Here is a 96254-nt window from a genome sequence, read left to right on the forward strand (position 1 = left end):
CTATGAGCCGACCGAAGAAAAGATCGCCAAGGTCGACGGGTTCATCAGCCAGACCGGCGAAGACGACGCAACGCGCCGCGCCACATACGAGGAATCGGTGGGTTGGTACTCGGGCATCACTGCCGATATTTTTGGCTGACCGGGCCTGCGGGCATCTGCGAACAAGTAATGAAAGGGAATTTCAATGAAACGTCTGAGTGTTGCAGCGCTCTTCGCGCTTGCCAGCCTGCCGGCGCAGGCAAATGACCAAGCCGTGACCTATCCCTATCCGGGCAGTTTCGACGATGCCGCTTTCGTTGTGGAAAGTGCCATCATCGGGCGCGGGCTGGTCATCGATCATGTCAGCCACACGGGCGAGATGCTGGCCCGCACCGCAGCCGATGTAGGCAGCGACAAGGTGCTGTTTGACGAGGCCGATATCTTTCTCTTCTGTTCGGCACAACTGTCGCGCAAGGTGATGGAGGCGGATCCGATGAACATCGCCCATTGCCCCTACGGTATCTTTGTCGCCGAACGTGAAGGGGCCGTAATGATCGGCTACCGGGTTTATCCCGAGGGGCCGATGCAGCAGGTTCAGGCCCTCTTGGACGAGATCGTGCAGGACGCGCTGAAGTAATCATCGCCTGCGCGGGCTGCCGTGCCAGCGCGGCCCGCGAACAGGTTGCACCAAATCAAGGCGCCTGCGCGGGGCGTATCCTACAGCGTTCTGCGCGACCAAGGAGGCCGCCATGATCGAGACTCTACTGGACCGCTATGGCGACGGCACAGTGCTGGCCGCGGCGGGCGCGCTGGTCGGGCTGGTTTTTGGCGCGGGCGCACAGCATTCACGTTTCTGTCTGCGGGCGGCGACGGTCGAGGTGGCGCAAGGCCTGCTGGGGCCGCGCTTGGCGATCTGGCTGATCGCATTCAATGCGGGCGTGCTCTGCGTGCAGAGCCTGGTGGTCGCGGGATGGTTCGATCCGTCAGCATCGCGGCAACTGGCCGCGACAGGCAGCCTCTCGGGCGCGATCATCGGCGGGCTGATGTTCGGCTGCGGCATGATCCTCGCGCGGGGCTGCGCCAGCCGTCTGCTGGTGCTGTCGGCCACCGGCAACCTGCGGGCGCTCATAACCGGTCTGGTTTTGACCATCGTGGCGCAGATGTCCCTGCGCGGGGCGCTGTCACCGCTGCGCGAAACACTGGCCGGTATCTGGACGGTCGAAGGCGGCGCGGGGCGTGATCTGCTGGTCCTGCTGCATCTGACACCGGCCATCGCGGCGATCTTCGCGGGGCTGGCGCTGATTATCTCGCTGTGGCTGGGCCAGCGGCACCGGCTGCGGACCAGCCATATGGTGGCCGCGCTCTGCGTCGGCGGCGCCATCGGGCTGGGCTGGGCTCTGACATATGCGGTCGCGCAGAATTCGTTCGGCGTCGTGCCGCTGTCATCGGTGACATTCACCGGCCCGTCGGCAGACACGTTGATGGGGCTGGTGAACAGCCGCGCGCTGCCACTGAGCTTTGGCATCGGGCTGGTGCCCGGAGTATTTGCCGGGGCGGCCCTGATGGCGCTCGCAACCGGTGAGGCGCGCATCGAGCGGTTTGGTGTGGACACCCCGATGGAGCGCTACCTGATCGGGGCCGTGCTGATGGGGTTCGGCAGTATGTTGGCCGGGGGCTGTGCCGTGGGGGCGGGCATGTCGGGCGGTTCGGTCTTTGCCCTGACGGCTTGGGTCGCGGTCACCTGCATGTGGGCAGGCGCCATGATCACCCAGCGCGCAATCGGCAGTGCGGGCAGCAGCGCGCCGGTCACTCCGCCGGTTGCATAAGCGGTGAGCGGCCCAGGACACGGTCCGTCAGCAGCGCGCCGCTGGTGATCGACACCAGCGCAACGATTGCCGCAATGCTGAGCATCGACACGCCCGAGAGGCCGGCACCGACGGTGCAGCCACCGGCCAGAACACCGCCAAAGCCCATCAGCGCGCCGCCCGCCACATAACGCAGGGTCTGCGGCGCATCCTCGAAACTGGCGAAGCGCAACTCGCGGCGCAACAGCCCCGACAGGAATGCACCGCCAAAGACGCCGCCGATCATACCGACGCCAAATCCGGCGGGGATCGAGCTGGAGGCGACCGTCCAGAAGAGGCTGTCGGCCCAGGTCGACGTGAAGGCCAGAGATTGCACCGGCAGCGGGTCGAATTCATCCAGCAGCAGCCAGCCGGTCGCGACCCAGCCAAGGCCCACCAGCAGGCCGATCACCACGGCCAGCGCCGCATGCAGCGGACGCGGCCGCAGCATCGCAATCGCGGTAACAAGGGCCGCGATGGCCAGCGCCGCCCAGGTCAGCAATCCGCCCGGCAGTTCCGCCAGCGAGGCGATGCCGGTTTCTGTCGTGACCGATCCCAGCGCCACGCGCAGCGGTGCAAAGACGCCCTTGAGCGTCGCGTGCGCCACCAGCGCAAAGATCAGCAACACGGTCAGCGCCCGCAGGTTGCCGGTTCCGCCCAGCACGGTCAGGCGGCTGACACAGCCGCGGGTCAGCACCATGCCGATACCAAAGGCGAGCCCACCAACGACAATCGCCAATAGCGGCAGTTCGGTGGTCATCAGGCGGTGATCCGATAGGTCAACCCAGCCCAGCCATGTCGCCGCACTGGTCACGGCAATTGCCGTGGCCAGCGCCGTCAGCCATGTGCCCAGCGCAGGGGCGCGATCCGGCCCGGCCACAAGACCGCGACGCAGGCAGAACCGGCTGATTTGCGCGGCAATGCCAAAAAGCAGGCCCAAGCCCAGCCCGAGATAGAGATGGGCGGCTTGGCCGTCAAAAGGCAGGTCGTAAAGATCGAAAAGCATGGCGGAATCGCCCCCGGGGATTTGAGACAGTCCCGCCTTAAATCGGACTCTGCGCCGCTGGGTCAAGGGGCGCGCAGGGGATGAATTTCCGATCCTTGCGGCCAGATCGGGAAATTGATCCACGATCAGCAAGGCAACCAGATAATCAGGCCATCCCGGCCCCGCAGGGCTGAAAGATCACCCTGTTTTGCGCTATTCCCATTCCATCTGTTCGTAAACGCGCCCGGCATTCTTGGTCGCAAGCTCCTCGAACGTATCCAGATGCGCATAGGGCGACTGATCGACGTAATAGGCCTCGGTCAGATCGCCGCCATTGTCGATATGCTCGCCTATCTTGGCCCGCAGGTAGACGAGGTAATCGCGGGTATAGCGGCGCACCTGTGCCATGTTGGTCGGGTGGCCGTGGCCGGGGATCACATAGGTGGCGCCCAGTGGCTCGAACTCATTGTCCCACGTCTCGATCCAGTCGGCGGTGATGGTGTCGGGGAAGATCGGCAGCATGCGCTCGTGAAACGCCATGTCACCCGCAATCACCAGGCTCTGCTGGGGCAGCCAGATGACGATATCACCGGGGCTGTGCGCCGGGCCCAGATGCCGCGCCTCGATACGGAAATCGCCCATCTCGACGATGTATTCGTCCTCGAATGTCTCGGTCGGCGCCACGATCTCGGTGCCTTCCGCCTGATCGCGGTTATAGCGCTTCATACCGTCCAGGATCGTGCCGCCATATTCCGCGATCTCATGCGCCGCATCGACATGCATGACGATCGGCACGCCCTGTTCGGCCCAATAGCTGTTGCCGAGTATCGCGTGCCCCTGCCCGTTCTCGTTAAAGACCAGTTTCACCGGCTGATCCGTCAGCGCCTTGATCTCGTCGTGCAGCGCCTTGGCCAGCCCGTAGGCCGCGCCACCATTGATCACCACCACCCCGTCACCGGTGATGATGAAGCTGAGATTGTTGTTGTGCCCCGCATTTTCATAGGTGGGCGGGGCCGTGGCGCCGATGGCAGAGAATACGCCGGGGATAAACTCCACCGGTTTGTCATAGAGCATCGAGCCGGGATATTTGTCCGCGATATCCTCGCTCGCCGCGGCCATGCCCGCCGCAAACAGCCAAATTGCAAACCAACGCATCACATTTCCTCCGTTACAAATCGGTAAGCGCCATCGTCCCGTTCCACGCGTCCGATCCCGCCGCCCGGCAGGTGAAAACCAATCAGCGCAATCTGTTCCTGCGCCAGCTTGTCCAGCAGCCGCGCGCGGGTTTGCGCGCCCTGCGCGGTGTCCTGATCGGCACCACTGGGCCAGTCGGGGCGGGCAAAGGCAACGTGGTGGTTGCCGATGGCATCACCGCCGATCAGCAGCGCGTCAGTGCCCGCACGCAATTCGAACGCCATATGCCCGGGCGTGTGCCCGTAGCTGGCCACGGCGGCGACACCGGGCAAAACCTCTTCGCCGTCGCGGAACAAGTGGATGCGGTCCTCGATGGCCTCCAGCCTGCGCAGCGCGCCGACCGCGAAACCCGCCCGTGCCGCGTCGATGCTGTCCACCGTCGCCGGGTCGCGCCAATAGTCCCATTCAGCGGCCCCCATCATATAGGTTGCCTCGGGGAACATCAGGTCATCGAAATCGTCCAGCACCCCCCAGAGGTGATCGGGGTGGCCGTGGGTAAAGACCACGTGCGTTACATCCTCTGGCGCAACCCCCACGGCATCGAGGCTGTCCGCCAGCGTACCGGCACTGGGCATGAACCCCGCCCCTGCACCTGCGTCAAACAGCACGGTGCGGTCCGCGTCCTGCAACAGCGTGACGTTGCAGGGCGGCTGGAGTTCATCGGGTGAAAGACCGTGGCGCGCAAGGATCTCGCCGACCTCGTCCTGCGGCAACCCGTCGAAGAAAAAACTGCCCGGCAGCACCAGATGCCCGTCGCTGAGCGATGTCAGGCGCATGGCGCCTATATCATGGCGCACGCCCGCGACGGCGCGACCACCCTGCCCGGCGAGCACCGCGGCCCCCATCCCGGCAATCATCTGTCGGCGCGTAATCATGATATGCTCCACTCCCATTCAATATCATGAATATATTGCGACCCAGACACCATGTTTGGCAAGGCGAAGTTTGCACCGAGCGCAAAAACGCCTCAGCCCCACGGGCCTTTCACCCTTCGCCGGGGTTTCGGGGCCTTGGATTTCGAGGCTTTGGATTTCGACACCTGCGGTTCGGCCATCTCGGGTTCGTGGCCGAACAGGGCCTCGCGCGCCCCGGCCTTGTCGATCTGGTATTCGCGCGTCAGGAATTCGATCACATAAGCCTTCTTGGCCTCGGGCCAGCCCTCGTAAAGCTGGTAGAATAGCGGCTTGTGACAAATGAAGAGCTGGCGGATGTCCTTTGGTGACAGTTCGGACAACAGCATGTTGATCAGGTCCGCATCGGAGTGGTCGGCGGCACGCAGCGTGTAGAAATAAGCCGGGTGATCGGACGCGATCCGCGGCCAGGGGCCATCATTTTCAACCCAGTTGACCAGTGCCGCAAGCGCATGGAACTCTTCCGGCAATTGGGCCGCATGGCGGCTGGCCAGCCGCCGCATCTCGGCTCGGGTGCGCCCTGCCAGATCAACCCCCTCGCCAGCCAGCGCATCGACCAGAATGAAATCCATCTTCTGACGCAGGATCGATCCCGCATTTACACCGCGCGCCTTGACCACGGGCTCTGCCAGATCGTTGTATTCAAGGAATTTGGCGATCCTGTTCCGGTCTTCGAGGTCGAAGACATATTTAATCGGCAACTCTCCCAGAGCATCCTTGTCGCCGCTTGTGACCAGCGCCGGGTGATCCATCTGCTGAAAGAGGTAGACGCCACCAAAATGCGCGGTCCAGAAATTGCGCTGGTCAAAGCTCATTTCCTTCAACTGCACCGGGTTACGGACCACATCGCCGGTCTCGCCTGCCAGCTCGATCATTTCCGCGATCAGCACATCGTCGAACCATGCATCCTGTTCGCTCAGAAACCGGTCGGTCTTGGCCTTTAGCTTCTGCGCCTGCCGGACGGCGCCACCGGTGGTGTCCGCCTCGACGCGCACCCGGCGCAGATCAAAGAGATGGTCGGGTGTGGACATATCAAAGACCGAATTCACCAGCTCGCCCGCCACCGCATCGCGCGCGGTCAGCGCAAACAGCGCCGCCTCGTTCTCTTCGATGAACTGGCGCAGGATGCCGCGCGAGGTCGAGAACTTGGCCCCAAGCAGCGGCGCGGTCTTCTGCTGGGTGCTGAGCAGGATGAACTGCCTGTTCACACCTGCATGGTTGAGATAGAGGTGATCGCCCAGCTCATGACCGATTTCGGGCGAGTAGCCGGAAATGTCGATGTAGAAATCGGGCAACGCAGTGCTCTTCCCGGTCAGATGCATAAGCGCGCGATTATAGCGCTCCACCAGCGCCGGCGAGGACACGTGGATCAGGTTGCCGAACATGAGGCCGGATTTGACAAGACGTTTCATCGGGGCAATCCATCCAGCTTGGCAGGGGAAAATTCTGACGGGCGGCGTGTGTTTGGTCCTGTGGTGCCTTCAAAGGCAAGTTTAATCGCGGTGGATTCCAGATACAAATCCTATCCGGCTTGGGCGTGGGCCGCGCATGTCCGCCTGCGGGCGAAAGATACCCGGCGTGATCGGATGCGTCACGCGCGGTGGTCGTCGATCAGCGGGCTGGGCTTGGCAAAGGATTCCAGATCCGCCTGATCGGTTATGGTCATGCGAGAGCCGTCAACGACAACCCCGTAAGGCTGAAGCCCCTTGAACGCCCGGCTGAGATTTTCCGGCGTCATGCCGAGAAACGAAGCCAATCGCCGCTTTTCAAACGGCAGATCAAACTGCGGCGCACCGGCCTGACGACGCTGTTCGCGCAAAAGGTAATTGGCCAGCCGTTCCAGCGAGCTGCGCAGCTTGAGGTCCTTGGTGTTCTTGACCACGGCGCGGTAGCAATTGGCCAGTTCGCCGACAATCGCACGAGCAAAGGCCGCATCCTGGCCAAAAACCCGGCGGACATCCTGAGACGGGATAAGGGCGATCCGGCTTTTCTCCAGCGTTCGTGCGGACATCAGGTAAGGCGCCTCGCGGATCGTCGCAGCCAGAATAAAGGTCGATACCGGACGCACCATCGCCATCGACGTTTCGCGGTTGTTCCAGGTCGAGAACAGCTCGACCGTGCCGACGAGCACGATATGCAGGAAATCGCTGATATCGCCTTCGGTGATCAGCTCAACATGTGGTGGAAAGTTCTGCACGTAGGCCGCGCGCATCAGATCATCAAAATACGATTCTTCCATCGCGGAAAAAATGTCCAGCTTGCGGACTTCTGATTGAAACGATTCGGCCAATGGCTCACCCACATGCACTGCACAGATTGACAATTATCAAGCCAAAATTTGCGCACTGTCAATCCCATGATTTCCTCTCAGAAGTGCTGGCTTGATCCGTGCAGATGCTGATCTGACTTTTTTTGCCCCATCGTTTATTTCGCTCATCCCCGGCTCGTACCTGATTTCGATCAAACCGAAAATCCGGCTCAATGGACATCACATACCCTGAAAGTTGAGCGTCAAAGGCGCGCCCTCATCTGAAAGGACTTGTGATGACCACGACACCCGCGATGCGAAGCGATCAGAACCGGGCCCTCGGGCTGAGTACTTTCGCATTCACGCTGAACTTTGCGGTTTGGACCATCTTTGCGATCATCGGCGTCCAGATCAAAAGCGAGTTGGGCCTTAGCGAAACGCAATTCGGCATTCTGGTGGCGACCCCGATCCTGACGGGTTCGCTGACAAGGCTGATCCTCGGCATCTGGACCGAGCAGTTCGGCGGACGGATCGTGTTTCCAATTCAGATGTTGTTGGCCGCGACTGCGACATGGCTGCTGACCATGGCCGAAACCTATCCGATGTTCCTGCTGGCCGCGCTTGGTGTCGGGCTGGCCGGTGGATCCTTCGCGATTGGCGTGGCCTATGTCTCGCACTGGTATCCGCGCGAGAAACAGGGCACCGCGCTTGGTATTTTCGGGGCTGGCAATGTCGGCGCCGCTGTCACCAAGTTCGGCGCGCCCTTCATCATGGTGGCCTACGGATGGGAGGCCGTGGCCAATATCTGGGCCCTTGGGCTTGCCGCCATCGCCATCGTCTTCTTCCTCTTCGCCAAGAATGACCCGGTATTCGAGGCGCGCCGCAAATCGGGTGGAAAGGCAGCCACGATCGCCGCGCAGCTGGCGCCTCTGAAGAACATGCAGGTCTGGCGGTTTTCGCTCTACTATTTCTTTGTTTTCGGGGCGTTCGTGGCGCTGGCGCTGTGGCTGCCGCACTATCTGGTGGACATGTACAAGGTGGACATCCGGACCGCCGGTATGGCGGCCGCTGCCTTCTCGCTCTCGGCCAGCATCTTTCGCGCCTATGGCGGACATCTGAGCGACCGTTTCGGTGCGCGCTCGGTGATGTACTGGACGTTCGGTTTCTCTCTGATCATGCTGTTCATGCTGTCCTATCCGCCGACGACCTACACGATTCACGCGGTGCACGGCGATATCACGTTTTCGACCAGCATGAGCTTTGGCGCCTTTGTTCTGGCGATCTTTGCGCTCGGGTTTTTCATGAGCCTGGGCAAGGCGGCGGTCTTCAAGCATATCCCGGTCTACTACCCTGACAATGTCGGTTCGGTCGGTGGTCTGGTCGGCATGATCGGTGGCCTGGGCGGGTTTGTCCTGCCGATCATCTTCGGCGCATTGCTGGACCTCACAGGCGTCTACACGACCTGCTTTGCCTTTCTGTTCATCCTCGTGAGCATTGCGCTTGTCTGGATGCACATGGCCGTGCGCAGCATGGAGCGGGCCAACCCGGACATTGCCCGCGATGCCTTGCCGCAACTGCCAGAATTCGAAGGGATGCCGATCCCCGAGGTCCCCTCTTCGGCCGTTCTGGCGGAATGGCACCCGGAGGACGAGGCTTTCTGGGCGGCCAAGGGCCGCGCCATTGCCCGGCGCAACCTGTGGATCTCGATCCCTGCGCTGCTGCTGGCCTTTGCGGTCTGGATGGTCTGGTCCGTCGTGGTCGCGCGGCTGCCTGCCATCGGTTTTGACTTCAACCAGGGGCAGTTGTTCTGGCTGGCCGCATTGCCCGGCCTTTCGGGGGCCACGCTGCGGATATTCTACAGCTTCATGGTCCCGATTTTCGGCGGCAGGCTCTGGACGACGCTATCCACCGCGTCGCTGCTGCTGCCGTCGATGGGCATCGGCTATGCGGTGCAGAACCCCGATACCCCCTACCTGATCTTTCTGGTGCTGGCGTTGCTGTGCGGGTTGGGCGGCGGCAACTTTGCCTCGTCCATGGCCAATATCAGCTTTTTCTACCCCAAGGCGGAAAAGGGAAATGCGCTGGCGCTGAATGCCGGGCTGGGCAATCTGGGCGTGTCGGTCATGCAGTTCCTCGTGCCGCTGGTCATTACCATGGGCGTTTTCGGAGCACTCGGTGGCGATCCGCAACCGCTGAGCGATGGTGGTCAGCTTTGGTTGCAGAACGCCGGTTTCGTCTGGGTGCCTTTCATCCTGCTTTCGACGATCGCGGCCTATCTGGGCATGAACGATATTGCCTCGGCGAAATCATCCTTTGCCGATCAGGCGATCATCTTCAGCCGCAAACATAACTGGATCATGTGCATCCTCTACACCGGCACCTTCGGCAGCTTCATTGGCTATGCCGCCGGTTTCCCGCTGCTGATGAAGACCCAGTTCCCGGATGTGAACGTACTGCAATACGCCTTCCTCGGCCCGCTTGTCGGTGCGCTCAGCCGGGCGGGCACAGGGTGGATATCTGACAAGTTCGGCGGCGGGCGCGTGACCTTCTGGACCTTTGTCGGGATGATTGTCGCCGTCTTTGGCGTGCTGCAATTCCTGCCATCCGAGGCAAATGCCGCGGGCAGCTTCTGGGGTTTCTTTGCCTGCTTCATGGCGCTGTTCCTGCTGACCGGAATTGGCAACGCCTCCACCTTCCAGATGATCCCGTCGATCATGCGCCAGGAAGTGCCGCGCCTGATGCCGCAACTGGACGAGGCCGCATCGCTCAAGCAATCGGATCGTGAAAGCGCCGCGATCATCGCCTTCACCTCGGCCATCGCAGCCTACGGCGCGTTCTTCATCCCAAAGAGTTACGGCACCTCGATCGCCATGACAGGGGCGCCGAACGGCGCGCTCTGGGCGTTCCTGTGCTTCTACGCCGTCTGCGCCGTGATCTGCTGGGTGTTCTACAGCCGCAAGTCCGCTCCGGTTCCCTGCTGAACCCATGAAATCCAGTGCGCCCGGCAGATCCGGGCGCCGCCCGCCAAAAACAGGAGAATGACATGAGCCATCTGCTCGACAGACTGAACTTCTTCCAATCCAAGGAACTGGAGCAATTTTCGGACGGCCACGGCCAGGTAACCCGCGAAAATCGCGATTGGGAGGACACCTATCGCAACCGCTGGCGGCACGACAAGATCGTGCGTTCCACCCACGGGGTGAACTGCACCGGCTCGTGCAGCTGGAAGATCTACGTCAAATCCGGCATCGTGACCTGGGAGACCCAGCAAACCGATTATCCGCGCACCCGGCCCGATCTGCCCAACCACGAGCCGCGCGGTTGTGCGCGCGGTGCCAGCTATTCGTGGTATCTCTATTCCGCGAACCGGGTGAAGAACCCACTGGTTCGCGGCAGGCTGATGAAGGTCTGGCGCAAGATGCGCGAAACCAAATCGCCCATCGAATCCTGGACCGCGATCCAGAATGACCCGATCCTGCGCCAAAGCTATGTGCAGACCCGCGGCAGGGGCGGCTTCGTGCGCGCCACATGGGACGAGGTGCTGGAAATCACGGCCGCTGCCAATGCCTACACCGCCAAGACCTACGGCCCTGACCGGATTTTCGGGTTCTCACCCATTCCGGCCATGTCGATGATTTCCTACGCCGCCGGCACGCGTTATCTGTCGCTGATGGGCGGCACCTGCATGTCGTTCTACGACTGGTATTGCGACCTGCCCCCCGCCAGCCCGCAGACCTGGGGCGAACAGACCGATGTGCCGGAATCGGCCGATTGGTACAATTCCGGCTATCTGCTGCTATGGGGCTCGAACGTGCCCCAGACGCGGACACCCGACGCGCATTTCTATACCGAAGTGCGCTACAAGGGCACGAAATCCGCCGTCGTCTGCCCCGACTATTCGGAAGCTGCAAAATTCGGCGATGTCTGGCTGCCCGCCAAGCAAGGAACCGATGCGGCACTGGCGATGGCCTTTGGCCATGTCATCCTGCGCGAATTCCATCTCGACCGTCAGGTCGAGTATTTCGAGGAATACACCCGCAAATATTCTGACTTCCCCATGCTGGTGAGGCTCGAAGAAAAGGACGGGCGGCTGATCCCGGGCCGTTTCCTGCGCGCCGACGATCTGGACGACAAGCTCGGCGAGAAGAACAACCCCGAATGGAAAACGGTCGCGCTGGACGAAACCTCGGGGAAACTGGTCGCGCCGAACGGGTCGGTCGGGTATCGCTGGGGCCAGGAGGGCGAATGGAACCTCGAAGAGCGTGCGCATGATGCCGACACCAGGCTGAAAATGACCCTGGTGCAGGAAGAGGACCACGATGACGTGGTCGGCGTCGATTTCCCCTATTTCGGTGGTGCGGCACATAAACATTTCGCCACCGACGCCACCCATCCCGACGTGCTGACCCGCAACATCCCGGTGCGCAAGGTGGCCACCCGCGACGGCGAAGCCATGGTCACCACGGTGTTCGACCTGTTCTGCGCCAATTATGGTCTGGATCGCGGGCTGGGCGGTGACTGGGTCACGGCCGACTATGCCGATGAGATGCCCGGCACCCCCGCCTGGGCCGAAAAGATCACCGGCGTCCCCGCCGACAAGATCATCCATGTGGCACGCGAATTCGCCCAGAATGCCGAAGTGACCAAGGGCAAATCCATGGTCATTCTCGGGGCCGGTATCAACCATTGGTACCACATGGACATGAACTATCGCGGCATCATCAACATGCTGGTGATGTGCGGCTGCGTCGGTCAGAGCGGCGGTGGCTGGGCCCACTATGTGGGCCAGGAAAAACTACGCCCGCAAACCGGCTGGCTGCCGGTCGCCTTCGCGCTGGACTGGAACCGCCCGCCACGGCAGATGAACGCGACCTCGGCCTGGTATGCCCATACCGACCAGTGGCGCTATGAGACGCTGGAGGCGTCGGAAATCCTCAGCCCCACCGCACCGGCGGGCGACTGGGATGCCAGCATGATTGATTTCAACATCCGCGCCGAACGCATGGGGTGGCTGCCATCGGCACCGCAATTGAAAACCAACCCGCTGGAGGTGGGCCGCGCCGCCAAGGCCGCTGGCAAGGACGTGGCGGCCTATGTCACCGAACAGTTGAAATCCGGTGAATTGCAGATGTCCTGCGAAGATCCCGACGCGCCCGAGAACTGGCCGCGCAACCTCTTTGTATGGCGGTCGAACCTGCTGGGCTCCTCGGGCAAGGGGCATGAATATTTTCTCAAACACCTGCTGGGCACCCAACACGGCGTCATGGGCAAGGATCTGGGCGAAGAGGGCCGTCAACTGCCCAAGGAAGCCAAGTGGCACAAGGAAGCACCGCGCGGCAAACTGGATCTGCTGGTGACGATCGATTTCCGCATGTCCACCACCTGCGTCTATTCCGACATCGTTCTGCCAACCGCCAGTTGGTACGAAAAGGACGACATGAACACGTCGGACATGCACCCGTTCATCCACCCGCTTCAGGCGGCGGTTGATCCGGCGTATGAGTCCAAATCGGACTGGGAAATCTTCAAGGCGCTGGCCAAGAAGGTCCAGGAGGTCGCGCCGGAAATCCTCGGGGTGGAAACCGATGTTGTCGCCCTGCCCATCCTGCACGACACCCCTGCCGAAATCGCGCAGGATCAGGTGAAGGACTGGAAAGCTGGCGAATGCGACCTGATTCCCGGCAAGACCGCGCCGAGCTTTATCGCGGTCGAACGGGATTATTCGCGGATCTATGATCGCTTCACGGCGCTTGGCCCGCTGATGGACAAGCTGGGCAATGGCGGCAAGGGGATCACCTGGAACACCCAGACCGAGGTCGACAACCTCGGCGATCTCAGCGGTCGGCAACTGGACGGAACTGCCGCCGGCAGGCCACAGCTGGACACCGCAATCGACGCCTGCGAGGCGGTGCTGATGCTGGCCCCCGAGACCAACGGTGAAGTGGCCGTCAAGGCTTGGCAGGCCCTTGAGAAGGCCACCGGGCGCAAGCACACCCATCTGGCCGATGGTGAACACCACAACAAGATCCGCTTTCGCGATATCGCCGCCCAACCGCGCAAGATCATCTCGTCACCCACATGGTCTGGCATCGAGAGCGAAAAGGTCAGCTATAACGCGGGCTATACCAACGTGCATGAACTGATCCCGTGGCGCACGCTGACCGGGCGTCAGCAGCTCTATCAGGATCACCTGTGGATGCGCGCCTTTGGCGAGGGCCTGATGAGCTACCGCCCCCCCGTCGACCTCAAGACGATCACCGAGGCCGTGCAGGACGAAGGCGATACGCTGCACCTGAACTTCATCACGCCGCACCAGAAATGGGGCATCCATTCGACCTATACCGACAACCTGCTGATGCTGACGCTGAACAGGGGCGGCCCGGTGGTCTGGCTCTCGGAGGTGGACGCGCAGAAGGTCGGCATTGTCGATAACGACTGGATCGAACTTTACAACGTGAACGGGGCGCTGACCGCCCGCGCCGTTGTCAGCCAGCGCATCAAGGAAGGCACGACCTTCATGTATCACGCGCAGGAAAAGATCGTGAACACGCCCGGTTCCGAGAAAACCGGCCATCGTGGCGGCATCCACAACTCGGTCACCCGCACGGTTCTCAAGCCCACGCACATGATCGGCGGCTATGCCCATCAGGCTTACGGCTTCAACTATTACGGCACCGTGGGCAGCAACCGCGACGAGTTCGTCGTGGTGCGCAAGATGAAGAAAGTGGACTGGCTCGATCAGCCGGCGAATGAGAAGGAGGCAGCACAATGAAAGTGCGCGCACAAATCGGCATGGTGCTGAACCTCGACAAATGCATCGGGTGCCATACCTGTTCGGTCACCTGCAAGAACGTCTGGACCAGCCGCGACGGCGTCGAATACGCCTGGTTCAATAACGTCGAGACCAAACCCGGCACCGGCTATCCGACCGACTGGGAAAATCAGGCGCGCTGGAATGGCGGCTGGGTTCGGACGGCTGCGGGCAAGTTGCAGCCCAAGCAGGGCGGCAAATGGCGCATCCTGGCAAATCTCTTTGGCAACCCGTCACTGCCCGAGATCGACGATTACTACGAACCATTCGATTTCGACTATGACCACCTGAAATCAGCCCCGGAAATGAACGCCTTTCCGACCGCCCGCCCCCGGTCCAAGATCACCGGCAAACGGATGGAGAAGATCGAAAAAGGCCCGAACTGGGATGAAATCCTCGGCGGTGAATTCGCCAAGCGATCCGAAGACTACAACTTTGAAGGCATCCAGAAAGAGATCTACGGCGAGTACGAAAACACCTTCATGATGTATCTGCCGCGCCTGTGCGAGCATTGCCTCAACCCGACCTGCGTCGCATCCTGCCCGTCGGGCGCGATCTACAAGCGCGAAGAGGACGGCATCGTCCTGATCGACCAGGAAAAATGCCGCGGCTGGCGGATGTGCGTGTCGGGCTGCCCCTACAAGAAGGTCTATTACAACTGGTCGACCGGCAAATCCGAGAAATGCACGCTGTGCTATCCCCGGATCGAAAGCGGCAACCCGACGGTCTGCTCGGAGACCTGCGTGGGGCGCATCCGGTATCTGGGCGTGATGCTCTATGATGCCGACAAGATCGAAGAGGCCGCATCGGTCCAAAACACCACTGATCTCTATGATGCGCAGCTGGGCGTATTCCTCGACCCGCACGACCCGGAGGTGATCGCGGCCGCTCAGGCGAACGGCGTGCCGCAGGACTGGATCAAGGGTGCGCAGAACAGCCCGATCTGGAAAATGGCGATGGACTGGAAAGTGGCATTCCCGCTGCATCCCGAATACCGGACCCTGCCGATGGTGTGGTACATCCCGCCGCTTTCCCCGATCCAGAACGCGGCAGAGGCCGGCAAGATCGGCAGCGATGGCGACATGCCCGACGTCAAAAATCTGCGCATCCCGGTGAAATACCTAGCGAACATGCTGACTGCGGGCGACGAGGCCCCGGTGGTCACGGCGCTGGAACGCATGCTGGCCATGCGGTCCTATATGCGCGCCAAGACCATCGAGGGAGTGCAGGACGAAGCCATCGCGGAACGCGTCGGCCTGAGCGGCCGGATGATCGAGGACATGTACAAGATCATGGCGCTGGCCGACTATGAGGACCGTTTCGTGATCCCGACCACGCATCGCGAGCAGGTTGAAGAGGCATATGACCTGCGCGGCGGCTGTGGCTTTACCGACGGCAACGGATGCTCGTCCGGCATCTCCAAGGGCTCGCTCTTTGGCGGCTCGAAGAAACCCCTGAAAATGCCCACGGAGGTGATGTGATATGGCTCCCCAATTGCACGACAGAACGCTCAAGGCCTTGTCCTTGGTTCTGAGTTACCCGACGCGCGAGTTGCAGCATGCCATGCCCGAGATCGGAGGCGTCCTGGCCTCGGATTCGCGCCTGACGGCCATCGCGCGCCGAGCGTTGCGCCCGCTCGTGGAGGAGCTGGGCGGGCGCGACATCTATGACCTCGAAGAGCAGTTTGTGCTGCTCTTCGATCGGTCGCGTACGCTCTCGCTCAACCTGTTCGAGCATGTCCACGGCGAGAGCCGCGACCGGGGCGGTGCAATGGTGTCGCTGATCGAGACCTATCGCGAACATGGCTACGACCCGGCCACGTCCGAACTACCTGATCACCTGCCGGTATTGCTGGAATTCCTGTCAATGGTGCCCGCCTCCGAGGCACAAGAGATACTGGCCGACGCGGCCCATATCTTTGCTGCCCTGAGTGAACGGCTTGTCCGGCGCGAGAGTGCCTATGCGGCGGTCTTTGACGCGCTGGTGCAACTGTCGGGCGCCAAGGCTGACCGACAGGCTGTCGCCGAGATGCTGAAAGCCGAGGAGGTCGATCCCGAGGATCTGGAGGCGCTGGATGCGGTCTGGGAGGAAAGCGAAGTCACCTTTGGCCCGGACCCCAATGCAGGCTGCCCCCAGGTGCGTGACATGCTGTCGCGTATGGACACACCCGTAACCCCCGCGCCGCACGCGGCAGAATAGGGAGGATCAGAAATGCTATTCGCCAATTTCGATATCAACTACTTCATCTTCGGGGTCATGCCCTATGTCGCGTTGACCGTGCTGATCGTCGGTTGCATCGCCCGTTACGAGCGCGACCCCTTTACCTGGAAATCCTCGTCGAGCCAGCTCTTGCGGCGCAAGCAGCTGATCTGGGGTTCGGTGCTGTTTCATGTCGGTATCCTCACGGTGTTTTTTGGCCACCTGATCGGCCTGTTCACCCCGCTCTGGCTGATCGACGCGTTGGGGGTGCCGCATGGGCTGAAACAATGGGCGGCGGTGGTCATCGGCGGCGCCGCCGGGATCGCGGCGCTGATCGGGGCCACGATGCTGCTGCACCGTCGGCTGTTCGATCCGCGCATTCGCATCCACTCCAGCTTTGCCGATATCCTGATCCTGGGGCTGATCTGGTTGCAGCTCTTTGTCGGGCTGGGTACGATCATCCTGACGCTGGAGCATATGGACGGAGTCGAAATGGTCCGCTTCATGACCTGGAGTCAGAGCGTGGTCATGCTCAAGCTCAACGCGTGGGCCCAGGTGGTTGATGTGCACTGGCTCTATAAATTCCACATCCTGCTGGGGCTGATCATCGTGACGCTGTTCCCGTTCACCCGACTTGTGCACATGATATCCGGGCTGGCGGCCCCCTTCCGCTACGTGCTGCGCCCGGGCTACCAACTGGTGCGCTCGCGTCGCAAGCAGACCCGCCCCGCGCATGAACCGGCGGAGTGAGCATGATGAACAAGACTCTTTTTCCTGATCTCATCGTGAATGGCGAAACCGTGCCTCATGCCGACATCGCGGCAGAGACACAGAACCACACCGGCCCCAAGGGCAAGCCGGGCATCGTCTGGCGCAAGGCCGCCCATGCCCTGGCGGTGCGGGCGCTGCTGTTGCAGGAGGCGCGCAGGCGCGGTTTGAAGGCCGCGTGTCAGGAACTGACACCGGGCCGGTTCGAAACCGAAGAGGAGGCCCTGATCCGGGGCCTTCTCGAGGCCGAGATCGACGTCGCCACACCCTCTGACGACGCCGTGCATGACCTCTGGGCACGCGACCCCGACCGGTTCCGCGCCCCGCCCCTATGGGAGGTGTCGCACATATTGGTGGCCTGCGATCCACGCGACGAGACCGCGCGCGAACAGGCCCGCCTGCGCGCCGAAAACCTGGCAGCCCGCGCCACCTCGGGCAAGGAAGACTTTGCCGCGCTGGCGCGCGACAACAGCGATTGCGGGTCAAGCGCCAATGGCGGTCAGCTGGGCCAGATGACGCCGGGCGACGCGGTGCCGGAATTCGAGGCCGCGCTGCGCAAGATGGCCGACCGCGAGGTATCAGCCAGCCCGGTTCTCAGCCGTCATGGCTGGCACATCATCCGCCTGGATGCGGTCGCCTACGGAGCTACGTTGCCCTATGCGGCGGTCAAATCACAAATCGCCGCCGCGATGGAAAAGACCGCTTGGGCGCAGGCATCGCGCGATTTCGTCGGCAGGTTGATGGCGGCAGCCGAAATCACGGGTCTGCCGGAACGGCCCGAGTAGACACCATGTGCCAGAGCGTAGCATCCAGCGGGAATATCCCAATGAACGTAGCGGATACCCCGTTGGATCGCGACACCTGCGCGCCCCTGACACAGCGCGGGATAGTCGCCATGCAGGCGATGAAAAATCCCGGCACTGCGGGCGCCGGACAGAGCAGCACGGACGCCCCGCGCCCGGTAGCAAAACTCAAGAAAGGCCAGTGACCATGCTCGAAACCCTACTCAAACGCAATCGCGACTGGTCGGACCGGCGCAATGCCGAGGAGCCCGGCTTTTTCCCGCGCCTGTCGCATCAGCAGAAGCCCGAATTTTTCTGGATCGGTTGCTCGGACAGCCGTGTGCCGGCGAATGTGGTGGCCGGGCTTGATCCCGGCGAGGTCTTTGTGCATCGCAACGTTGCCAATGTCATCCACAGCGCGGACATGAACATGCTGTCCACGCTTGAATTCGCGGTGGACACGCTGGAAATCCGCGAGATCATCGTCTGCGGCCATTATGGCTGTGGCGGGGTCCTGGCCGCGACCGACGACCTGCCGCACGGCTTGGCCGATCATTGGCTGGAACCGATCCGCCGTCTGGCCCGGGCCTATGCCGTCGATCTGGCGCAAACCACGGATGCCGAGGCGCGCCGCGACCGGCTGGCAGAGTTGAACGTGATCGACGGGGTCAGCCGCGTGGCAGAGACACCGATCCTTCAACGCGCCTGGGCGCGCGGCGCGCGGGTCGCGGTTCACGGGTTGATCTACGGGTTGAAGGACGGACGGCTGCACGATCTGGATTGCACGATCTCGCACGGTCAGTCCGCTCGGGATGCAGCGCAATGACCTTGCTGGACCCGATCCCCGCCCCCGGATGCGGCTGCGACGCCGAGCATGGCAGCCTGGCCTCGGTGCCCAATGCGTTGGCATGGGCGCTGGCCTGCGTTCGGCCACAGACCCGGACGGAATGCGTGCCACTCCACCTGGCGGCGGGGCGCGTGCTTGCCACGGCTGTCCGGGCACAAACCGACCTGCCCCGCTTTGCCTGTGCGGCGATGGATGGATATGCGCTGCGGTTCGGCGACGCCCAGGCAGCCGCCCTGCCCGTGAGCGGTACCGCCGCGGCGGGACAGCCGCCAGCTACACTGCGCCCCGGCACAGCCATGCGTATTTTCACTGGTGCGCCGCTGCCGCACGGCGCCGACACGGTCGTGATGCAGGAAGACACCCGGCCCGCGACAGGTAACGCCATCGCGCTGATTTCTGCACCCATCAGGGGGGCGCATATCCGCCTGCCCGGCGAAGATCAGCGCGCCGGAGATGTGTTGATCGCAGAGGGCCAACGGCTGGATGCTCTGGCCATCGGCAGTTGCGCAGGCGCTGGTGCCGGCGAGCTTCAGGTGTTTTGCCGGCCCAAGGTGTCTGTGCTGGTGACCGGCGACGAACTGACCACGGCAGGCAGCCCCCTTGCCGAAGGCGCGATCTGGGATGTGAACGGGCCGATGATCTCGGCCGCGCTGACGGCGGCGGGCTGCGAGCTTGTCGATCTGATCCGCCTGCCCGATCAACCCGATCTGCTCCGCGCCACGCTGTTCAAGCTTGCCCGGCGCAACGACATGATCGTGACGAGTGGGGGCGCGTCGGTAGGCGATCGCGACCATATGGCCGACGTTCTGGCCGATCTCGGGGCCAAGAGCCAGGTCGCCGGAATTGCCATCAAACCTGGCAAGCCGACCACCGTCGCCACCATTTCCGGCACGCCCGTGCTGGCGCTGCCCGGCAACCCGTTGGCTGCCTTCACGCTCTGGCAGATCCTCGGGCGGGCGATGATCGCGCGGCTTTCAGGCGCGATGCCCGAGACCACGACCTGCCGGCATGTCCGGGTTACGGGTCCGTTGCGGCACACGCCCGGTCGGTGCGAGTATCGCCCGGCACATATTGTCGGCTACGGACCGGATGGGCTGGAATGTGTCGTCTGTCCTGACACCACCTATTCCGCGCGCCTGTCACAGGCGCAGGCCGCCGATGGATTTATCCTGTTTCCCGCCGATTGCGAGGGCCTGAGCCAAGGCGACCTTGCTGAATTCCTGCCGTTTCAATGAACAGAAAGATCCCGCGCATGAAAATCGCCTGTGTGATGAACACCGAACAGGGTGCAACCGACCGTTTTCTCACCCAAACCGCCGCCGCTGCGATCCAACAGGGGCACGCCGTCATCGGCGTGGTTCAGACCAACACGCCACGCCCCAAGACGCATCGCTGCGACATGGACGTGCAGGTATTGCCGGACGGACCAATCATCCGCATCTCGCAGGAGTTGGGGCCGCAGGCACGTGGTTGCGCGCTTGATCCGGCCGCGCTGGAGCGGGCCGTTGTCGAAGTGCAGAAAACCCTCGCGCAGGGCGCGGACCTGCTGATCGTGAACAAATTCGGCAAGCACGAAGCCGCCGGGCGCGGCTTCCGCCCCCTGATCGCCGAGGCGCTATCGCAGGATGTGCCGGTTCTGGTGGGTCTCAACCCGCTGAATCGCGCGGAATTCGAATCCTTCGCGGATGGGCTGGCACAGGAATTGGCCGCAGACAGCGCGACAGTAGCCGACTGGATCGAGACGACCTGCAGGGCACGCAGCGCATTGGCCTGAGCCGGGGTGGCGTCGACACTGGCCGACGCCTATCCGCTCGCCCGCTTTGCGGAATTTACTGTACGGCGAGCAGCAGGCCCATTGCACAGCCTCAATGCTGCGTGGTTCAGGCCGGATCCCATGGTTTGGGGTCCGACGGATGGGCGCTCGGCCCGCTTGGGCGGAAAACCACGGTCAATCCAATGCCCGCATCCGGGCCACCATCAATGTCCTGATACACCACCTGACGCGGGATGATGATCTTGGCCCGGCGCGCATTGTCCTGCGCCGACCAAGGGCGCTCGGTCACAACGCAATTACCGGTCTGGCCGGAATAGGACGCTGCCGGCTCAACCTCTTTCAGGAATAGCAGACCATTCACCAACGTCTCGCCATTCAGCACGACCGCGCCGGTCCCGATCACCTGCCGCGCCCTGCCCCGGGTCACGACAGATTGGCTCTTGCTCTGGGCCCAGACGCCGCAAATGCCCGTTTTACCGCCGATATTCTGAACATCCACCGCCACGCTCAGCCCGCCGGGCGAAGTGTAGGTGCCGCCGCCCACGACCGGATTCGGCCCCAGCGTCGCGGTGCCCGCAGGCATAGCAGTGGAGCAGGCCGCAAGGCCGGCAAGCGCCAGACTGGATATGAGAGCAGGGAATCGCATGAAGCCACCTATTGTCAAAAATCGAACCCATAAGGGCGTGTCACGAAGCGGATTGCAAGCTTTGCCGCGCTCCTAGGCCGGGTCGCCTTGCGCTGCAAATGCCTCGGTTTCGCGCAGCATCTCGGGATACCATTCCTCGATCGTCGGCAAAAAGGCCTCGCGAATACGCCCGACCTGCTCTGGCGTCAGATCCTCGCGCCAGACACCGGACTGCCCCTTGGCAAAGAAGTTCTGCATGCCTGCGGGACGCTCGGCAAAGCCCAGCTCACGCTCCTGCTTTTGCATACTTGCAAAGCTGGTCGCCTTGATCGCCCGTGCAAGCCGGGGTTTATCCACCTTCAGGCGTAGGAATTTTGACAGCAGCTCATTGAAAGTCTTGCCGGGTTTGGCCAGCATGTCCTCGTAGCGCACGATATGGCGCGACAGGCCCGGCGCGCGCGTCCAGCTCATCACATGGCCATTCCAGCTGCCGAGGGCCTCGTAGATGCCCGCGGGCGTGCCCATGATCATTTCGGGGTCCATCATGCGGGTGATTGCCGTGTCGATATCGCAGTTCTGGTGCCGCGCAAAGGACGGCGCAAGGTCGAACGGATTGCGAATGATATAGATCGCCGCCGCCGTTACCTGCGGAGGGATCAGATCTTGGTCCAAATACTTAATCGCCTGGCAATGCGTCTTGACGAAATGATGATCAGGCTTTGAAGCAGCGATGAGTTCCAGCGCCCGGGGGCGGACTTTAAGCCATTCCTCGACGTTATGGGCCTGAAACTTCCCCCCGGTGGCGGCGTCAAAGAAATCCTGCCGCACATCACCGGTGGTAAATTTGCGCAGGTTGTTGATATCCGGCGCCTCACCCGGCGGCAGCAGGTAATGCGCCAGAAAGCTGCGCATCCACGTATTCCCCGACTTGGGAAACGACGCCAGCCAGATGATACGCTGAAGGTTATTCATTCCAGATATCCGAATTTTTTCATGGTCTTGGCATGATCCTTGCAGATCTGATCCGCCAACGCCGGGTCCAGGTCAGTCTTCCATTGGCCGCTGCGGCCCGAGGCAAAGAATTTTTCGGCCCCTGCCGGCTTTTCCACGAATCCGGCTTCGGCTTCTTGTTTCGACACTTCGTCGAAACTGGCGTGACGCACGGCCCGGTCCAACCGTTCAGGGTCAACGGGAACACCCAGATGGGTCAACGTCTTGGCGAACTCTTCATGCGGATTTGCCAGCATATCCTCGTAGCGTAACGTCAGCACAGGATATGGCGCGTAGCTGGTCCAGCTTTTGACATGCTCGGACCACGAGCCCTGAAACACGGCCACTGTCTTGTCATCGGCCTGGGTGGCGTTGTCACTACGGGCGATGCGGCTGACCACCTGATCCACCGGTTCGCCATAATGTCTGGCTGCGGACAGGACCATATCGCGCGGATCACGCATGATGTAGATGGCCGAACGGGTGTATTTAGTCGGAATCAGGTCGACGCCCCGTGCCACCGATTTGATGTTGTGGGTTTTGACCAGGTTTACATCGGCATTATTCGCGACGATGCCGCGCAACACCTTGTCTCGTAGTGAAAGGGTCAAGGCCAGATCGCGCGTATCGATCTGACGGCGGGCCACCATGTGATAGGTCTTGGCGATGGCATCGCCCATGCCAAACTTGTTGACCTGGTTGATCGGCATCGGCTCTTTGGTATTCGCCAGGTAATTCGCCAAGAATATCCGCGTCCAAGTGTTCCCAGACTTGGGGTAGGACGCCAGCCATACAATACTGTTTTTCATCTTGTCTGCCCGCGTTCAGTTATCACAGGCCCAGATAAAAGAAGACGAGGGGGAAATACATCCCCCTCGCCCAATTTTTTCCGAATATCCGAAGCTTAGAAGCTCAGGTTGATCGCGGTACCGATAACGGTGCCTTCGATTTCGGTTCCGGCCGTGCCATTGTCGTCAACTTCCGCGAAGACGGCATAGATGTCCCAATCGACACCCGGGCCCAGATCGCGGCTGGCGCCGATACGGTACGCAGTGTACTCTTCGTTAGCACCAGCGGCGCCCGTGGCTTTGCTCTCGCCTTGGAAGGTCAGAGCTTCAAACGCCCAGGGGCCAGGTGCGTCGTATGTCACACCAAAGCTCCAGCCTTCCTGATCGCCAACACCGGCGGCCACGCCGTTGTCGTTCTCAGCATAGTGGCCACCAACGGTGAAATCGGCGAAGCCGATCTGCATGCCGATACCCCAAGTGTCGGGATCGGAGATGCCGCCCACGTTGGAGTCTGCGGTGCCGTAGCGTGCGCCAACGGTGACCGAAGTCGAGCCGAAGGTCTGGCTGTAGTTCAGGCCGATGTCGAAGATATCGGTCAGACCAGCCGCGTTGTTGTTGTTGTGGTTGGTCAGCGCGTTGCCACCGTTGTTACGTGCATACGAAACACCAACAGTCAGACCGTTGAAGGACGGCGTGAAGTAGGTCAGGCGGTCAACGTCGTTGTTACGACCAACTTCGGTGTAAGCCGAAACCATCGCGCCACGGAAGATACCGGGCAGCGGGCCACCAGTCGAACCCGAGAGCGGAATGAATGCCGAGATCGAAGGCGAGTTGATGTACATCGAGGTCACGCCAGGAGCGGCAACCATCGAAGTGTAACCAGCCGAGTTTTCCGAACCGATGACGATGCGGCCCAGCGTGTCGCCGGAAATCGTCATGTAGGTTTCGTCGATGCCGATGGCACCGCCACCGTTGTTTTCACCTTCCATCTGAACGTTGATACCGAAGGTGATACCGTTGTCCAGAGTGATCGAGGGCGAGAAGATGATTTCAGTGGTCGAGTGGAAGCCGATGCCGTCGTTGTCGGTTTGACCGGCACCTGTACCGGCAAGATTGCCGCTCAGGTCGGTGTAAGCGACGTGCTGATTCATGTAACCACCCCAGTTCAGGTCCCATTCTTGGGCCGTCGCCGGAGCCGCCATTGCGCAACCGATGATCGCGCTGGTGCAAAGCAGATGCTTTTTCAAGGTTGTCCCTCCTCATAATAGCAGGAATAGAGTGTCATGATCCGCCGCCTCCAAAGATAGACGCGGCTTGGGGATCAAATGCAGCTTTTTGCCCCTAGGTGTCAACGCGCGCCGCGAACCCCGCAATGTTGTTGCCCCGGTTGTGACGAATAAAGCACACAACAACTGTGGCGCACCTTCGATTCGACCTGAAATTACTGAAAAGCCCCAAGTTTCAGAGACAAAAGCGGGTAGCGCCCGAGGGTTTATTGTTGGTCTGTTGGCTGCGGAAAGCCCTCCAAAAAGGTGATTCCGGGGGCAAATTCCGGGGCTATTGCACAGGCCAGACAGCTTTCGTCAGGCGCGAGTCGTGCCGATGGACTCAATCGCCGAGACCATCCTTCCGGCGGCTGACAAGGCCGCACCGGTGGCCAGCATCATCTGTGGCAACAGCATCCATTCCAGCGTCCAGGCGGCCCCCGAACGCTCTTGCTCATGCAGCAGCGTGCCGGTCAGCCCGGTCAGTTGGGCCGCATTGAACCGCGCCAGCGTGACCAGCATTTCGGCATCTATAGGATTGGTCTTGTGCGCCATCGCCGACGACGCGCCGCCGCTGGCCAGCCGCAGCACCTGCGGCCCGCTCTGCGCCATCAAGGCCACGTCCTGCCCGACCTTGCCCAGACTGCCGGTGAGCATTGCCAGCCAGCCACCAAACTCCACCAGCGCGTCACGCTCTACATGCCAGGCACTGTCGGGGGCTGCCAGATCCAGCGCCGCCGCCATATGCGCCGCGATCGCGTCGCGTTGCCCACCCAGCGTGCTGCCGGTGCCGACCGGCCCGCCCAGTTGCAGCCGCAAGAGGCGCGGGCGCAGTTCGGTCAGGCGACCCAGATGGCGCGGCAATGGCCCCTGCCAGCCACGCAAGCGGTCGCCCACGGTGATCGGCAGCGCGGGTTGCATCCGGGTCATGCCCATCATCTGCGCCGCGCCGAACCGCTCTGACAGCCCTTTCAGCGCCGTGATCACCGCCCCGAGTCGCGCCTCCAGCAGGTCGCAGACATCGCGCAGCGCCAGCACCAGCGCCGTGTCCATGACATCCTGCGAGGTCAGCCCGCCATGCACCGCGCCGTGCAGCGCCTCGGGCAAGGCCGCGCGCAATTGCGCCACCAGCCCCGGCACCGGCATGCCGTCCCGCAGGGCCGTGGCCGCCAGCAGGTTTAGGTCGGGTGTGAATGCCAGGATTGCCTTTGCTGCGTCCCCGGCGATCTCTTCGGGCACCTGCCCTACGGCAGCCTTGGCGCGAGCATAGGCCGCCTCGACCCGCAACATATCGTGCATCTGCGCGTCCGGCCCCAGCCGAGCGGCGATTTCCGCGTCCGACAAAAGCCCCTGCAACCAGGGTGAGCCAAAGACCGTGCCGGTCATGCTGCGCGCAATCCCAAGATGCGCCGCGCCTCGTCGGGGCTGGCGACGGGGCGTTCATATTTTTCGCACAGATCGGCCGCGCGCCGGATCAGCGCCGCGTTGGATGGCGCCAGCGTCGTACGATCCAGCCGCACATTATCCTCCAGCCCGGCGCGGGTATGCCCACCCGCCGCGATGGCCCATTCGTTCACCACGATCTGGTTCGGACCGATGCCAGCCGCGCACCATTCGGCCTCAGGCGCGCGTGCCTGCATCAGCGCCACGTAGAAATCGAACACTTCGCGGTCCGCGGGCATGGCGTTTTTCACCCCCATGACGAACTGCACGTAAAGCCTGCCATAAAGCGCCCCCTCCGCGTGCAGCCGGATCGCCTGCAGGATATGGCTAAGGTCGAACGCCTCGACTTCGGGCGTGACCTGGTATTTCTGCATCTCGGCACCGAGCCAGGCCACCAGATCGGGTGGGTTCTCATAGACCCGCGTCGGGAAATTGTTCGACCCGACCGACAGCGACGCCATCTCGGGCCGCAGGGACAGCATCCCGCCGCGCGCGTGGCCCGCGCCAGAGCGGCCGCCGGTAGAGAACTGGATGATCATGCCGGGGCAATGCTTGCGCAGCCCCTCTTGCAGCGCGGCAAAGCGGTCGGGGTCAGAACTGGGCGTGCCATCGTCATTGCGAACATGACAATGGGCGATGGCGGCACCGGCCTCGAAGGCTTCATGCGTTGATTCGATCTGTTCCGTCACGGTGATCGGCACCGCCGGGTTGTCGGCCTTGGTCGGGACAGACCCGGTGATGGCAACGCACAGGATACAGGGGCGGGTCATGGGCGGTCTCCTTGTTATGGTGGTCAGAGTTGCCGACTCGGCACCAATCTTGCCAAGCGGCGTGAAAGCCGCATGGCGCCTCTACAACTCTCCCCGTTCCTCCAGTACCTTCCTAGCCGCGCGGAAACACTCCAGCCCCTGCGGCACGCCGCAATAGATCGCAACCACATGAATGATTGCGCGAATTTCCTCCTTTGACACGCCATTGTTCAGCGCACCCCGGCAGTGGATTTCCCATTCATGCATCTTGCCCAGCGCGCCGATCATCGCGAGGTTCATCATGCTGCGCGTCTTGGGCTCGATCACATCGTCGCCCCAGCCAAAGCCCCAGCACCAAGCGGTCATGACCTCCTGAAAGGGGCGGGTAAAATCGTCGGCGGCGGCGAGGTTCTTCTCGACATATTCGGCCCCGAGAGTGCCCTTGCGCTGTTCCAGCCCCTTGAGAAACAGGTCTTCGTTGAATGTGTCCGGCATTGCTCGGTCCTTCGTGTTTTGAATGGTTCGGTGTCTGATACGGCGCCAGCTGTTGCCAGCGCGCCCTTGGCCGGGATTGAACACCATCAGAGGCCGGTCGTGCAACGCATTAGCCGTTCTCGGGATCCGGTTCGGGATCGGGCATCACTTCGGAGAATCGCCCCGAGGCAGCGCGCTGCGCGGCACCGTCCTCTTGCGCGGCGTCGGCTGCATCAAGTGCTGCAAGCCGCAAGCCCGCATGGCGGTACACCGGCCTGCCCGCCCGCACCAGCCCCCGCAACCGTGCGGCCTGACTGTGTTTCTTGGCCACCTGATGCGGCTGAAAATCATCGTAATCGCGGGGGCCGTGATCGCGCCCCAGCACCAGCGCCCCCGCCGCCACAGCACTTTGCAACAGCGCCTGCCCGACGGGGCTGCGGGTGATCACGCCGTTCATGCCTGCATCCTCACCCACCGGACCGCCGCCCGGCCAGATATCCGCCGCCGCGATATCGGCGGCCTCGCCGATGGCATCGGGACATAGCTTGCACCGGGTCTGAATACGCCAGCCCGCCTCGTCGCCCCACATCTCGCGGTAGGTTTTCTCGAACGCGCGCCCATCGCGCGTTTCGACCCGCGTGCGCCCCGGATTGCCGTAGCCGCGATACCGAAACAGCGTCAACTCGTCCTCATCCAGCCCGTATTCATCCAGCACCGCCCGGCTCTTGCCCAGATCCGAGGCGCCGCCACAGACCATGACCAGCACCGCGACCAGCAAGGTATCAAGGCGTGGATCGGCCTTGGCGCGGGCCCGCACCGCGCCTGCATCACAGGGTTTGGCGATGATCGCAAAGGGCTGGTTCCGGTCTAGCGCCGCCGTCAGCCCCGCCAGCGTGTCCGTGGGGCTGTAGCGCGAACCGGCATTGGCGATGACCTCTTCGGGCGTATCGCTCAACACCCAGCGACTGCGCATCGGGGCCGAAGGGTCGGCACCGCAATGCAGGATGAACTGCGCTTGTCCGGACCGCAGCAGATGCACCGCCAACGCCGTTAGAACGCCGCCCGTTGCGGCGCGAAAGCGGATATCGACGTCACCAGCCCAAGCCTCGCCCATATGGGTGTAGCTGCCCCAGACCGGATCCTCGTTGGCCCCTTGCGGGGTCGCCTCGGCTATCACGCCGGGACAGGCTGCCAGAATGGCCGCGTCAGCCGCAGGCAACTCGGGTTCCAGTGGCGCGGGCCGCAACCGTCCCTCTGGCGTCATCGTCATCCGCCATCGCTCTGGCCCCAACGCCTCGCACAGGCCACAGCCAATGCACAGGCCGTTTTCGACCACCTCGCGCACAGAGGCCGGGACACGCGCCCCGGTCAAAACAACACACAACGGCGGGCTGCCCGGTTTCGGGCCATGGCCTGACCCTTCCCTTGGCGCAGATTATCGCGCCTGACCCGCCGCACCGCGTACAGGGCGGGGGTAATCGGGATCGCTTTCATCTACGGAACTCCTCTTGTCATTGCCCCATCTTGCGGGTCGACGGCCGGCACCTCTGACCTGAAAGCGACATGCTGGCGGCGCGTGTGCGCATTGCCTTGGCCCCTGCAAGTAGCGCAGAATGCGCCGGACACCGCAACACAGGAGCACCCCATGGCCCAGACTTCGCAGATTTCCCCGGCACCCAGCATCGCCAATATCGACCACTGGCCAGAGCGCGTGCAGATGGCCGCCGCGTTTCGCTGGACCGAGCGGCTGAACATGCACGAAGCGGTGGCGAACCATTTCAGCCTTGCGGTGAACGAGGACGGAACGCAGTTCCTGATGAACCCCAACCAGATGCATTTTGCCCGCATCCGCGCCTCGGACCTGCTGCTGCTTGACGCGAATGACCCCGACACGCTGGAACGCCCCGGCGCACCCGATCCGACCGCCTGGGGGCTGCACGGGTCGGTGCATCGGCATTGCCGCCATGCGCGCTGCGTCATGCATGTGCATTCGATCCATGCCACCGTGCTGGCCTGTCTCGCCGACAGCACCCTGCCACCCATCGACCAGAACACCGCGACCTTTTACAATCGCTACGTCGTCGATGAGGGATTTTCGGGCCTTGCCTTCGAAAGTGAAGGCGAGCGCTGCGCACGGATGCTGAGCGATCCAAAGGTCAAGGTGATGATCATGGGCAATCACGGCGTCTTGATCCTCGGCGACAGCGTCGCGGACACATTCAACCGGATGTATTACTTCGAGCGCGCCGCCGAGACGTATATTCGCGCGCTCCAGACCGGTCAGCCGCTACGCGTGCTGAGCGACGAGATCGCGGAAAAAACCGCGCGTGAGCTGGACGACTATCCCGGCCAGGCCGAACGGCACATGTCCGAACTGATGGCGATCCTTGATGACGAGAAGTCGAACTACGCCAGCTGACCACAGGACAGCCTGAGCGGGATCACCGGGATGTGGCCCCCTGATACCCGCCCAGAACCCGCGTCAGGTTCGGGCCCAGATCGTCGCTGAGATACCCGCCCTCCTGCACGAAGAGCACCGGCAGGCCGGGGCGGGCAAGCGCCGCGCCGATCTGCTCGAAACCGTCCGCGGTCACGGCCATCGCCTTGAAAGGATCACTTTCATGCGCATCAAGGCCCAGCGCCACCACCAGAACATCGGCGCCGAAATCGGCGATACGTGTCTGGGCCGCGCCCAGCGCCTCCAGAAACGCCGCGTCGCCGCTGCCCATCGGCAGGGCCAGGTTGAGGTTATAGCCCAGCCCGGCGCCCACTCCGCGCTCTGACGCGTGGCCCCAGAAGAACGGGTAGAACCCCGTCGGGTCGGCATGGATCGACACCGTCAGAACATCGTTGCGCGCATAGAATATATCCTGCGTGCCGTTGCCGTGGTGCACGTCGACATCAAGGATCGCAGGCCGTAGCCCCTTGCTGCGCAACCGTTCTGCCGCAATCGCGCTGTTGTTAAGAAAACAAAACCCGCTCGCCATGTCCGCATAGGCATGATGCCCCGGCGGGCGTGACAGTGAATAGACCGCCCGCGCGCCATCCGCGACCGCGTCCGCACCAGAGATGGCAGTCTGTGCCGAGGCATAGGCCGAGCTCCAAGTTTGCGCGCCGATGGGACAGGCGGTATCGCCCTGATGATAGCCCGCCTGCCCGACTGGCGAGGTCGGATAGCTGTCGTTTCGGGCGCGAGCGTGGATATTGGGAATCACCTCGGGGGCGGCACCGGGCAGATCCTGCCAGCGGGTATGTATGGTCTGCAGGAACGCCACATACTCTGGCGTATGGATCGCCGCGATGGGCCCCAACCCGGCATCGCCCGGCGCCTCGAAAGTGCAACCCGCTGCCTCGGCTCCGGCGCGCAGGCGTGTCACGCGCTCGGGCTGTTCGGGGCTGGACCGCTTCGTGCCCATGACCAGAAAATTCTGCGGGTCGTGCTGGGTCTGGACAGGGTCGAAAATGGCTTTCATCGGGGCACCTCCTGCGCGCTTTCCGGGGGGGTGCCGGTCATGTCATACAAGACGGCGCGGAACGCTTCTCCGCGTATCCCCCGCCCCCCCCTTAAACCCGGTGAAACTTGATTTGAACCACAAAGAGTGACAAGCTGTTAGGGATTACACTCGATTTTCAGCCATCCCATACCAGACGAATTTTCTGCCCGGCACGGACCAATCCATTTCTCGGGAGTTTTGCAAGATGAGGTATTTTCACGCTTTCTTGGCGGTCTGTGCAAGTTTGATCAGCCTTCCTGCGGCCGCCAATACGATTGACCCCACTGGGGTCAATTCGATCTACAGTCAGGCCAGTTTCGGGGCCACGCCATTCGACATCCGGTTCAGGCCAATCCAGGAATACGTCGATCCGCGTCACGTCAATCTCAACATCCAAACCGAAATGCAGGACTTGTTCGACACGCAAAGCAACGGCCCGGCGCTGAACCTGTTCCTTGTCAATTCGATCACCAGCCCTTTCGGTGGTACCACCGTTGGTGTGACCGAGTTCATAGCCACTGGATTTGACCCGGCCACTGGCATGTCTCTTGGCGAATGGCGCAACAATATCGCGTATAACCGCAACTTTTTGGGCGCGACTTTTGCACCTTACGGAGTTGCACACGAGATCGGACACGCGCTTGGTCTGTTCCACGAAACAACCGGCCCGATATTCAATCCCGGCCCGCCACCCGACAATCTGATGAACCAGTTCGCGTCCTCCCCCCTTCTGCGACCAGATCAGGTTCAGACCATGCTGCTATCGCCGTTCCTGCAGGGCAGCGCGTCCAGTGGCTTTTTTGTTGACGTGAACGTGTTCGATGTGCAGTCGGCACCATCTGTCGTCCCGCTTCCCGCAGGCGCTGTGCTTTTGCTGTCAGCATTCGGCTCACTTGCCTTCATGCGGCGGCGGCGCAATCTTGCATGAGGACAGCCATGTGAACCGCCAAAGCCACTTGCGCTTTTCCTGAAACAGGGAAAGTGCAAGCGGCCCACGCGCTGTCAATGTTGCGGACGTTTCGCATCCGATCAGCACTTCATATCAGACGCGAAACGTATCAGCGCCGGATAAACGGGTTTGGTATTTCCACGCCGGTCGAAATCCAGACGCTTTTCAGCTCCAGATACTCCATCATGCCCGCAATGCCGCCTTCGCGGCCCGTACCGCTCATCTTGAAGCCGCCGAAGGGCGATGTGGTGCTGGTCGAGCGGTAGTTGTTCACCCAGATCGTGCCCGCGCGCACGCGCTCGGTCATTCGGATGCCAAGCGCCAGGTTCTGGGTCCAGACACCGGCGGCCAGCCCGAAATCCACGTCATTGGCGATGCGCACAGCGTCGTCCTCATCGTCAAACGGAATCACGCAGAGAACGGGGCCGAACACCTCTTCCTGCGCAATGCGCATGTCGTTGGTCACATCCGCAAAAATTGTCGGTTCGTAGAACAAGCCGTTGGGATAGCCTTCGACCTGCGCCCGTTTGCCGCCACGCACCAGCCGCGCGCCTTCGTCCAGTGCGATCTGCACGTATTCCTCGATCTTTGCCATCTGCGGCGCGGTCGAGATCGGCGCGATCTGGGTCTCGGGATCGCTAGGGTGGCCGAACTTGATATCCTTGAGGAAATCATCCAGCCGCGCCAGAAAATCGTCATGGATCGAGCGTTGCAGCAACAGACGTGATCCGGCCACGCAGGTCTGGCCCGAGGCGGCGAATATCCCCGCCACAGCCCCTTTGACCGCCTGCTCCATATCCGCGTCTTCAAAGATGATGTTAGGCGATTTGCCGCCCAGCTCCATCGTCACCCGCTTCATCGAGCGCGCGGCCTGTTCGTTGATCATCTGCCCCGCGACGGGCCCGCCGGTAAAGGCGATGCGCTCCACCAGAGGGTGCGACACCAGCGCCTCGCCCATCTCGTTGCCAAAGCCCGTGACGACGTTGACAACGCCCTTGGGGAAGCCCGCCAGCTCGACCAGCTTCACGAATTCCAGTAGCGAAGCTGAGGTGTATTCAGACGGTTTCAGCACCACGGTGTTGCCCGCCGCCAGTGCCGGGGCCAGCTTCAGCGACGTCAGCGGCAGCGGCGAATTCCAAGGCATGATGCAGGCCACGACGCCCAAAGGCTCGTAACGGGTGAAGTTGAACACGCCGGGCTTGTCCGAGGGGATGGTATCGCCTTGGATCTTGTCCGCGAGGCCGCCGTAATAATAGTAATAATTGGCCATGTAACGCATCTGCATACGCAGTTCCGAAATCAGCTTGCCATTATCCTTCATCTCGATGGCAGCAAGCCAATCGGCGTTTTCGGTGATCAGATCGCCCAGCCGGCGCATCATGGCGCCGCGTGCGGAAGCAGAAATACCGCGCCATGCGGGGTCCTTGAACGCATCGGCCGCCGCGCGGCAAGCCGTATCCACGTCCTTGTCTGTACCACGTGCGATCTCGGCCCAGACCTCGCCCGAAACCGGATCGGAGGTGTCGAAATACACGCCAGAGGACGGTGCTGTGAACGCCCCCCCGATATAGTGATCATAGCGCGGGCGACCGCTTGCCCCGGTGGGGGTGGGCTGGATTTGCTGCGTTCCCGGCTGGGGAAAAAGCGACGTCATTGCTATCAGTCTCCGTTTGATGTGTTGGACGGGCCCTTGCCCGCAAAGGCGCGCATCTGCTGCGCGGACCAGCTGACCGGCACGATGTCTCCGGGCGTGAATTCCGTCCCGGTTTCGCTGACCGGATGACGCGCGACGAGCGTGCCTACCCCATCAACCACAAGGCTCAGCCGCACATGATCGCCGTGATAGACAACCTCGGCGATCCGCCCGTCAAAGCGGTTGGCCGCGCCGTCCTCATGGCTCAACCGGATGCATTCGGGCCGCACCATCAGCGTCACCGTGTCGGCAACCTGCACCGTGCCCCCAGCCAGCGCCGCACGGACCGTCGGGCCGCCGGGCGTGATCTGCACGGACACATCATGGCCCTGTGCGGTCTGCACGGTGCCATCGAGCCGGTTGTTCTCGCCCATGAAAGAGGCAACGAAGGTGCTTTGCGGGCGTGCATAGACATCGCGGGGCGACCCGATCTGCTGGATGCGGCCCTCGTCAAAGACGGCGATCCGGTCCGACATGGTCAGCGCCTCGGACTGGTCATGCGTGACATAGAGCATCGCGATGCCCAGTTCCTCGTGCAGGCGCTTGATCTCAAGTTGCATATGTTCGCGCAGCTGTTTGTCCAGCGCGCCAAGTGGTTCGTCCATCAGCACCATGCGCGGCTCGAAGACCAGCGCGCGTGCCAGTGCCACGCGCTGTTGCTGGCCACCCGAAAGCTGCGTGGGCATCCGATCCTTCAGCGCATCCAGCTTGACCATGCCAAGGGTGCGCTGCACGCGCGTCTCGATATCCGCAGCACTTTCGCGCCGCATCCGCAGCGGAAAGGCCAGATTCTCGGCCACCGTCATATGCGGAAAAAGCGCGTAGTTCTGGAACACGATGCCGAAATCACGCTTGTAGGTCGGCACGTTGTTGAGCGGTGCGCCATCAAACAGGATCGTGCCCCGTGTCGGCGCCTCGAACCCTGCCAGCATCATCAGCGTCGTTGTCTTGCCCGATCCCGAGGGCCCAAGCAGCGTCAGAAACTCGCCCTGCTCGATCTGCAGATTGAGCGCGTCGACCACCTTGGTCGATCCGTCATAAACCTTGTCCACGTTGTCGAACACGACAAGCGGCGCAGCGCCATGCTTGGTCATTGTTTCACCTTCCCGGCTGTCAGCCGCTCGCCTCGCCGCCGAACGGCCTCGCTGATGAATAGCAGGATGAACGACAGCAGGATCATGATCACCGCCGCCGCCGTGATGGTCGGGCTGATGAACTCACGCAGGCCCGCGAACATCTGGCGCGGCAGTGTGAATTCACCCGGGCTGGTGATGAAGATCGCGATCACCAGCTCGTCAAAGGATGTGGCAAAGGCAAAGATCGCCCCCGCCGCGACGCCCGGCATGATCAGCGGCAGCACCACCTCGCGAAACGCCGTCACGGGACGCGCGCCCAGCGACAGCGCGCCGCGCATCAGGTTGGGGTCGAATGTTTGAAGCGACGCCAGCACCGTGATCAGCACGTAGGGTGTCGCGATGATCGTATGCGCCACGATCAGCCCCCACAGCGAATTGGCCAGCCCTACCACCGAGAACGCCAGATACATCGACGCCGCCGTGACAATCAGCGGCACCACCATTGGCAGCGACAACAGCGCCAGCACCACAGTCTTGCCGCGGAAATTGGTCAGGTTGATCCCGTAGGCCGCTGTAGTGCCCAGCACCGTGGCGATGATCATCGTCGCGATTCCCACGATAAAGCTGTTCTTGGTCGCATCCAGCCAGCGCTCGGTCAGAAAGAAATCCTCGTACCAACGCAGCGAATAGCCCGGCACCGGCAGTGTCAGAATCTCGCCCGACGAAAACGAAAGCGGAAAGATCACCAATAATGGAGCCACAAGGAAGAACAGGACCGCCCAGGCGAAGACTGTAACAAAGATGCGTGTCATGTCAGCCCGCCTTCAAAGAGCCGAGGCCGGGCACGAAGCGCCGGGCGATCAGGATCAGCGCACCGGTAAAGACCAGCAGCAACAGCGACAGCGCCGCCACCATGCCGAAATTGATCGACTGGTTGGTGAAGAACGCGATGTAGTAGCTGATCATCTGGTCCTGCAACCCGCCGACCAGCGCGGGCGTCACGTAGAACCCAACCGACAGCATGAAGACGATGACCGCGCCTGCCGCAACGCCGGGCATGGTGAGTGGCAGATACACCAGCAGGAACTGCCGCCATGGCGGCGCCCCCAAAGACGCGGCCGCGCGCAGCATCGACGTGCCCTGACGTTTCATCACGCTGTAGAGCGGCAGAATCTGGAAGGGCAGCAACACATGCACCATCGCCACGTAAACGGCAAAGCGGGTGAAAATCAGTTGCAGCGGCTCGCTTGTGATCTGTGCGGCCTGAAGCCCCGCGTTGATCGGTCCCTCGCGCTGAAGCAGGATGAACCATGCCGTGGTGCGCACCAGGATCGAGGTCCAGAACGGCACCAGCACCAGCAGCATCGCGTAGCTGGCCGCGCGATTGCTGAGCGAGGAGATGTAATAGGCCGTTGGATAAGCGAGGACCACGCAGATCACAGTGACCCAGATGCTGATCCAGAAAGTGCGCTTGAACAGATCAAGGAAAATCGCCGTCCCGGGGGGCACCGCTTCGATGCGGCCATCGGGCGTGAATTGCAGATCGACGGCGCGCAGCAGGAAACTGGCGGTGAACGGGTTTGAATTGTTCTTGATCAATTGCCAGATTTCGGGCGTTGCCAGTTCAGGCACCGCCACCGGCAGAGATTGCGCATAGGGTGGTTCAAGACTGCCCAGCGCGCGGCGGGTCTGCATCAGGACCGAGCGGGCGCCGTTCATCTCGAAATTCAGCCGCCGCGTCATGGCGCCGAATTCGCGGCCCCGGCGGCTCTCTTCGATATCATCGGCCAGCGCATCCCAGGCGGAATCGGGCGGCATACCCTGCCCGTCCCAGGCGTCCAGCACCATCACGGTGCGCGGCAGCGCGGCTGTCACTTCGGGGTTCTTCACCGCCTTCACCATCGTATAGCCGATGGGCAGGATGAACCCCGCCACCACAAGCGCGAGCAAGGGGGCGATCAGCAACCAGGATATGCGGCTCTTCTTGGACATTGTTCGCTTTCGACGAAGAGGTGATCATCCCTGCGCCCCGGCAGGGAGGGGTCGGGGCGCAGGGTCAGGGGCGATGCTTACTGCGCCGCCCAGGAAGTGAACTTTGCCTGAAGCTCATCACCATGTGCGATCCAGAACTCGGTGCTGATGAACAGGCCCTCGTCGGAATGGTTCAGAACCATGCCCGGATTGGCTGCCTGCAGCGCCGGATCGGCGTTGACCTCGGCATTGGCAGGCGAAATCGGCCAGACGGCAGCCTGTGCGCGCAGCGGCTCGGGGCTGGTGATCCATTCGACCATTTTCATCGCCTCATCCATCATCGGCGAACCGGACACGACCGCCCAGTAATCGATGGAGTAAAGCAGCGTGCTCCAGTTCAGCTGATAGTCGGCGCCTTCGCCATTGGCCCGGATGATACGACCGGTATAGGCAAACGCGTAGTCAACCTCGCCACTGCCCACCAGTTGCAGGGGCTGCGCGCCGGATTTCCACCAGACCAGATGATCCTTGATCTCGTCGAGTTTGGCAAAGGCACGTTCCACGCCCTCATCGGTTGCCAGAACGTCATAGACGTCCGCCTTGGCCACGCCGTCCGCCATCAGGGCGGCTTCCAGCGTCATCTTGGGGCCTGTGCGCAAAGCCCGCACGCCGGGGAATGCCTCTACGTCCCAGAATTCTGCATAGGTGGTCGGCCCGTTCGGATGCTTGGCCTTGTCAAAGAACATCGCAGCGCCCCAGCCGGTGCCGCCAACGCCGCATTCGTGGGTCGCGCCCTCGATGAACTTGGACCCATCGACGACTTCATAATCGATCGGCGCGAAAATGCCGTCCTCGCAGCCGCGCACCAGTTCGGGCGCTTCGACCATGATGATGTCATAGGTGACGTTGCCGGTTTCGACCATGCCGTAGAGCTTGGCCATCTCGCCGTTATAAACATCGTCGCTGACCGCGGTGCCGCTGGCGGCCTCATAGCCTTCGAACAGGTGCTCGCGGGCGCTGTCCTGATAGCCGCCGCCAAAGCCGACGATCGTCAGGTCGCGCGCGACCGATACATTGGGCAGCGTCAGCGCCATCAGCGCGGCAGCCGCCAGGGTGAGTGTCTTTTTCATCGTATTCCTCCGTTGCTGGTCTGTTTGTAGTTTAGTCTTCTTCTCTTCTTGTCGGTTCGGACACCTGGCCGACCGCCTCGAACGTGATGCTGCGGATCCGTTCCCAGAGCGGATCGCCGCATGCCGTATGCTCAGGCAGGGCGGCGCGCAACGCATCCGGCACCGGCAACCCCGACAGCGCGGTCATCACGACAGCCGAACACAGGTTCGACGGCAAGAACGGCGCGGGCGATCCGGTGTTAAGCGCGGCCAGCGCGGCCAGCGTATTGGCACCGGTACCGCTGATAATCACCGCATCGACGGCGCGGGCATCGATATGGGCGGCGGCGGCCTGAATGTCGTCGGGGGTCAACTCGTAGGCGCGAAACTCTTTCGAGATCGAATGGATCTGCACGATCTCCAGCCCGGCATCGGCCCAATAGGCCTGTGCCTTCTCGGTCAGTTCCTTCGGATAGGGAGAAATCATCGCGATGCGTTGCGCGCCCAGCGCCTGCAGCACGATGGCGATGGCAAGGCTCGCAGTCACGACGGGCGCCCCGACCTGCGCCGAGAGGGCATGGCACATATCGCGATCACCGGCCTGCAGCAGGCTGTAGGAGGAACCGGTCATCGCAATCGTGACTGCATCGAGGCTGAGCGAGCCGAAGGCGCGCAATGTCTCGGGGTAGGCATCCAGGTAAAGCGCGTTGCGCTCATAGAGCGTCGTCCCCGGAAATACCGGCAGGCGCGCGGTATGCACCGCCGCATTCTCGGGCAGCAGCACGCGCATTTCCGGCTCTACCGCCGGGTTCGCCGGGGGCACGATCACGCCAAGGCGGCACATCGCATTGATATCACCCATGCTACACCTCCCCCCGGATCACGGTGTCCGGGATGCCATCCAGCATATCGAACATCGCCTGTTTCACCAAAAATTCCGCCGCTTGATCAGGGTTTTGCGCCAATGCGGCGATGCGTTTCACCCGGTCCATGCCGGTGCCGATATTCTCGTCGGTGCGCGGGATCAGCACGTCGCGCGCAACCCGCGCACGCTCCCAAGCCGCGCGCTCCACCGGCGCGGTGCTGCTGGTGCGCAACGCCGCTGCCGTCGCGTGCCCCAGCGCAAAGGCGTCATGCAACCCGGCGTTCAGATTCATCCCGCCCTTGGTATTGGTCAGGTGCAGCGCATCGCCCGCCAGGAACACCCGCGGTCCCCCGGCCGACAGCGCCCCGCGGCGGCGTGCGTAATAGACATCACGCCCAGTCACATCGGCCAGCAACTCGCCGACCGGCAGCAGGTTTTCCAGCCGCGCGGTGATCCAGGCATCGGTGATCGCCTCGGCCTCAGGCACACCCGCCGGGACGCGTACCACCACGCGCCAGCAATCGGGCATTTCCAGCAGGCTGCAAGTGTCTTCGCCGGCATGCAGATAGGCAATTCCACCAAGGTCGGGGAACTGCGCACGCATGTCCCGATCCGCATAGAGCCGCAGCACCATGCCTGGATAGGGTTTTTCCACATAGCCGACCCGCAGCGCCTCGCGCACCGCCGACCCGGCGCCGTCGCAGCCGAACGCATAGGCCGCGTGCCGCTCGGTGCCGTCCTCGGTGGTTACGGTCACGCCGTCCGCATCCTGTTGTACGTCTCGTACGCCAGTATTGAACAACAACAACCCGCCTTCGCTGATGAACAGATCGGCAAGCAGGAGGGTCAGATCACCCTGCTCGTAATGCAGCCGGAAAGGATTGCGGGCCCTGCCCTTCAACAGATCGAAGGGCAGTTGCGCCAGCACCGCACCATCGGGTGCGAGGTAATCGACGTGATCCACCTGCACACCCTCACGCCGCATCGGATCGAGGACACCCAGTGTCTCCAGCAGATCAAGCGTGGCGGCGTGAAAGGTCGAGGCCTTGGATTGCAGATTTACCGAGGCGCGCTTCTCCAGAACGGTGACGGCATGCCCGGCCCGCAACAAGATGAGAGCCAGCGCCAGACCGACCGGTCCCGCCCCTACAACGATAACATCCTGCTCATCACGCCGCGTCATCAATAGCCCCTCCAGAGTTGATCAACCCTAGCACTCGCCCGTAAAGTGTCAACACTTTTGGGGGAAGTCACCCGAAACAGCCAGAAGTTCGGCGATAAAAGCTCACAACGCTTACTTTCTGGGCATTTACCTCGCCCAAGTGTCAACACTGAATGCGCCATACCTTACCGCCCTACCCTTCGGCCTGCGGCTCTGGCAGCGTTTCAAGGTAGCGCGCCACCTCATCCGTGGGGATGACATCAGCATATTTGCAGTTGAGATCGAACAGGCTCATCGCGTGGCTGGATTCGAACCGGTCAAACGCCGCTTCCTCGGGAATCACCGTCTTGAAGTTATACGAATAGGCATCGACCGTCGTCGCCCGCAAACACCCCGAAGAGGTGCAGCCGGTCATGATCAGGGTGTCTACATCGAGGAAATTCAGATGACTCATGAACAGCGTGCCAAAGAAGGCCGATGGTTTGCGCTTGCCGATCAATATGTCCTGTGGACGCGGCGCCAGGGGCGCGACGGTCTGCGTGGCGTGGGTGCCCTCGACCGAGGTTTTCTCATGCCCCCGGTGGCTCTTGCCCGTTTGCACGCCGCTGTCGATCATGTCCGGGCGGCGCTCGGACTGGGTGTAGAAGATCGGGATGTCCTTGGCTCGCGCGATATGCATCAGCCGCTCGATATGTGGCACCGCCTCCCAGCCCACGGGACCGCAATGGGTGCGGTATTGCTTGACGCCCTCCGCATGGCTCTGCCCCGGCTCGTCACCGCAGAAATTATATTGCACGTCGATGATGAAAAGTGCCGGGCGCTTGCCAAAGCCCGCGCGCTTGCCATAACCGGCCAGTTCGTAGATTTCGCGGTCATGTTCGGTCAGGAACTTGTCCCAGATGCGTGTTGTCATGTCGGCTCCTTTCAGGGGGCGCGGTGCAGGTAGCGGCCCAGGCCGCCGATGCCTTCGGCAAGCTGGCCATTCTCGGCCATAACCTGCCCGCGCAAGATGGTGTGGGTGACGCTGCTGCGGAATGTCATGCCCTCGAAGGGCGAGTAGTCCGAATGCGAAGGGTAATTGGCGGCGTCTACGCGGGTTTCGCCCTCGGGGTCGATCACCACCAGATCGGCGTCATGGCCCGGCGCGATACGCCCCTTGCCCTGAACCGAATATAGATCCGCCACGTTGGAGGACGTTGCCGCCGCGAGTGTCTCGATCGCGATGCCGCGCGTGTGGAAACCCTCGTGCATGGCGACCGGCAGGATCTGCGCGATGCCGGGAAAACCGGCTGTCGCCTGCCAGATATCCGGCCCCTTGGTGGCGCGTTTGCGCGGCACATGGTCAGACCCGATGGTGGTAATGTCGCCATTGCGCACCCCTTCCCACAGACCATCCACATCCGCCTGACTACGCAAGGGCGGATTGACCTTGCCCAGATTGCCGATGCCGCTGTCCTTGGTCAGCGACAGGTAGTGAATGCAGGTCTCCACATGGATGGACGCACGGCCCGGATGGCGCAACCGCCGCACCAGATCGAGGCTTTCGACGGTGGACATATGCACGATGTTCACCGGGCATTCCGTCTTTTCCCCGAAATAGGCCACGCGAAAGACGTTCTCGGTCTCCAGAAATCCGGGTGACTGTTCATCCCAAACCGGCAGGTCGTCGCGCCCGGCGGCCTTCAGGGGTTCGCGAAATACCGGGATCACCTCGGTATTCTCGCAATGCACGCCAACAACGCCGCCCTTGATCCGCGCGCCCGCCTGAAGCGCGCGAAACAACAGCGCATCGTCCACTTCGCCAAAGCCCTTGGCGGCCCCGGTCGCCCCTTTGTACATCAGGTACACCTTGACGGATGTCACGCCGAACCGTTGCGAGAGTGCGGCCAGCTCCTCGACATGCCGGGTCGCGGTCACGCCGAAATGCAGCCCGAAATCCATCGCAGCACGTGCCTTGGCCCCGTCGATCCACGGCCCGGTCGCGGCGTTCAGATCATCGCTGCGCCAGAAACTGAACAGCCCCGTGACACCGCCCAGCAGCGCGGTGCGGGTTTCGGTATCCCAGTCACTTTCCTTGTCGCCAAAGCCGATATGCGTGTGCGGGTCGATGAGGCCCGGCATCACGAAACGGTCGGTGCAGTCGATCACCCGCGTCGCGCGCAGCTCTTCGCCGGGCGCCAGAATGGCCGCGATCCGCCCGTCGCGCACCGCGACCGATCCGCGCTGCACACCCTCGCCGGGAAAGACGATCTCGCCGTTCTTCAAGATCAGATCATAGCTCATGCCGCATCCTCCAGCCGTTGCATCAGTCCCGCAAACATGCCGCCTGCCAGAAGCAATTCGCGTTCGGCGTCGCTTGCGATATCCACCTGCACCGTGAGCGCGCCGACGCCCTCGACCTCGACGCGGACCGGCGCGCCCTTGGTCACGCCGGCTTGCAGCCCCGAGATGCTCAGCGGCTCGAACCCCGTGAGCCCAAGCGCGTCGGCACCCTGCCCGGCGGCAAAAATCAGCGGCACAATGCCCATCCCGATCAGGTTGGCGCGGTGGATGCGCTCGAAGCTCTGCGCCAGCACCGCGCGCACGCCCAGAAGCTTTGGCCCCTTGGCCGCCCAATCCCGGCTCGACCCCATACCGTAGTCGCGCCCTGCCAGCACGATTGCAGGCGTTCCCTCCGCGCGCAATGTCTGGGCCACGTCATAGATCGGCACCGGGGTAGCCCCCGGTGCGAGCCGCGTCATGCCGCCCGGTGCGCCGGGCGCAAGCCGGTTGTGCAGGCTCGGGTTACCAAAAGTGATGCGCGCCATGAACTCGTGATTACCCCGGCGTTGCGTCACCGCGTTGAAATCCTGCGGTGCCACGCCCTGCGCGATCAAATACTGCCCGGCCAACCCGTCGGGCGCAATCGCGCCGCTGGGTGTAATGTGATCGGTGGTCAGCGAGTCGCCTACCCAGAGCAACGCCCGCGCGCCGTCGATCACATCCGGCATGGGCGGATTATCCGTGTCAAAGAAGGGAGGCTTGCACACATAGGTCGAGGTGGCATCCCATGCAAAACGCCGCCCCTCGGGCGCGGCGAGCCGTTGCCAGAGCTCCGCCCCATCAAACACCGTTGCATAGCTTTCGCGAAACTGTTCGGGCGTCAGGCTGTCGGCCACCAGTGTGGCGATCTCAGCCTCCTCCGGCCAGATATCGCGTAGGTAAACCGGCGTGCCATCGGCGCCTGTGCCCAGCGGTTCATCCTCCAGCGCGATGTCGATGCGTCCGGCCAGCGCAAAGGCCACCACCAGCGGCGGCGATGCAAGATAGGCGGCGCGGCACTGCGGGTGAATGCGCCCTTCGAAATTGCGGTTGCCCGACAGGATCGCGGCGGCAACCAGATCGCCCGCCTCCACCGCCTCGGCCACGCCGGGGTTGAGCGGGCCGGACTTGCCGGAGCAGGTGGTGCAACCGTGGCCGACCACGTGAAAGCCCAGCGCCTCAAGCGGCGCCATCAGGCCAGCGCGCGCCAGGTAGCCGTCCACCAGCCGCGAGCCCGGCGCGAGCGATGTCTTTACCTGGGGCGGCACGCGCAGCCCCCGCGCCACCGCGTTGCGCGCCAGCAGCCCCGCCGCGATCATCACATGCGGGTTCGACGTGTTGGTGCAGGATGTGATCGCCGCCAGCACGATGCTGCCATGGCGCAGCGTGCCGCCAGCGCCGTTCCCGGCGCTCTGAGCTATCTGCTCGGCGCTCAGGCCAAAGCCGCCCTCGGTCACCGGGGCCGTCAGCGCGGCTGCGAAGGCATCCTTGAGTTGCGTCAGCGGCACCCGGTCCTGCGGACGTTTCGGCCCGGCAACACTGGGGGCTATCGCGCCAAGGTCGATCTCGACCAATTCGGAATATTCGGGCTCTGGCGCGCCCTCTTCGGCATAGAGCCCTGCCGCCTTTGCATAGGCCTCGACCAGCGCCACATGGCCCGGTGCGCGGCCCGACTGGCGCAGATAGGCGATGGTCTGCGCGTCGATGGCGAAATAGCCAATCGTCGCGCCGTATTCGGGGGCCATGTTGGCAATCGTCGCGCGGTCCGGAACTGTCAAAGCTGCCGCACCGGGGCCGCAGAACTCGACAAAATCGCCGACGACGCCGACCTGCCGCAACCGCTCGGTAATGGTCAGAACGGCATCGGTTGTCGTCGCCCCCGCAGGCAACCGGCCCGTCAGACGCACGCCCACCACACGCGGGATGCGCACCACGTGACGTTGGCCCAGCGCGGCCGCCTCGCCGTCGATGCCACCGACACCCCAGGCCAGCACCCCCAGCCCGTTGACCATCGGTGTATGGCTGTCGCAGCCCAGCACGAATTCGGGCGCGGCAACGGGGCCGTATCCGGGCAGGTCCGCCATGTGCACCAGCTCTGCCAACCGCTCCAGATGAACCTGGTGGATGATCCCCGCACCCGGCGGCACGATCCTGAGATTGGCAAAGCCCTGCTGCGCCCATTTGAAGAAGCTGTAGCGCTCTGCATTGCGCGCGTATTCGGCCAGCAGGTTGTGCTGCGCCGCATTCGGGTGGCCCGCCCGATCGACGATCAGTGAATGATCCACCACCAGCGTGATTGGCACGCGCGGCTCGACCGCCTCTACCGGCGCACCCGCCGCATGGGCAGCGTCACGCGCGGCCGCCAGATCCATCAGTACGGGCAGACCGCTCGAATCGGGCAGGATGAGGCGCGTGACGTCCAGCGCCGCCGAAACCGGCGCGCCTTGCGCCGACCAATCGGCAATGCGAGCCACATCGTCGGCAGAGGTACGACCCGCCAAGGCCTGCCGCGCGACGTTTTCCAACACCACCCTGAGGCAATATGGCAAGGGCCGCGCGCGATTGCTGAGCAGCGCGCGCAGATCGACGCAACGCGCGGGCTCGGCGTCCGGCACGGCAAAATCGCGTAGCTGTGGCATCTGCGGCTTGGTCAAGCTCTTCCCCGGGTGGTCGCATCTTGCATGTCAGTTCACGGTGGAGATTACACCGGGATGTCAAAGTGTCAACACTTTGATCAATGCAGGCTTGCGAGACGTCAATATCTCGGCTATTAGTTGAGTTAACAGGGTAAATTCGCCCAAAGTGTTGACAGGAGCCGTGTCCCTTTGCCACGTCCAGAGCAAACTACACTGGTCAACCAGGTTTTTGACAGGATATTCGATCTGCTTGTCTCTGGCGAGATCCCGCTGGGCGGCGTCGTGAACGAAGCCGCGCTGGCCGAACGGTTCTGCGTCAGCCGCGGCCCGGTACGCGAGGCGGTCAAGCAGTTTCAGGGCCGTGGCTTGGTGATCAAGGAGCCATATCTCAAGGCCCGCGTGGTTGAGCTGTCCGTCTCGGACATGATCGAGATTTTCCAGCTGCGCGAGGCCGTCGAGGGCATGTCGGTGCGGCTGGCCACGCTCAACATGAGCGATGCCGAGCTCGATGAATTGGTCGCTGACTTCTCGCAGCCCCGCCCTGACAGCGCCGAGGTGCTCGACGTACACGTCCGGATCGCCGAAGGCAGCGGCAACGCGCGCATCCGTGCGCTGCTCTGCGATGAGCTCTATTACCTTCTGCGCCTCTACAGGGCGCGATCGGGCGACATGCCGGGCCGACGGGAAAACGCCTATGCCGAACACTGGCAGATCCTGCGCGCGATGAAGACACGCGATGCGGACCTCGCGGAATCACTGATGCGCGCGCATATCCTGCGCGCCACCAAATCATTGCAGGAACTGCTGGCCAAAGAAACGACAGCGCTGGCGGCTATCGCCAAAGGAGATGCCCGATGAACATGATCAAGACCGCCCCCGTCAAACCCACCCGCCGCATGCGCGAACTGATGGCCGGCAGTGACCTGCTGGTCTCGCCCGGGGTTTTTGACGGCTATAGCGTCCGGGTGGTTGAAAAGATGGGGTTCAAGACGGCCTGCACTACGGGTGCGGGCCTGTCCAACTCGCGGCTTGGCGTGCCGGATGTCGGGATCATGGGCCTGACCGACAACGTCGATGCCTGCCGCATGATCGCGCGGTCGGTGTCGATCCCGGTCATGGCCGATGCCGATACCGGCTATGGCAATCCGGTCACGGTGCTGCACACGGTCCGGCAGTTCGAAGAGGCGGGCGTGGCGGGCGTCAACATCGAAGATCAGGTCAGCCCGAAACGCTGCGGCCACATGGCGGGCAAGGATGTGATCGACATGCGCGAAATGGCCCGCAAGATCGAAGCCGCCTGTGATGCGCGCCGCGACGATGATTTCGTGGTGCTGGCGCGCACGGACGCTATTGCCGTCGAAGGGCTGGAGGCCGCGATCCGTCGCGCGCAGCTCTATGCACGCGCCGGCGCCGACATGATCTTTGCCGACGCCATCGGCGACGAGGATCAGATCAAGGCGCTGGTGGATGCCGTACCGGTGCCGGTATCGGTCAACATGGGCTTTGGCATCCGCAACCGGCCGACGACGCCGCTGATCCCCTTTGCCCGGCTGGCTGAAATCGGCGTGCGGCGCGTGACCCTGCCGCGCCTGCTGCCTGCCGCCGCCCTGTCGGCGATGGAGAACGCACTGGGATTGCTCAAGACAACGGTGGAAACCGGCGAAATCATGCACCGGCCGGATTTGCTGTCGAGTATCGAGGACATCTGGGCCCTGATGGGCCAGCCGGAAATGAAGGCGCTGGAAGCGCGCTACAATGACCTTGACGGGGTGGATGTCGGCTAAGCCCGAGGGGCGCCTTCAGCCCTCGGGTGTCTCGGGCTTGTAGGGCGGCAATTGCTGCCAGCGCGGCACGTCGTGGCCCATCCGGTCCAGCAGTTTCTCCAGCAGATCGCGCTCATCCGAACTCAACGTCGCGGTCAGGTGTTCTTCGGCTTGCTGGAACCACGCCATCACAACGTCATATTGCATCCGCCCGGGCGGCTCCAGAAACAGCAGCTTGCGGCGGCCATCTGCTGCGTCCACCCGGCGGCTGATCATCCCCTTGGCCAGCAGCGACGACACCGCCCGGCTGATCGTGTTCGAGGGCTGTTCGGTGACCTCGCAGATGTCGCTCGAACTCAGCCCGTCGCGGTAGACCAGACAGATCAACACGGTCCATTCAGGCCGGATCAACCCAAATTCGCGTTCCATGCGGCGCAGCAAGGGCTCGCGCATGAAATTGGTCAGAAAAGCCATCCGGTAGCCGATGGGGAGCGGCGTCGCGTCCAATATGTCGATCAGCTTCATGGTGTCTCCTGCCTTTTGGACCTGACTATGCACAAAATTCGCTCCACATGGAAATAAATTAGTTCCGTGTGGAGCAAATTCACGCTAGGCTCTCCCAAGATCGGGGAGGATCGCGCATGCCGCTGGAGGCAGGAATGAGATCGCTGGGGCAGGCGATGCTGAACGCACTGGCGGTGCTGTTGATCGCGCTCATGCTCTGTGTTGTGCTGCAGGTCGCCTGCAGCTTTTTCGACATCAACCCCCTGATAACATTCGGCCAGAGCGTCATGTTTCTTGGCAAGGGCATCACCCTGAATTCGCTGCTCGACCTGCAATGGCACCTCTTCGCGCTGATCTGCCTTGTTCCCTCGGGCGCGGTTCTGATCCGCGACGGGCATGTGCGGGTGGATTTCATCTATGCACAGCTACGGCCCGGCACACGGCGCGGCATCGACGGGGCGGGCCATGTGATCTTTGCGCTGCCGTTCTTTGTCATGTCCCTGCCCGCCGCTTGGGATTTCGCCATGCGTGCCTACCGTTCCGGCGAAGGGTCGCGCAATGGCGGCCTTGATGATCTTTGGCTGATCAAGCTGGTGCTGCCCTTCGGGCTTGGCCTGCTGGCGCTGGCAATCCTGTGGGAGGCCGGTCGGCTGATCCGCGGACAGCGCGCATCATGAGCGAATTCGCCCTGCCGCTGGCGATGGCCGCATTGACGATGCTGGGCATCATATCGGGCTATCGCGTGGCGCTGGTGCTGGCGGGCACTGCGGCGCTGTTTATCCTGGTGTCGGACCTGCCGGTGGCGTTCTTCAAGCTGATCATCAGCCGGATCTACGCCAACGTGCTGTCAAACTGGCTGTTCGTGGCGATCCCGATGTTCATCTTCATGGGGCTGATCCTGGAGAAATCCGGCGTCGCGGAGCGCTCGCTCAAGGGCGCGCAGCGTGCCCTGGGCGGCTCCCCCGCCGGCATGGGGATATCGGTGCTGGTCGTGGGGCTGCTGCTGGCGGCCTCGTCCGGTGTGGTGGGGGCGTCGGTGGTGCTGCTGGCATTGCTGGCCCTGCCCCGGATGCAAGAGGCCGGGTTCGATACCCCTACCAGCGCCGGGCTGATCGCCGCATCGGGCACGATGGCGATCCTTGTTCCGCCCTCGGTGATGCTAATCGTGCTGGGCGACCAGTTGCAAACCTCGGTTCCCGCGATGTTCGCGGGTGCCATCGGGCCGGGCCTGTTGCTGGTCGCGCTCTACGGGGCATATGTCCTGCGGCGCGCACGCAAGCTGCCCCGGCAGGCCGCAGCACAAGACGGGCGCGGTGGCATTGCCGCGCTGCTGGTGGACGTAGCGCCACTGCTGGTTCTCATCATCTGCGTGCTCGGGTCGATCATCGGCGGGCTGGCCACCCCGACCGAGGCCAGCGGGCTGGGCGCATTCGGAGCGGTCATCGTCACCCTGATCTATCGCCGCTTCAGTATCGCCATGCTGATGGATGCGGCCCGCGACACGGTGACGACAACATCAATGGTCGCGCTGGTGATCATCGGTGCGACCTGCTTTGCCGCAGTGTTTCGCGGCGTCGGCGGGGATGAGATGATCCAATCCGGCCTGGGCCAGTTCGGCACCAGCCCCTGGGTGGTGATGGGTGTGATCATGGCGTCGATCTTCCTGCTCGGGTTTTTCCTCGACTGGCTGGAAATCACCCTGATCCTGATCCCGATATTCGCCCCCGTCATCGCCGCGCTCGATTTCGGCAATGGGCTGGTGGGCGAGGATCTGATGATCTGGTTCGGCATCCTCGTGGCCGTAAATCTGCAAACCTCGTTTCTGACGCCGCCATTTGGCTTTGCGCTATTCTACGTGCGCGGCGCGGTCGGTGACCGTGTCAGCACCGGCCAGATCTATCGCGGCGTGCTGCCCTTCATCGGACTGCAACTGCTGGCAATGGGGCTGCTGATGGCGCTGCCAGCCATCGTCATCGGCTTCTGACAAACGACAAAATTCCAACGGGAGGACCAACCATGATCAAGACCACCTTCGCGGCACTTGCCGCCTGCACCCTCGCGCTGCCGGCCGCCGCCGACAGCTACACCCTGCAAAGCGCGTTTGGCAAAACGTTGCCGGTGCTTGGTGCCGCCGCCGACCGCTTCGTGGCCAATGTCGCGGCGCTCACCGATGGGGCAGTCGAGTTCAAGCATCTCGGCGCCGGAGAACTGTCGCCCGCCTTCGAGATCTTCGACAATGTCAGCGTCGGTGCCATCGACGCCGCGTGGTCCTTTGCCGCCTATGCCAGCGGCAAGGAACCGGCCGCTGCGCTCTTTGGCTCTGTCCCGTTTGGTGGGGAGCCTTTGCAATACATCTCGTGGCTCAATCACGGCGGCGGGCTGGAGCTGTGGCGCGAGATCTATGCGCCCTACGATCTGGTGCCGATGGCCTGCGGCGTCATCCTGTCCGAGGCCGGCGGCTGGTACACCAAAGAGATCAATAGCCCCGCAGACCTGCAAGGGTTGAACATCCGCATCGGCGGGTTGGGCGGCGATATCCTGTCCCGTCTGGGGGCAAATGCGATGTCCCTGCCGGTGGGCGAAATATCCACGTCGCTGGAAACCGGGCGACTTGATGCGACCGAGCTCAGCTTTCCGCTGGTGGACAAGCTTTTGGGCTTCGACAAGGTGGCCAAGAATTACTACTTCCCCGGCTGGCACCAGCCAGCGGGCTTTATCGAGTTCTACATGAACAAGGGTAAATGGGACGCGCTGACCGATGCCCAGCGCACCGCCATCGAAGTGGGCTGCAACGACATCAACCTCTACACGCTGGGCGTCGCGGCCGGTGCGCAGAGCGAAATCTTGCAGGAATTTCGCGAAAACGGCGTGACCGTCGCGCGCTTCCCCGACAGCGTGCTGGACGCGCTGCGTGGTGCCGCCGAGGAAGTCTATGCTGAGAAATCCGCCGAGGACGAGATGTTCAAGCGGGTGATCGACAGCTACCGCGCCTATGGCGAGAAGTACCGCGAGTATCAGGCGCTTTCGGCGCTCGACTGATCAAGGAACCGGGGCATGGCCTACACGTTGCACGATTTTGGCAGCTACACGGTGGGCGGGCACGTCCACCGCGTGACCGCAGGCGTGCCGCGCGAGGTTCAGTTCACCCGCTCGGCCAGCTACACCTACGACCCGCGCGGGCAGTTCTGCGTGGGTCAGACCTATGTGCAGTATTTCGTCCCCGAACACGCCCGCGACGCGCCGCCGATGGTGCTGATCCACGGCGGCGGCATGCACGGCTCCACCTGGGAGACGACGCCGGACGGGCGCCCCGGCTGGCTGCACCTGCTGCTGGATCGCGGTCATACGGTGCATGTCATCGATCTGGTAGAACGCGGACGTTCGGGCTTTGCGGCGGGTATCTGGGACGAGTCGCCGATCCTGCGGTCCGCCGAAGAGGCCTGGTCGCTCTTTCGATTTGGCGCCCCCGAGGCGTTTGCAGCGCGTCGGACCTTTGCCGGGCAGCAGTTTCCCGTCGACCATTTCGATACCTTCTGTCGCCAGTTGGTGCCCCGCTGGCTGAACACCTCTGCGCTGCAGGTGGCGGGGCTGGTTGCGCTGCTGGACCGGCTCGGGCGGGCCACGCTGATCTGCCATAGCCAGGGCGGCGAAATCGCGCTTGACGCTACCCGAGAGCGGCCCGGTGCCGTCGCGGGTATCCTGGCGGTGGAACCTTCGGCGCAGCCCCAGATCGGCCTGCCCTGCCCAATCGCCCTGCTGGCCGGAGATTTCCTGGACACCGCGCCGCAATGGATCCGGCGTGCCGCAGACTGGCGGCAGGCGATCCACCAGATTGCGCAAACGGGCGGTGCTGCCCACCTTATCGACACGGCGACAGACGTGGGCCCCGGAGGCAGCCATATGCTGATGATGGACCGGCATGGGCCGGAATGCCTGGAAGCGGGGCTGGCCGCGCTGGGGGCGACCTGATCTGCCGTTGATCGCGCAGCCTTGCGAGCCAGTTGCCATCCGGCCTTACGCTACACCTCGCCATCCATGTCGATGCCCGACCTATTGGCCAAGGCATTTCGCAGCAAACCGAAACTCGCGAAACGCTTCAGGCGTCTTCCTGCACGACAATCTCGCGATCCGCCTCGGGCACGTTCAGAGTTGCCCATGTTTCATCTTGAATCGGCTTAGGCGGTGGCTCGCAAGAGCCGTGATGAAGGTTGACCTTGCCAAAGAAGTTGGCCGAGATCGGTGCCGTGACGAACAGGAATCCCATCACGAGCAGCTGGATCAAAGACCCGTCCCCGAACGTGTAGGAATGTATGAACGAGGCCAGAAGCAACGCACCGACACCCATCGTGCTGACCTTGGTCGGCGCATGCAGGCGTGTCATGGAATCGTTGAACTTCAGCATCCCGATCACGCCCACGAACATGAAGAACGCGCCGATCAGCAGGCAGACACCAATGGCGACCACGGCGATGAGTTCAATCGTCATTCTATGATATCCCCCCGCAATATGAACCGCGCATAGGCGACGCTGGACACGAAACCGAGCATCGCGATGATCATCGCCGCTTCAAAATAGATGCGCGTGCCCTGCGAAATGCCCAGCAAGACGATCAGCCCGATCGCATTCACCACCATCGTATCCAGCGCAAGGATACGGTCCCCGGTGTTCGGCCCGATGACGACCCGGATCATCGACAAGAGCTGCGCCAGCGCAACGGCGACAAAGGCAATCATCAGGGCGATGTCCATGAAATCGGTTGCAAGGCTCATTCGAAAATCTCCTTCAAGCGACGCTCGTAGCGCTGTTTGATCTCGTCGCGCACCCCGTCGGGGTCGTCGGTGTCCAGCGTGTGCACCAGCAGGCTGTGCCCGTCGCTCGACAGATCCGTGGACACCGTGCCGGGGGTCAGCGTGATCGTGCCTGCCAGCACCGTGATCGCCTCGGGCTGGCGCAGATCAAGCGGCACGACCACCCAGGCGGGGCGCAGCTTGGAATTGGGCCGCGTCAGCACGATCCAGGCCACCTGCACGTTGGCAACCAAAATGTCCCAGAGCACCAGAACCATATAGGACATCATGCGCCCGACGTGAAACCTGCTGGGGATGTCGGGCCACCAAGCCGCGGTGATCCTGGGGATGATGATCCCGAGAATGAGGCCAAAGACCACCATCCCCGCTGTCACTCCGTTTTGCAGCAGGGTCCAGACCACCGCCAGCAGGAGGGTCAGCAATGGGTGCGGGAACAGCCAGCGAAAGGCACGTGTCATGTCAATGCTCCTCTGTTGGCTGGGCATCGGTTTCGCCATCGCCCGTAAGCGCCTTGTCCGTGCCCTCGACCTTCTCGGGCTTGGGGCGGGTCATCTTGCCGGGCGTTCCGATCACCTTTGCGATATAGGGCGCGGGCGCAAAGAGCTGGGCAGAGGTGCGATCCATGTAGTCATATATCTTACCCGCAAAGACCGTGTGCAGTGCAAGCAATCCCAGCAGGCCGCCGACCGCGACATAGGACAGCCCGGCAGGGCGCGGTGTGACCTCGGCCTCCTCGGGGCGTTCGATGCCCTCGGCCTTCCAGAAGATGACGCTGCCGGCACGCGAGAAGCCGACGAGGCTGACCAAGCTGACGCTGAGGACAACCGCCCAGATCCAGATCACGTGCTCCGTGCCATAGGCGGCATCGAGGATCAGCAGTTTGCCGACAAATCCCGAAAGCGGCGGCAGACCCACCATCGCGATGGCCGCGACAAAGAACGCCGCCGCCGTCAGCGCCGCGCCGGCCACAGGGGGCTGGGCGCGCAGTTCCAGATCGGCCCGCCCTGCCCGCACCAGATCAGCGATCAGGAACAACGCCCCCGCCGCCAGTGTCGAATGCACGATGTAATAGAGCGCCGCCGCGATCGCGACCTGTGTAAACAGCGAGATCGCGACCATCACCATCCCCATGGAGCCGATGACCGAGAAGGCGACAAGCCGGTCAAGCTTGCGCGCGGCCAGCACGCCAACCATCCCGATGGTCAGCGACACCAGCGCCGCAGGCAACAGCAACGCCCCGTGCAGATCCGCCGTCACAGACAGATCGGGCGGGAAGACGATGGTGAATACGCGGATGATGGCGTAGGCCCCGACCTTTGTCATGATCGCGAATAGCGCCGCCACCGGCCCCGGGGCCTCGGCATAGCTGGAGGGCAGCCAGAAATGGAGCGGCACCACAGCCGCCTTGATCGCGAACACCAATAACAGCAACACGGCGGCAATCCGGATGCCCGCGGTTGCATCCGCACCGATCATCTGCGCGCGTCCAGCCAGATCAGCCATGTTGAGCGTGCCCGTCTCGGCGTAGATCGAGCCGAGCGCGAACAGGAACAGGGTCGAGCCGAGCAGGTTGAAGAGCACATATTGCACGCCCGCCCGCAGCCGCACATTGCCACCCGCATGGATCATCAGACCGTAAGACGCGATCAGCAGCACCTCGAAAAACACGAAGAGGTTGAAGAGGTCGCCCGTCAAGAACGCGCCCATGATCCCCATGAGCTGGAACTGGTAGAGCGCATGGAAATGGCGCCCACGCTCATCCCAGCCGGAGCCGATGGCATATAGCAGCACGAAGAGCGACAGCACCGCCGTCAGCAGCACCATCAGCGTCGAAAGCCTGTCGCCTACCAGCACGATGCCGAAAGGCGCGGCCCAATCGCTCAACTGGTAGAGCGTGATCGTTCCATCGGAGGCCTGCCAGGCCAGCCCGGCAGCGATCGCGACCAGCGCCAACCCGCCTGCGACCGACACGGCCCGCTGGATACCGATGTGATAGCGTGCGGCCAGAACGATGAACGGCGCCAGGAACGCGGGCAGCACGATGGGCAGGATGATCCAGTGGCTCATGCCTGATCCTCCTGTGGCTGCGCCTGGGGCGTGTCATCCTCGGCCGGGTCATCCACATGATCGTCATCCGACCCCAGATAGGCCCCCAGCGCGATCATCACGATGACCGCCGTCATCCCGAAGGAGATCACGATCGCGGTCAGCACCAGAGCCTGCGGCAGAGGGTCGGTATAGGTTTCGACACCGTTTTGCAGGATCGGCGGCGCGCCAATCGTCAGCCGCCCCGACGCGAAGAGAAACACGTTCACCGCATAGGTCAGAAGTGACATGCCCATGATCACCGGGAACGTGCGCAGGCGCAGCACCAGGTAAAGCCCGGTCGCGGTAAGCACACCAACGGCGGAGGCAACGAGAAATTCCATGCTACACCTCCTTCCCGGCGTCTGAAGCCGCTGTCGCTTCTGGCGGCTGGTCATCACGGGAGGGGTCGATATCCATCGCGTGCTCGCTTTCGGTCATGTGCGCGCGGCGCGCCAGCCGCGAGAAGCTTTCGAGTGACAGCATCACCGCGCCGACAACCCCAAGGAATACGCCCAGGTCAAACAGCGCCGCCGTGGCCAGCTCGAACTTGTGAAAGGGCGGGATGCGCACATAGCCGAAATCCGATGTCAGGAACGGTTTGCTCACGAACCACGACCCGATCCCGGTCAACCCGGCGATCAGGACACCGGACCCGATAATGCCATGATAGGGATAGCGCTGCCGCGCCGAGGCCCAGTTGTAGCCACTGGCCATGTACTGCATCACCACGGCGATCGACACCACAAGCCCGGCGATGAAACCGCCGCCCGGCTCGTTATGGCCGCGCAGGAAGATATAGAAACCGACCATCAAAGCCACGGGCATGATCACCCGTGTCAGCACCACCATCATCGTCGGATGCATGTCGCCAGACCGCGGCTGGTCGGGCTTGCGATTCAGCAGGCGGGCACGCACCGGGCTACTCAGCAGCGTCTCGGTCAGCGCGTAGATCAGCAATGCCGCGATCCCCAGCACGATGACCTCTCCGTAGGTGTCAAAACCCCGGAAATCCACGAGGATCACGTTGACCACATTGCTGCCGCCGCCGCCCTTGTAGGAGTTGGCGAGGTGAAACTCTGAAATCGGCGTCGCGACCGCTTCGCGCAGCAAAAAGAAGTAGCTCAGCCCCATCGCGCCGACACCGCCCGCCAGGGCGATGATGCCGTCGCGGGTGCGGCGCAGCACGCTGCTCTCGATCGGCGTGCGGTTGGGCAGGAAATTGAGCGCCAGCAACAGCAGGATGATCGTCACCACCTCGACCGTGATCTGGGTCATCGCAAGGTCGGGTGCGCTGAGGAACACGAAGCCGATGGAGACCATCAACCCGACGATGGCGATCAGGATCAGGGACAGCAGACGGTTGCGGTGCAAGAGTACCATTCCCACCGCCGCCGCCACCAGCATCAGCCAGCCGATGATCGGCACGGCGCCGGGCATCTGCACTGCGCGTGTGGGTGGCGTCGATGTCCCGGTTGCCCAAGCGTAGTATCCCGCCGCCAGCACCGTCAGTGCCATGATCGCACCATAGCGGGTAAACGCCCCGTCATGCAGGGGCTGGATCGCCGCGCGCGCCAGCGCCACGGAAGCCCCGATGATGCGGTCGAAAATATCCTTCGCTTCGGGGCGTGGGGCGGCATCCCAAGCCCGCAGGAGCGGCGTGAACAGCGCCATAACGACCAGGCCGCCCACGACTGCCACGATCGACATGTAAAGCGGCGTCCCCAGACCGTGCCAGATCTTCAGATGTGCCTCGGGCAGCGCCGCGGCGTCGCCCAGAACCGCGGAAGTCACCAGCTTGATGAACGGCTCGGCCAGAAATGGGGCAACGCCGATGGCGACGACCAGCACCACCAGAATCGCGGGCGGCAGCCACATGCCGGACCCCGGATCATGCGGAGGCGACGGGTAATCATCGCGCTTTGGCCCCAGAAAGGTATGACCGATGAGGCGAAAGCAGTAGGCGGCAGACAGCAGCGAGCCGACAGTTGCCAGAACCGGCACCAGCCAGGGCGTGCCGTAAAGCGTGGTGTGCAGCGTCTCTTCGAGCATCATTTCCTTGCTCAGAAAGCCGTTGAGCAGCGGAATACCCGCCATCGACAGCGCCGCCAGCGTGGCAATCACGAAAGTAATGGGCATCAGATACCGCAGCCCGCCAAGGCGGCGGATGTCGCGCGTGTGCGTCTCGTGATCGACGATCCCGGCAACCATGAAGAGCGCACATTTGAACGTGGCGTGGTTGAGGATGTGAAACACCGCCGCCATCGCGCCAAATGCCGTGCCCGTGCCCAGCAGCATGGTGATGAGCCCCAGATGCGACACGGTGGAAAAGGCCAGAAGCGCTTTGAGGTCGTGTTTGAAGAGCGCGATCAGCGCGCCCAGCACCATGGTGATCAGCCCGGCGGTGGTAACGATCATCACCCATTCGGGTGTGCCCGACAGCACCGGCCACATGCGCGCCATCAGGAAAATCCCGGCTTTCACCATCGTGGCAGAGTGCAGATATGCGCTGACCGGCGTCGGTGCTGCCATCGCGTGTGGCAGCCAGAAATGGAACGGAAACTGCGCTGATTTGGTGAAACAGCCCATCAGGATCAGCAAGAGCGCCGGGACATAAAGCGGATCGGCCTGAATCAGATCGCGGTTTTGCAGGATCACGCTCAGGTCATAGCTGCCGACGATCTGGCCCAGAATCAGCATACCCCCTATCATCGACATGCCGCCCATGCCGGTAACCACCAGCGCCATACGTGCGCCCTGCCGCCCCTCTGGCAGGTGTTTCCAGTACCCGATCAGCAGGAAGGACGAAAGCGAGGTCAATTCCCAGAAAATCAGCAGTAACAGGATGTTATCGCTCAGCACGATCCCCACCATCGCGCCCTGAAAGAGCAGCAGATAGGTAAAGAATTCGCCCATGTTGTCTTCGCGTGCGAGGTAGAAACGGGCATATGCGATGATCAGCATACCGATACCAAGTATCAAGAACGCAAAGAAAAACCCGAGCGCGTCCAGCATCAGGGTGAAATTGAGCCCCAGATGCGGCAGCCAGTCGAAACGCGCGGTGATCACCTCACCGGCAAAGACAGCCGGGATGTGCGACATCAGCCCGACAAAGGCCAGCAGCGACACCATGAATGTCACGCCAGCGCAGGCTTGTCTGCCCGCCGAATTCATCAATCCCGGAAGAAGAGCGCCGAGAAAGGGAAATGCGACGATGAGCAATAGAGACAATACGATCACCTGATCTTTGGGTCGGAAGGTTCAACGGTTTGTCTTCCAAACTGGAGGCAGGCTCAAGTGAAACCGAAAGAAAATGTCACAATACTGTCCGAATAGCTTACTTTTCTCGAATCCCGTTGTGCCGCCGCAGGCAACCGCCTGCGCCGGGCATCATGCGAAATCTGGCCCTGTGCGACCGGCTCGGTTTGAGCTGGCCGCCGGGATGCGGACAATTCAGAACCTTGCGGGCGACAATGCGCGCAGCAGCGCGTCAGGCACGACGGCCTTGTTGCGCAGCGCCCCGGCGACAATCTGCGACAGCGCGGGGGCGGTTTGCACCCCGTAGCCACCCTGCCCCGCCAGCCAGAAAAAATTGTCGGCCTGGGTGTCGAACCCGACCACGGGCGTAGCGTCCGGCGCAAAGGTGCGCAGCCCTGCCCATGATCGTTCAACCCGCGTCACAGGGACCGTGACAGCGCATTCATAGCGATGCAGCCCCTCGGCCAGCACCATGTCGTCAGGCCAGGCATCATGCGGCTCTATCGGGTCGGCATCGGCCGGGCTGACCATCAGGCGGCCCGCGTCAGGTTTGGCGTACCAGGTTTCCCCAATCGATCCAAAAAGCGGCCAACGCTCGGTATCATAGCCGTCCGGTGCGGGCAGAAGAGCGGCGGAGCGTCGCTTGGGTGTCAGTGTAATCGGGGCGGCCCCGGCCATCTGCCCCACCTGCCCGGCCCAGGCCCCGGCGGCGTTGATCACGATCGGTGCGCTGTGCACATTGCCGCCCGCCGTCACCTGCCAGACGCCCTGCGCGTGCGTCACGGCTGTCACCGGCGCACTGGTCACGACCCGCCCGCCACGCCCGCGCAAAAGCCGCAGATACCCCTGCAGCATGCGATCCACGTCAATGTCTTGCGCGTCGTTTTCGTAGGTTGCAGCGGCGATCGGCTCTTGCAGCAGGATCGGTACCATCGCGACGGCCTCTGCCGCACTCAACAGGTCCAGCCCTTCGGCGCCGGTGGTATATTCTTTCAGCGTGGTCATCTCGGCCTCGGTCGCCAACAGCAACTCGCCGCGCGGCGACAGCAGTGACCTATCGGCGATCCCTTCGGGGTTCTCAAAGACCGGGGCAGCCAGCGCGTTCAGCGCGCGCAAGGTCGCGTTGCCGTAGTTGCGGATGAAAATCGCGGCCGAGCGCCCGGTGGAATGGTAGCCTAGGTGCGGTTCTGCTTCGAGCAGCAGCACCGATGCGTCTGCGGCGATCTCGGCCCCCGCACTGACCCCGGCGATTCCGCCGCCGATCACGATGACATCTGCCGTACTCATGCTGCACCAAACCCTTCCAGCACCTGTGTCAGGTTCGCACCTAACGTGTCCGATATATAACCGCCCTCCTGAACGAAGAGCACCGGCAAGCCGATCTGCGCAAAGGCCGTCCCGATCCGGGCAAAGCCGTCTTGCGTCACTGCAAACCCCTGAAACGGGTCGTCGATGGATGCATCAAGGCCCAGCGCCACCACGATCACATCGCTGCCAAAGCTGTCTGCGCGCTCCAGCGCGGTGTCCAGAGCCTTGAGAAACGCCGCGTCGTCGGTCCCGCGTGGCAGCGGCAGGTTGAGATTGGCGCCCACCCCGTCACCTTCACCGCGTTCCTGCGCATGCCCCCAGAAGAACGGGTAGAACCGCGCCGGGTCGGCATGGATCGACACGGTCAGAACGTCGCCGCGCCGGTAGAAAATGCCCTGCGTGCCATTGCCGTGATGCACGTCCACATCAACAATCGCGGGGCGCAACCCAGCGGCGCGCAGCCGCTCTGCCGCGATGGCAGCATTGTTCAGGAAACAGAATCCGCCCGCCAGATCGGCAAAGGCGTGATGCCCGGGCGGGCGTGACAGAACGTAGGCCGCGCGCGCCCCTTCGGCGATGAAATCGGCCCCCGCGACCGCGCTTTGCGCCGACCAATAGGCGGCCTCCCAAGTCCCGGCCGCGATGGGACAAGCGGTATCGGCCTGGTGCCAGCCCGCCTGCCCGACAGCGGATTTGGGGTAGCCGTCAGTGCGGTTTGCCGGATGGATGCCGGGGATCACTTCGGGGCCTGCCCCCTCGATCCGCTGCCATCTCTTGTAGATGTTGCGCAGGAAGGTCAGGTATTCTGCCGTGTGAATCGCCGCGATCGGGCCCAGCCCCGCATCCTCTGGCGGCGCAAACTTGCAACCCGCAGCCTCTGCCGCCGCGTGCAGGATCTCGATCCGGCGCGGCTGTTCGGGATTGGGCAAAAACGCGCCATTGGCCATGAAGCTCTTCGGATCATGCGCCCATTGCCGGTCGTCAAAGAATGCTTTCATGCGTCCCCGCCCAGTGCCGCACATCCGGCCTCGTCCAGATACATTTCGGTGCTCCCATGTGCCGGCTGGAACCCAAGCCGGTCATAAAATCGTCTCGCCGCGGGGCTGGTATCGTAAACCGTCAGTTTCATCCAGCGCGCATTCCACATCTGCGCGGCGTCGCGCATCACTTCGCGCAGCATTTTCCGCCCCAGCCCGGAGCCGCGCTGCGTGGCCGCGATCCACAGGTCGGCCACATAGACCACGACACAGCCGCGCGCGGTGGAATAGACCGGGGAATAGAGCACGGCACCAACAAGCGCGCCCTCCGCCTCGGCCAGTTGCGCGCGAAAGACGGGCTGCCCCCCCCAACCCGCCTCGACAAGATCGGCCCCCGTGGCGCGGTGTTCGTCGCCGATATCCGCCGAAAGCGCCGCCAGCGCGATGTTGAGTTGCCCGGCATCGCGGCGCTCCGCGATCCTGAAGTGAACCTTTGTCATATTGCCGTCTTGTCCGCCCCTTTCAGCCCCAGCATCGCCCGTGCCTCGGCGGGCGTTGCCGGGCGGCGGCCCGTCTCTTCGACAAGGCCGCGCACCTTCTCTACCAGTTCCGCATTCGAGCGCGCCAACTGGCCCTTGGCGATGCTCAGATTGTCCTCCAGCCCGACGCGCACATGCCCGCCCATCTCGGCCGCCATTTGCGCCATCGGCATCTGGTGACGCCCCGCCGCCAGAACCGAGAACATGTAGTCCTCTCCCAACAGCTTGTCAGCCATGAGTTTCATGTGTCGCAGGTTGTCGGGATCAGCCCCGATTCCGCCCAGAACGCCGAAGACGAATTGCAGGAATACAGGCCCCTGCACCAGACCTCGATCCATGAAGTGGCGCAACATATGCAGGTGGCTGACATCGTAGCATTCGAATTCAAACCGCGCGCCACGCGCCTGACCAAGATCGGTCAGGATGCGGGTGATGTCGCGCGGCGTGTTCTTGAACACCAGATCGTCAGAATTTTCCAGAAACGGCTTTTCCCAGTCAAACAGCCAGTCACCCCGGCGCGCCGCCATCGGATAGAGCGCGAAATTCATGCTGCCCATGTTCAGGCTGCACATCTCGGGGGCCGCCATCAGAGGGGCGGCGAGCCGGTCATCAAGGCTCATCACGGCGCTGCCGCCAGTGGTCATGTTGATCACGGCATCGGTGCCCGCCTTGATGCGGGGCAAAAACCCGCGCCAGTGGGCCGGGTCGGCCGAAGGGCGGCCATTTTCGGGATCGCGGGCATGCAGGTGCAGGATCGCAGCCCCCGCCTCGGCCGCGCCGATCGCCTGCTCTGCGATCTGGTCGGCAGTGTAGGGCAGATAGGGCGACATTGACGGCGTATGAATAGAGCCGGTGATGGCACAGGTGATAATCGCTTCGGACATTTTTAGCCTGGTTCCTTCGATGCGGGCAGTTCCGCCATGTATTGCGCCAGTGACTGATCAAGGATTTCGATGATTTCGTCCAGATGCGTATCCGTCACCGTCAGCGGCGGGCAGACCAGAACATGATCGCCCTCCAGCCCGTCGCGCGTGCGCCGCGAATAGACGATCAGGCCGTTATCATAGGCGATCTCGACAAAGCGCAGATAGGCGTCGCACTCTTTCGGCAGCGGCTGTTTCGTGGCGCGGTCGGCCATGAATTCGAACGCCAGCAACAGGCCCTTGCCGCGCACGTCGCCGATGATCTCGTACCGGTCCATCAGCCCGTCGAGCCGTGTGCGCAGCCTGTTTCCCATTCGCGCGGCGTTCTCGACCAGGCCCTGCCTGTCGATTTCCTCGAGCACCGCGTGCCCGGCAGCACAGGCCAGCGGATTGCCCGCATAGGTAAACCCATGCGCAAAGCCACCCGCATCAAGAACCGGCTCGACAACCGCATCGCTGGCGACAATCGCCCCCAGCGGCGCATACCCGGCGGCAAAGCCTTTGGACAGAACAACGATATCGGGCACGATCCCCCAGTGATCCGCCCCCAGAAAGGCTCCGGTGCGCCCCGCTCCGGTCATCACCTCGTCCATGATCAGCAGGATGTCGTGCCGGTCGCAGATCTGCCGGATGCGTTGCATGTAGCCTTCAGGCGGCACCAGTGCGCCGGTCGACGCGCCGCCGACGGGTTCGAGCAGAAAGGCCAGAACGCTGTCTGCGCCCTCGCGCGCGATGCAATCCTCCAGCATGTTTGCATAGTGATCGCCGGTGGCCGGATCTTCCGCGTCCAGCCCGTCGAGATAGGCGCGCGGTGCCGGAATTTTCGGCATCTCGCGCATCATCGGCGCAAAGGGTTGCGTAAGCGCCGTGTAGCCCGTCACGGCCAGCGCACCCAATGTGCAACCGTGATAGGACGGGCTGCGCGAAATCACCTTCCAGCGGTCGCCCCTGCCAGTTGCAATGGCGTGCTGGCGCGCCAGTTTCATCGCGCTTTCGATTGCTTCCGATCCACCCGAGACAAAGAACACCTTGTTCAGGCCCGCCGGGGTCTTTTCCACCGTCTTGGACGCAAGCCGCTCTGACGCTTCGGTTTCGAAATGCAAGCGGTAGCCGAATGTCGCCTTGTCCATCTGGCGGCGCATCGCCTCCAGCACGGCCTCGTTTGAATGGCCGATATTGCAGACCATCGCGCCGCTGGAGCCGTCGAGATAGCGCTTGCCGCCCTCGTCCCACATATAGACGCCACGCGCCTGTGCGAGCATCGGCTTGCGGTTGCGCCCCTGATAAAAGAGATGGCTCATCGGCCCGCCAGCGCCGAGCCGTCGCGCGGCCGGAACGCCACCGTTACCGCGCTGCCCTTGGAAAACGGGTAGCCGTCGATCATGTTGATCGCCTGTAACTGAGTGTCACCGACCCGGACGAAGTAGCGCACGGTCTGGCCCTGGTAATCCACCGTCTCTACCGTTGCGGGGGCGGTGATCATGCCCTCGGGTGTGGCGCCTGCCTTCATCACCTGCAGTTTTTCGGCGCGCAGCACCAGCTTGGCCGGGCCGGCGCCTGCGACGCGCATGGATTTTTCGACCGGCAAGGGCACCTTGCCAAAGAGTGCGGTCTGCAATACCGCGCCGCTCGGTCCGGCCTCAAGACATTCGGCCGGGAACACGTTGGATGCACCGAGGAAATTGGCGACAAATTCGCTGGCCGGGTTGTTGTACACCTCTTGCGGTGCGCCGACTTGTTCGATGCGTCCGGCGCTCATCACCACGATCTGGTCAGACATCGCCAGCGCCTCTGACTGATCATGGGTAACAAAGACCGTGGTGACGCCGATCTGGTCCTGAATGCGCTTCAGCTCAACCCGCATGTCCTCTCGCAGGTTCGCATCCAGCGCCGACAGCGGCTCGTCCAGCAGTAGTACGTCCGGTTCGATCACGATGGCGCGGGCCAGCGCGATGCGCTGTTGCTGCCCGCCTGACAGTTCCTTGGGGTAGCGGTGGCCAACATCAGGCAGTTGCACCAGATCAAGCGCCGCCTGCACCTTGCCCGGTATGTCACCGCTGGGCACATCGCGATATTTCAGGCCGAAGGCGATGTTCTCCGCCACCGTCTTGTGCGGGAAAAGAGCGTAGTTCTGGAACACGATCCCGAGGTTGCGCTTGTGGATCGGCACATCATTGACGCGCCGCCCGCCGATCAGGATCTCGCCTTCTGTCGGATCAAGCAGCCCCGCGATCATCCGCAGGTTCGTCGTCTTGCCGCAGCCCGACGGGCCCAGGAGCGTCAGGAACGCCCCTTCGGGAATTTCCAGATCCGTCCGGTGCACGGCGGTAAAGCTGCCGAAGCGTTTGACGATATTGTTCAGGGTGACAGAGCTCATGTCGGGCATGTCCTCGGGCGGGTAAAATGGCGCGCGCCCCGAAAAGTCAGGGGCGCGCGGTTAATTGGCTCAGTAGCCTTTTTGCACGCGACCGAAGGTTTTCGACCATTCTGCCTCGTGGCCATTCCAGTAGGCCGGATCGGCAAACGTCAGGTTTTCAAGCGTGCCGTTGGGGTCAAACGCGGGCAGAGTCGGGATCTTGGTCCCCAGATCGACTTTCTGCGGATCAAGCGCCGGCGGATAGTTCTGCCCTTCGGCCACGGCGATCGAGGTTTCGGGCGCCAGCATGAAGTTCAGCAATTCCTCGCAGGCCTCCATCGGGCTGCCCTTCATCACATACATGCATTCCTGCCAGCCAAATCCGTTGGGCGGATCCATGTAGCCGATATCGTGCCCCTGCTCTTGCAGTGCAAAGATGCGTCCCGACCAGCCTTCGGTCACATAGACCTCCTCTTCGGCAAGCAGGCTCATCAGTTCGGCACCCGAACCCCAGTATTTCAGGCTGAGATCACGATGCTGGCGCACGGCGTCCCATGCAGCCTCGACGTCCTGAATGTCGTTCGGCGACTGGCCGGTTTGCAGGGCCGCGTACCACATGCGGGTGCGCCAGTCGGACCAGCCGGCGATCTTGCCCTTGCGGCTTTCGTCCAGCAGGATCTTGGCGCCCTTCTCTTGCATCTCGTCGTCCGAGATATGCTTGCGGTTATAGGCGATGCCGGTGGTGCCGTAGTCGTAGGGCACACAGGACAGCGTGCCGCCCGATACCTTGCGGAATACGTCGATCAGCTTGGGGATGACATATTCCAGGTTCGGTATGTTGGCCTCGTTCAGCTCGGAACTGAGACCGAGGTTGTGATAGCGCGCATAGTCGAACACGCCCGACAGGTGGGCGATGTTGTATTCGCCCGGCTGGCTGGCCTTGACGCGGCTAAGGTATTCGTCGCCGCCCCCGAAAGTGCCATCGACCACCTTGATCCCGGTCTCGGCGGTAAAGGGATCAAATGCGTTTTCGCGCAATGCTTCGGAGACCACCCCGCCCCAGCCGTCGAAACGCACCTCTTTCACGTCCTGCGCGAAGGCGCGGTAGGGTGTCACCACGCCGTAGGCGGCGCCGGCGGCCCCCAGCAGCCCCAGAAAGCTGCGGCGGCTGAGATCGCCATTCATGTACCGCTCGCGCAGCCGTTCATAGCGTGTTGTGTTATCAATCTTTTTCATGTTTCTCTCCTCTGTTGGATAGCGGTTGGTTCAGCGGGATTCAGAGCCCGCTTTTCTTGGAAATTTGCCGGGCAATCGCCGCGCCAAGCAGCGGCAGCCCGACGGTCATCACGATCATCACGGTGCCCAGGGCGTTGATCTCGGGGCTGATCGAATTGCGCAGCATCGCGAAAATCTGGGTCGGCACGGTCTCGACCCCGCCCGGCTTCCAGAACAGGGTGCCGGTGATGTCATCGAAACTGATGGTAAAGGCGAAAAGCGCCCCGGCCAGCACCGCGGGCAGCATCAAGGGCAGCGTGATCTGGAAAAACGTCTGCACCGGCGAGGCGCCGAGGCTCATCGCCGCCTCTTCGACATCGCGGCGGATCGAGATCAGCCGCGCCTGCACCACAAGGATGACGAAGGGCAGCGTAAAGATCACGTGTCCGAAGAGCAGCAGCGTGAAGCTCTTGTTCACGCCGAGAAAGTTCAGAAACAGCAGCAGCGCCACGGCAAGCACGACTTCGGGCACCAGGATGGGCGCGATCAGGATCGTCGAGATCATGTTCGCCCCCGGCACCCGGTAACGCACCAGGGCAAGGCTGGCCAACACGCCGAGCGTGGTCGAGATGGCGGCTGTCAACAGTCCCAGAATGACCGACGTCCGAAAGGCGCGCAGGATCGCTTCGTTTTCCCATAGCTCGATGAACCAGCGAAAGGAAAACCCGGTCATCGGAAAGCTGCCGAACTGGCTCGCATTGAAGCTGAGCAGCACTACCACCATCACCGGCAGGAACATGAAGATATAGACCAGCACCGCGTAGCCGCGGATCACCTGCCAGCCAAGTGAGGTGGCGCGTTCAGCCATCAGCCCAGCCCCTTCATCAGTTGTGCCATGCCCAGATAGCGGTTGTAGATCATCACCAGTGCGCCCAGCACCGCCAGCAGCATCAGCGACAGCGCGCTGCCCAACGGCCAGTTCAGCTGCGTGATGATCGCCTCGAACACCAGGTTGGCGAACATCGCGTCAGACGTGCCGCCCAGCACCAGCGGTGTGATATAGGTGCCCGCCCCCAGCACGAAACACAGCAACCCGCCCGCGGCCAGACCCGGGAGCGACAGTGGCAGCGTCACCTGCAGGAAGGACTGCCAGCGCGTCGCGCCCAGAGAATTGGCCGCGTCCTCCAGTGTTTCATCAATGCCGTCGAGGCTGACAAATACGTTCAGCACCATGAAGGGCAGCAGGAAATGCACCAGGCCCAGGATCACGGTGGCCTCGTTGTAGAGCATCTGCATCGGCTCGTTGATGATCCCGACCCACAGCAGGAAGGTATTCAGCGCCCCCGACACGCCGAGGATGTTGATCCAGCTCATCGTGCGGATGATGTAGCTGATCCAGAACGGCAGCATCAGCAACAGCAGCAGCACCGGCTTGTTGCCCTTGGACCGTGCGATGAAATAGGCCGCCGGATAGCCCAGCACGGCACAGACGACCGTGGTGATGGCGGCGACCTTGAGCGTGTGCAGCAGGATATCGCGGTAGAACGCGTCCGTCAGCGCCTCGCGCCAATTGTCGAGATAGAACCCGACCTCGTCCGCGCCCGTCGCGGTGCGCAACCAGAAACTGTAGACGAGGATGAACAACAGCGGAATGAACAGCAGAAGTGTGATCGCCGTCAGGGCGGGCGACAACAATATCCACGGCTGGCGCTTTTCGCGCGCTTCGACCGACATATGGATGCTCTCCCCGGATTCTTCTTGCGCAAAGGATGCGGAGCCGCCATGCATTGTGCAAATAGATAATTAGAATTCCGGGTATTGATGATGGCGATAGTTGATCCAGATGACCTTCATTACAGCCCCCAGCGCATCGCAAGAGAGCTGGACTGGAACCTGTTGCGCACCTTCGTCGTACTGGCGGAGGCCAAGTCTATCACCCACGCATCAGAGCGGCTGCGCCTGAAACAGCCATCTGTCTCCACCGCCTTGAAAAGGCTGGAAGATCGCATTGGGCGCAAGCTGATCGACCGCCGCCCCGGCCACTATTCCCTGACCGATGCGGGACATCTGCTCTACCGCGAGGCGCTGGATATCAACGGGTCGATCCTGCGCCTGTCCACGCTTCTGCGCGAGATGACGGACGAGGTGCGCGGCCATGTGACCATCGCAGTGGCGAGCCATGTCATCTGTCCTTTTTTCGATCAGACCCTTGCCGAATGGCATCGTGCGCATCCCCGAACGACGCTGACGGTCGATGTTCTGTCCAGTATCGACGCGATCGGAGAGGTGCAGGCGAAACGCGCATCATTCGCGATCTGCCTCGTGCGCGACCGCATTGCCCGGTTGGAATACCGGCGTCTCTACCGCGAGTTTTTCGGCCTCTACTGCGGGCCGGGCCACGCGCTCTTCGGGCGCACGTCGCTGACGCCCGCCGATCTGGTCGGCTGCAGCGCCGTCAGCTTTGACACCGACCGCTTGCAGGATGTGCTGAGCCCGGTGACGTTGATGCGGGCGCAATCGAGCATGAGCGAGAAGATCGTCGGCACCTCCAGCAACCTTGAAGAGGTGCGGCGCATGATCATGGCAGGGATCGGCATCGGCCCGCTGCCGGTGCACGTGGCGGCGCGCGATGTGGCCGACGGCGCCCTGTGGCAGGTGCCTCCGTATGACGACGTGCCCGCCATCGACGTGCATCTGGTCTGGAACCCGCATGCGATCATGAACCGCGCCGAGGAAATCCTGCTGACCATGCTGCGCGACAAGATCGACAGCACGCCGATTGCCGACCGAACCTATCGGTAACGGGCGCGGCGCCGTATGCGCGACCAAGCCCCGAGAAATGTCCGCTCCGAGCCCCAGGAGACGGCTGCAACGTTCTTTCGGATCGAGCAAAGCCGCCAGAAACAGTTATTTTTGAGTCAAAGCCAATTTTGCGGCCAACGAAACGAAAACGAGACCCGACACTCGATTGATCCAGATCTGGGCCTTTGGCGAACTTTTCAGCCAGGCCCCAAGTGACCCCGCAGCGACAGCCACAAAGCCGAAAACACAAAGTGTTGCCAGCACCATCAATGCGCCCAGTTGATAAAACTGGCCAACGATTGGCCCGTTCTTCGCGTCTACAAACTGCGGAAGAAATGCAAGGAAGAAGATCGTGATCTTCGGATTGGTAATGTTCATGATCAGCCCCCGAAGGTAGAGCCTTGGAGCGGTTTCGGATGGTGTTGTCTCGCTGGAAAACTGGCTGGATGATGCGCGGAAGGACTTCCATGCCAGATAGAGGAGGTAGGCTGCGCCAACATATTTGAGGACTGAGAACGCGTATTGAGAGGTCTGAAAAATGACCGCCACGCCCAATGCGACAGCAGTGGTATGGAACAGCAGACCTGACGCCAGTCCCAACGTTACAATCAGGCCCGCGACCCTGCCATGTAGTGCAGATTGCGTCAGGACAAAGATGTTGTCGGGACCGGGAACCATTGCCAACGCGAATGCTGCGCCGATGAAAAGCAGGGCAATGTCAAAAGGGATCATTCTGGTGCAGCCTTCTGTGGAATATACCTTGTCGCGCCATGATGCGCTCGGGGTTAATACTTACGGGGGAGAATTGACAGAACATTTCAGAGCGCAGTTTTGTCCGCCTCGCGGGCATTCGAGGGGCTGGACGCACAGCGCCGTTCGCTCGTCTGTGGCAACACTTCCGGTAAGGGGCTTGGCATAGGCCCGTGCGCTCTCAATGGTGCGGGCGCTTCGCATATGATCCGTGCCCTGGAGCAAATGCGAAGCGCTTTAGATATCGAAACGGTCCCGCAACCGGTAGACCATCACGGATGGGGCCAGGAACCACGGATTGCCGGTATAGAAGGGCCGCGTCGGAAACGGGATCTTCCCGAAGGCCGTTTCGCCTGCCGGATCATCCGCCGCCTGCAGGCCGATCTTCATGCCCAAATAGCTGGCCATGCCCACGCCCGACCCGCAATAGCCCATCGCGTAGAACAGGCCATCATCCTGCCCGCAATGCATCAGCGTGTCGAAGGTGTAACCGACATAGCCCGACCACGAGTGGCTGATTTTCACGGCCTCCAGTTCGGGGAACAGCGCAACCATCATGGCCTTCAGACGCGGGCCGGTGACCACCGGGTTCATCTCTTTCAGCGAGACACGCCCCCCGAACAGGATGCGCTTGCGGTCGGGTGAAGGGCGGTAATAGACCACCAGCTTGCGGGTGTCCGACAGCACGCGGTTCGTGGGGACCAGCCGGTCCATCACCTCTTTTGGCAATTCCTCGGTCGCGATGATGTAGGACCCGATGGGAATGACCCGGCGCTGGTGCCACGGGGTCAACCCGCTGGAGTAGCCGTTGGTGGCGACGATCACCCGGCGCGCCATGACCACACCACGCGCGGTGCTCACCCGAAATCCGGGAGCCTGCCGGTCGATCCCGGTCACCCGGCAGTGCGAGATCATCTGCGCACCGGCGGCACGCACTACATCGCGAAGGCCCTTGTGGTAGAGCGCGGGATGCACGCTGGCGTGTTTGGGAAAGACGATACCGCCGTGATAGGCGTCGGTGCCCAGTTCTGCGTGCTGCTCGGCGCGCGGCACCAAGAAGGCTTCGGTGTCTATCCCGTCGCCGAGGGTGGCCACGTAAGAGGCCAGTTTGTCATATTGCCTGGCGGTGTGGGCGCCGTGGAACCGGCCCGGCACGTTCAGATGGCAATCGATACCTTCCTCGGTGATGAAGGATTGCAGATAGTCGAGCGAGCCTTGCGCATCGCGGATGATCCCGCGCGCCAGTTGCTCACCATATTTCCGCTTCAGCGCTGCAAAGTCCGGCTTGATCGAGGTCGAGACCTGCCCGCCATTGCGGCTGCTGGCGCCATATCCCAGCGCTTCGGCCTCCAGCACCAATGTGCTGCGCCCGGCCCGCGCGGTGCGCAGCGCCGCATGCAGCCCGGTATAGCCCGACCCGATGACCAAAACATCGACGGATCTGGGCAATTCCGCGTCCCGCGCATCCTCGGGCGGGGCGGCCTCCCACCAATAGGGCTGGTCCTTGAAATCATCCGTGAACATGGCGCGCCTCTGCATGGTTTCGTGCATCTTCAAGGATCATGTCCGCCCCCTTTTCGCCCACCATGATCGTGGGCGCGTTGGTGTTGCCGGAGGTGAGCGTCGGAAAGACCGATGCATCCACCACTCGCAGCCCCTGCAATCCGTAAACCCGCAGGCGGGCATCGACAACATCCACGCGCGGGTCCGGCCCCATCCGGCAGGTGCTGACAGGGTGAAAGACGGTGCCCGCCCGCGCGCGCACATCGGCGGCAAGCGCCTCGTCGCTTTCGACCTCCGGCCCCGGTGCGATCTCGGCCTCGATGATATCGGCCAACGCGGGGGCCGCGGCCAGCTTGCGGATAAAGCGCAGCCCCTCGACCTGTTCCTGCATGTCGAACTCGGTGCTGAGGTAGTTGGGGTGGATCGCAGGCGGCTTGAACGGATCGGGGGACGCGATCTCGATATGTCCGCGGCTCGTGGGCCGGGTCGGTTGCGTGCCGATCAGGAAGCCGGGAAAGGGATCGGGATTCATCAACGGCCGTTTGCCCGGTGGTGCCTTGGTGTAGCTGACCGGAGAGAAGAAAAGCTGCATGTTGGGCCGGGTCAGACCGGGGCGGGTGCGTACGAACCCGCCTCCCTGATTGACCCCCAGCGACAGCGGCCCGCCGCGCGTCAACACATAGCGTAGCCCCTGCCAGAGCTTGCCATGCCAGCTGTGCAACTGGTTGTTCAGTGTGGGTCGCTTGCTGCGATAAAGGAAATCCATGCCCAGATGGTCCTGCAGGTGCTGGCCGACGCCGGGCGTGTCCTGCACCACATCCAACCCGTGCTCGCGCAAGAGCGCCCCCGGCCCCACCCCTGACAGCTGCAACAGTTGTGGCGAGTTTACCGCCCCTGCCGACACGATCACCTCGCGGGCGGCCATCGCGCGGCGGGTCTTACCGTTCTGGCGGTACTCGACGCCTATGGCGCGGGTGCCCTCGAAGATGAGCCGCGTTGCCATCGCCCGCCGTTCTATCCGCAGGTTGGCCCGCCCGCGTGCTGGCCGGATATAGGCCCGCGCGGTGCTCATCCGCATCCCATCCTTGGCGGTGTTCTGGTAGGTGCCGATGCCTTCCTGCCGCGCGCCGTTGAAGTCGGGGTTGTGCGGCACCTGTATCTGCTCGCCCGCGCGGATGAACTCCTGACAGAGCGGGTGCAGATAGCGGTCCATCGTGGCCACATGCAACGGTCCCTCGCCGCCGCGCCACGTATCCGCGCCCCGGTCGTTGGTCTCGGATTTGCGGAAATAGGGCAGCACGTCATCCCAGCCCCAGCCGGGATTGCCCATCGCCTTCCAGTCCTCGAAATCCTCTGGCTGGCCCCGCACATAGACCATCGCGTTGATCGAACTGGAGCCGCCCATCACCTTGCCGCGCGGCCAATAGGACACGCGCCCGTTCAGCCCGGCATCGGGCTGGCTCTGGTACATCCAGTTGACCGACTTGCGATAGAAGGTCTTGCCGTAGCCAATCGGCATCCAGATCCACAAGCTGGCATCAGAGCCGCCCGCCTCCAGCAACAGCACGCGGTGCTTGCCGTCCGCGCTCAGCCGGTTGGCCAGCACACAGCCCGCCGACCCTGCGCCGACGATGACGAAATCATACTCTGCCATGCTGCGCCCGCCTCAGCCGCCGGATTTGTCGCGCTGAATCACGACGCTGATCAGCGCCAGAAGGCCAGACCCGACAATCAGGAAGAACGAAACAGCGTTCAGCACCGGGGTAGAGCCGACCTTGGCCATGCGGTCATACATCGTGATGGTCAGCGGCGATTCCGACCCGACCAGAAAGAGCGTGGTGTTGAAGTTCTCGAAGCTCACAAGGAAGGCCACGATGCCCGCCGCGATCATTGCCGGCCGCAGGAAGGGAAGCGTGACCGTGCGCAAAACTTGCGCGCGCGTGGCCCCGAGGTTCAGCGCCGCCTCTTCCATCGTGTAGTCGAATTTCTTCAGCCGCGCCGTGATCACCAGCGACGTGATCGTGGTGATGAACGAAAACTGCCCCAGCACCACCAGCAGGATACCGGGTCGCAGGAATTCCAGCTCGATGTTGAGTTTGTCCTCCACCCCGTTGGCAATGTTGCTGGCCATGACCAGAATGGAAATCCCGAGGATGACCCCCGGAATGACCAGCGGCAGGATCATCAGGATGTAGAAGAAATTCTTGCCCGGAAAGTTTCCACGCACGAAGAGGAACGCGTTGGTCGTGCCGACAAAGACCGACAGGAACGACACCATCGCGCCGATCACTGCGGAATAGTACAGCCCGCGCAGCAACCGGCGGTCATGGAACATGCCCAGCTTTGGCTCGGTGTCGTTGAAGAACCAGTCCAGCGTGAAACCCTGCCACGGCAAGGCAGGGAACAGGGAATCGTTGAACGCAAAGGTCCCCGCCGCCACCAGAGGTGCCGCAAGAAAGATGAAGAACGCGATCACATAGGCGCGGTAGCCGATGAGGAGCGCTTTGTTCTGGGTTGCAACTGCCATTTCTCTGCCCTCCCTTCAGCTTTTCGCGACTGTGTTGGCCAGCGTCTGACCTGTCAGTTTCAGACCCAGCCACACCACCAGCGACGTGAATGCCAAGAGCAGGAAGCCAAAGGCCGCGCCGCTCTCCCAGTTGAACCGGGTGATGAACTGGTCATAGATCTGCTCGGTGAACCAGCTGGAGTTTTTCCCGCCCAGCAGGATCGGTGTCAGGTAACTGCCTGCCGTCATCATGAAAACGACGATGCAGCCCGAGACGATCCCCGGCATGGCGTAGGGCAGGATGATCTTGCGCAGCACAGTAAAGCCGCTGCCGCCCAGATTGTAGCCTGCCTCGATCATGTCGTCGCCCATCCCGTCCAGCGTCGACACGAGCGGCACGATCATGAACAGGATCACTGTATAGACCAAGCCAATGATCACGGTGATATCGTTATAGAGAAACTCGATGGGCTGGCTGATCAGCCCGATATCTTGCAGGAAACTCGACACGACGCCGGTTTCGCGCAGCAGCAGGATCCAGCCGAAGGCGCGGATCAGGTCGCTGACCCAAAGCGGAATGAGGCAGAGCAGAAAAAGCGCACCGCGCGAGCGTTTGCCCGCAATCTTGGCAATGTAATAGGCGATGGGAAAGCCAATCAGCAGCGCCAGAATAGTGACCAGAATCGACATCGACCCGGTGCGCAGCAGCGTGTTCCAGTAGATCGGCTCCTGAATGAAATCGATGTAGTTGCCAAAGCCGAATTCGTAGACACGCGGCGCGACCTTCTCGCGCAATGACAACGCGACGATGCCGATATGCGGCAGGATGATCAGCAAGAGCAGCCAGAGCGCGAAAGGCGCAAAAAGCAGGATCAGCGAGAGACGTTTGATATCGCTTTGCATATCCTACCTCACACCGCGAAACACATTGTCTGCTGCGCCGACCAACTGAGGCGCACCGCATCGCGGGCGCGCAGATCCTCGGGCCCACCGGTCACGACCACATCGGCCTCGATCAGCTCGGCGCTGGGGCCGCGCACCAGCACCCGGCTGTTGGCCCCGTTGAAGAGGACGGAATCGACCGTGCCTGTCAGAGTGTTGTCCGCATTATCTGCGGCGCCGTCCTTTTTGGCGGAAATGAATTCGGGGCGCACGAAAATCTCGACCGCCTGGCCAGCACTCAGCGCCTCGCCCTCGCGGCGTTTGCAGATCATCGTCAGGCCAGCATCGGTTTCGACGCGGGCACTGTCGGATTTGACCTCGGCCACCTTTCCTTTCCAGCGGTTCGAGTCGCCCACGAAACCGGCGACGAAGCTGGTGGTCGGATTGTGATAGAGCGCCTCTGGCCGCCCGATCTGCTCGAACCGGCCATTGTTCATGATTGCCACGTGATCGGACATCACCAATGCCTCTGACTGGTCATGGGTGATGTAGACGAACGTGGTATTGAACTGGTGCTGCAGCAGCTTCAACTCGATCTTCATCGCTTCGCGCAGCTTCAGGTCCAGCGCGCCCAACGGTTCGTCCAGCAACAGCACATCGGGGTCCAGAACCATGCAACGCGCGATCGCGATCCGCTGTTTCTGGCCGCCCGAAAGCTGGTGAATCTCGCGCGTGGCCACATCGGGCAGCGCGATCCGCTCCAGCACGTTACGCACTTTGGGCTCAATCTCGGATTTGGGGGTGCCCGCACAGCGCAGACCGTAGGCGATATTGTCGTAGACATTCATCATCGGGAAGAGCGCCAGGTGCTGAAACACCATCTTCACGTTGCGCTTGTTCGGCGGCACATCCAGAACCGAACGGCCCTTGATCCGAATGTCACCGCTGGTGGGTTTCTCGAACCCGGCGATCATGCGCATCAGCGTGGTCTTGCCGCAGCCCGATGGCCCGAGGATCGAAAAGAACGATCCGGACGGGATGACGAACGACACGTCCTCGACCGCGCGAACCGATCCGAAATCCTTGGTGATATTGGTGCATTCCAGATCGTAGGCAGCTTGGTCGTTCATGGGGGAGTCCATCTTGGGTTATTGAAAAAGTCGGGGCGGCGTGCACGTGGCCCGCCGCCCCAAAGGATCGGATCAGATCATTCGCTGCCAGTGGCGGCTTTGATTTTTTCCAGCGTCTTGCCTTCCATGTCCTCAACACCCGGCGGGATGTTGGCGAAGAACTTCAGGTTGTCGATATCCGCGTCGGTGAATGCGGCGTTCACGGCAGCCTTCTTGTCCTCGGGCAGCAGGTCCTTGGCACCTTTTACCGATGCGATTGCGCCGGTGCTGTTGGACATGATCGTGACGTTTTCAGGCTCCAGCACGAAGTTGATCCACTTGTAGGCGGCATCGTCGGCCTTGCCCTTGCGCGGCAATGCAAAGGTGTCGATCCACGCCAATGCACCGGTTTCTGGCGGCACGAACACGATATCTGGGTTTTGCGCGAACAGTTTGTACGCGGTGCTGTCCCATGTCTCGGATGCGACGATTTCGCCTGACAGCATCATGGCAGAGAGGTCATCGCCGCCCTTCCAGTACGCCTTGATGTTCGACTTGCACTCGATCAGCTTTTCCGCGACCTCGTCGAGGATCTTCTGATATTCGTCTAGGTCGGAATAGGCTGCAAACGGATCTTTGCCCATGGCAAAGGCCGTGCCCAGCAGGATTGTCCGCTTGAGCCGCATCGAGGTCTTGCCCTGATACGCGGGATCGCACAGGTCATCCCAGCCGTTGACGTCGGGCGCCAGCGCCTTGTTCTTCATCAAACCGGACGTGCCCCACTGGTGCGGCACGGCATAGACTTCGCCGTCGATGGTGGTATTGGCCTTCACCCCGTTGAGCAGTGATTCGCTCATCGCTTCGGTGTTGATCTTGCTCAGATCCATCGGCTTGTAGATGTCATATTCCATCTGGGCGGAATAGATGCGGTCATGGCTTGGTTGCGCGAGGTCGAAACCGGCACCGCCGGTGGCGCGCAGCTTGGCAATCATTTCCTCGTTGTTGGAAAAGGTTACCTCAACCTCGATGTCGGGATACCTCTCTTCGAATTTTTGGATCAATTCCTCGGGGGCGTAAGAACCCCATGTCAGAAGCCGCAGCGTCTCGGCCGAGCCGACCGAAGCCGTCCCCAGCATCAACGCGGCTATCAGCCCCGTGGTTTTCAATGTTTTGATCATTCCATTCTCCCTTTTACACGTCGTTAACACGCCGTTCTTTTGGTCAAATTACCGCCAAAGCTTAGGCGTTGATTGGTCTGCCGCTCATATCCATTGTGGAAAATTACGCAGACCAATTCAATCCCGCAATGCGGACAGTTCGCGCAGCACCTTCATACCTGTCCGTATGTCGTCCGGGCAAGTGCTGCCAAAGCCCAGTACCAGCCCATTGTAACCGAGAGGCGACAGCGCGTAACGACTAATCGGCACGACCGTCACACCCGCGCTGCGCGCCTCATTGATGAGCGCATCCACGTCCACGCTGGCGTCCAGCAGGGCGGTGGTATGAAAACCGCTGGTCGTCGGCTGCACCTTTACCGTATCCGGCAGCAACGCCGTCTCTTCGATGAGCGTCTGGTAGCGCGCCCTGTAGAGACGCCGCATGATTCGGATATGGGTGGCGAACTGCCCCTCGTCCATGAAATCGGCAACACTGGCCTGGGTCGCGGTGGGTGGCGTGCTGATCCAACTGGCAAAGAGGCGATCGAACGCAGTGACGAGGTTGCGCGGGACCAGCACGAATCCCAGCCGCAGCGAGGGGAACATGGTCTTGGAGAAGGTGCCGACATAAAGAACGCGGTCCTGGGTATCGATGCTCTTGAGCGGGGGCATCGGGCGGTCGCCGTAGTAAAATTCGCCGTCATAGTCGTCTTCGATGATCAGGGCCTGCGCGGCATTCGCCGCCTCCAGTAGCTCCAGTCGCCGCGCCAGCGACATGACGTGCCCCAGTGGTTGCTGGTGTGACGGGGTCACGAAAGCCAGCCGGAAATGCGGTGCCTTGGCGCGCCCCTCTTCGACGACAAGCCCATCTTCGTCAATGTTTACAGGCACAAGCTCGGCCCCTGCCGCGATCAGCGCGTTACGGGCGCCGGTCGCGCCCGGGTTTTCATACCAGACCCTGTCGCCGGGATTGAGCAGCACCCGGCCAATCAGGGAAAAGGCCTGTTGCGCGCCGCCCGTGACGAAAATCTGGTCCGGGTCACATTTGATTCCGCGGGTGGCATTGAGGTGGCTGGCAATCGCGCGGCGCAGGCCGGGATGGCCCGCAGGCGGTCCGTAGCCCATCACTGTCGCCCGGTCGTCGCGCAGATGCCGCGCCGAGATTCGCGCCCAATGCGCGATGGGGAAGGCATCGAGCGCGGGCAGTGCCGTCACGAATGCCCCGGCGCTGTGCGGCAGCCATTCGCGCGGCGCATAGGCTTCGAACGCGTGGTCGATGGTGTGCGAAAGACGCGGTGCGGCGGCTGGCACGCCGGGCGATTTCACCACCGGCGGCGCCGGGCGCTGATGTTCCAGAATGTCGCTGACAAAGGTGCCGGAGCCCACGCGCGAGACCAGCATTCCCTCGGCCACCAGCCGTTCGACTGCGTCGATCACCGTGGTGCGCGACACGCCGATTTCGCGGGCCAGAATGCGGCTGGCTGGCAGCCGGTCCCCCGCCCCCAGCCCACCTGACAGGATGATGTCGCGCAGCGCGAGATAGAGCTGCACGCTGACTTTTCTGGTGGCGCTGCGGTCGATGAGAATCGACGACAAGAGCGCCCCGGCCTGTTGCTTCATCGCGGGTCTGGTTGCCTCCGTCGAAAAAATTGGCCTGACAAATTGGCCATAGTGGACCTATTCTAGGGTCCAATTCTGCCTATGGTCAATGTCAGTATCACGTCGGTATCGCGTCGGTATTGCACCGGTCCGATTCACCGTCAGCCTCTTATTCGCGCCGGAAATCCCATGAAAATCACATCTATCGAAACCTTCTCTGACGAATTCATCTGCTTCACCCGAGTCACCGCCGAGGATGGCGCGCAGGGCTGGGGGCAGGTCGCGCCCTATTATGCCGACATCACCGCGCATGTGGTGCACCGGCAGGTTGCCCCCTATGCGCTGGGCCGGGACGCGGGCGATATCGATGCTATCCTGGAAACGGTCCGCGACCGCGAGCACAAGTTCCCCGGCGCCTACTTGCGCCGGGCGATGGGCGGCCTCGACACCGCGCTGTGGGACATGCGCGGGCGGCGCGAGGGCAAGCCGGTCTGCGCGCTCATTGGCGGTACGCCGGGCACCGTGCGCGCCTACGCCTCGTCGATGAAGCGTGACATCACCCCGCAGGACGAAGCGGAGCGGATGCTGCGCCTGCGTGATGAAAAAGGATTCGATGCATTCAAGTTCCGCATTGGTGCCGAAGTGGGCCATGACCGCGACGAATGGGAAGGCCGCACCGAGGAGATCGTGCCGACCATGCGCCGCGCCCTGGGCGATGATGTGGCGTTGCTGGTGGATGCCAACTCGTGCTATTCGCCCGCCAAGGCGATCGAAGTGGGCCGGATGCTGGAGCAGAACGGCATCTCGCATTACGAAGAGCCCTGCCCCTACTGGGAATTCGCCCAGACCAAGGAAGTCACCGACACGTTGGAAATCGACGTGACGGGTGGCGAGCAGGACTGCATGATGGCCAACTGGCGCGGCATGATCGACGGACGCATCGTGGACGTGTTGCAGCCCGATATCTGTTATCTGGGCGGGATCAGCCGGACATTTCAGGTCTGCAAGATGGCCGAAGCGGCCGGGATGCCGATCACCCCGCATGCGGCGAACCTTTCGATGGTGACGCTGTTCACCATGCATCTGCTGCGGGCGATCCCGAACGCGGGCAAATATCTGGAGTTTTCCATCGAGGGGCTGGATTACTACCCGTGGCAGGACAAGCTTTTCGTCAATGACCCTTACGAGATCGTCGACGGGAAAGCGACAGTCACGGATGCGCCCGGCTGGGGGCTGGAGGTCAACCCCGAGTGGCTGGCGAAAGCGGCCTACCGGGTGAGTGAACTGGACGGGTAAGAACGGAGTGCCGCGTGGTCGCCAGACCGCGGAGTGGCGATCCGACGTCGGCGCTCTGGTGCCTTATGGTTGCCACGTCATTCCGAGCGTGGAAAGGCAACGCCGTGGCTTGCAAAATCGCCAGCCCTGCGGGCGGTCTGGCGATCACGCGGCGGCCCTGAGGGGCCTTGATTCCGCGTGAAGGTGCGTGCCGACGATACCTGGACAAAAAAGGCCCGCGCGGATCACTCCACGCGGGCCTCATTCATACTACCAAGCGTCGCCTCAGGCGGCTTGGGATTTCTTGCGCACGGCTTCGATCGATGCTTCGAGGATATCGAGCCCCTCGGCGAACACCTCGTCGGTCACCGTGATCGGCGCGAGGAAACGGATGACGTTGCCGTAGACGCCGCAGCTGAGCAGGATCAGGCCGCGCTTTTGCGCCTCGGCACGGATCGCGTTCACCATTTCCGGGTTCGGCGATTTGCCGTCAGCGGTGTTGAACTCGGCCGCGACCATGAAGCCGGGACCGCGCACGTCGATGAGCTCGGGCGTGGTGGCGCGGATCGATTCAAGCCGCTGCTTGAGCCGCGAGCCAAGCTCGTTGGCGCGTGCGCAGAGGTCTTCTTCCTCGATCACGTCGAGCACGGCATTGGCCGCCGCGATGCCCAGAGGGTTGCCGCCATAGGTGCCACCCAGACCGCCCGGATGGGCCGCATCCATCAGGTCGGCACGCCCGGTCAGCGCCGCCAGCGGCAGACCGCCGGCAAGGCCCTTGGCCATCGTGGTGATGTCGGCGGCCACATCGTAGCCTTCCATCGCAAAGAGGTGCCCGGTCCGGGCAAAGCCGGTCTGCACTTCGTCGGCGATCATGACGATGCCGTGCTCATCGCAGAGCTTGCGTAGGCCGCGCATCAGTTCGGCGGGTGCGGGGTAGAAACCGCCCTCGCCCTGCACCGGCTCGATGATGATCGCGGCGACGCGGGACGGGTCGAGATCGGCCTTGAAGAGCTTGTTCAACGCGCCGAGCGCCTCGTCCACGCCGGTGCCGTGAAGTTCGATCGGGAACGGCACATGGTAGACATCGGGCATCATCGCGCCAAAGCCCTTCTTGTAGGGCACAACCTTGCCGGTCAGGGACATGCCCATGAAGGTCCGGCCATGGAACGCGCCGCCAAAGGCGATGATCGCCGGGCGTTGGGTGGCGATGCGCGCGACCTTGATCGCGTTCTCGACCGCTTCGGCACCGGTGGTCACGAAGACGGTCTTCTTCTCGAAATTGCCCGGCACCTTTTCGTTCAGACGCTCGGCGAGGCGGATGTAATTCTCATACGGCAGCACTTGGTGGCAGGTGTGGGTAAAGCGCGCGGCCTGCTCGGAGACGGCGGCCATGACCTTGGGGTGGCAGTGGCCGGTGTTGACCACGGCGATGCCGGCGGCGAAGTCGATATAGCGATTGCCCTCGACGTCCCACACTTCGGAATTGAGGGCGCGATCCACATAGATCTGGGTCATCATGCCCACGCCCTGGCTGACAGCAGCCTCGCGGCGTTTTGCGATGTCGGCGTTCAACATAACACTTCCTTTCAGATGCAGGGGCGATTTGGTCGCCCAGAAATTGATCTGCGGACAATAGGGTGTTTAGCACAGACACTAAAGAGGATTTCTTGCCTGCCACAAGCCCATGAATTACATGGAGGCAACGCATCAAGTGTTGAAGGTATTGAACATGAGCAACACCCCTGCCGCCGACCTGGAACTTGGCCTGCGCCTGCGCGCGCTGCGCGATCGGGCGGGGCTGTCGCAGCGGGCGCTGGCCAAGCGGTCCGGCGTGCCCAATTCGACCATTTCACTGATCGAGGCAGGCAAGGTGAACCCGTCAGTCGCCGCGCTGAAACGTATCCTGGAAGGCGTGCCGATCGGCCTGTCGGAGTTTTTCGCCTTTGAGCCCGAAGCCGAGCGCAAGGTGTTTTACGCCGCCGAAGAACTGACCGAAATCGGCAAAAACGGCGTGTCGCTGAAACAGGTGGGCACGACGCTGTTTGGCCGGGCGATGATGATTCTCAAGGAAACCTACGAGGTCGGCGCGGATACCGGGCGCGGCATGATCGGGCACGAGGCCGAAGAAGGCGGCATCGTGGTGGCGGGGCGGCTGGAGGTGACGGTGGGCGACCAGCGCAAGGTGCTGGGCCCCGGCGATGCCTATTACTTTGACAGCCGCACACCACACCGGTTCCGGCAGGTGGGCCCGGAACGCTGCGAAGTGGTCAGCGCCTGCACACCGCCCACGTTCTGAGCCGGACAGAAGGTTTGGCGAGAGAGGTCGGCGGTGCGGCCGAATGGCCCGCTCGGGGGGCTATTCGGCGATGTTCGCGGTTGTTGAGCGATGTCGAGTGAAAGCGCCGCCTTAATACGGTTGGCGTTTCAAGACTGACGTGATTGGATGTATGTCAGCTTGGTTTGCGGCGTCGCATCGCACCTAACCCCGCGACCGCAGCCCCGAGCAACAGAACAGATGCAGGTAGGGGGACCGGGGACACTGGCGGGTTGTTGTCAACAACCGTGAAACTTGCAGTCCACTGCGCTTGCGCGCCATTCTGGCCACGGTCCGGGGCATTGAAGTATGGGCTCAGCCTGAAGATACCCGCGCCGAGGCTGGCAACCCCGGAGGTTCCACCGACGATCTGCTCGCTGATACCCGATCCGTCTCGCGTAACGTCCTTATTGAACTCCACGTCTATCGACGGGGGGCTGCTCGTGATTTCTTCCATACCGATCCCATAGAAATCGAATGGATCAGACTGGTCGACCACGTCAAAAGACATCGAAACGAAAGCGCTGGTGATCTCAAAGCCGGTGGCCAGTTCGAAGAACAAGCTGTCGCTGCTGTCGCCGGGGCATCCATCGATTGTGCAATTCACGCTCATCGCGCCGCCAAAGACCACCAAGCCGGCAGGGATGGAACCGACGAAGTCGTTGTACGTGAGGGTGCCGTTGGACAGGGTAATGGGAGGCGCCGAGCTGTTGAAGCTGAAATCGCCATCGGGCTGGATGTATTCAGTCCCGATCCCGCGGCTGGTTTCACCATAATAGGTGGAGGCACTGGCAAACGCCGGGCTCAGTGTAAGGGTCGCGGCGATAAGGAGGGGCATAGAAAGTCGGGGCATGAGAACCTCAAAATAAAAAAACCAAAAAAAATGTCTCTAAACGAAACCCTAAAATAAGGGAGCTATACGAAAGGCTATGTCACCCGATGGCCATCTGGCAATTGCTTTTAGCCAACATTCCCCAATTGGATCACCTTTTTGTACATGCTGTCACTGCCTTGTGCCCGGATCAGCCTTCTTTGGCCCGCGATTGCGTTCTTCAGGCATTCAACGAATAACCCTCACGGAGACTTCTGGTTTCGGCTGATGAACGCCCTCCCGGCAGTTCATGGAACAACCAATAGATCCAAGACAGACGGAAATATCGCAACAAAGCTTGAAAATAAACATATTGCGCTCAGACACTTGTGCGGAGAACGCTTATGTTGCGGGCTCGTCTGACGTTTATGCCATGGCGAAAATGCCTTTTTTGACCGGTAGGTTTCCTAAAATCAGTCTTTGGCCTAACTGAGACCAAAGTCTGACTGTCCTCGGTGCAGCCCTCAGAGCGCCTTGCTGCGAAGGTCAGTTCCGAACCCATAATTACAAATGCTGCACAGCTCTTGAAAGGCTGCTATGAAGCGGCAAAACTGTACGATCCATCGCGTCATGACAAGTAAACCCTTTCGATCTTACATGATCTGCACCGCCCCACGCAGCGGAAGCACGCTGCTGTGCGGTTTGCTTGCCGCGACAAGCCTTGCGGGAAACCCGGACTCGCATTTTCATTCATCATCGCTCGACGATTGGCTGGATGACTACGGCCTAAAGCAGACGGATTACGCGTCGAGAGAAGAATGCCTTCGCGCTGTTTTCACGTGCGCCGTGGCGCGGGGCAAAGGCGACACAGATATTTTCGGTTTACGAATGCAGCGTGGTAGCTTCGACCACTTCATGCAGCAGCTAGGACTGCTCTTTCCAGGCAGCATGGGCGACGTGGAAAGAATTGAGAAAGCGTTTGGCTCAACTCTTTACGTCCATCTTTCACGCCCCGACCGGTTGGATCAGGCAATCTCGCGTGTGCGTGCCGAACAGACGGGCCTCTGGCATCGCAACGCGGATGGCACAGAGCTGGAGCGCCTCGCTCCTCCGCAGGAAGCGCGATACGACGCCACCGCCATCAGGCACCACATGGCCTCACTCGCAGCACAAGATGAAGCTTGGGAGCGATGGTTCGAACGGGAAGCGATAAAGCCCCTACGCATCAATTATGACGCCCTATCGAAAGATCCTAAACGGGTTTTGGCGCAGCTGCTTTCCAAGATGTGCCTTGATCCAACCAAAGCCCAAGCTGTTGAGACGCCAACAGCAAAGCTTGCCGATGCATTGAGCCGCGAGTGGCGAGAACGGTTTGAGAGCGAGAGACGGAACCAGAGTTGATGTGCAACGCGCGCGAACGGCAAAGCTGACACTCGGTTCGGCGCGCGGCGGGGGCAACTAAGTCCCGCACTGCCGACCTTGCCTGTCACCGCCCGGCGGTCAGCGGAACTCTAGGTCTCACCCATTGCGCTGCACTTTCCGCTTTGGTTCGGCGCCGGGTTGGTTTAATAAAAGCCGAAATCTACTTTCGGGAAATCAGAAACTATGTCCGATCAGGCCCCCCTGCCCCCCAACACCTATGATGCCGAACCGATCCCCGAGGCGGCGCGTGACGCCATCGACGCGATGCTGCTGAGCGGTGATCTGTTTCGCTATACCGCGCCGCAGGATGCGCCGGTGGCCTTGCTGGAACGCGAATTTGCCGCCCTGATGGGCAGCAAATATGCGCTCGCGGTCTCAAGCTGCTCGGCGGCGCTGTTCCTGTCGCTCAAGGCGCTGGATCTGCCGCGGGATGCGCGGGTGCTGATCCCGGCCTTTACCTTTGCCGCGGTGCCTTCGTCGGTGCTGCATGCCGACTGTCTGCCAGTCTTGTGCGAAGTGGGCGCGAATTACCGGATCGACCTGGCTGATTTCGAGTCGAAGCTGGATGACGACATCCGCGCGGTGATCATCAGCCACATGCGCGGGCACACATCGGATATGGATGCGATCCTGGCGCTCTGTGATGCCCGTGGCATTCCGGTGGTCGAGGACGCGGCGCATTCCCTGGGCACGCGCTGGCACGGGCAGAACATCGGCACGCTGGGGCGTGTGGGCTGTTTTTCATTCCAGTCCTACAAGCTGGTAAATGCCGGTGAAGGCGGGATCATGATTACCGACGCCGCCGACCTGGTGGCGCGCGCCGTTATCATGTCGGGCGCTTACGAGCATAACTGGGCCAAGCACATGGCCGGAGATGACCCCGAACTGGCAGCCGCCTTCGCGCGTTGGCAGAACCGGCTACCGCTGTATAATCTGCGGCTGAGCAACCTTGGCGCCGCGATCATCCGCCCGCAACTGGCCGAAATCCCCCGGCGCGTGCGCAACGGGCGCGCCAACCATGACTACGTGGCGGCGCGGCTGAACGAGAGCCCGTGGCTGGATGTGCCCCCGCCGCTGGCCCCCGAGGAGCGTGCACCGGATTCGATCCAGTTCAACCTTGTGGGGATGGATGACGCCGCCACCTCCGCCTTTGCCGCCGCCGCCGCCGCGCGGGGGGTGAAGGTGCAGGTGTTCGGGCAGTCAGCGGACAATGCCCGCGCCTTCTGGAACTGGCGGTTCATCCCCGGTGACGTGCCTGAGTTGCCGCAGACACGCGAGATGCTGATGTCGGCCTGCGATACCCGCCTGCCCGCGCGTCTGAAACGGCCCGAGCTGGATCTGATCGCCTCTGCCCTGCTGGATGCGGCGGAAGAAGTGATGGGGCCTGCGGCGCAATACGGGACGTAAGGCAGCCGGGCAGCTCCGGTGAAGCCCCCCGCGCCTCTTGCCTTCGGGGCCGCCGGGCCGCAATTTGCGCGCAAGGAGGCCGTGACATGCCGGATTTCACCAAAGGGGCCGCGTGGATACGTGGCGAGGTCGTACCCATCGCGGAGGCAAGCATCGGCGTCACCGATTGGGCCGTCACCCATTCGGATGTGACCTATGACGTGGTGCCGGTCTGGGATGGCGGTTTTTTCCGGCTGGGCGATTACCTCGACCGGTTCGAGGCGTCGGTCGCGGCGTGTCACATGCAGATCGGCATGGACCGCGCGGCGATCACCCGCGCGCTGAGTGACATGGTGGCGCGCTCGGGCCTACGCCGCGCCTATGTGGCGATGGTCGCGGCGCGCGGCACGCCGATCATCCCCGGCAGCCGCGACCCGCGCGACTGTGCCAATCATTTCTACGCCTGGTGCGTGCCTTACGTGCATGTGGTCAAACCTGACGTGGCGGAGGCCGGTGCGCGTGTCTGGCTGTCCGACGAGGTCCGGCGCATTCCGGCGGATAGCGTCAACCCTCTGGTCAAGAATTATCACTGGGGTGATTTCACCCAAGGGCTGTTCGAGGCCAAGGAAGCCGGGTTCGAGACGGTGCTGCTGCCCGATCACGCGGGCAACGTGACCGAGGGGCCGGGGTTCAACATCTTTGCCCTGAAGGGGGACCGCGTTGTGACACCGCAGGACGGCGTGCTGCACGGGATCACCCGGCGCACCGCAATCGAGCTGTGCGCCGCCGAAGGGCTGAGCATCGAGACCCGCGCCCTGCCGATTTCGGAACTGATGCAGGCGGATGAGGTGTTTCTGTCAACCTCTGGTGGCGGCATTATCCCGGTGGCGCAGATCGGCGAGCGGAGGTTTTCCAATGGCGCGGCGGGCCCGGTGGCGCTGCGGCTGCGGGCGCGGTATTTCGCGCGACTGGAAGCGCCGGACGACCGGACCGAAATCGAGTACGGGGCCTGATCCAGTTATCACAAGAAAGAAGGGCCGGGGTGCGTTTCAGAGCACCTTGATCAGGCTTTCAAGGAACGGATGCCGGGCAATCGCGGGGGTGACGATGCTGGTTTGCAGGATCGGTTTCAGCGTTGCTGCGACCTTGGCCGGCATGTCCTGCAAAAGCCCCTTGCGCGCGGTCAGGCTGATGGTGCGGCTGAGCGGTTCGAACGGCAGCGGCATCACGTCGATCTGATCGGCAAAGCGGCGCGCGCGCATCAGCGCCAGCGGCGTCAGGATGGTCCAGCCGCTACCCTGCCCGACCATGGCGAGGATCGCGTGATAGCTGTCCAGCTCGAACCGGTGCAGCACCGAGATATTCTGGCGCGCCAGATGTGAAGTCACCAGACGGCCCATGTAGTGGCGTTGGGTATATTGCACCAGCGGTTCGCGTTTGAGTTGGCGCAGCACGTCCTTGGCGGGGTCGATCATGCCCTTGGGCGCGGCCACGATGAAGCCCTCGCGCAGGAGCGGATGCACCTCGACCCAGTCCGCCTCGCCACCCAGTTCGGCGGCCACGATGACATCGAGCGCGCGCGCATCGAGCAGATCATGAAGCGTGTGGCTGGCACCGGTTTCCAGCAGGAACTGACAGCTTTTGAGCTCTGTCGCCATGTGGGTCAGCAATTGGGGTGTCACGTCGGCCTCGAAATCCTCGATCATGCCGAGGCGGAAGCGGGTCAGCATCGCGAGGTCGGACATGGCCAGCTCGGCGCGGGCCTGTGCGGCCTCGTTGAGGATGGTCTGGGCGCGGCGGTGCATGATCTCGCCCGCGCGGGTCAGGCGCACGGGCCGCGCGTTGCGCTGCAGCAGCGTCGCGCCGACGGCGGTTTCGAGATTGGTCAGTTGCTGGCTGACGGTGGAGGGGCTGGCCCCCAGACGGCGTGCCGCAGCGGAAATGGACCGCTCGTCGGCAGCGGCCATGAAAACCTCGATACCCCAGAGGGTGATCCGGCCCGGACTGTCTACCATTGCCGCGCGCGATCCTGTCAGTTGCCGAGGTTGGACAGTTTACGCTGCAATTCGGCCAATTGCTGCTTGATATCGTCCAGGTTTTCGTCGCCGGACTTGGCCTTGCCTGCGCTGCCGCCCGCCTCGGGGCCCGTGGATTCGGGGGAGGTGGTGCCGTGTGGGCCCAGCCCGCCGGTCATTGCCTTGATGAATGCCTCTTGCTGGGCGCGCATCGCTTCCATGCCGGGCATCGCCGCGAGGGGGGTGGCCTTGGTCATGTTTTCGAGCAGCTTGGATTGCCCGTCGCGGAGCATCTCGAAACTGGCCTGGAGGAATTCGGGCACGATGCTGCTGGCCTGAGTCGTGTAGCTGCGCACAAGATCGTTCAGAACGTTGGTGGGCAGCACGCTTTCGCCGCGGCTTTCGTGTTCGGCGATGATCTGCAACAGGTATTGCCGGGTCAGGTCGTCGCCCGATTTCAGGTCGATGATCTGCACCTCGCGACCGCTGCGGATGAATTGGCTGATGTCCTCGAGAGTCACGTAATCGGACGTCTCGGTATTGTAGAGCCGACGGCTGGCGTACCTCTTGATCAGAAGGGGCTTTTGAGTGTCGACCACGGTGGATTCCTCCCTAAATCGTTTTGGCATGAACCTGCGTCGGCATCATGCCGAGACGCGAAGGCATCATTCAGCTGCCATGAACGTTTTGCGAAACGCCTTGAAAATGCAGCAGTGCAGAAAAGCCTAGTCGCATGTGCAGCAAAAAGAAAGGGCGAGCCGAAACGGCTCGCCCTCATCCATTCGCAGGCATCGCGGGGAGGCGCGATACTACGATCCGATGTTCTCTTACTTCACGGTCGCTTTTTTCGCCGCGGCGGTCATGTCGTCCGTGGCTTTCTTGACGGCGCTCGAAGCGTCTGCCTGCAGGTCACGGCCAGCCGACATCATCAGCTCGACGGTTTCGGTCTGCACTTTTTTCGCGACTTCTGCGAAAGCTGCCATGTTCTCGGCTGCAACTTCGGCGTTGGCCGATGCGAAATCGGTCATTGCTTTGGCGTAGTCAGCCGGATCTGCCTTGACTTTGGACATGTCCGAGAGTTTCGCCAGAGTGGTTTTGGTCCACTTACTGGAGATTTCAGCCGATTTCTCGGCTGCGTCCAGAGCAACACCCGACAGTTTTTCGCTCAGAGCAGCTTGGCTCTTGAACGCGTCTTCCATCGATTTGGTGTCGACCGGGAATGCACCCATGATGTCTTTCATTGCGGTGGTGAAGTCTTGTTGCTTAGCCATTTGAATAATCCTTTTGTCGCTTGCGGGACGATCCCGCTTTCTGCGTCTGCAAACAATATGCATGCTGCAGCGCGGCATTTCAAGAGGTTTATTCTGCATTGCAGCATTTTCACTGCAAGTAGCTGATATTCCGCTTAAACCTCTTCGTTGGATCGACGCATGACATAGGTACCGGGGGCCGGAGCAATCGGGGGATGGTCCGAATCACCGGGCTGACGGGCCGCGACCTTCTTGCCGGAGCGCTTGCGCAGCCATGCCTCCCAGCGGGGCCACCAGCTGCCGTCGTGGCGCTCTGCGCCTTCCAGCCATGCGTCCGGCGTGTCCTTGAGATCGGCGTTGGTGTAATGGCCATACTTCTTCTTGCTGGGCGGGTTGACGATACCCGCGATATGGCCGGATTCCGACAGGATGAAGGTGCGGTCCTTTGCGCGGGTCTGCTGGAACCCGCGATAGCAGTCCTTCCACGGCGCAATATGATCGGTCTGGCAGGTGATCGACATCAGCGGCACCTTCACGTCACGGATATGCAGCGTCTCGCCCAGCATCTCGACGCCATCGGTGACGAATTCGTTGCGCTGGCAAAGACCGCGCAGATATTCGATGGCCATCGCGCCCGGCAGGTTCGACCCATCGCCGTTCCAGTAGAGCAGATCGAAGGCCGGGGGCCGTTCGCCCATCATGTAGCTCTTGATCGCGGGCTGGTAGATCAGGTCGTTGGAGCGCAGGAACGACATGGTGCGCCCCAGGATGAAGGCGCGCAGGATGCCCTGCTCTTCCACCTCTGCCTCGATCCCGTCGATGAAATCATCTTGCAGGAAGGGCGTGAATTCGCCCTGTTCGGAAAAATCCGTGAGCGCGGTAAAGAATGTCGCCGACTTGACGCTGGTGTCCTTGCGCTTGGCCATCAGGGCCAGCGTCATGTGCAGCGTCGTGCCCGCGATGCAATAGCCCACGGTATTGACCTGCTTTTGCCCGGTGATCTCCTTGGCGACGCGGATCGCGGTCAGGAATCCCTGTTCGATGTAATCGGCCATCCCGATATCTGAATGGCTGACATCCGGGTTGAACCACGACACGACAAAGAGCGTGTAGCCCTGGTCGGTGATCCACTTGATCAGGCTGTTCTGTTCCTTGAGATCGAGAATGTAGAACTTGTTGATCCAGGGCGGGAAGATCACCAACGGGATCTCGTGCACCTGTTCTGTCGAGGGGCTGTACTGGATCAGTTCCATCACGTCGTTGCGAAAGACCACCTCGCCCGGGGTTGTGGCGATGTTCTCGCCCACCTTGAACGCGTTCTCGTCCGCGAGACGCACGACCATTTCGCCATTGTTCGCCTCAAGATCGGCGACGAGATTTTCCAGCCCCTTGACCAGAGACTCGCCTTCGGTCTCGACCGCGCGTTCCAGCGCGTCGGGGTTGGTGCCCAGAAAGTTGGTCGGCGACATCATGTCGATGATCTGCTGCGAGAAATATTCCAGCCGCCGTTTTTCCTTGGGCTCCAGATCCTCAACCTCGGCGACCGCCTCGGCGATCGCTTCGGCGTTGAGTTGGTATTGATGGCGCACATAGCTGAAATACGGGTTGTTTTCCCACATGGGATTGGCAAACCGTTTGTCCTTCAGCCGGTCCTTGGCCTCGCCGGGGGCTTCGGCGGCCTCACCCTTGAGCAGCATTTGCTGCGATTCCATGTAGTGACGGACCGACTTGCCCCAGAACTCCACCTGCTGTTCGTAGAGCTTGCCGGGATTTTCCAGCGCCTCGGTCCAATAGGACATTGCCGCCTTGGCGAACAATTCCTGATCCGGCCCGTTCAACGACGGATTTGCCGGGTTCTTTTTGGACAGCGCCTTGATCAATCGCTGGGATAACTCTTCGACGCGCTCGAGATTTGCGCTCATCTTTTCAAGGTTTTCGCCCATCGCATTGTCTTGCGTTGCCATTTAAATGGTTTCTCCCTAATCTTTCTGCTATGCAGCATTACGCCGTTATGTCGGGAGGGGCAGAGCGGCACCAGATTCGGGCCCCGCGCCCCAAGGAGACGTTCATGCGCTATATGGCCACTTACGATATGATGGAAACCCTCCGTAACACGAACCAATGGTTGGGGGCGACCGCCCTGTCTATGGCATCCTACCCGATCTTCAGCATGACGCCAAACCCCGTCTTTCAGTGGATGTCGGCCTGGGGCGAAGTGACCGAGCGGACCTTTGCCCGGATGGTGACGAAGCCCGATTGGGGCATCCGCACCTTCACCTGCGTCGATGGCCGGGACCACCTGGTAAATATCGACACCATCGTCGAAAAACCTTTTGGCAACCTGATCCAGTTTGCCGTGCCGGGCCGCAAGCCGATGAAACGGCGCGTTCTGCTGGTGGCGCCGATGTCGGGCCACTATGCCACGTTGCTGCGCTCGACGGTCAAGAGCCTGCTGGTGAATTGCGAAGTCTACATCACCGACTGGCACAATGCCCGCGACATTCCGGTCAGCGAAGGCAAGTTCGACGTCGAGGATTACACGCTCTATCTGGCGGAATTCATGCGCGCGCTGGGATCGGACATCCATGTGATCGCCGTCTGTCAGCCGGCCCCGCTGGCGCTCGCTGCGACGGCAATGCTGGCCGAGGACGAGCCCGAGGCGCAGCCACGGACGCTGACCCTAATCGGCGGACCGATCGACCCGGACGCCACCCCGACAGAGGTGACGGATTTCGGGCGTCGCGTGACGATGGGCCAACTGGAGCAGACGATGATCCAGCGCGTCGGGTTCAAGCATCCCGGCGTCGGGCGGCTGGTCTATCCCGGCCTGCTGCAACTGGCCTCGTTCATCTCGATGAACAGCGAAAAACACGCCAAGGCCTTCAGCGAGCAGATCGCGCGCGTGGCAAAGGACCAGGATGGCGACCACGACCACCATAACCGGTTCTACGACGAGTATCTCGCGGTCATGGACATGCCCGCCGAATTTTACCTTTCGACGGTCGAGCGTATCTTCAAGGGGCTTGAGATCGCCAAGAACGAATTCACCGTCGCCGGACGCCAACTCGACATTGGCAAGATCAGCAATGTGGCCGTGATGACGGTCGAGGGCGGCAAGGACGACATTTCGGCCCCCGGTCAATGTGTGGCGGCGCTGGATCTGTGCACCGGGCTGCCGGACTCGCGGAAGGTCAACCATCTGGAACCCGATGCAGGCCATTACGGTATTTTCGCAGGCAAGAGCTGGCGCAACAATATCCGCCCGCTGGTGCTGGAATTCATCGACGCCAACAGTGGCGAGGCGCAAAAGCCCACCGCCGTGAAAAAACCCGCGAACCGGAACTCGGCCGCCTGAGCATCCCGGCTGGCGCCGCCCGCTACGGCGGGCGCGCTATTGCAGGACCAGCGGCTGTTTCATCCAGTCCCGAAGCGCCTGCGTGGTGGCGTTGGGCCGCTCCAGCGTTGGCAGGTGCCCTGCCCCTTCAATCACGTCCAGTACGGCATAGGGAATCAGGTCGGCCATGAACTTGTGCCGCTTGATCGGCGTCAGCCCGTCATGTTCACCGCACAGCACCAGTGCCGGCGTCTTGCAGCGCCGCAGCACCGCCTGATAATCGCGCCGCCGCTGCATGGCGCGCACCTGCCGTAGCAGGACAGTCGCCCCCAGATGCTCGGCCATGTCATTCACCAGCGCCATCACCTCGGCGCGGCCCGGTCCGGGGGCCAGCGTGTCGGGGCGCAGGATGCCTGATACGAACTCTGCCAGATTGCCCGAGCGCACCTTGATGATCAGCGGCTCCAGATCGGCAGAGGAAGCCGGGGTCTCGGCCAGAGGGTTGGTATCCATCAGCGCGATCCGGCTGACCCGGTCGGGGGCACGGCGCAGAATCTCCATCGCGACGATGCCGCCGAGCGACAGCCCGGCCAGCGCGAATTTGCGCGGCAGTACGTCCAGCAGGTTCGACGCGATTTCCTCGATCCGGTCGCCTTGGGTGATGGGCGCGATGGTCACGGCAAAATCGGGGCTGAGCGCGGTCAGTTGCGGGCCAAACACGCGAGCGTCACACATCATGCCCGGCAAGAATACCAATGGCTCCTGCATGCCTCAATTCCTTCTGCCCGGCTGTTGCCCGTTTTACTTTGCGCCCACATTGCCACAACGCCGCGTTGCGTCAACTGCCTGACGGGTAGGTGATGCCGCGAAAGGCCGGAAAATCGGCATAACGTCTGCGACGGTCTGCTTCGGGTTCGTCCGGAGCCGCGCCATGCGCCAGCAACGTCCCCTTGGGGGCGATGTAGCTGGCGATCAGGCGGCGCGGGGCGGCGCGCCAGCTGAGGTTCATAGCGCAAAGTTTCGGAAAGAAACACAGATCCGAGAATGGCAGATGATCGTGAATCCACCACGCCAGATCGCGCCAGTCGCGCCCCTTTTCAAACTGGTCGGCAAACCACGGGATCACCAGCGACGTACCCGCGCCGCGCTGCTCCGGGTCGCCCCGGTCCCAGATGTGATGCCCGTAATTGGCATCGTTGCGGGCGCAGTTCAGTTTCATCTGGTTGCCAAAGCGGTTCAGCTCCGGGCTGCGATAGCCCGAGCGGATGGCGATCCGGCCAAAGGTTTCCTGCAGCGGGTCGAGCAGGTGCAGGCATAGCTGCCGGCCGTTTTCTATCGCCAGATCAGGGTTTTCGGGGATGTTCTGGATGCGGTGGAAATTGCCGATTTCCGAATAGAGAAAATCGCGCATGTAGAAATGCGGGCTGAGGCGCACCCGGCCCAGCGCCTCCAGGCTCCACATGCTGGCGGGTTTGCGCATCAGCCAAAGCCGTTCCAGCGGAACGCGCCATCGTCACGCAGGGGGGAAAACGGATTATGCGCAATTTCCCAGTTATGGCCGTCAGGGTCGGCGAAATATCCGTGATACCCGCCCCAGAACACTTTCTGTCCGGGTTTGAGCAGCTTGGCACCCGCATCTACGGCTTTTTCCAGCAAGGCATCGACATCTTCGGCACTGCGCAGATTGTGGGCCAGCGTCATCGCGCCGTGCCCCAGATCCTCGACCGGGATGCCGATATCCTCTGCCAGCTTCTCGAGCGGAAAGAGGGCGAGGGTTTGGCCTAAAAGATCAAAAGCGATCACGCCGTCCGGGGTATCAACACGCTGCCAGCCGAGAGTCTCATAGAACTCCGCGGCCCGCCCCATATCGCGAACCCCCAAGGTTATCAGAGAGATGCGCGGTTCCATTCACCCCTGTGCCCCGTCGCGTGCGATCACCTCTTCAACCGCCGTTTCGATCAGCGACAGGCTGGTTGGGTCCGAGAAGCGGTGATCGGCCCCATCGACCAGTGTCAGGCGCATATCCGGGCCGGTGGCATGGTCCAGAAGGCGCAAGGCGACTGATTTATCCACATCAACATCGGCGGTGCCTTGCAGAAACCGAACAGGAAAGGGCAGTTGTAAAGGTTGGCGTAGGACAAGGTGGTCGCGGCCGTCCTCGATCAGCTTTCGGGTGATGACATAGGGGTCATCATATTCGCTGGGAAGCGAGATCTGGCCCTCATCCAGCAGGCGGGCGCGTTGCTGTTCATCGAACCCCGCCCACATGCTGTCTTCGGTGAAATCGGGGGCGGCGGCGATGGTGACCAGCCCGGCGATGCGCGATGTCATCGCCCGCGCCATCAGCAGCGCGACCCAGCCGCCCATGGACGAGCCCACCAGCACTTGCGGGCCTGTCGTCAGCGCCGAAATCGCGGCCTGCGCGTCTTCGGCCCAATCGCCGATGCATCCGTCGGTAAATTCACCGGATGACTGGCCATGCCCGGAATAATCGAACCGCAGGAAAGCGTGGCCGGTGCGCCGGGCCCATGCCTCCATATGCAGCGCCTTGGTTCCCTGCATGTCCGATTTGAAGCCGCCCAGAAATACCACGCCCGGTCCGGTCGCCTGTTGCGTGGCCGGCACCTGCACATAGGCGATCCGCCGCCCCTGCCCGGTTGTCAGAAATTCGCTCTGCCCTGTCATGCCTTGCGCCCCTTGTGGTGATTGTGGCGCAGTTTCACCCCGGCGGGGGCCGGGTGCAAGGGGTGGCTTGCGGCGTTTCGCTGATCTGACGCGGGTGCTTGGCGAAAATCGGCGCGTCAGATTTTTCGCGAACCGTTCTAAGCGCCGACACAGGTATCTTGCTGGTGAAAGCAAACCTTTTGACTGTCCAGTCGCCCCAGCAGGTCGTGAATCCGGCGTTGGGTCGCATCCGCATTGGCATCGTTGCGGCTGACCGTGGCAGAAAGCGCGCGCCGGGTCTGATGCAGCGCATCCTCGATCAGCGCGATGTCGTCCGCGGACAGCTCAAAATTCGGGTTATATTTCGGCATTGCCGGACCTCCTGTCGGGCGCGACGTTTCGGCGCGCCAAGAGTCTATATGTTATTGATAGCCATCACCGCCCGCGACGCAAGATTTTTCCATATGGTTGCCAGTTGGTTAAGAGGTCTTGCCCTGCACCGGCACGGTGGTACGGCAGCGTCGACATACGCTCTTGACTTGACCTCCTGCCCTGGCCATATGGTCACAACCCCCACCCGCAACCGGGCGCACGCGTAGGCGCCAAACTGACGAGGAGTGCCACTATGGCCCAGATTTCCCTGACTTTTCCCGATGGCAATGCCCGCAGCTATGACGCTGGCGTAACCCCCGGCGACGTCGCTGCCGACATTTCCAAATCCTTGGGCAAAAAGGCGATTTCGGCCACCGTGGACGGCCGTCACTGGGACCTGCAGTGGCCGATCGAGCATGATGCGCAGATCGCCATCCACACCCTGCAGGACGAACCTCAGGCGAACGAGTTGATCCGTCACGATCTAGCGCATGTGATGGCGCGCGCGGTGCAGGAAATCTGGCCGGACGTCAAAGTCACCATCGGGCCGGTGATCGAGAACGGCTGGTATTACGATTTCGACCGGGCCGAGCCATTCACCCCCGAGGATCTGGGCCAGATCGAGAAGAAGATGCGCGAGATCATCAATGCCCGCGATGCCGTGCGCACCGAGATCTGGGATCGCGCCCGCGCCATTCAGCATTACCGGGACAATGGCGAGCCCTTCAAGGTCGAGCTGATCGAGGCGATACCGGGCGACGAGCCGCTGCGCATGTACTGGCACGGCGACTGGCAGGACCTCTGCCGTGGGCCGCATCTGCAAAACACCGGGCAACTGCCCGCCGACGCGTTCAAGCTGATGAGTGTTGCGGGCGCCTATTGGCGCGGTGACAGCAACCGCGAGATGCTGCAACGAATCTACGGCGTTGCCTTTACCGGCAAGGAAAAGCTGAAGGCGCATCTGCACATGCTGGAGGAGGCCGCAAAACGCGACCACCGCAAGCTGGGCCGCGAGATGGACCTGTTTCACATGCAGGAGGAAGCCCCCGGTCAGGTATTCTGGCACCCCAACGGCTGGACCATCTACACCCTGTTGCAGGATTACATGCGCCGCCGCCAAACCGCGGGCGGCTATGTCGAGGTGAACACGCCGCAGGTAGTGGACCGCAAGCTGTGGGAAGCCTCGGGCCACTGGGAAAAATACCAGGAAAACATGTTCATCGTCGAAGTGGACGAGGAACACGCCCGCGAAAAGGCCGTGAACGCACTCAAGCCGATGAACTGTCCCTGCCATGTGCAGGTCTACAATCAGGGACTCAAAAGCTATCGCGACCTGCCGCTGCGCATGGCCGAATTCGGCGCCTGCAACCGTTACGAGCCCTCGGGCGCGCTGCACGGCATCATGCGCGTTCGCGGCTTCACCCAGGACGATGCGCATATCTTCTGCACCGAGGACCAGATCGAAGAGGAAACCAAAAAGTTCATCGACTTCCTCTCGAATGTCTATCGCGATCTCGGCTTTGCCGAATTCAAGGTGCTGTTCTCTGACCGGCCCGAGACGCGCGCCGGGGCCGATGCGGTCTGGGACAAGTCCGAAAAGGCCCTGCTCGAAGCCACCCGCGCCGCGGGGATCGAACCGGGCTTCAACCCCGGCGAAGGGGCCTTCTACGGGCCGAAGCTGGAATTCGTGCTGACCGATGCGATCGGGCGTGACTGGCAATGCGGCACGTTGCAGGTGGATTTCGTCCTGCCCGAACGGCTCGACGCCACCTATATCGGCCAGGACGGCGCCAAGCACCGCCCGGTGATGCTGCACCGCGCCACACTGGGCAGCTTCGAGCGCTTCATCGGCATCCTGATCGAGGAACACGCGGGCAAGCTTCCGTTCTGGCTGGCGCCGCGACAGGTGGTGGTCGCCTCCATCGTGTCCGAGGCGGACGACTATGTGCATGATGTGGTCGCCCAGTTGCGCGCCCGCGGCATCCGTGCCGAGGCCGATACCCGCAACGAGAAGATCAACTACAAGGTCCGCGAGCATTCGGTCGGCAAAGTGCCTGTGATCCTCGCCTGTGGCCTGCGCGAAGTCGAGGAAAGCACCGTCACGGTCCGGCGCCTTGGCGAAAAGCAGACCAGTGTCGAGCCACTGAGCGAAGTAACAAACGATCTGGCCCGGGCCGCAACGCCCCCGGATTTGTTGTAACAAAGGCGGATTTTTTGCTGCGGTATTGGAGAGGTTTTGTAACCAATCCAGCCGCCAATCCGAAAAAATCCTTTGATTTCAGCGCGCGGCCTGCCGCCTGAGCACACGAATCGCTGACAGACCCGTGTCTGACGCGCTCGTGATTGGCGCGCTGCGCGTTGCGCCCTCTATGTTCTGGTCATCGCCTTTCATTGGCGGGCAATAACGCCTCCAGCCTCCGGCGATACGACTTTAACCTCTGAGGGAGAAACAAAATGTCCATGTTGAAAACCGTTGCCATCGCAGGTGCCCTGACCGCAGCCCTGGCCGCACAGACCTCTGTCGCGCAGGCCGCTGGCGAAAAGGAAAAATGCTTTGGCGTGGCGCTGGCCGGCGAGAACGATTGCGCCGCAGGCGAAGGCACCACCTGCAAGGGCACATCGAAGGTTGATTATCAGGGCAATGCCTGGAGCCTGGTCGATGCCGGCACCTGCACAGAGATAGAGCTTCCCGCGATGGCCGATGGCACCGAGCGCAGCGGATCGACCGAGCCGCTGATGCGCGATCTGCCCGCATAAGCTGTCTTTGGGGGCGTGCGCGGCCTGTCTGCGCATGCCCCTGCCCTCTCTGCCATCCCAGCCCGAGGCCCCAAATGCCCGACGCAGCAACCGCCCGTTTCCCTTCCCTGCCCCACGCCCCCGGCGTCGGCTACAAGCCGCAGCATTTTCAGGATATCCGTGACAATGCAGGCGCGGTGAAGTGGTTCGAGATTCACGCGGAAAACTACATGGGCGACGGAGGACGCCCCCTGGCGCAACTGCGGTACTTGGCCGAGAAATACGCGATTTCCGTACATGGTCCACTCTGAACAACTCTTATCCCGTTGATTTTTCTTGGATATGGCGCGAATTTGTTGGGCAGGAAGCGCAGGATTTCATATTATCCGGGCAGGAACCCTGCAATTTCGAGCCATGATATGAAGCCGCGAAAGCCCCCTCCGGAACAGGACGATCTCCTGCGCGCCCGATTGGTCGAGATGATCGACATGCGCCATGAACTGGTGAAGCTCGCTGTCCTGATTGACTGGGACATCTTCGAGCGGGAATGGGCGGGGTTCTTCCCCTCCCACACCGGTCGTCCCGCCACCTCTCCGCGTCTTGTGGCGGGGCTTTTGTATCTTCAGCATGCTTTCGCGCTCTCGGATGAGGCGGTCGTGGCGCGATGGGCCGAGAACCCGTATTGGCAGCATTTCTGC

91 protein-coding genes and 1 pseudogene (1 of these 92 running past the window's edge) are annotated in these 96254 nt (G+C 62.2%); 32 read left to right on the forward strand and 60 right to left on the reverse strand.

What is annotated here, in order from left to right:
• The 3 genes from O3306_RS08855 to O3306_RS08865 all read left to right on the forward strand — a co-directional run.
• On the forward strand, window positions 1-139 hold the 3' end of the coding sequence (locus tag O3306_RS08855; RefSeq protein ID WP_272005886.1) for an NAD(P)/FAD-dependent oxidoreductase. Its footprint begins 1127 nt before the window's first position; only the last 139 of its 1266 coding nucleotides appear in the window; the start codon falls outside the window, past its left edge; its stop codon occupies window positions 137-139.
• A 45-nt stretch (window positions 140-184) separates the two neighbouring features.
• Window positions 185-616: a DUF302 domain-containing protein gene (locus O3306_RS08860; protein ID WP_272005889.1), complete on the forward strand. Its 432-nt coding sequence runs from the start codon at window positions 185-187 to the stop codon at window positions 614-616.
• Window positions 617-728: 112 nt separating this feature from the next.
• Window positions 729-1805: a YeeE/YedE family protein gene (locus O3306_RS08865; RefSeq protein ID WP_272005893.1), complete on the forward strand. Its 1077-nt coding sequence runs from the start codon at window positions 729-731 to the stop codon at window positions 1803-1805.
• Here O3306_RS08865 and O3306_RS08870 read toward each other — a convergent pair.
• The 5 genes from O3306_RS08870 to O3306_RS08890 form a co-directional block, all read right to left on the reverse strand.
• Entirely contained in the window at window positions 1786-2829 is a 1044-nt protein-coding gene (locus O3306_RS08870) for a YeeE/YedE family protein (RefSeq protein WP_272005895.1), read from the reverse strand. The two genes, O3306_RS08865 and O3306_RS08870, sit on opposite strands and share 20 nt — an antisense overlap.
• Before the next feature lie 192 nt (window positions 2830-3021).
• On the reverse strand, window positions 3022-3963 hold the full coding sequence (locus O3306_RS08875; RefSeq protein WP_272005898.1) for an MBL fold metallo-hydrolase: 942 nt from the start codon (window positions 3961-3963) through the stop codon (window positions 3022-3024).
• On the reverse strand, window positions 3963-4877 hold the full coding sequence (locus tag O3306_RS08880) for an MBL fold metallo-hydrolase (protein ID WP_272005900.1): 915 nt from the start codon (window positions 4875-4877) through the stop codon (window positions 3963-3965). The genes O3306_RS08875 and O3306_RS08880 overlap by 1 nt, the downstream gene beginning before the upstream one ends.
• Before the next feature lie 92 nt (window positions 4878-4969).
• Window positions 4970-6325, reverse strand: coding sequence for a DUF6638 family protein (locus tag O3306_RS08885; protein WP_272005901.1), 1356 nt, complete (start codon window positions 6323-6325; stop codon window positions 4970-4972).
• Window positions 6326-6504: 179 nt separating this feature from the next.
• Window positions 6505-7221, reverse strand: a complete 717-nt coding sequence (locus O3306_RS08890; RefSeq protein WP_334312346.1) for a helix-turn-helix domain-containing protein — start codon at window positions 7219-7221, stop codon at window positions 6505-6507.
• Window positions 7222-7457: 236 nt separating this feature from the next.
• Between O3306_RS08890 and O3306_RS08895 the strand changes: the two genes are divergently transcribed.
• The 10 genes from O3306_RS08895 (at window position 7458) to O3306_RS08940 (ending at window position 20342) form a co-directional block, all read left to right on the forward strand.
• On the forward strand, window positions 7458-10142 hold the full coding sequence (locus O3306_RS08895) for a nitrate/nitrite transporter (protein ID WP_272005906.1): 2685 nt from the start codon (window positions 7458-7460) through the stop codon (window positions 10140-10142).
• 62 nt (window positions 10143-10204) lie between these two features.
• Window positions 10205-13933, forward strand: coding sequence for a nitrate reductase subunit alpha (locus tag O3306_RS08900; RefSeq protein ID WP_272005909.1), 3729 nt, complete (start codon window positions 10205-10207; stop codon window positions 13931-13933).
• Window positions 13930-15453 (forward strand): nitrate reductase subunit beta, encoded by a 1524-nt coding sequence (gene narH, locus O3306_RS08905; protein WP_272005911.1) that lies wholly within the window; start codon window positions 13930-13932, stop codon window positions 15451-15453. The genes O3306_RS08900 and narH overlap by 4 nt, the downstream gene beginning before the upstream one ends.
• A 1-nt stretch (window position 15454) precedes the next feature.
• Window positions 15455-16171 (forward strand): nitrate reductase molybdenum cofactor assembly chaperone, encoded by a 717-nt coding sequence (narJ, locus tag O3306_RS08910; RefSeq protein WP_272005914.1) that lies wholly within the window; start codon window positions 15455-15457, stop codon window positions 16169-16171.
• A 12-nt stretch (window positions 16172-16183) separates the two neighbouring features.
• Entirely contained in the window at window positions 16184-16921 is a 738-nt protein-coding gene (gene narI / locus O3306_RS08915; RefSeq protein ID WP_272005917.1) for a respiratory nitrate reductase subunit gamma, read from the forward strand.
• A gap of 5 nt (window positions 16922-16926) precedes the next feature.
• On the forward strand, window positions 16927-17724 hold the full coding sequence (locus tag O3306_RS08920; RefSeq protein WP_272005920.1) for a peptidylprolyl isomerase: 798 nt from the start codon (window positions 16927-16929) through the stop codon (window positions 17722-17724).
• Between the two features lie 41 nt (window positions 17725-17765).
• The gene (locus O3306_RS08925; protein ID WP_272005923.1) at window positions 17766-17927 is read left to right on the forward strand and encodes a hypothetical protein; all 162 of its coding nucleotides are present in this window, start codon (window positions 17766-17768) and stop codon (window positions 17925-17927) included.
• A 2-nt stretch (window positions 17928-17929) separates the two neighbouring features.
• Window positions 17930-18547: a carbonic anhydrase gene (locus O3306_RS08930; RefSeq protein WP_272005925.1), complete on the forward strand. Its 618-nt coding sequence runs from the start codon at window positions 17930-17932 to the stop codon at window positions 18545-18547.
• The gene (locus tag O3306_RS08935; RefSeq protein ID WP_272005929.1) at window positions 18544-19803 is read left to right on the forward strand and encodes a molybdopterin molybdotransferase MoeA; all 1260 of its coding nucleotides are present in this window, start codon (window positions 18544-18546) and stop codon (window positions 19801-19803) included. The genes O3306_RS08930 and O3306_RS08935 overlap by 4 nt, the downstream gene beginning before the upstream one ends.
• A 17-nt stretch (window positions 19804-19820) precedes the next feature.
• On the forward strand, window positions 19821-20342 hold the full coding sequence (locus O3306_RS08940) for a DUF2478 domain-containing protein (RefSeq protein WP_272005931.1): 522 nt from the start codon (window positions 19821-19823) through the stop codon (window positions 20340-20342).
• A gap of 106 nt (window positions 20343-20448) precedes the next feature.
• Here the strand turns inward: O3306_RS08940 and O3306_RS08945 are convergent, their stop codons facing one another.
• The 8 genes from O3306_RS08945 to O3306_RS08980 form a co-directional block, all read right to left on the reverse strand.
• A complete protein-coding gene (locus tag O3306_RS08945; RefSeq protein ID WP_272005934.1) occupies window positions 20449-20988 on the reverse strand; it encodes a hypothetical protein in 540 nt (179 codons plus the stop codon).
• 72 nt (window positions 20989-21060) lie between these two features.
• A complete protein-coding gene (locus tag O3306_RS08950) occupies window positions 21061-21939 on the reverse strand; it encodes a sulfotransferase domain-containing protein (RefSeq protein WP_272005937.1) in 879 nt (292 codons plus the stop codon).
• Window positions 21936-22766 carry a sulfotransferase domain-containing protein gene (locus tag O3306_RS08955; RefSeq protein ID WP_272005940.1) on the reverse strand — a complete coding sequence of 277 codons (831 nt, stop codon included), beginning with the start codon at window positions 22764-22766 and terminating at the stop codon, window positions 21936-21938. The genes O3306_RS08950 and O3306_RS08955 overlap by 4 nt, the downstream gene beginning before the upstream one ends.
• Window positions 22767-22861: 95 nt before the next feature.
• Window positions 22862-23992, reverse strand: coding sequence for a porin (locus O3306_RS08960; RefSeq protein ID WP_272005942.1), 1131 nt, complete (start codon window positions 23990-23992; stop codon window positions 22862-22864).
• A gap of 336 nt (window positions 23993-24328) precedes the next feature.
• The gene (locus O3306_RS08965; protein ID WP_272005944.1) at window positions 24329-25396 is read right to left on the reverse strand and encodes a 3-carboxy-cis,cis-muconate cycloisomerase; all 1068 of its coding nucleotides are present in this window, start codon (window positions 25394-25396) and stop codon (window positions 24329-24331) included.
• Window positions 25393-26223, reverse strand: coding sequence for a 3-keto-5-aminohexanoate cleavage protein (locus tag O3306_RS08970; RefSeq protein WP_272005946.1), 831 nt, complete (start codon window positions 26221-26223; stop codon window positions 25393-25395). The genes O3306_RS08965 and O3306_RS08970 overlap by 4 nt, the downstream gene beginning before the upstream one ends.
• An 81-nt stretch (window positions 26224-26304) precedes the next feature.
• Window positions 26305-26697 (reverse strand): carboxymuconolactone decarboxylase family protein, encoded by a 393-nt coding sequence (locus O3306_RS08975; RefSeq protein ID WP_272005948.1) that lies wholly within the window; start codon window positions 26695-26697, stop codon window positions 26305-26307.
• 109 nt (window positions 26698-26806) lie between these two features.
• Window positions 26807-28048: a Coenzyme F420 hydrogenase/dehydrogenase, beta subunit C-terminal domain gene (locus O3306_RS08980; RefSeq protein ID WP_272005951.1), complete on the reverse strand. Its 1242-nt coding sequence runs from the start codon at window positions 28046-28048 to the stop codon at window positions 26807-26809.
• 273 nt (window positions 28049-28321) lie between these two features.
• Between O3306_RS08980 and O3306_RS08985 the strand changes: the two genes are divergently transcribed.
• Window positions 28322-29095, forward strand: coding sequence for a class II aldolase and adducin N-terminal domain-containing protein (locus O3306_RS08985; RefSeq protein WP_272005953.1), 774 nt, complete (start codon window positions 28322-28324; stop codon window positions 29093-29095).
• Window positions 29096-29117: 22 nt separating this feature from the next.
• Here O3306_RS08985 and O3306_RS08990 read toward each other — a convergent pair whose 3' ends face one another.
• On the reverse strand, window positions 29118-30149 hold the full coding sequence (locus O3306_RS08990) for a histone deacetylase family protein (RefSeq protein ID WP_272005956.1): 1032 nt from the start codon (window positions 30147-30149) through the stop codon (window positions 29118-29120).
• A gap of 157 nt (window positions 30150-30306) precedes the next feature.
• Window positions 30307-30597 (reverse strand): hypothetical protein, encoded by a 291-nt coding sequence (locus O3306_RS08995; protein ID WP_272005959.1) that lies wholly within the window; start codon window positions 30595-30597, stop codon window positions 30307-30309.
• On the opposite strand from O3306_RS08995, the gene O3306_RS09000 reads away from it, so the two are divergent.
• On the forward strand, window positions 30583-31098 hold the full coding sequence (locus O3306_RS09000; RefSeq protein WP_272005961.1) for a VPLPA-CTERM sorting domain-containing protein: 516 nt from the start codon (window positions 30583-30585) through the stop codon (window positions 31096-31098). The two genes, O3306_RS08995 and O3306_RS09000, sit on opposite strands and share 15 nt — an antisense overlap.
• Before the next feature lie 130 nt (window positions 31099-31228).
• On the opposite strand, the gene O3306_RS09005 is transcribed toward O3306_RS09000, so the two are convergent.
• The 10 genes from O3306_RS09005 to acnA form a co-directional block, all read right to left on the reverse strand.
• Window positions 31229-32773, reverse strand: coding sequence for an aldehyde dehydrogenase (locus tag O3306_RS09005; protein WP_272005964.1), 1545 nt, complete (start codon window positions 32771-32773; stop codon window positions 31229-31231).
• 5 nt (window positions 32774-32778) lie between these two features.
• Entirely contained in the window at window positions 32779-33906 is a 1128-nt protein-coding gene (locus O3306_RS09010) for an ABC transporter ATP-binding protein (protein ID WP_272005967.1), read from the reverse strand.
• The gene (locus tag O3306_RS09015) at window positions 33903-34700 is read right to left on the reverse strand and encodes an ABC transporter permease (protein WP_272005970.1); all 798 of its coding nucleotides are present in this window, start codon (window positions 34698-34700) and stop codon (window positions 33903-33905) included. The genes O3306_RS09010 and O3306_RS09015 overlap by 4 nt, the downstream gene beginning before the upstream one ends.
• Window position 34701: 1 nt before the next feature.
• On the reverse strand, window positions 34702-35880 hold the full coding sequence (locus O3306_RS09020; RefSeq protein ID WP_272005973.1) for an ABC transporter permease: 1179 nt from the start codon (window positions 35878-35880) through the stop codon (window positions 34702-34704).
• Between the two features lie 77 nt (window positions 35881-35957).
• The gene (locus tag O3306_RS09025) at window positions 35958-36989 is read right to left on the reverse strand and encodes an ABC transporter substrate-binding protein (protein ID WP_272005976.1); all 1032 of its coding nucleotides are present in this window, start codon (window positions 36987-36989) and stop codon (window positions 35958-35960) included.
• A gap of 31 nt (window positions 36990-37020) precedes the next feature.
• Window positions 37021-37830 (reverse strand): maleate cis-trans isomerase family protein, encoded by an 810-nt coding sequence (locus O3306_RS09030; protein WP_272005979.1) that lies wholly within the window; start codon window positions 37828-37830, stop codon window positions 37021-37023.
• A 1-nt stretch (window position 37831) separates the two neighbouring features.
• Window positions 37832-39016, reverse strand: coding sequence for an FAD-dependent oxidoreductase (locus tag O3306_RS09035; RefSeq protein WP_272005982.1), 1185 nt, complete (start codon window positions 39014-39016; stop codon window positions 37832-37834).
• Window positions 39017-39188: 172 nt separating this feature from the next.
• Entirely contained in the window at window positions 39189-39908 is a 720-nt protein-coding gene (locus O3306_RS09040) for an isochorismatase family protein (RefSeq protein WP_272005983.1), read from the reverse strand.
• Window positions 39909-39919: 11 nt separating this feature from the next.
• Window positions 39920-41278: a dihydroorotase gene (locus O3306_RS09045; protein WP_272005987.1), complete on the reverse strand. Its 1359-nt coding sequence runs from the start codon at window positions 41276-41278 to the stop codon at window positions 39920-39922.
• Window positions 41275-43935 (reverse strand): aconitate hydratase AcnA, encoded by a 2661-nt coding sequence (acnA, locus tag O3306_RS09050; protein ID WP_272005989.1) that lies wholly within the window; start codon window positions 43933-43935, stop codon window positions 41275-41277. Before acnA ends, O3306_RS09045 begins: the two co-directional genes overlap by 4 nt.
• A 186-nt stretch (window positions 43936-44121) precedes the next feature.
• Here acnA and O3306_RS09055 point away from each other — a divergent pair, with 186 nt between their 5' ends.
• Window positions 44122-44790, forward strand: a complete 669-nt coding sequence (locus tag O3306_RS09055) for a GntR family transcriptional regulator (RefSeq protein WP_272005991.1) — start codon at window positions 44122-44124, stop codon at window positions 44788-44790.
• Window positions 44787-45716, forward strand: coding sequence for an isocitrate lyase/PEP mutase family protein (locus O3306_RS09060; protein ID WP_272005993.1), 930 nt, complete (start codon window positions 44787-44789; stop codon window positions 45714-45716). Before O3306_RS09055 ends, O3306_RS09060 begins: the two co-directional genes overlap by 4 nt.
• Window positions 45717-45731: 15 nt before the next feature.
• Here O3306_RS09060 and O3306_RS09065 read toward each other — a convergent pair whose 3' ends face one another.
• Window positions 45732-46220, reverse strand: a complete 489-nt coding sequence (locus O3306_RS09065; RefSeq protein WP_272005996.1) for a MarR family winged helix-turn-helix transcriptional regulator — start codon at window positions 46218-46220, stop codon at window positions 45732-45734.
• A gap of 134 nt (window positions 46221-46354) precedes the next feature.
• On the opposite strand from O3306_RS09065, the gene O3306_RS09070 reads away from it, so the two are divergent.
• Genes O3306_RS09070 through O3306_RS09085 form a run of 4 tightly spaced genes read left to right on the forward strand, consistent with a single transcriptional unit; the run spans window position 46355 to window position 50168 of the window.
• Window positions 46355-46876, forward strand: coding sequence for a TRAP transporter small permease subunit (locus tag O3306_RS09070; RefSeq protein ID WP_272005998.1), 522 nt, complete (start codon window positions 46355-46357; stop codon window positions 46874-46876).
• Window positions 46873-48183, forward strand: a complete 1311-nt coding sequence (locus O3306_RS09075; RefSeq protein WP_272006000.1) for a TRAP transporter large permease — start codon at window positions 46873-46875, stop codon at window positions 48181-48183. The genes O3306_RS09070 and O3306_RS09075 overlap by 4 nt, the downstream gene beginning before the upstream one ends.
• Before the next feature lie 32 nt (window positions 48184-48215).
• Window positions 48216-49238 (forward strand): TRAP transporter substrate-binding protein, encoded by a 1023-nt coding sequence (locus O3306_RS09080; protein WP_272006002.1) that lies wholly within the window; start codon window positions 48216-48218, stop codon window positions 49236-49238.
• A 15-nt stretch (window positions 49239-49253) separates the two neighbouring features.
• Window positions 49254-50168: an alpha/beta fold hydrolase gene (locus O3306_RS09085; RefSeq protein ID WP_272006004.1), complete on the forward strand. Its 915-nt coding sequence runs from the start codon at window positions 49254-49256 to the stop codon at window positions 50166-50168.
• Window positions 50169-50295: 127 nt separating this feature from the next.
• On the opposite strand, the gene mnhG is transcribed toward O3306_RS09085, so the two are convergent.
• From mnhG to O3306_RS09160, 15 genes are all read right to left on the reverse strand, one after another.
• Window positions 50296-50685, reverse strand: coding sequence for a monovalent cation/H(+) antiporter subunit G (mnhG, locus tag O3306_RS09090; RefSeq protein ID WP_272006006.1), 390 nt, complete (start codon window positions 50683-50685; stop codon window positions 50296-50298).
• The gene (locus tag O3306_RS09095; protein ID WP_272006009.1) at window positions 50682-50969 is read right to left on the reverse strand and encodes a K+/H+ antiporter subunit F; all 288 of its coding nucleotides are present in this window, start codon (window positions 50967-50969) and stop codon (window positions 50682-50684) included. The genes mnhG and O3306_RS09095 overlap by 4 nt, the downstream gene beginning before the upstream one ends.
• The gene (locus tag O3306_RS09100) at window positions 50966-51466 is read right to left on the reverse strand and encodes a Na+/H+ antiporter subunit E (RefSeq protein WP_272006012.1); all 501 of its coding nucleotides are present in this window, start codon (window positions 51464-51466) and stop codon (window positions 50966-50968) included. The genes O3306_RS09095 and O3306_RS09100 overlap by 4 nt, the downstream gene beginning before the upstream one ends.
• A 1-nt stretch (window position 51467) precedes the next feature.
• Entirely contained in the window at window positions 51468-53075 is a 1608-nt protein-coding gene (locus O3306_RS09105; RefSeq protein WP_272006014.1) for a monovalent cation/H+ antiporter subunit D, read from the reverse strand.
• Complete coding sequence (locus O3306_RS09110; RefSeq protein ID WP_272006017.1) at window positions 53072-53437, reverse strand: Na+/H+ antiporter subunit C; 366 nt, start codon at window positions 53435-53437, stop codon at window positions 53072-53074. The genes O3306_RS09105 and O3306_RS09110 overlap by 4 nt, the downstream gene beginning before the upstream one ends.
• A gap of 1 nt (window position 53438) precedes the next feature.
• Complete coding sequence (locus O3306_RS09115) at window positions 53439-56324, reverse strand: monovalent cation/H+ antiporter subunit A (protein WP_272006019.1); 2886 nt, start codon at window positions 56322-56324, stop codon at window positions 53439-53441.
• Between the two features lie 222 nt (window positions 56325-56546).
• Window positions 56547-57638 carry an NAD(P)/FAD-dependent oxidoreductase gene (locus O3306_RS09120; protein ID WP_272006022.1) on the reverse strand — a complete coding sequence of 364 codons (1092 nt, stop codon included), beginning with the start codon at window positions 57636-57638 and terminating at the stop codon, window positions 56547-56549.
• Window positions 57635-58657, reverse strand: coding sequence for a histone deacetylase family protein (locus tag O3306_RS09125; protein ID WP_272006025.1), 1023 nt, complete (start codon window positions 58655-58657; stop codon window positions 57635-57637). Before O3306_RS09125 ends, O3306_RS09120 begins: the two co-directional genes overlap by 4 nt.
• Window positions 58654-59136, reverse strand: coding sequence for a GNAT family N-acetyltransferase (locus O3306_RS09130; protein WP_272006027.1), 483 nt, complete (start codon window positions 59134-59136; stop codon window positions 58654-58656). Before O3306_RS09130 ends, O3306_RS09125 begins: the two co-directional genes overlap by 4 nt.
• Window positions 59133-60059 carry a 3-keto-5-aminohexanoate cleavage protein gene (locus O3306_RS09135; RefSeq protein WP_272006029.1) on the reverse strand — a complete coding sequence of 309 codons (927 nt, stop codon included), beginning with the start codon at window positions 60057-60059 and terminating at the stop codon, window positions 59133-59135. Before O3306_RS09135 ends, O3306_RS09130 begins: the two co-directional genes overlap by 4 nt.
• Before the next feature lie 2 nt (window positions 60060-60061).
• Window positions 60062-61399: an aminotransferase family protein gene (locus O3306_RS09140; protein WP_272006031.1), complete on the reverse strand. Its 1338-nt coding sequence runs from the start codon at window positions 61397-61399 to the stop codon at window positions 60062-60064.
• A complete protein-coding gene (locus tag O3306_RS09145; protein ID WP_272006033.1) occupies window positions 61396-62475 on the reverse strand; it encodes an ABC transporter ATP-binding protein in 1080 nt (359 codons plus the stop codon). The genes O3306_RS09140 and O3306_RS09145 overlap by 4 nt, the downstream gene beginning before the upstream one ends.
• Before the next feature lie 69 nt (window positions 62476-62544).
• Window positions 62545-63681, reverse strand: coding sequence for an extracellular solute-binding protein (locus O3306_RS09150; RefSeq protein ID WP_334312347.1), 1137 nt, complete (start codon window positions 63679-63681; stop codon window positions 62545-62547).
• A gap of 49 nt (window positions 63682-63730) precedes the next feature.
• A complete protein-coding gene (locus O3306_RS09155; protein WP_272006037.1) occupies window positions 63731-64537 on the reverse strand; it encodes an ABC transporter permease in 807 nt (268 codons plus the stop codon).
• Complete coding sequence (locus O3306_RS09160; protein ID WP_272006039.1) at window positions 64537-65403, reverse strand: ABC transporter permease; 867 nt, start codon at window positions 65401-65403, stop codon at window positions 64537-64539. The genes O3306_RS09155 and O3306_RS09160 overlap by 1 nt, the downstream gene beginning before the upstream one ends.
• 90 nt (window positions 65404-65493) lie before the next feature.
• On the opposite strand from O3306_RS09160, the gene O3306_RS09165 reads away from it, so the two are divergent.
• Entirely contained in the window at window positions 65494-66471 is a 978-nt protein-coding gene (locus tag O3306_RS09165; protein WP_442969989.1) for a LysR family transcriptional regulator, read from the forward strand.
• A 105-nt stretch (window positions 66472-66576) separates the two neighbouring features.
• Here O3306_RS09165 and O3306_RS09170 read toward each other — a convergent pair whose 3' ends face one another.
• The 8 genes from O3306_RS09170 to pdxR all read right to left on the reverse strand — a co-directional run bounded on the left by O3306_RS09170 (window position 66577) and on the right by pdxR (window position 75998).
• Window positions 66577-67203 carry a LysE family translocator gene (locus tag O3306_RS09170; protein WP_272006043.1) on the reverse strand — a complete coding sequence of 209 codons (627 nt, stop codon included), beginning with the start codon at window positions 67201-67203 and terminating at the stop codon, window positions 66577-66579.
• Between the two features lie 255 nt (window positions 67204-67458).
• Complete coding sequence (locus O3306_RS09175; protein ID WP_272006045.1) at window positions 67459-68760, reverse strand: NAD(P)/FAD-dependent oxidoreductase; 1302 nt, start codon at window positions 68758-68760, stop codon at window positions 67459-67461.
• On the reverse strand, window positions 68732-70378 hold the full coding sequence (locus tag O3306_RS09180) for a GMC family oxidoreductase (RefSeq protein WP_272006047.1): 1647 nt from the start codon (window positions 70376-70378) through the stop codon (window positions 68732-68734). Before O3306_RS09180 ends, O3306_RS09175 begins: the two co-directional genes overlap by 29 nt.
• A gap of 12 nt (window positions 70379-70390) precedes the next feature.
• Window positions 70391-71251 (reverse strand): ABC transporter permease, encoded by an 861-nt coding sequence (locus O3306_RS09185; RefSeq protein WP_272006049.1) that lies wholly within the window; start codon window positions 71249-71251, stop codon window positions 70391-70393.
• Window positions 71252-71266: 15 nt separating this feature from the next.
• Entirely contained in the window at window positions 71267-72133 is an 867-nt protein-coding gene (locus tag O3306_RS09190; protein WP_272006052.1) for an ABC transporter permease, read from the reverse strand.
• Between the two features lie 8 nt (window positions 72134-72141).
• Complete coding sequence (locus O3306_RS09195) at window positions 72142-73242, reverse strand: ABC transporter ATP-binding protein (RefSeq protein ID WP_272006054.1); 1101 nt, start codon at window positions 73240-73242, stop codon at window positions 72142-72144.
• A gap of 77 nt (window positions 73243-73319) precedes the next feature.
• Window positions 73320-74399 (reverse strand): extracellular solute-binding protein, encoded by a 1080-nt coding sequence (locus O3306_RS09200; RefSeq protein WP_272006056.1) that lies wholly within the window; start codon window positions 74397-74399, stop codon window positions 73320-73322.
• 117 nt (window positions 74400-74516) lie between these two features.
• Window positions 74517-75998, reverse strand: a complete 1482-nt coding sequence (pdxR, locus tag O3306_RS09205) for a MocR-like pyridoxine biosynthesis transcription factor PdxR (RefSeq protein WP_272006057.1) — start codon at window positions 75996-75998, stop codon at window positions 74517-74519.
• A 168-nt stretch (window positions 75999-76166) separates the two neighbouring features.
• Here pdxR and O3306_RS09210 point away from each other — a divergent pair, with 168 nt between their 5' ends.
• Window positions 76167-77273, forward strand: coding sequence for a mandelate racemase/muconate lactonizing enzyme family protein (locus tag O3306_RS09210; RefSeq protein WP_272006059.1), 1107 nt, complete (start codon window positions 76167-76169; stop codon window positions 77271-77273).
• A gap of 264 nt (window positions 77274-77537) precedes the next feature.
• Here the strand turns inward: O3306_RS09210 and O3306_RS09215 are convergent, their stop codons facing one another.
• On the reverse strand, window positions 77538-78827 hold the full coding sequence (locus O3306_RS09215; protein ID WP_272006061.1) for a 4-aminobutyrate--2-oxoglutarate transaminase: 1290 nt from the start codon (window positions 78825-78827) through the stop codon (window positions 77538-77540).
• Between the two features lie 154 nt (window positions 78828-78981).
• On the opposite strand from O3306_RS09215, the gene O3306_RS09220 reads away from it, so the two are divergent.
• Window positions 78982-79548, forward strand: a complete 567-nt coding sequence (locus O3306_RS09220) for a cupin domain-containing protein (RefSeq protein WP_272006064.1) — start codon at window positions 78982-78984, stop codon at window positions 79546-79548.
• Between the two features lie 154 nt (window positions 79549-79702).
• Here the strand turns inward: O3306_RS09220 and O3306_RS09225 are convergent, their stop codons facing one another.
• Window positions 79703-80404 carry a VPLPA-CTERM sorting domain-containing protein gene (locus O3306_RS09225; RefSeq protein WP_272006067.1) on the reverse strand — a complete coding sequence of 234 codons (702 nt, stop codon included), beginning with the start codon at window positions 80402-80404 and terminating at the stop codon, window positions 79703-79705.
• A 630-nt stretch (window positions 80405-81034) separates the two neighbouring features.
• Between O3306_RS09225 and O3306_RS09230 the strand changes: the two genes are divergently transcribed.
• From O3306_RS09230 to O3306_RS09240, 3 genes are all read left to right on the forward strand, one after another.
• Window positions 81035-81778, forward strand: coding sequence for a Stf0 family sulfotransferase (locus tag O3306_RS09230; RefSeq protein WP_272006070.1), 744 nt, complete (start codon window positions 81035-81037; stop codon window positions 81776-81778).
• Window positions 81779-81982: 204 nt separating this feature from the next.
• On the forward strand, window positions 81983-83206 hold the full coding sequence (locus O3306_RS09235; RefSeq protein WP_272006072.1) for a DegT/DnrJ/EryC1/StrS family aminotransferase: 1224 nt from the start codon (window positions 81983-81985) through the stop codon (window positions 83204-83206).
• An 86-nt stretch (window positions 83207-83292) separates the two neighbouring features.
• A complete protein-coding gene (locus O3306_RS09240) occupies window positions 83293-84198 on the forward strand; it encodes an aminotransferase class IV (RefSeq protein ID WP_272006075.1) in 906 nt (301 codons plus the stop codon).
• Window positions 84199-84234: 36 nt separating this feature from the next.
• Here O3306_RS09240 and O3306_RS09245 read toward each other — a convergent pair whose 3' ends face one another.
• From O3306_RS09245 to O3306_RS09260, 4 genes are all read right to left on the reverse strand, one after another.
• Window positions 84235-85200, reverse strand: coding sequence for a LysR family transcriptional regulator (locus O3306_RS09245; protein ID WP_272006077.1), 966 nt, complete (start codon window positions 85198-85200; stop codon window positions 84235-84237).
• 17 nt (window positions 85201-85217) lie between these two features.
• A complete protein-coding gene (gene phaR, locus O3306_RS09250; RefSeq protein ID WP_272006080.1) occupies window positions 85218-85799 on the reverse strand; it encodes a polyhydroxyalkanoate synthesis repressor PhaR in 582 nt (193 codons plus the stop codon).
• 228 nt (window positions 85800-86027) lie between these two features.
• Complete coding sequence (locus O3306_RS09255) at window positions 86028-86471, reverse strand: phasin family protein (protein ID WP_272006108.1); 444 nt, start codon at window positions 86469-86471, stop codon at window positions 86028-86030.
• 134 nt (window positions 86472-86605) lie between these two features.
• Complete coding sequence (locus O3306_RS09260; RefSeq protein WP_272006083.1) at window positions 86606-88414, reverse strand: PHA/PHB synthase family protein; 1809 nt, start codon at window positions 88412-88414, stop codon at window positions 86606-86608.
• Between the two features lie 104 nt (window positions 88415-88518).
• Between O3306_RS09260 and phaZ the strand changes: the two genes are divergently transcribed.
• Window positions 88519-89805 carry a polyhydroxyalkanoate depolymerase gene (gene phaZ, locus O3306_RS09265; RefSeq protein WP_272006085.1) on the forward strand — a complete coding sequence of 429 codons (1287 nt, stop codon included), beginning with the start codon at window positions 88519-88521 and terminating at the stop codon, window positions 89803-89805.
• A gap of 36 nt (window positions 89806-89841) precedes the next feature.
• On the opposite strand, the gene O3306_RS09270 is transcribed toward phaZ, so the two are convergent.
• The 5 genes from O3306_RS09270 to O3306_RS09290 all read right to left on the reverse strand — a co-directional run bounded on the left by O3306_RS09270 (window position 89842) and on the right by O3306_RS09290 (window position 92819).
• Complete coding sequence (locus O3306_RS09270; RefSeq protein WP_272006088.1) at window positions 89842-90552, reverse strand: alpha/beta fold hydrolase; 711 nt, start codon at window positions 90550-90552, stop codon at window positions 89842-89844.
• A gap of 70 nt (window positions 90553-90622) precedes the next feature.
• Entirely contained in the window at window positions 90623-91264 is a 642-nt protein-coding gene (locus tag O3306_RS09275) for a hypothetical protein (protein WP_272006090.1), read from the reverse strand.
• Window positions 91264-91692 (reverse strand): VOC family protein, encoded by a 429-nt coding sequence (locus tag O3306_RS09280; RefSeq protein WP_272006092.1) that lies wholly within the window; start codon window positions 91690-91692, stop codon window positions 91264-91266. The genes O3306_RS09275 and O3306_RS09280 overlap by 1 nt, the downstream gene beginning before the upstream one ends.
• On the reverse strand, window positions 91693-92469 hold the full coding sequence (locus O3306_RS09285) for an alpha/beta hydrolase (protein WP_272006095.1): 777 nt from the start codon (window positions 92467-92469) through the stop codon (window positions 91693-91695).
• Between the two features lie 137 nt (window positions 92470-92606).
• A complete protein-coding gene (locus O3306_RS09290) occupies window positions 92607-92819 on the reverse strand; it encodes a hypothetical protein (RefSeq protein WP_272006098.1) in 213 nt (70 codons plus the stop codon).
• A 254-nt stretch (window positions 92820-93073) separates the two neighbouring features.
• Here O3306_RS09290 and thrS point away from each other — a divergent pair, with 254 nt between their 5' ends.
• The 4 genes and pseudogenes from thrS to O3306_RS09310 form a co-directional block, all read left to right on the forward strand.
• Window positions 93074-95020, forward strand: a complete 1947-nt coding sequence (thrS, locus tag O3306_RS09295) for a threonine--tRNA ligase (RefSeq protein ID WP_272006100.1) — start codon at window positions 93074-93076, stop codon at window positions 95018-95020.
• Between the two features lie 254 nt (window positions 95021-95274).
• Window positions 95275-95577, forward strand: a complete 303-nt coding sequence (locus tag O3306_RS09300; protein WP_272006103.1) for a BufA1 family periplasmic bufferin-type metallophore — start codon at window positions 95275-95277, stop codon at window positions 95575-95577.
• Between the two features lie 74 nt (window positions 95578-95651).
• A pseudogene (locus O3306_RS09305) lies at window positions 95652-95858 on the forward strand (multinuclear nonheme iron-dependent oxidase); the annotation flags it as partial.
• 117 nt (window positions 95859-95975) lie between these two features.
• On the forward strand, window positions 95976-96254 hold a 279-nt coding region (locus O3306_RS09310), incomplete at its 3' end, for a transposase (protein ID WP_272006105.1).

Source organism: Roseovarius sp. ZX-A-9 (genome assembly GCF_028369135.1).
GTDB lineage: Bacteria > Pseudomonadota > Alphaproteobacteria > Rhodobacterales > Rhodobacteraceae > Roseovarius.

Bases quoted from the DNA above. Each gene is read 5' to 3' on its own strand.
- O3306_RS08860 (WP_272005889.1), top strand. From the start codon at position 185: ATGAAACGTCTGAGTGTTGCAGCGCTCTTCGCGCTTGCCAGCCTGCCG.
- O3306_RS08865 (WP_272005893.1), top strand. From the start codon at position 729: ATGATCGAGACTCTACTGGACCGCTATGGCGACGGCACAGTGCTGGCC.
- O3306_RS08870 (WP_272005895.1), bottom strand. From the start codon at position 2,829: ATGCTTTTCGATCTTTACGACCTGCCTTTTGACGGCCAAGCCGCCCAT.
- O3306_RS08875 (WP_272005898.1), bottom strand. From the start codon at position 3,963: ATGCGTTGGTTTGCAATTTGGCTGTTTGCGGCGGGCATGGCCGCGGCG.
- O3306_RS08880 (WP_272005900.1), bottom strand. From the start codon at position 4,877: ATGATTACGCGCCGACAGATGATTGCCGGGATGGGGGCCGCGGTGCTC.
- O3306_RS08885 (WP_272005901.1), bottom strand. From the start codon at position 6,325: ATGAAACGTCTTGTCAAATCCGGCCTCATGTTCGGCAACCTGATCCAC.
- O3306_RS08895 (WP_272005906.1), top strand. From the start codon at position 7,458: ATGACCACGACACCCGCGATGCGAAGCGATCAGAACCGGGCCCTCGGG.
- O3306_RS08900 (WP_272005909.1), top strand. From the start codon at position 10,205: ATGAGCCATCTGCTCGACAGACTGAACTTCTTCCAATCCAAGGAACTG.
- narH (WP_272005911.1), top strand. From the start codon at position 13,930: ATGAAAGTGCGCGCACAAATCGGCATGGTGCTGAACCTCGACAAATGC.
- narJ (WP_272005914.1), top strand. From the start codon at position 15,455: ATGGCTCCCCAATTGCACGACAGAACGCTCAAGGCCTTGTCCTTGGTT.
- narI (WP_272005917.1), top strand. From the start codon at position 16,184: ATGCTATTCGCCAATTTCGATATCAACTACTTCATCTTCGGGGTCATG.
- O3306_RS08920 (WP_272005920.1), top strand. From the start codon at position 16,927: ATGAACAAGACTCTTTTTCCTGATCTCATCGTGAATGGCGAAACCGTG.
- O3306_RS08925 (WP_272005923.1), top strand. From the start codon at position 17,766: ATGAACGTAGCGGATACCCCGTTGGATCGCGACACCTGCGCGCCCCTG.
- O3306_RS08930 (WP_272005925.1), top strand. From the start codon at position 17,930: ATGCTCGAAACCCTACTCAAACGCAATCGCGACTGGTCGGACCGGCGC.
- O3306_RS08935 (WP_272005929.1), top strand. From the start codon at position 18,544: ATGACCTTGCTGGACCCGATCCCCGCCCCCGGATGCGGCTGCGACGCC.
- O3306_RS08940 (WP_272005931.1), top strand. From the start codon at position 19,821: ATGAAAATCGCCTGTGTGATGAACACCGAACAGGGTGCAACCGACCGT.
- O3306_RS08945 (WP_272005934.1), bottom strand. From the start codon at position 20,988: ATGCGATTCCCTGCTCTCATATCCAGTCTGGCGCTTGCCGGCCTTGCG.
- O3306_RS08950 (WP_272005937.1), bottom strand. From the start codon at position 21,939: ATGAATAACCTTCAGCGTATCATCTGGCTGGCGTCGTTTCCCAAGTCG.
- O3306_RS08955 (WP_272005940.1), bottom strand. From the start codon at position 22,766: ATGAAAAACAGTATTGTATGGCTGGCGTCCTACCCCAAGTCTGGGAAC.
- O3306_RS08965 (WP_272005944.1), bottom strand. From the start codon at position 25,396: ATGACCGGCACGGTCTTTGGCTCACCCTGGTTGCAGGGGCTTTTGTCG.
- O3306_RS08970 (WP_272005946.1), bottom strand. From the start codon at position 26,223: ATGACCCGCCCCTGTATCCTGTGCGTTGCCATCACCGGGTCTGTCCCG.
- O3306_RS08975 (WP_272005948.1), bottom strand. From the start codon at position 26,697: ATGCCGGACACATTCAACGAAGACCTGTTTCTCAAGGGGCTGGAACAG.
- O3306_RS08985 (WP_272005953.1), top strand. From the start codon at position 28,322: ATGGCCCAGACTTCGCAGATTTCCCCGGCACCCAGCATCGCCAATATC.
- O3306_RS08990 (WP_272005956.1), bottom strand. From the start codon at position 30,149: ATGAAAGCCATTTTCGACCCTGTCCAGACCCAGCACGACCCGCAGAAT.
- O3306_RS09005 (WP_272005964.1), bottom strand. From the start codon at position 32,773: ATGACGTCGCTTTTTCCCCAGCCGGGAACGCAGCAAATCCAGCCCACC.
- O3306_RS09010 (WP_272005967.1), bottom strand. From the start codon at position 33,906: ATGACCAAGCATGGCGCTGCGCCGCTTGTCGTGTTCGACAACGTGGAC.
- O3306_RS09015 (WP_272005970.1), bottom strand. From the start codon at position 34,700: ATGACACGCATCTTTGTTACAGTCTTCGCCTGGGCGGTCCTGTTCTTC.
- O3306_RS09020 (WP_272005973.1), bottom strand. From the start codon at position 35,880: ATGTCCAAGAAGAGCCGCATATCCTGGTTGCTGATCGCCCCCTTGCTC.
- O3306_RS09025 (WP_272005976.1), bottom strand. From the start codon at position 36,989: ATGAAAAAGACACTCACCCTGGCGGCTGCCGCGCTGATGGCGCTGACG.
- O3306_RS09030 (WP_272005979.1), bottom strand. From the start codon at position 37,830: ATGGGTGATATCAATGCGATGTGCCGCCTTGGCGTGATCGTGCCCCCG.
- O3306_RS09035 (WP_272005982.1), bottom strand. From the start codon at position 39,016: ATGACGCGGCGTGATGAGCAGGATGTTATCGTTGTAGGGGCGGGACCG.
- O3306_RS09040 (WP_272005983.1), bottom strand. From the start codon at position 39,908: ATGACAACACGCATCTGGGACAAGTTCCTGACCGAACATGACCGCGAA.
- O3306_RS09045 (WP_272005987.1), bottom strand. From the start codon at position 41,278: ATGAGCTATGATCTGATCTTGAAGAACGGCGAGATCGTCTTTCCCGGC.
- acnA (WP_272005989.1), bottom strand. From the start codon at position 43,935: ATGCCACAGCTACGCGATTTTGCCGTGCCGGACGCCGAGCCCGCGCGT.
- O3306_RS09060 (WP_272005993.1), top strand. From the start codon at position 44,787: ATGAACATGATCAAGACCGCCCCCGTCAAACCCACCCGCCGCATGCGC.
- O3306_RS09065 (WP_272005996.1), bottom strand. From the start codon at position 46,220: ATGAAGCTGATCGACATATTGGACGCGACGCCGCTCCCCATCGGCTAC.
- O3306_RS09070 (WP_272005998.1), top strand. From the start codon at position 46,355: ATGAGATCGCTGGGGCAGGCGATGCTGAACGCACTGGCGGTGCTGTTG.
- O3306_RS09075 (WP_272006000.1), top strand. From the start codon at position 46,873: ATGAGCGAATTCGCCCTGCCGCTGGCGATGGCCGCATTGACGATGCTG.
- O3306_RS09080 (WP_272006002.1), top strand. From the start codon at position 48,216: ATGATCAAGACCACCTTCGCGGCACTTGCCGCCTGCACCCTCGCGCTG.
- O3306_RS09085 (WP_272006004.1), top strand. From the start codon at position 49,254: ATGGCCTACACGTTGCACGATTTTGGCAGCTACACGGTGGGCGGGCAC.
- mnhG (WP_272006006.1), bottom strand. From the start codon at position 50,685: ATGACGATTGAACTCATCGCCGTGGTCGCCATTGGTGTCTGCCTGCTG.
- O3306_RS09095 (WP_272006009.1), bottom strand. From the start codon at position 50,969: ATGAGCCTTGCAACCGATTTCATGGACATCGCCCTGATGATTGCCTTT.
- O3306_RS09100 (WP_272006012.1), bottom strand. From the start codon at position 51,466: ATGACACGTGCCTTTCGCTGGCTGTTCCCGCACCCATTGCTGACCCTC.
- O3306_RS09105 (WP_272006014.1), bottom strand. From the start codon at position 53,075: ATGAGCCACTGGATCATCCTGCCCATCGTGCTGCCCGCGTTCCTGGCG.
- O3306_RS09110 (WP_272006017.1), bottom strand. From the start codon at position 53,437: ATGGAATTTCTCGTTGCCTCCGCCGTTGGTGTGCTTACCGCGACCGGG.
- O3306_RS09120 (WP_272006022.1), bottom strand. From the start codon at position 57,638: ATGAGTACGGCAGATGTCATCGTGATCGGCGGCGGAATCGCCGGGGTC.
- O3306_RS09125 (WP_272006025.1), bottom strand. From the start codon at position 58,657: ATGAAAGCATTCTTTGACGACCGGCAATGGGCGCATGATCCGAAGAGC.
- O3306_RS09130 (WP_272006027.1), bottom strand. From the start codon at position 59,136: ATGACAAAGGTTCACTTCAGGATCGCGGAGCGCCGCGATGCCGGGCAA.
- O3306_RS09135 (WP_272006029.1), bottom strand. From the start codon at position 60,059: ATGTCCGAAGCGATTATCACCTGTGCCATCACCGGCTCTATTCATACG.
- O3306_RS09140 (WP_272006031.1), bottom strand. From the start codon at position 61,399: ATGAGCCATCTCTTTTATCAGGGGCGCAACCGCAAGCCGATGCTCGCA.
- O3306_RS09145 (WP_272006033.1), bottom strand. From the start codon at position 62,475: ATGAGCTCTGTCACCCTGAACAATATCGTCAAACGCTTCGGCAGCTTT.
- O3306_RS09155 (WP_272006037.1), bottom strand. From the start codon at position 64,537: ATGGCTGAACGCGCCACCTCACTTGGCTGGCAGGTGATCCGCGGCTAC.
- O3306_RS09160 (WP_272006039.1), bottom strand. From the start codon at position 65,403: ATGTCGGTCGAAGCGCGCGAAAAGCGCCAGCCGTGGATATTGTTGTCG.
- O3306_RS09165 (WP_442969989.1), top strand. From the start codon at position 65,494: ATGGCGATAGTTGATCCAGATGACCTTCATTACAGCCCCCAGCGCATC.
- O3306_RS09170 (WP_272006043.1), bottom strand. From the start codon at position 67,203: ATGATCCCTTTTGACATTGCCCTGCTTTTCATCGGCGCAGCATTCGCG.
- O3306_RS09175 (WP_272006045.1), bottom strand. From the start codon at position 68,760: ATGCAGAGGCGCGCCATGTTCACGGATGATTTCAAGGACCAGCCCTAT.
- O3306_RS09180 (WP_272006047.1), bottom strand. From the start codon at position 70,378: ATGGCAGAGTATGATTTCGTCATCGTCGGCGCAGGGTCGGCGGGCTGT.
- O3306_RS09185 (WP_272006049.1), bottom strand. From the start codon at position 71,251: ATGGCAGTTGCAACCCAGAACAAAGCGCTCCTCATCGGCTACCGCGCC.
- O3306_RS09190 (WP_272006052.1), bottom strand. From the start codon at position 72,133: ATGCAAAGCGATATCAAACGTCTCTCGCTGATCCTGCTTTTTGCGCCT.
- O3306_RS09195 (WP_272006054.1), bottom strand. From the start codon at position 73,242: ATGAACGACCAAGCTGCCTACGATCTGGAATGCACCAATATCACCAAG.
- O3306_RS09200 (WP_272006056.1), bottom strand. From the start codon at position 74,399: ATGATCAAAACATTGAAAACCACGGGGCTGATAGCCGCGTTGATGCTG.
- pdxR (WP_272006057.1), bottom strand. From the start codon at position 75,998: ATGAAGCAACAGGCCGGGGCGCTCTTGTCGTCGATTCTCATCGACCGC.
- O3306_RS09210 (WP_272006059.1), top strand. From the start codon at position 76,167: ATGAAAATCACATCTATCGAAACCTTCTCTGACGAATTCATCTGCTTC.
- O3306_RS09215 (WP_272006061.1), bottom strand. From the start codon at position 78,827: ATGTTGAACGCCGACATCGCAAAACGCCGCGAGGCTGCTGTCAGCCAG.
- O3306_RS09220 (WP_272006064.1), top strand. From the start codon at position 78,982: ATGAGCAACACCCCTGCCGCCGACCTGGAACTTGGCCTGCGCCTGCGC.
- O3306_RS09225 (WP_272006067.1), bottom strand. From the start codon at position 80,404: ATGCCCCTCCTTATCGCCGCGACCCTTACACTGAGCCCGGCGTTTGCC.
- O3306_RS09230 (WP_272006070.1), top strand. From the start codon at position 81,035: ATGATCTGCACCGCCCCACGCAGCGGAAGCACGCTGCTGTGCGGTTTG.
- O3306_RS09235 (WP_272006072.1), top strand. From the start codon at position 81,983: ATGTCCGATCAGGCCCCCCTGCCCCCCAACACCTATGATGCCGAACCG.
- O3306_RS09240 (WP_272006075.1), top strand. From the start codon at position 83,293: ATGCCGGATTTCACCAAAGGGGCCGCGTGGATACGTGGCGAGGTCGTA.
- O3306_RS09245 (WP_272006077.1), bottom strand. From the start codon at position 85,200: ATGGTAGACAGTCCGGGCCGGATCACCCTCTGGGGTATCGAGGTTTTC.
- O3306_RS09255 (WP_272006108.1), bottom strand. From the start codon at position 86,471: ATGGCTAAGCAACAAGACTTCACCACCGCAATGAAAGACATCATGGGT.
- O3306_RS09260 (WP_272006083.1), bottom strand. From the start codon at position 88,414: ATGGCAACGCAAGACAATGCGATGGGCGAAAACCTTGAAAAGATGAGC.
- phaZ (WP_272006085.1), top strand. From the start codon at position 88,519: ATGCGCTATATGGCCACTTACGATATGATGGAAACCCTCCGTAACACG.
- O3306_RS09270 (WP_272006088.1), bottom strand. From the start codon at position 90,552: ATGCAGGAGCCATTGGTATTCTTGCCGGGCATGATGTGTGACGCTCGC.
- O3306_RS09275 (WP_272006090.1), bottom strand. From the start codon at position 91,264: ATGCGCAAACCCGCCAGCATGTGGAGCCTGGAGGCGCTGGGCCGGGTG.
- O3306_RS09280 (WP_272006092.1), bottom strand. From the start codon at position 91,692: ATGGAACCGCGCATCTCTCTGATAACCTTGGGGGTTCGCGATATGGGG.
- O3306_RS09285 (WP_272006095.1), bottom strand. From the start codon at position 92,469: ATGACAGGGCAGAGCGAATTTCTGACAACCGGGCAGGGGCGGCGGATC.
- O3306_RS09290 (WP_272006098.1), bottom strand. From the start codon at position 92,819: ATGCCGAAATATAACCCGAATTTTGAGCTGTCCGCGGACGACATCGCG.
- thrS (WP_272006100.1), top strand. From the start codon at position 93,074: ATGGCCCAGATTTCCCTGACTTTTCCCGATGGCAATGCCCGCAGCTAT.
- O3306_RS09300 (WP_272006103.1), top strand. From the start codon at position 95,275: ATGTCCATGTTGAAAACCGTTGCCATCGCAGGTGCCCTGACCGCAGCC.